We start from the raw sequence: 112,733 nt of genomic DNA, 5'->3' as shown, positions 1-112,733 counted from the left end.
GGTGTGCTTGCCGACGAGCTGCGTCGCCGCCTCGCCGCCGGACTTGTACGGCAGGTAGGAGAATTTCGCGCCCGTCTTCTGCTCCATGAAGACCGTCAGCACGTGATCCTCGCGCTTGGACCCGGTGCCGCCCATCTTGAACGGCGAGCCCGCTGCCTTGGCGGCGGCGATGAATTCCTTCACCGTCTTCGGTCCCTCGGCATTGTCCCACAGCACGAATTGATCCATCGCAACGACCGATACCGGCGTCAGATCACGCCAGTTGAAGGGGATCTTCGCCGACAGCGGCAGCATGTAGATCAGCGAATAGGCGATCAGGACCTTGTTGGCGTCGCCGTCGCTGGACTTCATGTACATCAGCGCCTCGGCGCCCGATGCCCCACCCTTGAGCGATACAACCATCGGCTGCTTCATCAGATTGTTCTTCTGAATGGCCGCCTGCATCATCCGCGCCATCTGGTCAGACGCACCGCCCGCGCCGGCTGCGACCACGATTTCGACCGGCTTGGCCGGCTCCCAGGCGGCAAGCGCCGGGGTACTTGCGATCATGGCCGTCAAGGCGGCCGCGGCTTTCAGCATCTGTCCCACGAGTTTCATCCCTATGTATTTGCAAGACTTTGTAAAATCGGCTTGGCTGGTTGCCACATCTTGCGAGCGAACCGACGAGAGTTCAAGCTGCACCGCAAGGTGCCGCCTACTTTCGCATGAGGCGCAAATCTTTCCCGCAGGAAGCGATTCAATCTCGCCGCTTTTCCGTTGCATGGCTGTGAGTGGGCCCATTTAATGCACGCTACAAGGTAAATCAGGGGGAGAAGCTGAATGAGAAGGATTTTGATGGCTGTCCTCATGGGCACTGCGCTCACCCTCGCGGGGTGCGGACGGGATCCAGGACCGAAAGGGGATGCCGGCCCGCAAGGACCAGCCGGACCACAGGGCGCGCAGGGCTTGCAAGGCGTGCCGGGCGCTCAAGGACAACAGGGCGCTCAAGGACCCCAGGGTCCCCAAGGGCCACAGGGACCGCAGGGTGCGCCCGGCGCAAAGGGCGACCCCGGACCGGCTGGCGTTTCCATCAGATCGGTTCAGGCCAACGGCGAGGTCAGCTGCGATGCAAATGAAAACCTGGTGTCGGTGTTCTGTCCGTCTGGCGGTGCACCCGATGGCGCCAAGTGCGGCACCGGTCCGGCCGTCGGTCTCTGTCTCAAAAAGTAGCCGTCCTACCGCGCCACGATTCGACGAATGACGGCCGGTGAGAAAGCACTGAAGGCGTTCGCGATCGGTTTGCTGTTGGCCTGTCTTGCCACCGCCGCGGACGCCGGTTCATCAATAATCGGCGCCGGATCCCAAACCTGCACGGCTTGGACCAATCGCAAAAAGAATGCGGTCGTCAAAGGAAGCTTTGAATCCTGGCTGGTTGGATTTATCAGCGGCCTGAATATCAGCGGCGAACGCGACATGGTTGGTGGCGGCGACTTCGACGCGATCATCGCGTGGATGGATCGCCGCTGCCTCACCACCCCGTCAGACAGAATAGGTATCGCGGCGCTCGATCTGGGCATGGAACTGGCAAAGAAGGCTGCCAGGCCATAGCGGCGGTAAAGACCCGGTCTGGCGGCTCGTTGCCCGTTCGACTACTTGCCCTTCCAGTTCGGCGTACGCTTGTTGAGGAATGCGTCCATTCCCTCGCGGAAATCCTCGCTCATGTAGGCGCGGAGGATCAGGTCCCGGCCTTCCTCGCGCGACAAAGTGCGGCGGATACGGAGCACCGCCTCCTTGGCGGTTTCCATCGTGATCGGCGCATGGCCGGCAACGAGCTTGGCGGTTTCATCGGCGCGGCGCTGCAGCGTCGGAACGTCAGGCACCACCTCGTTGAGCAGACCGAGCGCCAGCGCCTCGGGCGCCTCGATCAGCCGCGCTGTAAAAATCAGGTCCTTGGTCCGCGCCGGTCCGACCAATGCGACAACCCGGCTGATGTTGGACATCGACAAGCAATTACCCAGCGTGCGCGCAATCGGAAAACCGATGCGCGTCGTCGCGGTGCCGATCCGGATGTCGCAGCAGGCGGCAATCCCCGCGCCGCCACCGGTGCAGGCGCCCGCGATGGCCGCAATCGTCGGCACCCGGACCTTCTCCAACGTGCCCAGCACGCGATCGATCCGCTCCTCATATTCGAGCGCATCCTCCGCGGTCTTGAAGGCACGGAACTGCGAGATATCGGTACCCGATGCGAACGCTTTATCGCCCGCACCGGTCAGGATCATCGCCTTGATCGAGCGGTCGCCGTTGACGGCCTCGCAGATCGCCGCCATCTGTTCGTACATCGCAAAGGTCAGCGCGTTGCGCGCCTGCGGACGGTTGAACGTCAGCCGGGCGATGCCGTCCTCGACGGAATAGATCAGGTCTTCGGTCGCAGCTACCGGAGCGTTCATCGCAGCTCTCTCTGTTTTTGTTTCGGTCAAACGATATCAGGCGACGGCGGCCTTCGGCATCGCGACGACGTCGCGTCCCTTGAGCACTTCCATCGCCGCCAGCACGCCGCCGCCGCGATGCGGCACCTTGGCGAGATCGAGACCCATCTCGACGCCTGACAGCGTGCCCATCATCATCAGATCGTTGAAGTGGCCGATATGGCCGATCCGGAACACCTTGCCCTTGATCTTGTTAAGGCCGGTGCCGAGCGACATGTCGAAGTTTTCCAGCACGACCTTGCGGAAATTATCGGCGTCATGGCCTTCCGGCACGACCACGCCGGTCAGTGCGGGCGAATGCGCGCCCTGCTCCTGGCATTGCGTTTCCAGGCCCCACACCTTGATCGCCGCGCGCGTAGCGGCGCTGTGGCGCTTGTGCCGGGCGAAGACGTTCTCCAGCCCCTCCTCCTCGAGCATCTTGACCGCCTCGCGCAACCCGAACAGCAGGTTGGTCGCAGGCGTGTAGGGCCAGGTGCCCGCCTTGTTGATCGCGATGACTTCCTGCCAGTCCCAGTAGGAGCGCATGGCGGGGTTCGCTTTCGCCACCGCCAGCGCCTTTTCCGAGACGGCGTTGAAGCCGAGGCCCGGCGGCAGCATCAGGCCCTTCTGGGAGCCTGCGACCGACACGTCGATGCCCCAGGCATCGTGTTCATATTCCAGCGATCCGAGACCAGAGATGGTGTCGACCATCAGCAGCGCGGGATGATTGACGCGATCGAGAATTTTACGGACGTCCTGCGGATGGGTGACGCAGCCGGTCGAGGTCTCGTTATGGACCACGCACACGGCCTTGATCTTGTGCGCCTTGTCGGCCGACAGCCGCGCCTCGATCTGCTCGAGGTCGGCGCCATGGCGCCAGTCACCGGGCAGGAAATCGACTTCGAGCTTGAACTTCTCGGCGATCCCGCGCCACAGCACGGCGAACTGCCCCGTCTCCGCCATCAGCACCTTGTCGCCGGGCTGCAGCGTATTGACGAGGGCGGCCTCCCAGGCGCCGGTGCCGGACGACGGGTAGATGATCACCGGCTGCTTGGTACGAAACACCCGCTGCATGGCGGCCAGCACCGCGTAGCCGATCTCGGCAAACTCGGGACCCCGGTGGTCCATGGTCGGCATGTCCATTGCGCGCAGCACCCGGTCCGGCACGTTGGTCGGTCCCGGAATCTGCAGAAAATGCCTTCCAGTATGCACGGTCATGAGCGTCCTTCCCGGTATGCCTTGGTTTCGCGAGGTTCGAATATCACTATTTGGCGGGCTTGTCCCCCGCCCGGCGAAGGCCGTCAATGCTTAAGAAGCAGGGCTTTGCCTTGCCAAGGCGGACCCCGGCAGGCAAGACACTGCCGAACATCCAAGTGAGCAGGGTAATGGCGGCAACAGGGGCCGAAAAACCACAAAATTCGGCGGAAAACAGCGCCCTTGCCGCGCGTCTCGCCCGCGAGATGACGGGCGATGTTTTCTTCGACGCCTTCAACCGCGGCCGCTATGCGACCGACGCCTCGTTCTACCAGATCCTGCCCCTCGGCGTGGTGGTTCCCAGGACCATGGACGAGGCGCTGCGGGCGCTTGCGATTGCCAGGGACGAGGGCCTGGTCGTCACCCCGCGCGGCGGCGGCACGTCGCAATGCGGCCAGACCGTCAACGAGGGAATTGTCGTCGACTTTTCCAAGCACCTGAACCGTCTCCTCTCGCTCGACGTCGAAGGCCGCACGTGCGTGGTCGAGCCCGGCATCGTGCTCGACGACCTCAACCGCCATCTCAAAAAACACGGGCTCTGGTTTCCGGTCGACGTCTCCACCGCCTCGCGCGCCACCATCGGCGGCATGGCCGGCAACAATTCCTGCGGCGGCCGTTCGCTGCGCTACGGCACCATGCGCGATAACACGCTGTCGATGGAGGCGGCGCTCGCCGACGGCACGCGCCTGCATTTCGGCGAGGTGCCGCGGGATCTGGCGCGGGTGAACTCGCCCCAGAGCGGGCTTGCGCTATTCCGGGACATGCTCGATCTCGGCGAGCGCGAGGCCGCGGAGATATCGGAGCGATTTCCAAAGGTGCAGCGCCGCGTCGGCGGCTACAATCTCGATGCGCTGGTGCCACGCAATGCGCCGAACAACATGGCGCATCTTTTGGTCGGCTCCGAAGGCACGCTGGCCTTCACGACGCAGGTCGAGCTCAAGCTGTGGCCTGTCATCCGCAACAAGGTGCTGGGTGTCTGCCATTTCGGCAGTTTTTACGAGGCGATGGATGCGGCGCAGCATCTGGTGAAGCTGCGGCCGATCGCAGTTGAACTGGTCGACCGCACGATGATTGCGCTAGGGCGCGACATCGCGATGTTCAGGCCCGTGATCGAATCGACCGTCCGCGGCGATCCGGACGCGCTGCTGATCGTGGAATTTGCGGAAGAAGATCAGGCGGACAATCTTCAAAAGCTGAAGCAGCTTTCCGAACTGATGTCGGACCTCGGATTCGGCTGGAATCATCCACCGCGCAAATGGGGCGGCGTGGTCGACGTCGTCGAACCCGCCAGGCAGACGGCGATCGCGGATTTCCGCACCTCCGGCCTCAACGTCATGATGTCGATGAAGCAGGAAGGCAAGCCGGTCTCCTTTGTCGAGGACTGCGCCGTGCCGCTGCCGCACCTTGCCGACTACACCGAGCGGCTCAACGCCGTGTTCGCCAAACATGGCACCCGCGGCACCATGTATGCCCATGCCTCCGAAGGCTGCCTGCACGTTCGGCCGGTGCTCAATCTGAAGCTCGAAAAGGACGTCAAGGCGATGCGCGCGATCGCCGAAGAGACCTTCGAGATGGTGCGCGAATACAAGGGGTCGCACTCCGGCGAGCATGGCGACGGGCTGGTGCGTTCCGAATTTCACGAAGCGATGTTCGGCCCGCGCATCGTTGCCGATTTCCGGGAGGTCAAGCAGCGCTTCGATCCGGACAATCTGCTCAATCCCGGCAAGATCGTCGATCCGCCAAAAATGGACGATCGTTCGTTGTTTCGCTTTTCACCCGACTATCGCGTCGCCGGGCTGAAGACCGTGCTCGACTGGTCGGCTTATCCCGGCGCCGGCGGCGGCTTCCAGGGCGCGGTCGAGATGTGCAACAACAACGGCGCCTGCCGAAAGCTCGAGGGCGGCGTGATGTGTCCATCCTATCGCGCGACCCGCAACGAGAAGGATGTTACGCGCGGTCGCGCCAACACGCTGCGGCTGGCCATATCAGGCCAGCTGGGGCCGGATGCACTGGCCTCAGACGAGATGATGGACACGCTCAAGCTCTGCGTATCCTGCAAGGCCTGCCGCCATGAATGCCCGACAGGTGTCGACATGGCCAAGATGAAGATCGAGGTGCTGGCCGCGCGCGCGGAGAAACATGGCCTTTCGCTGCGCGACCGGCTGGTCGGCTACCTGCCGCACTATGCGGATCTGGCGTCCCGCTTCGCTCCGCTCGCCAACTGGCGCAACAACAATCCGTTGCTGCGTGCGCTGTTTGAGAAGTTTGCCGGCATCAGCGCGAAACGTGCCCTGCCCGCGTTCCGCCGCGACGTGTTCAAGGCCGACGCTGAGGTCTTCGGCCGCGCAGATGGCCATGAGGTCGTGCTGTTCGCCGATACCTTCAACCGGGCCTATGAGCGCGAGAACCTCGACGCCGCCTTGCGTGTCCTGCTTGAAGGCGGATATCGCGTGCATATTCCAAGCCCTGCCGACCGCGCTCGTCCGCTGTGTTGCGGGCGGACATTCCTCTCAGCCGGTCTGGTCGAACAGGCGCGCGGCGAACTGGACAGGCTGGTCGCGACCTACGCCCCGTTCGCGGCGCGCGGCGTGCCGATCGTCGGATTGGAGCCGAGCTGTCTCCTGACGCTTCGCGACGAACTGCTCTCGCTCCGCTCGGACAACGAAGCCAGGAGCATTAGCGCCCACGCATTGCTGTTCGAGGAATTTCTGGTTCGCGAGGCGGAAGCCGGCCGCCTGAAACTGCCGCTCGGCGCCATCCCGGCAAAAGCACTCGTTCACGGCCACTGCCATCAAAAATCGTTCGGCGCATTCAAGCCGGTCGAAAAGATACTTCGTCTCATTCCCGATCTCAGTATCGAAACCATCGAATCCAGTTGCTGCGGCATGGCTGGCGCGTTCGGCTACGGCGCAGACACCTATCAGGCTTCGATCGAAATGGCCGAGCTGTCGCTGCTGCCGGCGGTGCGCCGCGCCGATCCCGGTACCCTGATCGTCGCCGACGGTACCTCGTGCCGGCACCAGATCAAGGATGGCACGAACCGTGCAGCACTGCACGTCGCCCGGGTGCTCGCAATGAGCCTCGACAGCGCGCGGCCCAACTATTAATCCCCACTCAATCGCAAAGGAACCCATTTATGGCTGAGCTCACCCTCGACGTCGCCCGCAAGATTCTCGATGCGGCCCTTGCCAAGGGCGTCGAGAAGAAACTGAAGCCGCTGGTCATCACCATTCTGGATCCCCGCGGCTGTGTGAAGGTTACGGCGGCGCAGGATGGCACCAGCCTGATGCGGGCCGAAATCGCGCACGGCAAGGCCTATGGGGCGCTTGCGATGGGCATGGGATCGCGGGCGTTGTTTCAGCGCGCCCAGGAGCAGGCCTATTTCGTCGGCGCGGTGAATGCGCTGGCGCAGGGACGTTTGGTGCCGGTGCCCGGCGGCGTGCTGATCCAGGGCGATGGAGGCCTGCTCGGCGCCGTCGGCGTCAGCGGCGACACGTCTGATAATGACGAGGCCTGCGCTATCGCAGGCATCGAAGCCGCGGGATTGAAAGCAAACGCCGGATAGTCGCGAAACCGCACTGGCCGGCAGTCGATCGGATACCGACGGAATGGATGACGAGTTCAAGCAAAAGCTTCTGGAGCGGCTGAAGGCGATCGAGCAACGACTCGATACGCTTGAGGCCGACCAGAGCCAGCTCAGGGAGGCCTATGCGAGGTCGCGCGCGCATTTGAGAAGATTGTGGCTGCGTCCGCCGATGTGGACATTCGAGCAGCACCCGCCCCGACCTCTCGATCTGAGCAAACTGCCCGCCACGCCAGCCCTGCCGAAACAGCCTCCCCGCATCGCTATCGTCACGCCGAGCTTCAATCATGGCCGCTTCCTGCGGGCCACCATCGACAGCGTGCTCGGCCAGGACTATCCGCGATTGTTCTATCATGTGCAGGACGGCGCTTCCGCCGACGAAACGGTCGATATTCTCAAGAGCTATGGCGAACGGATTTCCTGGCGAAGCGAGGCAGACCGCGGGCAATCGGACGCCATCAACAGAGGCTTCCAGGACGTCGATTGCGATATCATGGCCTACCTGAACAGCGATGACACGTTGCTGCCGGGAACGCTCGCCTGCATCGCCAACTTCTTCGACCAGCGGCCGGAGATCGATTTCGTTTACGGGCACCGCGTCTTCATCGACTATGCTGGATCCGAAATCGGCCGCGCCGTGTTTCCGGCGCATGACGGCGAGGCTCTCAAATATGCCGGCTACGTGCCACAGGAAACCATGTTCTGGCGCCGGCGCGTATGGGACAAGGTCGGACCGATAGATAGCGAGCTTCATTACGCACTGGACTGGGACTTCATGCTCCGCGCCGAGGCCGCGGGTTTCGAACTGGTGCGGTTGCGGCGTTTTCTTGCCTGCTTTCGTGTCCACGATGAACAGAAAACGACAAAGAGCTATGAGCGCGGGCGGGAGGAGATGCAGAAGCTGCGGCGCAGATCACTTGGCCACGTCCCGAGCCAGATCGAGATCTACCGCGCGATGATGCCGTACCTGATGCGACAATTTGTATTTCACTGGAGTTACCGGCTGGGCCTCATAAAACAATGATCAGTGGGCGTCGCCTTTCGAAACAAAGGTTTGGTATCGCCTGACGACCTCATTCACCGGCCCCATTTCCCTGATCGATCCGCGGTCGAGCCAGATGCCTGTGGTGCACCAGCGGCTGCATAGATCGAGATTATGCGAGGCCAACACCATGACGTTCGCACGCTCGACGAAACTGCGGACACGCGTTTCGGCCTTGACCATGAAATGGGCGTCTCCAGCCAATATCCATTCATCCATCAACAGAATTTCGGGCTCGAAGCAGGTCGCAACCGCAAAGCTGAGCCGCAATATCATCCCGGCCGAATAGGTTCGCACCGGCATATCGAGATAATCGCCGAGCTCGGTGAATTCCACAATTTCGGGCATCCGCCGCTCGATCTCGGCCGGCGTCAAGCCAAGCAGCAGCGCGCGCAGATGAATATTGTCGAAGCCGCTTAGATCGGTGTCGATGCCGAGATTGATATCGAACATCGGCGAAATCCGCCCGCGCGTAACGACCTCGCCCTGAACGGGCTCGTAGATTCCGGCAATCGCTCGCAGCAAGGTCGTCTTCCCGGCGCCGTTGGCGCCGATCAACGCCAGGCGATCTCCGGCGGCAAGCGAAAACGACACCTCGCGCAATGCCTCGATCACGATCTGATCGCCGGCATCAGTGCCGATCCGGCCCGCTGAGCCATGAAACAGCATACGCTTCTTCAGGGATCGCGACCCACCCTGGTAGACCGGAAAAGAAATCATCACCCGGTCGAGGCTGACAATAGCCCCTGCATTGGATTGCCCCGTCATACCAATCATATCCAGTAGGCAATTCTGCCGCGGAAGCGCAGAAAGAAGCAGCTCGCCACCAGACCATTGATCGCGGTGATGGCGAGCGTCACCCAAAGCGTCAACGCGGACGGGAGCATGCCAAGAAGCGGGGCACGCACGATCTCTATCAAGTGAAAGAACGGGTTTGCTTGCGCAAGATACGACTGCGGACCTAGCAAGTCCGGTGTCCAAATGATTGGCGTGACCAGAAACAGAATTTGCACGAGACTTGCCAAAATGCGGGGGATATCGCGAAACCGCGCGGAAGCCATGCCAATGGTCAGGCTCGCGAACGCGGCATTGATCACGAGCAACATAAGACCAGGAATAGCGCACAGCGCGACGGCCCCTGGCCAGATCTGAAAGTAAAGAAGCAGGATGAAGTAGATCGGAAGATCGTGTGCAACAAGCGCAACCTTGCCGAATACGAAGCGGCAAACGTAGAGCAGATAAGGCAGGCGGATCTGCTTGATGTAACTCTCGGACCCCGAGAACAGGCTGCCGGCATCCAGCACGACCGAGCTGATGAAACCCCAGGCGATAAGCCCTGCGCAGACATAGGGCATCAACTGCGCGACCGGCAATTTGAAGATGTGCGAGTAGACCAGTCCGAGCGCAATGACCGTGATTGCGATGTTTACAGTCGACCAGAACGGCCCAAGGGTCGAGCGCCGGTACCGGTAAAGGATGTCATTCCAGCCAAGCCTCGTCCAAAGCGGCCAGTATCCGGCTGCGGCAGTGAGATCCGCGACCGCGAGGGCAAACTGGCGATTTCGCTGATTTACCGCGAGCAATGTCGAACGTCCTTCAAAATACGCCGGAGCCTATCATGGCCCAAAAACCCATCCTATCGTAAAATCCGGCTCAATCGGCGGTTTCGACATGATCGCCAATGTGGCAAGCATTAGACATGAAGCGACATCAAACCTGGGGAATACCTCGATGATTTTTGCAGCTTGAGATCGTCACTTGTCCCTCGAACCCAAAGACGCAGCGCCCTCCTCCCTGGTTTTTTCAATCGTCATTCCGCTCGAATATCACCGCGGCCAATGGGAGCATTGCTGGAAGGGCTGGAATGACCAGACCATCGCCCGATCGATGTACGAAACGATACTTGTCGTTCCGCCCGATTTCCAGCAGCGGGCCCTGCTGAAGGAGTTTTCCGCCGACCGCGTGGAATTTTCCGAACACTCGCACGACGTCGGCTTGTGCCACGCGGGTGCAGCAAAGGCGCAGGGAAGATATCTGATCTTTACGGAAGCGCACTGCTGGCCTGAACCGGATGTGCTCGAGAAGTGTCTGCAAGCCATTCGCGACAATCCCGATTGGGCGGGGTTTTCCTGTCGGTCTGTACCCATTACCCACAATCGACTGTCAAAAGCCGAAGCCGCGATGTACGTGGCGGACATTGAATACGCCATGCACGATCATCCCTGGCGAAGAATCCTCGACCAGTGTTTCGTAACAAAGCGTGACGCTTACGAGAATTGCACCGGCTTTCGGCCCGAGCTCGGACATTTCGCGGAATGGGTGCTTGCCGCCAGTTACTTTCGGCACGGCTACAAGCTCGGTTACGTTCCGGAAGCACGATTTCATCACTATTACACGGGTTCGCTTGGTGAGCTACGCGAGTTCACCCTCGACTTCGTCGCCGGTGAGATTCGCTATTTCAGTGAACTCTCCGCTGCCTCCGACAGCCTTTTGGAGCCTCCACCCGAATGGATGTGCCAGGGAAACTTCGATCGGGATACGGCGCGATCGATCCTGGCAATCGCCGTGAAATCTCTTTGGCCGCCGCCCAGACGCTTCGTGCGTCATTTCTACTATTCAATCGGCACGACAGCACGCTGGATCGTTCCGGCGATTTTTGGCGATTGGATAGCCCGTGGCATCGCCGAAGCCCATGTCGCATGGGCACAGACAGGCCTGCTGCTCGCCCGTGCGATTGGTTCGGACAGCATGCTAAACGCGCGATTCAAAGGTTACATCGCAGCCCTCATCGCGGCTCAAAGACTTGCAGTCATCGGCAAGCTGCGCCGGTCCGGACGAGAGCGCCAAGATATTGTTGAAGACGTTGTTGAGGCGAGCCCTGATGTCTTTGCGCCGGGCCATACGGGTTTCTATCCGATAGAACAGTACCAGGGGCATCAGTTCCGGTGGAGCGATGCAGCGGCCGCAATGCTGATTTCGGTATCCGCCGGCACGCGCCAAATCCGTATCAACTGCCTTCCAGTCCGCGATCTCACAAGTCCGATCTGCGATCTCCGGTTCTATCTGGATGGCGCGCGCATTCCGCCCGGCCAACTGAAGACCGAAGAGCAGCGGGTCACCATCGATCTCAACGCTGCCACACCGAGGGTCCTCACGCTGGGCTGGACGTGCGTGCCACTGCGCGCGCCTGCGGATTCCCGCAGGTTGGGGTTGGCCATCAAGGGCCTCGAACTGGCCTGAGGGTCAGAACGCCCGAGCTATTTTCCCGGCCAAGACGGTTTGCGTTTCTCGCCGAAGGCCTTGAGCCCTTCCTTGGCGTCTTCCGTCATCGCCAGCAACGCGATCTGGCTTTCAGTATACGCGATGCTTTCGTCGAACGACATCGAGGCGATCGCCCGCATGGCGTATTTGCCGCGCCGGATCGCGGTCGGCGACTTGTCGACGATGCGGCTGATCAGCCAATCGACCTTGGCGTCGAGCTCGGCCGCGGGCACCACGTAGTTCAGGAGGCCGGCAGCCTGCGCCGTGTGCGCATCGAACGGTTCGCCGGTCAGCGACCATTCGCTGACCAACCGCTTTGGCGCGATCGACTGCAATAGGCTCAGCACCTGCATCGGAAACACGCCGACCTTCACCTCGGGCAAACCGAAAATCACGTGATCGGCGGCAATGGCCATGTCGGTCATGCATAACAACCCCATGCCGCCGGCCATGCAGACGCCCCCTACCCGCGCGATTGCGGGCTTGGTGGCGTTCTGCGACAGCCGCAACAAATCCGCGTAGTCGACATTCGGCCTGGAAAAATCCATCGCAAAGGCAGCGCCGCTGTTCTGCAGGTCGGCGCCGGCGCAAAACGCCTTCTCGCCTGCCCCCGTCAGCACAATGACGCGGACATCCTTGTCGTCATGCGCTTCGCGATAGCCGCGGGCGATGCCGCCGACCACATCGGCATTGATGGCGTTGCGCTTGTCCGGCCGGTTGATGGTAATCCAGAACGCCTGTCCACGCTTTTCGCGTATCACGCTGCTCGTGTCGGTCATTGTCCCGCTCGCCTGTTTGCCGTTGCCTCGCAAACATTTGCGGCAGGATGGCGGTGGACTGCAAGCGGGAATTCGAGGCGACCGGGCGACAGGTCCGGGGGCTATCGTCCACCAAAAGAACCCATTCCCCAAACATTTCTGAAATTTTTCATTCCGGTGGGTGTTAGTGTGATGGCAGAGCCATCGACGGAGAGCGCCATGAAGAGCATTACTTATTTCATTTCGACGATCCTGATCCTTGTCGGCGTGTCAGGCACCATTTCGGCAGCCAGCGCCGAAACAATTACCCTGAAAGCAGCTCTCAAGGGATCCAATGAAGTTCCACCCAACAACAGTCCGGCTTCCGGCGAAGCGACTGCCACTTTCAACACCGAAACCAAAGCGCTTTCGTGGGCCATTACCTTCAAGGATTTGACCGGACCCGCCGTTGCCGCGCACTTTCACGGACCAGGCGAGCCCGGCAAGAACGCCGGAATCGTACTCCCTTTCAAGAGCGCGCAAAGCCCGATCGAAGGTACGGCCGTACTTTCTGATGCGCAGGTTGCAGACCTGATCGCTGGCAAGTGGTACGCAAACATACATACCGCCGCCAACCCCGGTGGCGAGCTGCGCGGCCAGATGGTGAAGCAGTAAACTAGGCGACCAGGGCCGCCTGCCCGACGGCCTCTTTGGCGCGAGCGCTGGACCGGCGGGCTTGCAGGAGTTCGCTGAATTTCGGAAATGGCACGGGGGGCGAGACGACATATCCTTGCCCCTCCTCGACACCGCAGGCAATCAGCGCCTGAATTTGCTCTGATGTCTCGATTCCCTCGGCGACGACCGTCATCCGAAGATCGTGCGCTAGACGCACCAGCATGGCGACGATCGACGCTGCCGCCTCATCCTCCGTGATCGTATCGACGAAGAACTTGTCGATCTTGATCGTGTTGGCACCCAGCCCCTTCATCTGGGACAGGCCGCTATTTCCGACGCCGACGTCATCCATTGCGACGCGAAAGCCGAATTCGCGCAACTCCCTCACCACGGAAGCGGCTCGTTGAAGATCGGGCAGTTCGCTCCTCTCGGTCACTTCCAGGACAATCTGGCGGGGAGATACCTTTGCAGCAAGGACCACACCGCGAAGGCTCTCGATGAATCCCTCGCTTAGCAGATGCCGTGGCGCCACGTTGAATGACATCTTGAAATTCTTGTCTTCGCGAAGGAGGAATCCTGCCTCCCTGAGGGCCGTCGACAATATCTGCCATGTCATCGGCTCAATTCGTCCGCTCGACTCGGCGAGCGGGAATAAAGTTGATCGGAGAAACGATGGTGCCGTCAGCGCGTATCCACCGCGCCAGCACTTCGCATCCGACAATTTCGCCGGAGCCGAGTTCAAATATCGGCTGGAAGAACGGCTTGAACTCATGCAGCGCGAGAGCCTGGTCGATATCGGCTATCGGCCCCTCCAGCCTCGGCCGCGTCTTGGTCAGAAGAAATCCGAAGGCAACGCCCAAGCCCAATGCAATGAACATTGTCGGCCAATATGCTTCGTTATTCCATCGCTGCAATACGCCGGTGTCGACGCGAATGATCGCTTCGAGCGGATAATGGGCCGAGGCGTTGGTGATACTGACCGAATGGAATAGCTCATCGTGACTCGCAGGAAAGCGGGCGACGCCCAGACCGGTCTTCAGCCGCAGCAACACTTCGCTGTGGGCCCGCAATTCCGCAGGCATGATGTCGAATAGGGACGAGTTGATGCCCAGAATGGCTACGATCGAACTCTTCTTGTCGATATCGCGCAGGACGCCGAGCGCTACACCGCTGAATTGATCAACCCGAAACAAAAGCAGGCGGCCATCTTGAGACGGCAACATATCCGCGCGGTCGACCCATCCGCTGTCAAACTCCAGCGTCTCGGAGTAGGCCGAGCAGACCACCGATCCATCGCGATTGACCAGCCGTATGTCCTTTACGGTGGAGCGCTGATAAACCTGAAGGCGGACGCTTTGCAGCGTTCCCGGATCACAATTCAGCGTGCCCTTCGCGGCAAGTTCATCGAGAGTGGCGGCTCCAAAATTGACGGCGACCTCGGCGCGTCGCAATGCGACGTCGGCCAACTCTTCAAGCTGCCTCTTTTGATGCCCGTCGATGACGGCTTTCACGGCAAAATGTCCGGCAGCGAGGAACAAGCCCACGCTTGCCGCCAGCATTGCTACGTGGGTAACACTGGGCCACCGCCAGGTCATCGGACACGCTCAAACCATGAAAAATGAACCCGACGGTAAGTCCCGGGCTCTAAGATTCAGTTTAAGCCGCCCGGATCCTTCTACCGTGAGTTGGTGGCGGGCCGATGATTGAAGTTAGCAAAAGGTAAACAAGCGAGGCCCGCGCCGTATTCCCGGTCGAATAACCGGCACGCGAGCCTCCTATGCCGGGCGCGTTCGCTCGTGCGGGCTGCCGCGGGATCAGACCGCGGGCGCAGCCCTCTTCACCCATACCTTGTTGTCATGGAACGGCGCGCCGCCGACCGGCGCGATCGTTTCGGCCCCGGTCAGCATGTTGATACCGCGGCCGCCGATATGGGCCTTGTTCGGATGGATGGACTCGGCGATCAGCACACCGCGGCGCACACCGTCGAACAGTTTCACGGTCAGCGTGGTTTCGCCTCGCATGTTGCCGAGCGTCACGGCGTCGCCATCAGCGATCGAAAGCGCCGACGCATCTTCCGGGTGCATCATCACCGTCGGCGCGCCCTCGCGAGCCTGCGATCCCGGCGTCTCGTTGAAGGTGGTATTGAGATAGCCGCGCGACGGCGAGGTGGCGAGGCGGAACGGATGTTTCTCGTCCGCTTCTTCGATGATCGTCCAGTGATCGGGCAACGAGGGCATCTGCGCCCACGGGCCCAGGCCCGGATTGCCGTTGGGAGGATTCGCCCAGTCGGCCTTGAAGTGAAACTTCCTGTCAGCGTGGGCAAACCCGTCGAGATAATGCGAGGCGCGAAAATCCGGCTGGATATCGCGCCACAGATCCGCTTCCAGCGTTTCGATATCGCCATGGCCGCTCTTCTTCAGCGTCGCATCGATCAGTTCGCGCGGCGTCATCTCAAATCCGGGGTGCACGGCGTTGAGGCGGCGGCCGAGGCCTTGAAGCACTTCATGGTTGGAACGGCACTCACCGGGCGGATCGATCAGCTTAGGCCCGACCGAAATATGCCCGTGGCCGCCGCCGTAGTAGAGATCGTCATGTTCCATGAACATCGTGGCCGGAAGCACGATGTCGGCCATGACAGCCGTTTCGGTCATGAACTGCTCATGCACCGCCATGAACACGTCTTCGCGGGCAAAACCCTTACGCACGAGCGCCTGTTCGGGCGCCACCGTCACCGGGTTGGTATTCTGGATCAGCATCGCCTTGACCGGCGGTCCACCCTTCAAGGCCTCGGCGTCGCCGGTCAGGATACGCCCGATCTGGGACTGATCGAGCCAGCGTGTCGTGCGGTCGATCGCGTCATGCCCCTCGATGATGGATTCGTCGAACTTCCAGATCGAAGCATTGTTGAAGAAGGCGCCGCCGCCTTCATACTGCCAGGCGCCGGTCACCGCCGGGATGCACAGCGCGGCATGCATCTGCGCCGCGCCGTTGCGGCTGCGGGTGAAGCCGTAGCCGAGGCGGAAGAACGATCGTTTGGTTTGGCCGACAATGCGCGCGAACGCCTCGATCTCTTCCACCGGTACGCCCGAGATCTTCGAAGCCCATTCCGGTGTGCGGGTCGCGAGGTGCGCCTCGAGTTCGTCAGGACAATCGGTATAGCGATCCATATAGGCGCGATCCGCGTACCCCTCGCGGAACAAGACGTTCATGACGCCGCAAGCGAAGGCGCCATCGGTGCCCGGTCGGAGCAGGATCTTGATATCCGCCTGCTTCATGGTGTCATTGTTGTAGATGTCGATCGCCGCGATCTTCGCGCCGCGCTCCTTGCGGGCGCGCGAGGCATGCGTCATCACGTTGACCTGGGTATTTACCGGGTTGGTGCCCCAGATCACAACGAGATCGGAGACTCCCATTTCGCGCGGATCGACGCCGGCGATCTTGCCGGTGCCGATGGCAAACCCGATGCGCGCGACGGTCGCACAGATGGTGCCGTAGAAACGGGAATACTTCTTCACATGCGCGAGGCGATTGATGCCGTCGCGCATGACGAGCCCCATCGTGCCGGCGTAGTAGTAGGGCCAGACAGACTGGGCGCCGAATTCACGCTCGGCCTGATCGAAACGCGCGGCGATTTCGTCCAGTGCTTCATCCCAGGAAATGCGCGCGAACTGGCCGGAACCTTTGGGTCCGGTACGGCGCATTGGATGGAGCAGCCGGTCGGGATGATGAATGCGCTCGGCGTAGCGCGCGACTTTCGCGCAGACAACGCCCGCCGTGTAGGTCTGAACCTTGGAGCCGCGGACCCGGCCGATCGAACGACCGTCGATTACCTCAACGTCGAGCGCGCAGGCCGACGGACAATCGTGCGGACAGGTGGAGTGGCGGATGTCGACCTTGGCATGCTGGTTCATGCGTTTCTAGGTAACATCAAACGCCGCGGCCGCCGAGAGGGTTTGTCCGGCCGTACACCTGCAAAAACGGCCCTTAGCCATGCATCAGACGCCCAAATAGGCGCCGCCGTTGGCGTGGATCGCCTGCCCGTTGATGTAGCGCGCGCCGGGCCCGCATAGAAAACGCACGGTTGCGGCGACGTCTTCCGGCAGGCCCCGATTGCCGGTGATGGTCTGATGGGTCAAATGATGCGCCGGCTCCGGCTTGTCCTTGGGCCTTGGCGTGCCGATCAGTCCGGGAACCACGCAGTTCACGGTGATGCCGTCATCGGCAAGATCGTGGGCCAGCGCCCGCGTCAGGCCGATGATACCCGCCTTTGCCGTCACCACATGCGCGCGATTTTTTGCACCCGTATGCGCGCTGAGGCCGCCGATATTGACGATGGCCGCCGCACCCGATTTTCGCAGCGCCGGCAGGCAGGCTTTCACGCAGAGGAACGTGCCGTCGAGCGTAACGTCGAGGATTTCGCGCCACGCCGCATAGCTCATCTCGGCGAACGGCTTCTCGCGCCGCAGCGCCGCGTTGTTGACGAGGATATCGATACGACCGAATTGCTTGACGGCTGCGTCCGCCATGGCCTGCACCGCCACGGCGTCGGCGACGTCGCCGATATGGACCAACGCCCTGCCGCCGGCAGTCGCGATCTCGCGCGCGACGGCATCCGCTTCGGGGCGGTTACTGCGTGTGTTCACCACGATGGACGCACCGCCCTCCGCCAGGGTCAGCGCGATCGCGCGGCCGATATTGCGGCCCGCGCCGGTGACGATGGCGACTTTGTCTGCAAGTTCCTGGGTCATGAGCCGCTACCCGCGCAATGAGGAAAGATCGACGCGGCCATTATACAGCCCCGCCATCAGTTTCAACGCCGCATCGCTTTGCACCGCGCTCCAGCCGCCATGTTCGGCGTTGAGCAGAAACTTGTCAGTCACGTCCTGCCGCGTCAGGGGCTCCTGCACGCCGCCGCGCAAATAAGGCTGCCTATCCTCGACCACGCTGCCATCCTGGAGGGTGGCGCGGACGTGTCCGGTGTAATTGTTCGGATAGGGATTGTCAGGGTCGATCACGAACTTCACCTTGGCGGCGAGCGCCAGCACGCGCTGATCGCGGATCGCGTTTTCGGTGAATGCACCGAGTCCAACCCCGCCATGCACAAAGCCGGTCGCCAGCAGATAGGGCACGGCGAACTTGGCGGCATAGCCGTTGCGCGGACGCTGCTTGTCGGCGAGCGGCTCCCACAGCCGGTGCACCGTTCCCTCCGCCACCTCGCAGACGATCTCGGTGACGTCCTCGGGGTTGATGCCGTGCGCGGCCAGCCGGCGCGCGCAATCGATATAGGGCTGCGCCATCGTCCCGCATGGATAAGGCTTGAAGGCCAGTGTGTCCGTCACCCAGCGGGTGCCGAAATCGCCGGTCAGCGCGTCGTAATCGCCCTCCGTGGTGTGCGCAAAGCCGTGGAATAGCCCGTGCACGCCCTCGAACACGGTGCGCGGGCCAACGAACCCTGCCCGCGCCAGGAGCGCCGCGCGGATACCCGATTGCGCCGCCCATCCGGCATGCAGCCGCTTGGTCCAGGCACCTTCCGCAAGATACTCGATGATGCCGCCGGCCATGCTGCCGGCGATGCCGAGCGCATCGACGGTCTGCCTAGCGTTGAGGCCGAGTGCCGCGCCGACACCGGCAGCCGCGCCCATCGCGCCGAAGACCGCTGTCGGGTGGAAACCGGCCTTGTGGACGGCCTTCGGCACCACGAGGCTCAAACGGCACAGCACTTCGGTGCCGACGGCGATCCCGATCAGCGCCATGCGGCCATCCGGATTATGCCGCTCGCAGGCGGCGAGCACCGCCGGCACGATCACGGCGCCGGCATGGACCGGGCCGCCCTCAAAAGTGTCGTCGAAATCCTCGCCATGCGCGGCCGTCCCGTTGACGAAGGCGGCGCCCGCCGCATTCAGCGTGCGTCGATGCCCGATCGCCGTGCACGGGCCGTCATCGTCGCAACCCGCCAGCGCGCTTCCGACGTAGTCCTCGTTGCGCGCGGTGACGCATAGACCGACCACGTCGATCAGCAGATCCTCGCATTTGCGCGCGGTTGCAGCCGGCAATGCGCCGGCTTGCAGTGCGACGATCTTTTCGGCCAGCATTTCAGCGACCGAGGTTTCGGGCAGTCCGGAGGCCATAGCGGTCAAACGCGGAAGATTTTTGTATAGCGCGCCTTGATGGCCTCGCTTTCCTTCTCCACGGCCGCCGCGTCATCCTTCATGGTCTTGACGTCCTTGAGCGCCTTGCGCCCCGCCTTCTCGACGGTTTGAGAATGCACCGAGCGGAGGCCGCCGACATCGATGATGAGCTGCTGGGCCTCGCGGCTCAGGCTGAACGACTGGAACAGCCTCGCCGCGTTCGGATTGGGTGCATCCTTGAAGACGCCGTTCGGTCCGATGATCAGCGGCGAGCCTTCCGTGGCGTAGACCGGTTCGACCGGACGGCCCGCCTCCTTCATCTGGAAGATGTTGTACTCGTTGCCGTCGGCCATCACCGCGCGCTCGCCGAGGTCGAGCTTCTTCGGCGGATCGGCCGAGGACTGCACCTGCATGATGTTCTGCTTGGCAAGCTGCTCGAAGAAGCTCCAGCCGAGATCGCGCTGCATCTGATAGGTCGCGGTCATGATGGTGCCGCTGTAGCCCGGATGCGCCTTGACGATCTTGCCCTTCCATTTGGGGTCGAGCAGATCGGCAAAACTCTTCGGCGCGTCGTCCGCCTTCACCAGATTGGTGTTGTAGGCAATGATGCTGAGCCAGACGCGGAAGCTCGCAAACTGGCCGTCCGGGTCCTTGTGCTCGGCCGGATAGAATTTTGCCACGTCTTCCGGCACGTAAGGCGCCAGAATGCCGTCGCGCTTCCAGACGATGAAATGTGCAGCATCGGACGAGTTCACCACGTCGACGGCATGGATGTTGCTGGAATATTCCTGGCCGATGCGCTGGAATACGCGCTCGGCGCCGGTGCGCTCGACGCGGACGGCGATGCCCGGATATTTCGCCTCGAACGCCTTGGCCAGCTTCTCCGCGACCGGCAGATCGGTCGAGGTGTAATAGATGACCTTGCCTTCCTTCTTCGCCGCGTCGATCAGCGCCGGCGTCACCGTTTCAGGTGGCGGCGCAGCAGCCATCACCCGCGTGGAAAATGCTGCGCTTGCGAGCACCGCGCCGGTGCCCTGGAGCACATGGCGTCGCGAGATCGAGTTCTTCATTGGCGCTCCCAAATTGTCGTTTGTCGAGCCTTCTCTGCGGGCTCGCTCCTGCTCGGTCCGATACACCCGAGATTATCTTTTATTCCGATGGCGCGCAGCCAGTCTTTCGTCGACAGCCCGTTCCCATTGCAGCTAAACTTGCGGCAAGGAATAAAACAATAGTCAGGGGATGGAGAAATGACGGGCCCAAGGTTCGCACCGGGGATTGCACTGGCTCTGGCTGCAGCTCTGTTCACGGCATTGCTCACAAGCGCACAGGCACAGGACTATCCGTCACGAGCAGTGAAGGTGATTGTTCCCTTCGGCGCCGGAGGGCCTGCCGACGTCACCGCCCGCCAGATCGGGAACATTCTGCAGGAAAGCTTCGGCCAGCCCTTCGTAATCGAAAACCGCACCGGCGCCGGCGGCGTGATCGGCACGCAGGAAGTCGCCAAGTCTCCGCCGGACGGTTACACGCTGCTGATGATGTCGAACACACAGACTGCAAATGAATCGCTGGTTCCACAGCGCAAATACGAGCTGATGCGCGATCTCGCGCCGATCGCGCCGGTCAACTATTCCGACCTCGTCATCGTGGTTCATCCCTCGGTGCAGGCGAAGACGCTGCAGGAATTCGTGGCACTCGCGAAATCGCAGCCCGGGAAACTGAACTACGCCTCATCGGGCCAGGGCACGCCATACCACATGGCGGGCGAGCTGTTCAAAGCCATGGCCGGCATCGACGTCTTGCACGTGCCCTACCGTAACAGCGGCGAGGCGCGCAGCGGCGTGATCGGCGGCCAGGTGCAGATGATGATCGATGCGGTTCCGGCGATGGCGCCCAACGTCGCCGAAAATCAGGTGCGCGCGCTGGCGACGACCGGCCAGACGCGCTCGACCGTGCTGCCCAACGTGCCGACGGTGATCGAGGCCGGCATTCCCGGCTATGAGGCCACCATCTGGCTCGGCCTGATGGCGCCCGCGGGTACGCCAAAGCCTGTTATCGACAAGCTCAATGCGGCGGTGAACGCAGCGGTGAAACGGCCCGATGTCGTCAAACTCTGGACCCAGCAGGGCGCGGTTCCGATGTCGATGACCCCTGAGGAATTCGACAAATTCCTGCGCGGCGATATTGTGAAATGGGCGGAAGTGGTCAAGAAATTCGACAAGCCGCCGCAATAAGAAGAAGCCACGAGAGAAGGTTCGCCCTCGATGCCGAGCGTTCGATTTCGCCTCAACGGCGCCGACACCGAGGTTGACGCCGATCCCGACCGGTCATTGCTGGATATTCTGCGTGGACATCTCGACGTGATCGGGCCGCATTTCGGCTGCGGCGCCGGCGAGTGTGGCGCCTGCAACGTCATCGTCGGCGAGCGCGCGGTATCCGCCTGCGATACACCGCTGTGGTCGGTGGCCGACAAGGATGTCACGACGATCGAAGGGCTGGGAACGAGCGAGCACCCGCATCCGCTGCAGCGCGCCTTCATCGCCGAGCAGGCGCTGCAATGCGGCTATTGCGTCTCCGGCATCCTGATGAGCGCAGTGGCGCTGTTGAAGCGAAATCCGTCACCGACAAGCCGGGAGGTGAAGGAAGCGCTCGACCGCAACCTCTGCCGCTGCGGTTCGCATAATCGCATGGTGCGGGCGGTGCTGCGCGCGGCGGAAGAAATGGCGGCAGGATGAACCAGCCGGCCCCCGCTCCCTCCCCGCCCGCACTGCCGGCGAGTCTTGCCGCAAACCCGAAACTGTCGGCATGGCTGAAATTTTCGAGCTCCGGACAGGTAACGATCTCGCCCGGCAAGGTGGAGATCGGGCAAGGCATCGTGACGGCGCTGGCGCAGATCGCCGCCGACGAACTCGATATTGATCTGTCGCGGGTTCGGATGATCCGCGCATCGACCGCAGTCAGCCCCAACGAAGGCGTCACGTCGGGCAGTCTCTCCATCCAGCAGTCGGGACGCGCGCTACGCCACGCCTGCGCCGAGGTCCGCCGGATCTTTCTTCAGCAGGCGGCGGAACGGTTGGGGGTTGATATCGGTGCGCTCGACATCGAGGACGGCACCATTTCAGGACCGGGCAATGTCAGGACCAGCTATTGGGAACTTGCCGACGAAGTCTCGCTCGATCGCGACGCCACGCCGGGCGCAATGCCAAAGATCGCATCGCGCCGGGCGTTGGCCGGGAATTCAATTCAGCGGATCGACATTCCGGACAAGGTTTTGGGCCGGCGGCGCTTCATCCACGATCAGGCGGTGGCGGGAATGCTGCACGGGCGCGTGCTGCGGCCGGAGAACGCGCGCGCAAAACTTATCGAATTGAAGGAGGATGGCGCCCGCGCCGTCGCCGGTTTCGTCGCGATCGTGCGCGATGGCAGTTTTGCCGGTGTCGTCAGCGAGACCGAACATGGTGCGGAGCTGGCCCTACAAGCCTTGCGCAAGGGCGCGGCGTGGTCTGATGGCGACCCCCTCCCCGACGAAAACGATCTGGCTTCATTCTTGAAGGCCCAACCGACAGAATCGACGACTATCGACAAGAAAACGGCCGCATCACCCGGCGCGACAGCGCGGACTATCCGGCGACAATATACCCGCCCCTATATTGCGCACGCATCGATCGCGCCATCCTGCGCCATGGCGCAGTGGAACGGCGACCGCGTTCATGTCTGGACCCACAGCCAGGGCGTCTATCTCCTGCGCACCGATCTGGCGCTGGTTCTCAAACTGCCCGTCGAGCAGATCACCGTCGAGCATATGGAGGGCGCGGGCTGCTACGGGCACAACGCCGCCGATGACGTCGCGCTCGATGCCGTGCTGCTCGCCAAAGCCGCCGGTGGCCGGCCGGTTCGGGTCCAATGGTCGCGCCAAGGCGAGATGTCGGATGCACCCTTTGGCGCGGCGATGGCGATCGAGATCGAGGCCGATCTCGATGCGCAGGGTGAAATCGTCGATTGGCGACACTCGATCTGGGGCAACGGTCACGTGGCGCGGCCGGGGCGCGCGGCACAGCCCGCGTTACTGGCGGGGTTCGAGCTGGCCGATCCGTTTCCGCGCATGGTCTCGACCAATCCGCCGCAGGCCAATGGCGGCGGCAGCGATCGCAACTCGGTCCCGCTTTATGATTTTCCATCCTGGCGCATCGAAAGCCATCGCCTGACAACGATGCCGATCCGCACCTCAGCACTGCGAACGCTGGGCGCGCAGGGCAATGTGTTTGCGATCGAATCCATCCTCGATGAAATCGCCACCGAGCGCGGCGAGGATCCGGTCGCGTTCCGGCTGCGCCATTTGAAGGATGAGCGGGCCAGGGATGTCATCCGCGCCGTTGCCGCTCGCGCCAAATGGAAGCCCGAGAAGCAGCCGGGCATCGGTCACGGTGTGGCCTTTGCCCGCTACAAGAACACCGGCGCCTATTGCGCTGCGATCGCCGAGATCGAGGGCGCGGAGGAGATCAGCGTCAGGAAATTGACGCTGGCGGTCGATGTCGGCGAAGCGATCAATCCCGACGGCGTCGTCAACCAGATCGAGGGCGGCGCCATTCAAGCCACAAGCTGGGTGCTGAAGGAGCGCGTCCGCTTCGACCGACGACGCATCACCAGCACCAGCTGGACGGAATATCCGATCCTGCGCTTCAGCGAAGTACCCGATGTCGAGGTTGAGGTCATCCAGCGACCCGATATCGACCCGGTCGGCGCCGGTGAGGCTGCTCATGGCCCGGTTACATCAGCCATCGCCAACGCCGTGTTCGACGCACTCGGCGTGCGGGTGCGCGATCTGCCGATTACGCGCGACAGAATCATTGCCGCGATGGAATTGAGCCGATGAACACGCTGAACATCCTGAGCGGTGGCGCGGCACAGGGCTTGGTCGCAAGCCTTGCACCGGCGTTCAAGGCCCAAACCGGCTTCGAGATTGCAGGCGAGTTTGGTGCGGTCGGTGTCATGGCTGATAGATTGCGCAAGGATACGCCGGCAGACATCGTCATCCTGACCGCGGCCATCGTCGCCAAACTGGCGGAGGAGAAGCTGGTGGTTGCTACCTCGATCGCCGATGTCGGCCTGGTCGAAACCGCCCTCGCCGTCCGCACCGGCGATCCCCTGGCCGCCGTCAGGGATGCCGCTGATTTACGCGAGGCCTTGCTGGCGTCGGACGCGATCTTCGTGCCGGATACCAAAGCCTCGACGGCCGGAATTCATGTTGCAAATGTCGTTCAGCAGCTCGGCATCGCCGATGAGGTTGCCGCCCGGCTCAGGATTTTCCCGAATGGCGCGACGGCGATGCGCGAACTGGCCGTGTCCGATGCGCAGCGTCCGATCGGGTGCACGCAATCCACCGAGATCATCAGCACCAAAGGTGTAACCCTGTCCGGCTCACTGCCGCCGGGCTGCGAACTTGCAACGATGTACACGGCGGGCATCACGGTCGCCGCCGCCCACCCACAACAAGCGCAGGACCTGATCGACCTGTTGACCGGTGCCGGAGAGCATGAACAGCGGAAACGCGCCGGCTTCATCAGCGGCCGAAGCCAGGCGCCCACGTAGAGCTCTAATCGTCGGAGGAGCCTCCGGCGCGCAGCATAAAACCACCGAGCGGCTCGATTTTCGATTGTCAAAGCCAATTCATATACTAATATATCAATCGAGAAAGCAGCCATGCCCGCCCGCGCATCGAAAAAAACGAATCCTGGGGTTCGCCGAATGGCCGCCGGCACGGGCCGCAGCGGCAGACCGCGCGCGGCTACAGCGGCGTCAAAGATCTACTCCGACCTTCGGATCGAACTGGTGTCGCTGCAGCGTCACCCCGGCGAAGCCATCTCGGAGGCGCAAATCGCGCTCTCCTACGGCGTGAGCCGCACTCCCGTTCGCGAGGCGATCCTCAAATTATCGGATGAGGGCCTGCTGGAGATCTATCCCCAATCCGGCATCTTCGTCTCGCGCATTCCGGTGGCAGCGCTGCCGGAGGCCATCATCATCCGCAAGGCGCTGGAGGAAACCACCGCGCGGCTGGCCGCGGAGCGCGCGACATCGAGCCAGATACTGGCGCTGCAGTCGATCCTGGAACGGCAGCGCGAGGCCAGCGCCGCCGGAGACAGCGATACGTTCCATCAGGCCGATGAAATGTTTCATGCTACAGTCGCCGAGGTCGCAGGCTATCCCGGAATCTGGAAGTATATCCAGCAGGTGAAGGTTCACGTCGATCGCTATCGCCGGCTGACCCTGCCCCAGCGCGGGCGGATTGCAAAGGTGATCGTCGAACACGAGGCGGTCCTGACTGCGATCGAGGCGCACGACGCGGAAGGCGCAAGGCGGGCGATGGAAGTCCACCTCGAAAGCCTTCTCGAGAACATCTCGGCTACTCAACATATCAATCCGGAGTACTTCGACGAGCGACCCTAAAGTTTGAAAAATCCATAAAACGATAAACAACATCAGGAGGAACACAATGAAACGCCGCGACTTCATCAAGCTGAGTGCAGGGCTCGGGGCCACAATGGCGGCCACGACGCCGCTGTCATCCGCGTTTGCTCAAACGAAAATGGTGCTGAAGGCATCGGACGTTCATCCGCTGGGCTATCCGACGGTCGAATCCGTCGTCCGAATGGGCAAGAAGCTGGAAGCCGCCACCAACGGCCGGCTGACGATCCAGATGTTCCCCTCGATGCAGTTGGGTGGCGAAAAGGAAATGATCGAGCAAGCCCAGCTCGGCGCGCTCCAGATCGCTCGCATTTCGGTCGGCGCTGTCGGCCCCGTCGTGGACGACGTCAACGTCTTCAACATGCCGTTTGTATTCCGCAACTCCAAACATATGGAGAAGGTGATCGACGGCGAGATCGGCGACGAATTGCTGGCAAAGATTTCCGCGAACGAAAAGACCGGCCTGATCGCGCTGTGCTGGATGAACGCCGGCTCGCGCAATGTCTACAACAACAAGCGGCCGGTCCGCACCATCGCCGACCTCAAGGGCCTCAAGGTCCGCATGATGGGCAATCCGTTGTTCGTCGACACCATGAATGCACTGGGCGGCAACGGCGTCGCCCTGGGCTTCGATCAGGTCTTCAGTTCGATGCAGACCGGCGTGGTCGACGGCGCGGAGAACAATCCGCCCTCGTTCATGGCGCAGAACCACTATCAGGTGGCCAAGTATTTCACGATGACCGAGCACCTGATCATTCCGGAGCTCTTGGTCTTCTCGCGCATCTCCTGGCAAAAACTGTCGCCGGAAGATCAGGCGCTGATCAAGAAGCTTTCGAAGGAAACGCAGGCCGAGCAGCGCGTGCTCTGGTATGAAGCGGAGAACGCCGCGATCGAAAAGATGAAGGCGGCCGGCACCGAGATTATTACCGACATCGACAAGAAGCCGTTCCAGGATGCGGTAAAGCCGGTCTGGGACAAGTACGGCTCCAAGTATGCCGCCATGGTCAAACGCATCGAGGCAGTCAACTAGGTCCGGGCTTGCGGTCTTTGAGTAGCCGGACGATGTCTGTTCCGGCTACCCCCTGACCCGCAGGACCGATCCGAAGCGCCGTTACTTTCCGAGGTCAAGATGTCCGATTCTGGAGCCGGCGTTTTCCGGCGTGTGGTCGATGTGGTCTATTGGACGGGTGCCATTGTCGCGTGCGTAGCGCTCGTGCTGGTCTCGGCGGTCATTCCGTGGGCCGTCTATACCCGATACATTCTCAACAGCGCCTCGTCATGGCCCGAACCGATGGCGGTGCTGCTGACCGTCGGCATCACCTTCATCGGCTCCGCCAACTGCTACCGTCAGCGCATCCACATGAACATGACGGTCGGCACCGACTTGCTGCCGCCGCTGTTGCGCCGTGCGTCGCTCTTCTTAAGCGAGGTACTGATGGGTGTGATTGCGATTTTCATGGTCGTGTGGGGATTGAGGCTGGTGCAGACCACCTGGGGCAATTCGGTGGATGAATTCCCATGGCTGTCGGTCGGCGTCACTTATCTGCCGATCGTGGTCAGTGGCGCCATGATGTTCCTTTTCGTCGTCGAGCGCCTGACCATCGGGCCACCGCCGCGTGACGGCGCCGACGCCCACGTACCAGTCGAGTAATTCTCATGGATATCGCCGTTCTCCTCCTCAGCATGTGTTTCTTCTTCGCGATCGGCATGCCGATCGCTTATGCGCTGGCGCTGTCCTCGCTCGTGGGCGCTTTGTGGATCGACTTGCCGGTCGGCGCGGTCATGCAGCAATTTGCCAGCGGCGTCGGGAAGGTCTCGATGCTGACCATCCCGTTCTTCGTGCTGGCGGGCGCCATCATGGCCGAGGGCGGCATGGCGCGGCGGCTGGTCGATTTCGCAGCCGTGGTCGTCGGGTTCACGCGCATGCGCGGCGGTCTTTCGCAAGTCAATATTCTCGCGACCACGATCATGAGCGGCATCTCCGGATCGTCGGTCGCCGACACGTCCGCGATCGGTTCGGTGATGATTCCCCAGATGGCCGCCAAAGGCTACCCGCGGGTGTTCGCCACCAACGTGACGATCAGCGCCTCGCTGCAGGCGATCATCATTCCGCCGAGCCATAATTCGGTGATCTATTCTCTGGCCACCGGCGGCGTGGTGTCGATCACGAGCCTTTTCCTTGCCGGCGTGATTCCCGGACTGCTGCTGGGCTTCTCGTTGATGCTGCTCTGCTTGTTCTACGCCTATCGCGACAAGCATCCCAAGGGCGAGCCCGTGCCCATCCGCCAGGCCGTCAGGATGCTCGGTGACGCCGTGTGGGGGATCGTGACGCTGGTGATCGTGCTGGGCGGCATCCTCACCGGCGTGTTCACGCCGATCGAGGCCGGCGCGGTCGCCTGCGTCTGGGCGTTCTTCGTCACGATGTTCATCTATCGGGACTACAAGTGGTCCGAACTGCCGCTATTGGTCTACCGGACGCTGCAGACCGTGGCGATGGTGCTGACGCTGGTCGCCACCGCATCATGCTTCGGCTATGTCGCCGCCCTGATGCAGATGCCGGCAAAGATGACGGAATTCTTTGTCGCCATATCGAGCAACAAATACGTCCTGCTGATGTGGTTGAACATCATGCTGCTGGTCCTGGGAACGGCCCTCGACCTCGCGCCGCTGCTCCTGATCTGCACGCCGATCCTGCTCCCTGTCGTGAAGAGTTTCGGCATCGATCCCGTGCATTTCGGCATCGTCATGCTGCTCAATCTCGGCATCGGCCTGCTAACTCCGCCGGTGGGGACGACGCTGTTCGTCGGCTGTGCCATCGGCAAGGTTTCGGTCGATGAGGTGATGCGCGGCATCTGGCCGTTCTATTATGTGATGTTTACCGTGCTGATGATCGTGACCTACGTGCCCTGGCTGTCGCTGGCGCTGCCAAGGGCGTTCGGGTTCTAAAACGGCCGCGGCCCGCGGCGGGGAGACTCCGCGTGAAGATCGTCGACCTCAGCCGAGAGCTTTATCATCGCACGCCGAGCTATCCCGGGCACCCTCCGGTAATGCACGGCGTCTGGAAGACCCACGAAGAATCCTTTGCGGAGTCCGGCAATGTGCACGGGCTGGCGTCGATGTTCATCTCCATGGTGGACCACGCCGGAACCCATATCGACGCGCCCAGGCATTTCGGCAAGAGCGGCATATCCATCGATGAGTACCCGCTGGAGAAATGCATCGTGCCGGGCATCTGCGTCGACCTGCGCCACATCGCACCCCGCGCCGAGATTACGCCTGCTGATCTCGAGACGGCGGTGACGAAGGCCGGCGTGCCGGTGCCGAGGGGCGGCACCGTGCTGCTGTGCACCGGTCACCATGAGCGAACATTCCCCCGCAAGGAATATTCGAGCGACAATTCCGGCGTGAACGTCGCCGCTACCGAATGGCTGGCGCAGCAGGGCATCGTGCATTTCGGTATCGATTCGATGCGGCCGGGACCGGAAGGAAAGGTGAATGCCCTCGTCCACAAGGCCTGCCTCGACCTCGACATCACCCATATCGAGAGCCTGTGCAATCTCGAAACGCTGCTTGGTCGCGGTCAGTTCACCTTCATCGGCCTGCCGATGAAGTGGCGCGGCGGGACGGCTTCGCCCATCCGCGCCGTGGCGGTGTTTGATATTTAGGAGAAGCAAAACGGCCTGACTGAAGCGGCATCTTCGGCAAAGGCAGCATCAGGCAGCTCCCCTCCAGACCTGGCGCGTATAGACGCGCCGTGAAAGCTTGCCTAAACTCGCGCCAATGACGGCCGATGCCGGGGCGAACGGCGCGGATAACCAGGCGGGAAAACCCGTCGACATCAGCGGAGGAAATCATGGACCGTTCTTGGCGGACTAATCGGGCTGTCTTGGCTGCATCTGTCGCTGCAACATCCCTTGCCCTGGCGGGGCCGGCATCTGCGCAGGAAACCTTCAAGCTCGGCGTCGTAACGTTCCTGTCGGGGCCGGCGGCAGATAGTTTTGGCGTTCCCGCCCGCAACGGCGCGCAGTTCGTGATCGATCAGTTGAACAAGGGCTCAGCGCCCTCACCCTACGAGAAGGTCGGCTTCGGTGGCATGAAGGTCGAGCCCGTCATCATCGACGAGAATGGTGGTGCCACCAAGCAGGTGCAGGAACTGCGCAATCTCTACCAGCGCGACAACGTCGACGTCGTGCTCGGCTATATCGGCTCCGGTGACTGTCTTGCTGTCGCACCGATCGCGGAAGAGCTGAAGAAGATGCTGGTGCTGATGGATTGCGGAACGCCGCGCATTTTCGAGGACGGCAAGTACAACTACGTGTTCCGCACTGCCGCCCACGCCACGATGGATAACGTCGGCCTCATTAGGTACATGAAGGCCAAGAACATCAAGATGACGACACTTTCGGCGATCAACCAGGATTACGCCTGGGGCCAGGACAGCCGGGCCGACTTCGTCGCTGCAGCCGAACAGCTCTATCCCGGCGTCAAGCTTCAGACGGATCTGCTGCCCAAGTTTGGCGCCGGCCAATACGGCACCGAAATTTCTGCGCTGGTGGGCGCCGGCTCCGACGTGGTCTATTCCAGCCTATGGGGCGGCGACTTGCAGGCTTTCGTCCTGCAGTCGGCCCCCCGCGGGCTGCCGAAGCGTAGCCAGCTCGTGTTCAGTGCCGCTGATCATGTGCTGCCGCCGCTCGGCGACAAGATGCCTGACGGCACCATTATCGGCGCGCGCGGCGCCTACGGCCTGATGTCGCAGAAATCGCCGCTGAATGATTGGCTGTTTAAAGGATACGAGGCCGCCAATGGCGTCTATCCGGTTCAGGCCTCCTATCGCATGACACAGGCGATACTTGGATTGAAAGCCGCGGTCGAAAAAGCCATGAGCAAGAACGGCGGCAAGAAACCTTCGACCGATGAAATGGTCGCGGCAATGACCGGTCTGGAGTGGCCCTCTCCCGGAGGACTCATTCAGATGAAGCTTGCCGACGGCCATCAGGCGATCCAGCCGATCGCCTTCAGCCGCACCAAATACAATCCGGATCTCAAGCGGGTCGATCTGGTGGATATCCAGTACTTCGCCGCCGAATGCGTCAACCCGCCCCCGGGTGTGAAGGCAATCGACTGGATCAAGGGTGGCATGCAGGGCGCCAAGTGCAACTAGATAGCGCCTGCGTTCAATGAGTCTACAAAAGCGGCGCGTGCGTGAGTTCGCGCCGCTGATGCCTGCCCGCCAATAATTCTCGTGACCGCAACGCCATGAATTTCTTTTTGACGATTGTTCTCGATGGCCTGATTCAAGCGTCGTGGCTGTTCATCGTCGCCCTCGGCCTGACGCTGGTGTTCGGCGTCTTGAAGATACTCAACATCGCCCATGGCAGTTTCTACGCACTCGGCGCCTATGTCGCGGCGAGCACCGTGACGATGGTCGCCGCGCGCGGCCTTCCGCCAGGTGTCGGATTCGCCGCCATGCTGCTCTCAGTGGCGCTGGTCGCGTCCGCCGTCGGACTTCTGCTGGAACGCGGCCTCCTGAAAATGTTCTACGGTCGCGACGAGGTGGTGCTGCTGCTGGTGACCTATGCCGTGTTTCTGATCCTTGAAGACGTCACCAAGCTGATCTGGGGCGTCAATCCAATCTATGCGACGCAGCCATACGAGTTGTTCGGCAATCTCGAATTCGCCGGGCTCTATTACGTCGGCTACGATCTTGTGCTGATACCGATTTCGGCCGTGATCGGCTTCGCGATCTGGTTCGGACTCAATCGCACCGTGATCGGCAAGATCGTCCTGGCGGTGATTCACAACGAAGAAATGAGCGTCAGCATGGGCGTACGGGTCAACCGCGTCTATGCGATCGCATTTGCATTTGGCGTCCTGCTCGCCGCTCTCGCCGGCGCCCTGACCGCTCCCAAAATATCGATGCAGCCCGGTCTCAGTTCGGATGTCATCATCCTCAGCTTCGCCATCGTGGTCATCGGTGGGCTTGGCAGCGTCGAGGGCGCAGCCGTCGGTGCCATCCTGGTCGGGCTCGCGCGCGCAGCGTCAGTTCATCTGATGCCGCAGGCCGAACTGTTCATGATCTACCTCATCACGGCGGCCGTGCTGATGTTTCGCCCTGAGGGTCTGTTCAAGCGCGAGACGGCAAGGCGGATTTGATGAAGAAGGACCTGCATCCGCTGGCCATGATCGCCCTCATCGCGGGGGTGGCGTTGTTCGGCCGCGTGCTGCCGACCTGGACATTGTCGCTGGCTACCATTGCCGCCTCCAACGCTCTGATCGCGCTCGGAATCGTGGTACTTGCACGCACCGGCAACGTTTCGTTCGGCCAAGGCCTGTTCTTTGCCGCCGGCGGCTATGGTGTGGCACTGATCGCCAACGCCTGGGGTCTCACCGACGCCGTGGCGCAAGTCATCATCGGCGCGGCATGTGGCGGCCTGCTCGGCCTCGTCGTCGGCCCGTTGATCGCACGCTACAGCGGCATCTTCTTCGGCATGCTGACCCTGGCCCTATCGATGGTGTTTTACGGCGCGCTGGTAAAGTCGACGGCGCTCGGCGGCTCGGACGGATTCAATGTCGGGCGGCCGACCCTGTTTGGCCTGAGTTTCACCGATCCGCGGGAGGCGGACTTCATGTTGTATGCCGTCTCGGTCATCGTGACCGGTTTTGCCGGCATCGGCGCGACCATCCTGTTCCGGTCCGAATTCGGTCTTGCCAGCCTCGCGGTGCGTGAAAACAATCTACGCGTTGAATATCTCGGCATCTCGGCCAACCGGATCATATCGATCAATTTTGTGATCGCCGCGATCTTCGCCGGCGCGAGCGGCGCGTTTGCCCTGATGGCGCAGCGGCATATCGATCCGCAATTCGCCTACTGGACTACTTCGGGTGAATTCGTCTTCATTGCGGTCCTTGCCGGCAACCAGAGCGTCGCCGCCGTCTTCGTGGCCTCGATGGCGCTCGAACTGGTCCGTTCGTTCTCGAACCTCTATTTACCCAATACCTGGCAACTCGTGCTCGGCGTCTTCCTCCTCGGCGTCATCCTGTTTCTACCTCGCGGTATCGGCTCGCTCTGGATCAGGAACCGGCGCAAGCGGAGCACCTCGACCGCAAAAGCACCGCTGGCCGCTGAGAGAGGAGCCACGCCGTGAACCCGGTCCTTTCCGTGCGCGGGCTCGAAAAACGCTTTGGCGCGGTGGTCGCCGCCGATGCACTCACTCTCGATATTGCAACCAACCAGAAGATCAGCCTGATAGGCGCCAACGGCGCCGGCAAGACCACCTTCGTCAACATGGTCACGGGCTATTTGAAGCCTGACAGCGGCACGATCATGCTCGACGGAATAGACATAGGCAGGCGCTCACCCCGAAGCGTAGCCCGACTCGGCATCTCGCGTTCCTTTCAGATTCCACAGCTGTTTGTTGAACTCACGGCTGCCGAGAACCTCACTGTGGCCATATCCGGCGTTGGCGCGCGAATGTCGCTTCGCGCGCCCGCGGAAGCCCAAGGCCGCCATGACAATGCCGTCGAACTGCTCGAGCGCTTTGGCCTGGCCGATCTGGCCGATCGCCCAATCTCGGAGCTTGCGGGCGGGGTGCGCAAACTGATCGACATCGCCATGGCGTTAGTGCGCCGCCCGAAACTGCTTTTGCTGGACGAGCCGACGTCCGGCGTGTCGGCCGAAGAGAAATTCACGACCATGGACCGGGTGATCCATGCCGTCGCGCCGGATGCCGCGACCATCGTGTTCGTCGAGCACGACATGGAGATCGTCAGCCGCTATGCCGACCGTGTCGTGGCGTTCTATCAGGGCCGGATTCTGGCCGACGGCGCGCCCTCCGACGTGTTGAAGGATCAGGAAGTTCGCCGCTACGTCACCGGGGGCGTGCGATGAGTGCGACTGCGCCATTGCTCGAGATCGACAATCTCGTGGTTGAGATCCAGTCGATGCCTGCGTTGCGCGGCTTTACGATGCGCGTCGCCAGAGGCGCGATGGTCAGCCTGGTGGGTCGCAACGGCGCCGGCAAGACGACACTGATGCGTTCGATCATGGGGCACCTCAAGCTGACCCAGGGCGCAGTGCGGTTTGAGGGCACCGATCTGTCAACCAGTCCACGTCATGCCCGCGCGTCACTCGGGATCGGCTATATGCCTGAAGATCGTTGCCTGGTGCCTCAATTGACGGTCGAAGAAAACATCATGCTGCCGTTGTGGGTCGCGGGGCATCTCGACCGCAAGGCCCGGCTCGACTTCGTCTATGAGGTGATCGGCGAACTCACCGAAATGCGAGAGCGCAAGGCGCTATTGCTGAGCGGCGGACAGCAAAAGCTGGTCGCGCTCGGCCGGGCGCTTGCCATTGGCACTAAATGCCTGCTGCTCGACGAGCCGTTCGAAGGCATCGCACCCGCGCTGTCGGAACGGCTCTCGGAGGTGCTTGCATCCCTCAAAGGCAAGGATCTGACCTTGCTGATGTCGCAATCGGACCTGAATCACTCGCGTGGGCTGATTGACCTGGAATTCACCATTGAACGTGGCGCCAATCCCGTAACCACCAGTCAATGAACCCTGCGCGTCCGGACTTCACTGGCCGACTTCGCGACAGGCATCGGCGGTCATTCGCCGTTGTGCCCCGCCCCCGCTTCTGCCGTCTCACGAAGCATCTCGGCATTCAGCACAACGATGGCACCGTGCTCGAGACGTACCCAATCGCGGCCGGCCCAGGCGCGCAATTGCTTGTTGATGCTCTCCCGGGTCATGCCGACCATCTCGCTGATCTCCTGCTGCGTGATCGCGATGGTTCGGCCCTGCGGGGCAGAGGTGTGCTTTTCGGACAGACGAAGCAGCGCGCTGGCCAGCCGTCCTGGCAGATTCTGCAGGATAATCTGCTCGACCTGATCGCTGGTCGATCGCAACCGCTCGCAGAGCAATTCGATGAATTTCATTGCCAACGCCGGTTGAGCCTTCACAAAGGGGATGAATTCGCGTCGGTCGATGACGAAGAGTTCGCAATTGCTGTTTGCGATGGCGTCGGTCGAGCGGGGTTGTCCGTCGAGCAGCGCAATCTCGCCGAAAATTTCCCCAGGCCCAACGATATTGAGGATCGCATTGCGGCCATCCGGCGAGGAAATGCTCATCTTCACCGTACCCGAAATGACCGCGTACAGGCTGTGACCGGGATCCCCCTTGGAGAACAGCGTGGCTCCCCGCTTGAGCGTGGAGTGTTTGGCGTAACGGCAGAGTTGCTCGAAAGCTTCCGGCTCGAGGTCGGCAAAGATCGGGTGCTTGCGCAAGACCGATAGTTTGCTGCTCGAGAATCCGTGAGCTTCACCCGTCCTTTGTTGAGGCACGCCAGTCAAACTCCAGGGAACACGGGATTACCGCCCTTCCGTAGTCAACGCGGGCCGGCTTTTCAACCGGAAAGCGCCTGCCGCGTCGATTTGGCGGCGGAAAACAGGACAATGCCGCCATAACGGCAGAACCATGGCCGGATCGCACTGCGGTCGCAGTGGAGGGCGATTTGCAGCAAAAAGCCAGCAAAACCTGCGGTCTTGCTGGCCATTCGAATCTGCGCGATCAGGGCTATTTCAGCAAGGAATTCGGGCAAAGCATGTGAAGTCCAATATGCATGTGGCCATTATGGGCAAAGATCCGGACTTTCAGGTCATGCGTGCCATCGACGTTCTCACCGACCTTCAGCACCAGCGGCATCGGGTTGGGTGACCTCAGATTGGTCGCGATGACTTCGGTAATCTTGTCGCGGATCGCCTTGGGAATGGCGCCGGAGTGCTTTTCCCACTTGTCGTGCCCCTGGGTGGATCCGGATTCGCCGGCCCAGTTTTCTTTTTTCGGCACAAGGAATTTCGTGAATTTCCCGAATGCATAAGGGCCGTTCTTCTTCTCGTATTCTTTGAATTTCTTCGCGGTTTTGCTGATATTCTCCGGGCTATACAGTTCATTTATATGTTCTTCAAATTTTCCGCTGTAGACCAACCCACCCATTTCCTGCTCCTTGAATTGCGGCGGTAATTGCCGTGGCCATAACGTGGCCATATTATGTCAAATATCCGAGAACTTGGAGAGCGCCGCTTTAGCACGTTGTAGATGTACAGTCATTTTTGATTGGTCGAAGAGGGTGATAGCCTGGACCAACTCCTCCCTTGCCTCGTCCGTCCGGCCGGAGGCCGCCAGGAGCCGGGCTCGTACCCCCTTGGCCGCTCCCAGCAGGGGCAAGGCTTCCAGCCTGGCGGTGAATTCGATGGTTCGTTGCAGACAGGCCATGGCCTCCTCAAGCATGTGCCCGCCTTGCGCTGCGAGAATATTCGCCTCTGCGCTCGCCGCCAGCGCTTCGATACCCCCATATCCCTTCTGTCTTGCGCCGGCTTGGCAGGCGCGCAGGAGGGACAATCCATGCTGGATATTGCCGAGCTGACCGTAGGCCGCGCCGAGATACGCCGAGACGGCGACCTTGCTGGTTTCATGACCAAGCTTGTCGGCTTCGTCCTTGGCCCGCAACAGGATCTCCGTCGCGCGGTCGCCATGTCCCTGCTGCGAGTAAAGGCTTCCTAGCGCGCTCATAATGAGAGGCCGAAACAAGCGGGCCTCGCTTTCGCGCGAAACCCGGAGCGCTTGATCGAGGGCGCCTTCTGCCTCTTCAAGATCGCCACGCATCATTTGCACGACCCCGCGACCGTAGTCGGCCGCGATGATGTCATAAGGGCGGTCGTTCGTTTCCGCCAGGATACTCGCTTTTTCGGAGCAACGTTCGGCCTGATCAAATTCGCCCAACCATGCATGAACGATGGCGCTCATCATGCAGCAAAGCACCAGAAGGCTGGATCCCGTTGTTCCCGGAGGGACGTTTTCCGGTGCGCTCGTAAGCAACGCAGTTGCCTTTGCGAGGTGCCGCTCTGCATCCCGATATCGTCCGGCCAGAAAATAGGATTGGCCAAGGCCGTATTCGACAAAGCCAAGCCAACGCGCGTTGTTCATCCGGTTAGCCAGCGCGACGGCTTCTTCCGCCACCGCGATCGCTTCATAAGGCGTACCGTAGAAATTCAGCGCCGCCGCCCTGATCGCGATGGAGGCCAGCCGCCGTCCTTCATCGCCAATCTTCCTGGACCGCGCCTCCCCGTCGTGACCGAGACCAAACCATTCCTCGATGCTTCCAAACGACACGAACGCTAGTCGCGCTTCGATACGCAGGTCGATCGCCCGTTGCTCGCGCGCCGTCGATTCCGGCTGCTTGTCCACCGCATCCATCGTGATCTTGAAATATTCCGTGGCGTCCCGGAACGCCGATCTGGCAAACGCCTTCCTCGCAGCCAAATGGCCATATCGATCAACCTTGCTCCAATCCTGGGCCTTGACCGCATGCTGGCAAAGCGCTTCCGCAACGTCTTCCTCGCGCCCGGTCGAGATTGCTTCCAGAGCCGTCAAAATCCGGCGATGCAGCACTTCCCGCTGCGAGCGGAGGATCGATTCGTAGGCAACCTCGCGAATCAGATCATGGGCAAAGACATACTCGACCGAAGGGCCTGACCGCACCTCCTCAAGGAAATCCAGAATCTCCAGCGACCAGAGCCGACTTTGCAATTGCGCTATCGGCATCTCGGTCACGGCGGCGAGCAGATGCGGCGATATGCGCGGTCCGAGAACCGAAGCGAGTTGCAGAAGCGCCTTGTCTTCTTTCGACAAGCGATCGATGCGCGACGCGATCACTCCCTGAACGGTGGGAGGGATTTCGAGGGTATCCCAGGACGCCTCGGCGCCGCCAGCGACGCGGCGGCCGATAAACTGCCGCGCGACCTCCTCGATAAAGAGCGGAATCTGTCCGGTGTGGCGGAGGATGCGGGCCTTGAGCGCATCGAGATTGGCAGCCGTACCGAGCAAATTGTCGAGCAGCGCGTTTGCCGAGACCGCGTCGAGCGACCGAAGCCAGATCCGCAGTACATCCAGGCCTTCAAGCCAGTCCGGCGTATACTCGGTCCGCCAGGTCAGCAGCACCAGCAATGGCCGGCTGGTCGCGAGCGACATCAAAACTTCAACAACCGTCTCGCTCTGGCCATCGATCCAATGCAAATCCTCCAGCAACAACACTGTCGGCCGCGACGAGATCACTCGATCCAGCATGCTGCGAACGGCATCGATAATTACACGCCGCCTTAGTAACGGTTCGAGATCGCGCCAGCGTGGATCCCGAACCGGCTGGTCGAGAACAGAATTGAGGGCCGCAGGCCAAAGCTCGGCGTGAGCGGGCGTGGGGTCCTCATTTGAGCCGACGTAATCCGCGAGAGTGAGATTCTCCGCCTGCAGGGCGCTTTGAACAAGCTTCTTCAGCAAGGCATACGGAACGGCTTGCTCGAGCGGATTGCCCTCGGCTTCAACAATCTGCCAATCACGTAGCCGCAACGTAGCCACGAATTCATGGACCACACGGGACTTTCCTATTCCCGCCGTTCCCACTACGGCGGCGATCTTCCCGGAAGGGCCGACTGCCTGCGCCGCGCGCTCCAGCTGCGAAATCTGTTCGTTCCGGCCGACGAAGGATGAAAGACCGGCCGTAGAGCGGGCGCGCCATCGGCTCAAACCGCTGATCTCGACGACCTCGTAACAGGGCACCAGCGCGGGAAACCCCTCCATCCGTTTCGGCGGCAGGGCCTTGAAGGTCACAATTCCGGTCGCCAGACTCTGGGAGGATTCCGATGCCAGAATCTGTCCGGCTTGCGCCGCGCTTTCGAACCGCTTCACCAGGTGGACCGCCGGGCCGCCTGCTTCATAGATCGAAGAGAAGTCACCCTCGATGATATGCGCGACGACATAGCCGGAGTGAACGCCGACCCGAACGTGAAGGTCCGGATCTTCCAGCAGCTTGATACGCCTCACGAGCTCAATGGCTGCGTGACAGGCCATAACGGCGTGGTTGTCGTCCGCGTGCGGCGCACCAAACAACGCAATCAGCCCGTCGCCGCCTTCTTTGCTGACGATCCCGCGGTTGCGACGAACTGCCGTGCGCATGGCGATCAAGGCCGGCTCGAGACGAGAAATCGCTTCTTCGGGATCGAGCTCCGAAATCAGATCGGTCGAACGCTGCAGGTCGGAACAGAGCACGGTGAGGAATTTTCGCTCGCCAGCGATACGGCCACGCGCCTCGGGGGCGGGCGGGCTCGCCGGATAGTTGGGCACAACCGCACCGCGGTTGGGCACAACCGCACCGCATGCAGAGCAAAACAGGTCGCCAGCTCTCAGCGTCGACGAACAGACCTGGCAAGACACCCTCAGCTTCCTCCATCCACCTTGTTCAGACTAGCGAAAGATCATGGACGAACAAGCCTTTACGTCGTCTGTCGAGACCGGTGGGTGTTTTGCGGGCAAGCCATGGCTGGCATCTTGGGCTGAGAAGAATCGGAAGGCACTCGATCTAAGCACAACCAGAATTCTCGTGGCAAACAACCTGCCATGCAACTATGGAATGCAGGGCAGGTGGGGCGCCGGTCCCTGCGCAATGGGCGCCGACTACTGCTATTGATTGGAGACAGGCCCGCCGGAGGCCGGGGCGCCATCCGCCCGGCGGCTATTCCTTGGCGATTCCGGTTTCCCTGATCACACGCTCATACTTGGCGAGTTGATCGCGCGTCATGCTGCGCAACGCCTCCGCTGAACTGCCGCGTACCGCGAAACCCAGCTCTTCAAGCTTGCGGCGCACTTCGGGATCGCCGACGGCCTTCAGCACCTCGGCATTCAGACGAGCAATGACGTACTTCGGAGTGCCGGCAGGAGCCAGGATTGCAAACCATGAGTTGAAGAAGAAGCCGGGCAGACCGGATTCCGAGACGGTCGGCACGTCAGGGAATTGCGACAATCTCTTCTCGGTGGTCACCCCGATCAGCTTGAGTTGACCGCCGCGCACCAGTGCTGCGACCGTGCCCAGGCCCTGGAAGCCGACAGGAATCTGGCCGGCGGCGACGTCGGTTGCGGCTTGGGTGGCGCCCTTGTAGGGCACATGCGTCAGCGATATGCCGGCAGCCGAAGCGAACATCGCCATCGCCAGATGCTGCGGGCTCCCCGGCCCACCCGAGCCATAATCGATCTTCCCGGGTGCCGCCTTCGCGGCCGCGATCAGGTCTGCTGCGCTCTTGAAGCTGGTCTGATTGTTGGCAATCAGCCCCCACTCCACCGTCGCAACCAGCGACACCGGCTCGAAGTCCTTCAGGATGTCCCAGCGCATCTTGGACTGCAGGTTCGGCACCATCGTCATGATGCTGTCGTTGAAGCCGCCGATCGTGTAACCGTCCGGTTCGGCTCGGGCGACGGCCTCCGCCCCGATCAGCCCCGACGCGCCTGGCTGGTTCAGGATCACGATCTGCTGGCCCATATTGTCGGCCATCTTCTGGGTGACGATCCGTGCGGCGACATCGACCGCACTTGCCGCGGCAAGAGGCACGATCATCTTGATCGGTCGGTCGGGATAACTCCCCTGGGCAATCGCTTGGTGGCTCGAGAACAGCGCGAGCGCCGGAATCAGCAAATGGACCAGACGCATACATTCCCCCGGATCGGGCTGCCTTGCGCAATCGCAAGCCGCCTCTCTTGAGGAAAGATTGCGCTCGAACGCTTCGCTTTGCAATCGGCCCGGAACGCGGACTGCACCCGGGCAGCGCGTGCCGATCAGTGGGCGCGTGGTGACTAAAGGAGCTTGCCGTCCGGTCCAAAAAAAGGATGCGGCCCATCGAAGCTACCTATGGGGACTTGATGGGTGACAACCGTGCCGAATCCCTCGCCCGGAAACCAGCTGTGGAGGTGGAAGGCGGGCGGCTCGACCTTGAAGGAGGGTTCGCGCAGTTCGGCCAGATCGAGATCGACGGCATGGTTCGGGGCCGGGCAGATCGTGGTCGGCACGCCCGCAAACATGGTCAGTGTCGCGCGATGGACATGCCCCGTTGCGATCAGCTGCACGCGGGGATGACGGCGCACGATGGGCGCGAGCTCGCCCGCGTTGAGGAGATTTTGGCGGTCCATGTGCCAAATGCCCGCCTTGAACGGGGGATGGTGCAAAAACAGCAGTGCCGGCCGGTCGGGCGACGAAGCCAACATACCGTCAAGCCATTGCAGCGCAGGCCCTTCGAGTTCGCCATGCGGCTTTCGATGTACGCTTGAATCCAGCAACAGAAGATCGAGCCCGGCGACCTCGATCTTCTGATTGAGCGGCCCGGATACGAAGGCATAGGAAGCGGAGGGAAACGCGGCCCGCATCAACTCGCGCGAATCGTGATTGCCGGGAATACCGGCAAACGGAAGCTTGAGCGGCGACAGCAGCCGCTTGAGATATTGATACTCCTCAGCCGTTGGCGTGTCGGCGAGATCGCCGGAAATCACCACGAAATCGGGCGCCGGATCGAACTCGTTCAGCGCTGCGACACAACGTTCGAGCGCCTTGGCGGTATCGACCCGGCCATACGCCAGCGATCCCGGAGGCTTGATATGCAGGTCGGAAATCTGCGCAATATGAACCGGCTTCGACGACATCGGCCTTCTCAGTTTTCAGGCGGCAACAGACGGACCGCGTCCGACGAAATCGACAATCCGATCCGTTCGCCAGCCTTGGCTCGCACCGTATTCGGCGCATCGACCGTCAGCAACCGGTTGGACGCACCACTGACCACAAGCCGTTGCCTGTCGCCGATAAAGCTGACGCTGTCGATGGTGCCCGAAAGCGACCCACTTCCGGCTGACGCCACGCGGATGGTTTCGGGGCGGATCATCGCAACCGCCGCCGGCATGTCCCCATCACAGTGAATCGGCTGCCGTCCGCCCGGCAACACGAGATGGCCGTCCTCGATGGCCGCTTCGACGATATTCGCGGCGCCAATGAATTCAGCAACAAAGCGACTTTTCGGCGTGAAGTAGATCTCGCGCGGCGTGCCGATCTGGGCAATCGTTCCCTTCTGCATGACGACGACGCGATCGCCGAGCTCCATGGCCTCCGACTGATCGTGGGTCACGTATATCGTGGTGATGCCCAACGCGCGCAGCAGCCGATTCAGTTCGCCACGCAGCCGGTCGCGCAACGCGGCGTCGAGCGCCGTCAGCGGCTCGTCGAGCAACAGGATGCCCGGCCGGATCGCCACCGCGCGCGCCAGCGCGACGCGCTGACGCTGCCCGCCGGAAAGCTGGTCGATACGGCGGTTCTCAAGCCCGGAGATATTGGTCAGCGCCACCAGTTCGGCAATGCGTGCCGCCCGCTCCTTGGCCGCTATCCCGCGAATCTTCAGGCCATAGCCGATATTGTCCGATACCGTCATGTTGGGAAAAAGCGCGTAGGATTGGAACACCATGCCGACGTTGCGCCGCTCGATCGGCACCGCCGTCATGTCCTTGCCGTCGAACAGCACCCTGCCACCGGTATCGGGCGCTTCGAGCCCCGCGATGATGCGCAGCATGGTGGTTTTGCCGCAGCCGGAGGGGCCGAGCAGCACCAGCGTTTCACCACGGGCGATGTCAAGCGTTGCAGGCTCGAGCGCATGCGTTCCGTCGGCAAAGGTCTTGCCGCAGGCCTCGATGCGCACCGAGGCGCCGTGTCCGGCCTGCGCACTCATCTCTTCTGTTCCTTCTCGGCAAACAATTGCATGGCAACCAGCAGCGGAATGATCATCACGAAGAAGATCAGCGTGTAGGCCGAGGCCACTTCCAGCCGCATCGAGGCATAGCTGTCGGCAAGGCCAATCGGCAGCGTCTTGGTCAACGGCGTGTGGAGCATCCAGGTCAGATTGAATTCGCCGAGCGACAACGTCACCACCATCAGGCTGCCCGCCAATATCCCCGGCACCGCGTTGGGCACGATCACGTCGCGGAAGCGCCGCCACGGCGATGCACCGAGCGACGCCGCGCCCTCGTCCAGCGTCTTGATGTCGACGGTCGAAAACACGGCCATGACCGATCGGACCATGAAGGGCATGGTGAAGATGACATGGCCTGCGAGAATGAATAGCCAGGAGCGGCGAAAATCGCCGAAACCTCCGTAGGTCAAGAGCAGCGCCAGCGCGATGGCCAGGCCAGGGATCGCCAACGGCAGGGTGATGATCTCCTCGACGATCCGTGACAGGCGCCCTCCCCGCACATGCAAGGCATAGGCGGCTGGAACGCCTACGACGAGCGTTACCGCAAGCGTCGCAAATGCGACCACAAACGAAAGCAGGATGGTGCCGGCATAGAGCTGCCATACCTGCACGACCCATTGCAGTGTCACGCCGGACTGGATGCCACGGAAATAATTCACGGTCACGCCGGCGGAGATCGACAGGATCGCCGGCACAACCAGGAATGCGGCGACCAGCAGTGTGAAAATGAGTTGGCCGGTGAAGATAAGGCGATCGCGCATGGCCTCATCCAGCCGCCGCAACGGCGCTTCCGCTGAACGAGCGAGCAAGCGCAAGAATGAACCAGGTGATGATGCCAAGCCCGACCGACAGCGCGGCCGAGATGGAGAAGTTCGCAGCCAGCGTGAATTCGGTATAAATCAGCATCGGCAGCACATCGATGTTCGTCGCCAGCGTAAACGCCGTACCGAACGCGCCCATTGCGGTCGCAAACGCAATCGCGCCGGAGGCAACGAAGGCCGGCGCCAGCGCCGGTAGCACGACATCGCGCTGCACCGCCCACGGGCCCGCGCCGAGCGAACGCGCGGCTTCTTCCAGGCCGACATCCAGCTTCTGTACCGCGGCCATGATGGTGAGAATGACGCGCGGGATGGAGAAATACAGATAGCCGAGAAACAAGCCGTAAATCGAATAGGCAAAGACCAGCTTCTCACCAAACAGGCGGTTGGAGAAATCGCCGATCAGGCCCTGTCGCCCGGCGAGGAGAATGATCATGAAGCCGACCACCACGCCGGGGAACGCCAGCGGAAATGTCAGCATCGCAATCAGAACGGCGCGACCCGGGAAACGATGCCGCTGCAGAAACATTCCGGCGATCGTCGCCACAACGAGCGTTACGATGGTGGTCGCGGCTGCCAGCAGCACGGTGTTGATAAGGGTCGCGCGATAGCGCGGCTCGGTCAGGATTGCCAGATAGCCAGCGAGCCCCTGCGGCCCCTCCGCCCCGGTCACAACGAGCCGCACCATCGGCAACAGGAAAAATGCCGCCGTCACCACCGCAAGCGGCAGCAGGCATGACCAGACGAAGGATTTGTGTGATATCGGGAGAAAGTGCCCAGCGAAGGGCACCATATTGCCTCAGCGGACCTCGGCGAGATAGCGGTCGACAAAGCCTTTTTGCATGTTTTCCATCTGGCCCCAGTCGACATTTTTCGCGCGGGCATAATCGCTGTCAGGCAGGAACTTCTTCTTCACCGCCTCGGGCAGGTCGATCGGCCGCGCCGGGCGGAGATAGGCGTTGGTCCAGATCGCCTGCCCCTTGTCGGACAAAAGATAATCCAGCACCTTCTTGGCCTTGTCCTTGTCGGGCGCGTTCTTGACGAGGCCGACGACGTAAGGAAACACCACCGATCCCTCGCAGGGGATCACGAATTCAAAACTGCCCTTTTCCGAATATTTCGCGCGATAGGCGTTGAAATCATAGTCGAACAGAATCGGCATCTCGCCGGAGACAACGCGGGCGTACGAAGTCTGCTTGGGAACGATCGGATCGTTCTTCCGCAGCTCCTTGAAGAAATTGATCGCGGGATCGAAGTTTGCTTCCGAGCCGCCGAGCGCCAGATTGATCGCGACCGCGCCGACATAGCCGACCGCGGCCGACGACGGATCGAGATAACCGACCATGCCCTTATAATCGGGCTTCAGGAGATCCTTCCAGCAGGCCGGCACCGGCTTGCCGCCGAGCGCGTCCTTGTTCACGAACAGGCCAAGCGTGCCGGAATGAATCGTGGTCCAGTAGCCGTCGGCATCTTTCAGGCCCGCGGGGACCTGGTCCCATTTCGCCGGCTTGTAAGGCTCGAGCGCATCCTGCGCCTTGGCCTTCATGCCGAAGGTGACACCGAAATAACCGATATCGCCGACAGGATTGCTCTTCTCGGCGAGGATCTGCGCCAGCGCCTGGCCGGAATTCTTGTTGTCGTGCGGGATATCGTAGTTGAGGTCGGCCTTGATCGCCTTGAGCATCGAAGCCCAGTCCGCCCATTCCGGCGGGCAATTGTAGCAAATGACGTCGGCCGCTTTGGCGGATTGCCAGGGCGCGATCAGCGACAGCGCGAGCAAGGCAAGTACAAAACGGGCGGTATTCATGGGTCACTCCGGTTTAGGGCGGCAATTGACGATCTCATCACCGACCGGTGTGCAAGTATAGGCCGCGTATGAAGGTTTTGCGACAAGGCGTTTTTGCTATGCAGCAAACCGACACGACGCTAGCGGCACCCCGCAATTTCGCTGGCCGGCGATTTCCGGTAGCATCCGGCGCTAGAGGAGAGACTCATGTACCAACCTCCAGGCGTGAAAACATCGCCCGCGCTTCCCATTCCCGAACGAATGAAGGCTTGGGTGCTGGGTGACCCGGACCAGCTCTTGCTGCTTGAAAAACCTGTACCGATCCCTTCACGCGCCGAAGTTCTGATCCGGATCGATGCGGTTGCGATCTGCGCCACCGATCTCGAAATCATTCATTCGGGATCACCGGCCAGAATTGAAGGCGGCCTGCCCTTCAACAAGAATTTCACGCCGGGCCACGAGTATATGGGCACGGTCGCCGCACTCGGGCCCGACGTCGACGAATTCGAGATCGGAGAGCGGATCAGCGTGGAGATCCACGCCGGCTGCGGCCAGTGCAAACGCTGCCGCCAAGGCATGTATACGTCATGTCTGAACTACGGGAAGCCGGAGAAGGGCCACCGTGCAAACGGCTTCACGACAGACGGCGGTTTTGCCGAATACGCCGTCAATCACATCAATACACTGGCGCAGGTGCCCGACACCATGAGCGACGCCGAGGCGACGCTGGTCGTCACCGCGGGGACCTCGATGTATGGGTTGACGGAATTGGGAGGGTTGGTGGCCGGCGAGAGCGTCGTGGTGATCGGCCCGGGGCCGATCGGACTACTCGCGGTGGCCGTTGCCAAGGCGCTTGGCGCCGGCCCGGTCATCCTGACGGGAACACGCAACAAGCGGCTGGCGATCGGCCGGGAGCTCGGCGCCGACCGTGTCGTCAATATCAACGATGAGGACGCGGTTGAGGTGGTCAGGCAACTCACTGGCGGTATCGGCGCGGACTATGTGGTCGAGTGCGCCGGCACAGAAGCGACGATCAACCAGGCCATTCACATGACCAATCGCGGCGGAAGGATCTGTCTCGCTGCGTTTCCGCACGATCCAGTCACGATGGATCTCGCGCATCTCGTGAAGAACAATATCTATGCCTACGGAATTCGTGGCGAAGGCCGCAGTGCCACCCGCCGCGCCATGGCGCTGATGGCGGAAAAGCGTTTCGATGCGACGAAAATCCACACCCACACATTTCCGTTGACCGACCTGCCGACTGCGCTGCGCTATGCCCGTGAGCGCGTCGAAGATGCGATCAAGGTGGTTGTGACCAACCGGCAGGCGGGTGCGATCGCGAGTGCGGCAGCCGAATAGCGCGAACGGCAATCAACGTCCTTCGAACTTCGGTTCCCGCTTCTCCATGAACGCCTTGATGCCTTCCTGCATGTCCTGCGTCTTGAACAGCGGCAGGAGCTGCAGATAGACGTGGTGCACATGATCGGGGAACGTCTCGTTGAGCCCCATCCGCATCATGCGCTTGGCGGCCTGAACCGCCAGCGGCGCGTTGGCCGCAATCTCACGCGCCACCTCCCGCGCCCGGCCCATCAGCGCGGCATCCGGCACGACCTCGTTGGTAAGGCCCCACTCGAGAGATTCCCGCGCCGAGAGCGTGCGACCGGTAAAGATCAGTTCGGATGCCTTGGCCCAACCGATCATTCGGGGCAGAAACCAGGTGCCGCCCGATTCCGGCACCACACCACGCTTGACGAAGGCTGCGGCCAGCTTCGCCGATTCCGCCATGATACGAATGTCGCAGCCGAGCGCCGTATCCATGCCGTAGCCGGCCGCCCCACCATTCACGGCACAAATCGTCGGCTTGTCCATCGCCTGCAGAACGGTCGGCGGCGTATTGCGCAGGTCCAACGAAGTAGCTGACGAAGCCGAACTGAGACCGTCGCCGCTGCGCTCTTTACGCAAATCCAGGCCGGCGCAAAATGCACGCCCCTTGCCGGTGAGTATAACGCAGCGAACGTCGCGATCCTCGTTTGCCCTGATAAGCATCCGCGTCAGATCATTCAACATAGGGCCCGAAATCGTATTCATACGCTCGGGAGCGTTGAGCGTGATGACGGCGATATGATCGGCAATTTCATAGAGGACTTCGTTGGATTCGGTCTGCATCGCGCGTTGGGGTTGGTCCATATGGCTTCTCGTTCTGTCCGATCGATCGTGTCGCTGTCGTATTATATCCGTCCCAAGGCCGTCAGGATAACCTGGGGCGTCAGCGGAATTTCCGTGATGATGGTCCCAAACGGCCGAAGCGCGTCGTTGACCGCGTTGGTTACGGCCGCCGCCGCACCGGCCGTGCCGGCCTCGCCGGCGCCCTTCGCCCCCAGTTCCGATTCCAAGGTCGGTGAAACCACATGCCCGACATCGATGTCAGGCATTTCACCGGACATCGGAACCAGATAATCGGCCATATTGGCGTTGGTGAGCTGGCCGCGTTCGTCATAAACGCATTTCTCGAACAGCGCGGCGCCAAGGCCCTGTACCACGCCACCCCTGATCTGCTCATCGACCAACTGTGGATTGATGATGGTGCCGCAATCCTCGACCACCCAATGCTTCAGCAGCTTCACAAAGCCGGTATCGGTATCGACCTCCAGCCAGGAGGCCTGAACGCCATTGGTGAACGCGAAGGGGTATTCGCGCGGGACAAAGTGCCTGGTAGCCATAAACTCGGGCTGAATGCCCGGCGGCAGCGTATCGGGGCGAAAATAGACAATGCGCGCGAGCTCGCTCAAATCGATCCGCAGCGCACCGTCGACGGCATTCACGACGCCATTGTTGACAATGTCGAGCTCCCCTGGCGTCGATTGCAGGACGGCCGCCGCTACGTCGAGAATGTTCTTGCGCAGTACCTTGGTCGCTTGAAGCGCGGCTTCTCCACCGATACCAGCGCCCCGTGAGGCCCAGGTGCCCCCGCCATACGGCGTATTGTCAGTATCGCCCAGGATCACGCGGACACGATCCATCGAGACGCCAAGCACGCTTCCGACGATCTGTGCGGTGAGCGATTCCGATCCCTGTCCCTGCTCGGTGATACTTGTTTGGCAGATCACCGACCCCTGCGCGTCGAGCCGCACCGCAACGCCATCCTGCGAGGATATCTTCGCACCGCCGACACCATAAAACGCCGCACTGGGATTGGTAACCTCGATGAAGCTGGCGATACCAATGCCACGATGGATGTTCTTCGCCCGCAGGGCAGCCTGCTCGGCGCGCAATGCGTCGTAGTCCATCATCTTGACGAGCTTGGCGAGCGATGAATGGTGCGACAATTGCTCGAAGCGCAGACCTGACGGTGAAGCGCAGGGATAAGCGTCATCGGCAATCAAATTGCGACGGCGGATCTCGATCGGATCCATGCCGACCTTCATGGCCGCCAGATCGACCAGGCCTTCCGTCACCGAGCAGGCGATCGGATGGCCAACAGCGCGATACTGGCACATCACGTTCTTGTTCTGGAACACGACACGGGCCCGGGCGCGATAATTCCTGGTCACATAGGGACCGCCGACGAGATTGACGACCTGATTGGCCTCGATCGCGCTGGTGCGCGGGTACATCGAATAGGGCCCGATCCCCGTGAGGTCGTCGATCTCGAATGCCGTGATGGAGCCATCGCGCTTGACGCCGATCTTTCCCTTGCAGCGATGGTCGCGGGCATGAATGTCGGTGTTGAAGCTCTCGACCCGGTCGGCGACGAATTTGACCGGACGTCGCAGCAGCTTGGACAGCGCGTAAGTCGCCATCTCGTCGGCATAAATGTGAACCTTGATGCCGAAGGAGCCGCCGACGTCCTTGCAGACCACGCGGACCTGCGATTCCTTCAAACCGAGATGGAGCGCCGCAATATTCTGCACCATATGCGGCGCCTGCGTGCCTTGATAGATGGTCAGTCTCGCTTCCGCGGCATTCCAGTCAGCTACCACCGAACGCGGTTCGAGGGTCACGCCGGTGTGCCGTCCGAAAACGAACTCCGCCTCCACCACCTGGTCGGATTCGGCAAAGGCCTGATCGACGGCACCTGCATCGTGATTGCGCTCAAAAGCCAGGTTGTCGCCGAGCGAAGCATGGATCACGGTTGTTGCCGGATCGAGCGCCGTGCACATGTCTGTTACGGCATCGAGCTCCTCATAAACAACTGAGACCTGCTCCGCGGCGTCCTCGGCCTGAGCGCGGCTGCTCGCCACCACGGCCGCAACCGCTTCGCCCTGCCAGCAGACGCGGTCAACCGCGATCGCGCTTTGCGCGGCGGATTTGAGGCCTTTCAAATGCGAGAGTACGCCGACCCACGGCGTGATGACGGTCGAGAGTTCGCGACCCGAAACGACCGCGATCACGCCCGACATCTGCTTGGCCACTGAAGCGTCGATGCCATTGATCTTCGCGTGCGCGTGCGGCGAGCGCACGAACACGACATACGACATCCGCGGCAGCTCGATATCGCTGACATAGAGTCCCCGCCCCTGCATCAGCCGGTCGAGGTTCGGCCGCGGTACTGTCTTGCCGATATAGGAGTTCGGACGGTCCAGCGCAGAAAGCGTCTCAGGATTTACCTTCGTCGACGTCATGGCAGGCGTCCGGTGCGCGCAAGCGCTGTGGTCTCGATGGCGTCGACGATTGCCTGGTAACCCGTACAGCGGCAATAATTGCCGGAAAGATGTTCGCGGATCTGTTCTCGATCCGGGCACGGCGACTGCTTCAGCAGATCCTGCGCCGCCATCAGCATTCCCGGCGTACAGAAGCCGCATTGCAGTGCGTTACGCTCCCGGAATGCAGACTGTAAATCGGCAATCTCGCCGCTGTCGGACACTCCCTCGATCGTCACAACCGTCGCATTGTGCGTCTGTACAGCAAGCATCAGGCACGAGCGGACGATATCGCCATCGACGCGGACCGTGCATGCGCCGCACACCCCGTGTTCGCATCCAACATGCGTGCCGGTCAGCTTGAGATGCTCGCGAAGAAAATCCGCCAAATTCAACCGCGGCAGCACGTTCGCTTCAACACGTTCGCCATTGACAACAAGCGAAATCGTAACCGCAGTCGTCACGCTGATACTCCCGCGCGCAGATCGGGGCGATCAAGCAACGAGCTTACGCAACGCGTCAACAGGACCTTCGCCAGATGCCGGCGCATGGCAGGGGTCGCCTGATGATCCTCCAGAGGGTCGAGTTCTTCATCCAGTGCAGAAAACGTCTCTGATAGCACGTCAGCTGTAATGGCGACATCAACTAGCCTGCCAGCAGACCTCGCCAGCAACGGCCGATCGCCGACGGCAAAGAAACCCAGGCGCAGTTCGGCGAACCGCCCGTCCTTGATGACGGCCAGCGCGGCGAGGCCGACGATTGCGTAGTCGCCATGTCGACGGGCGAACTCATGAAAGAAATGTGTCGAATCCTTCGGGACCACCGGTAGTTCGACGGCGACCAGCAATTCCTGCGGCGTAAGCGCAGTTTCGTAGATCCCGGCGAAAAACTCGCCTGCCGCTATCCGCCGCTCCCCACCTGGTCCGCGAACAATGATGGTCGCGCCAAGCGTGAGCATGCAGGCCGGCAGTTCGGAAGCCGGGTCTGCATGCGCAAGGCTTCCCCCGATGGTGCCGCGGTTGCGGATTGCAGGATGGGCGACATGCGCGACCGCATCCGTCAGCAAGGGCGCATGGGCCGCTATTTCCGGAGATTTCAAGAGATCGGCGTGACGTGTCAGCGCACCGATGGTGAGGACGCCTCCCTTCACCACAACCCCGCGCAACTCAGCCAACTCGCCGATATCGATAATGAGTTCGGGCACGATCAGGCGCAGGTTCATTGCCGGCAGCAGGCTCTGGCCGCCCGACAGCACCTTGGCCTTCTCGCCGTGCACGGTCAGCAATTCCAGCGCATTTGCGACGCTGGTTGCGCGGGCGTAAGCGAAAGCCGAGGCTTTCATTTCTGGCGTGACCTCCCCGGCCAACTATCGGTATTTTTGCGGGATTAGACGGCTGGGAACAGCAAAGGTCAAGTTTGTTGTCGGGTGATTGTTTCGAGTTTGAGCTTGTTTTCGAGCGACGAACAACGCACGTTCTGTGCCGATCAAAAAGCCTGCCTCTGGGGGAAGAGCAGACCATGAAGCTTGGGTTCTTTACGATGCCGATCCATCCTGTCGACAAGGATTGGCGGCTTTCGCTCAAGGAGGACCGTGAGGCTTTCTTGCTGGCCGATGAACTCGGCTTCACCGAAGCCTATGTCGGCGAGCACGTCACCGACAGGGCCGAGAACATCACTTCCTGCATCGCTTTCATCGCGTGGCTCGCGGCGTCGACCAGGCAGATCAAGCTTGGCACCGGCACCGTCAACATGCCGAACGCTCATCCGGCGGCGGTTGCAGCTTCGATCGCGATGCTCGATCATATGCTCGACGGGCGCCTGATCTTCGGCATCAGCCCCGGCGGTCTGCTGTCGGACGCGGAAGCATTCGGCAATCTCGAGGCCGACAGGAATGCCATGTTCCTGGAGGCGATCAATCAGGTGCTTCAGATCTGGGCGAGCGAGCCGCCGTATAATCTGCAAGGCCAATTCTGGAACATATCAGTTCAGAAGACCCTGATCGAAGACATCGGCCAGGGCTTTATTCCGCGCCCACTGCAACGGCCGCACCCGCCGATCGTGGTCACTGCGGTGGCGCCGTTCTCAAAGGGCGTGACGGAAGCCGCCGCACGCGGCTGGGAGCCGATCTCGGCGAACTTCCTGATGCCGGCATGGGTGAAAAGCCACTGGCCGAAATATGTCGAGGGCTGCGAACGCGCCGGACGCCCCGCGGATTCGACGAATTGGCGCGTCGCCAAGAGTGTGTTTGTCGCCAAGGACGCAGCCACCGCAAAGGCCTACGCCACCGATCCAAACGGGCCCTACGTCTATTACTATCGCTCGCTGTTCACCAAGCTGAAGAGCGGCGGTCGTATCGAATTGTTCAAAACGCACCGCGATCAGCCCGACGACGAGGTGACGCTGGAGTCGATCTGCGACAGGCTGATCATTCATGGCACGCCCGAGAGCGTCGCGGATCAACTGCTGGCTTTTCAGGAGGAGACCGGGCCTTTCGGCACACTGCTCTATGCCGGCAAGGATTGGAAGGATCGCGAACTCGGACGCCAGTCAATGATCCAGATGGCCGAAAAGGTCATGCCAAGGGTCAATGCCAGCGCATGCGGCCCCTCCAAGGCCGCCGAATAGGTCATCTACACCAGGAAAGCTTGCCGTGGCACTGAGCGATCGCATCCCCTATCAAGCACAAGTCGACCGACCGAAGCTGACGCTGCCCGGCGGCAAGAAGCTTGCAGTATGGGTTATCCTCAATGTCGAGGAATGGCGGATCGAGAACGCCATGCCCCGCACCGTGCTGAGCCCGCCGATGGGGCAGCCGCTATTGCCCGACGTGCCGAACTGGTCATGGCATGAATACGGCATGCGCGCCGGCTTCTGGCGACAGTTCAAGGCGCTGACCGATCGCAGAATGCCGGTGACCTTGGCAATCAATGCCAACGTCTGCACTTCCTATCCGCGCGTCGCGTCCGCTGCTCTCGAAGCCGGATTCGAATTCATGGGTCACGGTTTCGTGCAGGGGCCGATGCACAAGGTCGAGAACCAGGCGGATGCCATCAAGCGCTCGGTCGAGGTAATTTCGAAATTTGCCGGGAAGCCGCCACGCTCATGGGAAAGCCCCGGCCTCACGGAGACCGAGGAGACCCTCGATCTGCTTCGTCTCAACGGCATCGATTATGTCGCGGATTGGGTGATCGACGACCTGCCGCAGGACATTGCCACGCCTCACGGCACCATCACCACGATCCCCTACTCGGTCGAAACCAACGATATCGTCATCCACGCGCTGCAGCATCTGCCTTCCGAGCAATTCCTGAAACGCTGCACCGATCAGTTCGACCGGTTATATCTCGAAGGCGCATCGAACGCGCGGATCATGGCGATATCGATTCACCCCTACATCACGGGCGTGCCGCATCGCATCAAGTATCTGGAAGCGCTGCTCGACTACGTCCTCGAACACGACGGCGTCGCACTGATGACAGCCAGTGAGATTGGCGACTGGTATCGCGCGAAGATGGCAAAGAATTAAATTGCGGGTCCGCCGGACTATGGGAAGCTCCAGCGAGCTTCGGCGATTCGCTCACGCGTTGCCGTCTCCGACAGTAAACCGGCCGAAGCTGCCGCGCGCAAACAGCAGTGGTTCCTGCCGGTTATAGGCGTAGGCTTCGACGGCGCCCAGGAAGATAATGTGGTCGCCGCCGTAATACCGATTGGCCGCACGGCATTGGAAATTGGCAACGCTGTCGGTCAGCACCGGCGCGTTGCCAAGCCCCGGCGTCCAGCTCACGCCCGCGAACTTGTCGTCCGACGATTTTGCAAACTGAAGCGCCAGTGCTTCCTGGGAAGCTCCGAGAACATTGACCGTGAAATGGCCGGCGTTCTGGAAGATCGTGAGTCCTTGAGAAAACATCCCCAGACTCCACAATACCAGCGGCGGATTCAGTGACACCGAGGCAAACGAGTTGCAGGTCACGCCATACGGCCTTCCATCCGCCGCCATCGCCGTGACGATGGTGACGCCTGTGGCGAACGTGCCAAGTGCATTGCGAAAGTCCCGGGGATCGATTGCCGAGTTGTCGCTGGCAAATTCATTGGCTGGATCGGCCGGATGTTTGGGTGCGTCAGACATCCACCAGGCCTCAGAGCGTCAGATTTTCGGACGGCAGGCCAAGCGCCACACGTCCATAATTGGTCCCTGCCGCATCAAAATTGAATGCGAGGTGCGAATTCACCGCGTGTGCGTCGCGGAATTGCCGCTGCAGCGCGCCTGACGTGAACAAGCTGCGCGCGCCGCTTGCCGCGAACAACAACGAGACCGCTTCGGTGCAGAGGTTCACTGCAAACGCGCCGTCGCGCCGCAGTCTCGTCTTGCCCGCAAGGTCGGGAATGTAACCCCGCCTCGCGTCAGCCATCGCATCGATGCAGTTCGTGCGCATGACGAGACGGGCAGCGTCGATCTTGGCGGATGCCTGCGCGATCTTGATTTGCGTTGTCTGCAGGTCGCTAAGCTTGGCACGGTTGTAGGTCGAAGCCCGATACCGCGCGAACCCGACATAGTCATTCAGGCAGGCCTGCGCATTGCCCAGACTGACACCCGACAACACGTAAGGAAACAGCGAGAATACCGGCAACCCATACAGCGCATTTGGATTGACGGCGCTTCCTGGCGTCGGGCCACCGGTCAGATCACTGACCGCGACGGTCATGTTTTCCGCAACAAAGGCATCCTCGACCCATACGTCGTTCGACCCCGTACCGCAGAGCCCCGTCGCATTCCAGGTGTCGTTGATTTTATAGGCGCTCTTGTTGAGCAGGAATATCCGGTATTCGATGCCATCAGCCTCATCGTCGGAAGACACCACACCCGAAAGCATGTTCCAGTCGCAAGACTCGACGCCCGAGGAGAACGGCCAATGGCCACGCAGGACGTATCCACCATCGACCTTTTGGGCGCGGCCGGCTGGAAAGATGAAGGACGACGCGATCAACGTGTCGGCATTCCGGCTCCAGACGGTGTCCTGCGCCTGCCGGTCAAACATGCCCAGCATCCAGTGATGGCTGGCAAGATTGGCGAAATTCCATGCCACGGAAGCGTCCGCCTGCCCCAGCGCGTCGGCGCAATCGACCAGAGCGACATAGTCAAGCTCGGCACCCCCAACGCGTTTGGGTTGTACGATTCGAAACAAGCCGGCATCATGCAAATCACGCTCGGTCTCCGGCGGCAAGCGCCGAAGCTCTTCCGTCTTTGAGGCGCGATCGCGCAATTCCGGAATCAGGGCCTTGGCCCGCGCAACCATGGCGACATAGTTGTCCGCACCCGGCCCCGCGGACGAACCTGCATCCGGCTTTCCGCCGTCTCCAGCCATATGATTCCTCGCCCGCTCCGTTGCTTTGCGCCGCCCGAGCTTTGCCAGTCTACTGGCTGACCGCCAATGATCAAGGCGCACGGGAGGCATGGCTACTCCGCCACAAGGCGCCTGTCCCAAAACCGCAAAAAGGCCCGGTGGCCAGAGGCCACCGGGCGAATAGAAGAATTTGAGGTCCGCAACGGGCGAGCCGCTATTTCACGTCCTTGCGCCAATAAAGCGTATTCGGCCAGGCCCAAGGGGTCTTGGGGCTGAACAGGCGATAGCCCGCGCGAATGAAGTTGTTGGCTGAGTGCATATTATCTGTGGTGTCGGAGATGATCGAATACCACCCATTCAGACGCGCACGCGCCTCCATCGCGCGCATCAGGCGCAACTGAAGCCGATGTCCGCAATGCTTTCCGAGCACGCCAACACGGCAAAAATAGCCCGCATTGAAAACATGGGTAGACGGAATGATACCGGCGAAGGCGACCGGCTCGGTTCCGTGAAAGGCCAGCCACCAGTGCCCTTGATCAAATTTGGGAACGGGAGCGGCGTCAAGGAATGTCAGCTGATGAAGTTCCCCGAGCGTCTCCGAAATGTCATCGTCAGCCCCTTCGACCTCTCGAATCCGATACATCGTCGCACCTGAACCCTGCTCGTCGTTAGTATTTCGGCACGTTCGCCGATCATTTGCCGAGCGTCGCCTTGATGCCGAGCCACACGGCTCCGACGAACCCGGTTACGATCACCGTGATGACTGCCTTGAAGGTGTAGCTCTGAGCCTGCTCGACGCTTCTGCGCCAGCGTCGAAGATGCTGAAAATCGGCGCGAAGCTCTTTTCGATCTTCCTCGTCGATTCCGAACGAGGTCAGTGTCGTCGCGACGGCTTTAAGTACCACTGCATCGATATCGTCATGACGAATCCTCTGCTGTTCGGCCAAGGTCTCGACGACGATGGCCCTGACGTCCGCAGCCTGCTCCCCGGTCATCGTTTGATGATCCGCGCCACGTTCTCAAAACCCCGTTTGGCGAAATAGACAATGACGCGCTCGATCCGGTGAATGAGTTCGAGCGCGCCATCGCCGCTGTTCTCCAGCGGTTGCGTGGCCTTGCCCCAGCCGCGATCGAGAATGGCGTTGGCGGCTGACACACGGGCAGCGGGCGTTGCATCCTCGCATCGCATGATACCGACGAGAACGCGGATTGCGGTCCGGGTATGGCTGCGTGCGAGAGAACGAATTTCTACAAGAGTCTTGGCCACGCTAGATTTCTCGCCTCTCCGGTTCAGCAGGCCGGTCTGCGGCAGCATCGGTGTGGGCGACGGCCGGATCCTGCGCCGCAAGGCGGAAGGTAATTGTCGGGAAATCCGTTGGCGCCTCGTCGCGTCCGGGCCGCGGGATGAACTGAATGATTTCGGCGCTCACGAGCACTCCTCCGATACGGCGATGACAACGAGACCGATGAGCGCGAGCGATATCAGGTAGGCGGTCATCAGCTTCTCTCCAAAAAAGAAACGTGCGGCATGATCGCGGTGCAGGCGCAGATCATTTGGGGCGCGAACCTTATCCCGTCAGGGGCCGCGTGCGGCGGTGACGATCCGCGCCGCAGGCCGACATGTTCGCGCATGCCGGCCAATTGTGTGAAGGGTCGGACGACGGCGCGCTCGCGACGCCCGGCGGGGGCGTTGGGAGTTGCGGCGTCGATGTGCGGCCGCCGTCCGATTGGGGGATTTCAAACGAAAAGCCCGCGACGGATTTCTCCGTGCGGGCTTTGCAATTTTCGCGATGGTGGCGTTATGCCGGTGATTTGCCCGACATGTCAAACCGTTTCCGAGCGGTCAACAAACTGCGGAAAATTTGACGAAACGGTTTCGACAAATTGAAACCGCCCTCGCCGACAATCTCGAAACGGAAAAGCCCGCCGCCGTTTCCGGCGCGGGCTCTACGATATCTGCGATGATGCCAATGTGCGCCTGATTTGCCCGACGCGTCAAGTGGCCAAAGCAAACCAGTTTCCGTACAGCGACATCGAAAACGAAATCGTTGGGCCGTGATGGCGCAACCTGCGGCCCAACAGAGCGCAAGGAGGCTGTCGAATGTTTTTCGTTGCTGCCGTGCTCACGATTCTGTCGGGCTTGTTCTATGCGGCGGGCCGTCACGAGATCGGCTCGCTGGGTGTCGCGATGTGCCAATATGGCAGCCCGTTTTGCGACAATCCGTTTCTCGTGCTGGTCGCTGCCGGGTTGGCCGCGTGCTGGGGCACGTTCGTCAGCGTGCGCTAACACACGCGTTCGGAAGCCAGCAGACTTCGGTGAAGATGGCGTTATGCCGGTGATTTGCCCGACGTGTCAAACGTCGCGCTCTACTGCGGCGCCGGGCTCACCGGATGAACGGGCGCCGGCATGGGTGGCTGAGGCTCCACCTGCAGCTTCGACTCGGTAGGCATGACCTTGGCGCCGGCTGCACGGGCAGCTTCGCCGGTCGAACTGTAATTCGCCATAAAGGCCGGCTGTACCTTCGGCTTGTTCCACGGACCATGATCGACGATCAGCATGCCGAGCACACCGAGAGCGGCGACTAACATCGCTACCTTCAGCGGCGCGCCGCCGGGTCTGCGCGAACGATCCTCCGTCAAAACCTTCGCCATAATGAAGATCCGCGTTGATTTCCTCACGAGATTAAATCCCGGGGATGAGGAATGTTCCTCATCCGTCCAGTCAGGCGATGAGGGAACAAATCTCCTGGCTGTGTATTGTCAGGACGTCAGCCACTGCCCGGCTAATGCCGCGCGACAGAGTGAGTTGCAGTACGTGAAAATCGAACCCACAGACCTACCGCAGCCCGGCATGGCGGAACGCGCCATCGATACCGCGACCGATGTGTCCCGCACGCTCACGGAAGTGTCCGACGCGCTGCAGACCGCGGCCGGCCGTCTTAGCGACGCGATCACGACCGCACGGCGACCGGGAATGCCGCTCGCGACCATCAGTGCGATTACCCGCGAAGCGCCGCTGGCCAGCCTGTTCGTCGCCTTTTTGTTCGGTGTCGCGATCGCGCGCCGCCGCTAGCGAGCCTTTTTCAGAAGTTGCTCAGAACTTGCCTTTCGCCGAATCCTTTGCGGCGGACATGACCCCGCCGGTGATCTGACGCATATGTTCGCCGGCGTTGGTGAACTGGCTGCGCAGGAATTCGGACTGGATCCGCATCGCTTCCTGAAGGTCGGTCGCATGAACCAGCTTTCGGGCATGCTCGAACGCAGCCTTCATATTCTGCTCGGTGAACGATAACGCCTGCCTGGAAATTTCCGTACCCGCACCGGGCATCGACGTCATGGACTTTCCGGCGGCATCGAAGAACATGCCGAACGCCTTTTCTGCCTGATCGATGGTTTTCTCGGCGAGATCGCGCAGCTCGGCCGGGACTTCGAGTTTCGGTTCAATCATGGTCGCTTCTCCAATGTCGACCTTGGCAGGTTAGCACAATTCCCGGCGGCGTCTGCGTCGTATTGGAGCGGGCCGCGCCGGGCGTAACCCAGGGCCGTCAGCCTCCGGCCACCACGATCCCAACGACCAGCTAAAGGAATGATTTCCTTTTCGCCCGGGCCGTAGCCGTACGGGTGGACGCGCGATTCCAATGGTGGCAACAGTGTGGCATAGTGATTCGGGTTAAAGATCGATTGTCGGTGGCGTTGCGTCTCTGGTTTTTAAGTCTCTCTTGGGACATGGGGATAAAATGCTGCAAGCGCTTCGACCGACGCCGACCTGTACGCGATTTCAAACCAGCATAGAAATGCCTTGCATGAAATGCGGCGCACAGATGCGGCTGGCCATGATCGAGCCGCGCGACCAGAATTACGACGTCCTGACCTACCGCTGCACGCCTTGCGACTCCGGCGAGAGCTTCCTGAAGGCGCGCTGACTACGACCCATTCACCACAGCCGTTCCGGCCGGCGTCAGCACGAGCCCTTCGTCGCGCGCTTCGACCAGGCCGAGGCCCGTCAATGTCTTCAAATCTTCGTCGCTGACCGGCGACATTTTCAGCCGGCGAGCCTGAATATCCCGCAACGTCCAGCGAAGATCGATTGCCTTCTCGAGGCTGAATTGAGCGAAAGGATTTTCTGCCATGCGCGCGACTACTTGACCATGGGAGATCAGACTCGTGTTTGGCGACGCCGTCCTCGGCGCAGCTGATAATGCGGAGATGCCCCGTCAGGTTCCCTGACGGACCACCAACTCCGGAAATGACAGGGCTGGTTTCAGGCGAAGAGGCCGGCGCGGCCGCCCGCCTCAATAGCGATAGGGCTCGATATCCAGCAGTGGAAAGGCGCTGAACACGCTCGGCGGATTGGTCGGCGTCGCCGCATGCAGGTAAGACTTGTCCAGTTCGGCAAGGCTGGTGACGCCGAGCAGCCCGAGACAGCGGATCATCTCATCTTCCAGCAGCTCCAGCATCCGCACGATGCCGGCTTCGCCCGCGGCCGCGAGCGCCCAGCATTGCAGGCGGCCGATGCCAACCAGATCAGCCCCGGAGGCGATCGCCTTCACGATGTCGGTGCCACGGCAGAACGAACCGTCGACCATGATCTTGGCGCGGCCGGCAACGGCGTCGACGATTTCCGGCAAGACGTGCATTGACCCTCGTCCATGGTCGAGCTGGCGGCCGCCATGGTTCGACACATAGATCCAATCCACGCCATGATCGAGCGCGATGGCCGCGTCTTCCGCGGTGGCAATACCCTTGATCACCAGCGGAATTTTATACTTGTCCTTGATCAGCTTCACCGTTCGCCATTCCAGCCCCTTCTGGAAGTCGCCGCCGGTGGCCCGGATACGGCTTTCGCGGACATACCGCTTGGCGATATCGCGCTCGCGCCGGCTGTAATGCGCCGTGTCGACGGTCAGGCAGAAGGCGGCATAACCGTTGTCGATGGAGCGGCTGACAACGTCTTCGACAAAAGCGTCGTCACCGCGGACATAGAGCTGGTAGATGCGCAACGCATCGGGCGCGGCCTTGGCTGTCGCCTCGAGCCCCGGCTCCGACACCGAGCTCAACATGTGAGCCGCGCCGAACTGACCGGCTCCCCGCGCGACCGCCGCGCCTGAATCGGGATCGAAAATCTCGAGCGCGCCGACAGGCGCAATCATGACCGGCAGGCGCAGGCGGCGGCCGAAGACCTCGGTCGACCCGTCGACCTCAGCGACGTTCCGCAGCACCCGGGGCCGGAATGCAATCTCGTCGAGCGCCATTCGGTTGCGGCGCATGGTGGTCTCCGTCTCCGCGGCGCCGACGATATAATCCCATGCGTTCTGGTTGAGCCGGGAGCGGGCTTTTCGGACGAATTCGTGGAGATTCTGGTATTCTTCACCGCTGGCGCCGAGTTCGACATTCCGCGCCGACCGTAGGGGGATCCCCTCATTCATGCTGCTTCTCTCCCGTTTGGCGGCACATTAGCCGCAGACAAACGGGAAAAGCTACCGCTTTGAACGGGTTAGGCGTCGTGCAAACGCAGGGATGTTATTCGATTGCGAGATACTTCAAACCTGATCAGCGCCGTTCAGGCCGTATTTTCCGCCCTTCCCGAAAGCCCCCGCCTCAGCAAGATCAGCGATACGTCGCTCATCATAGCCGAGGGTCTTCTGGAGCACGTCCCTGGTATGCTCGCCGAGCAGCGGCGCCGCCACGGGATCGACGGTTGGCGTCAAGCTCATCTGCAGCGGCGTTTCAATATTCGGGACGGCGCCCGCGGTCGGATGCGGAATCCGGCTGAGGCGATGACGGTCGCGTACTTCTGGTGCGTTGAAGCCTTCCTCAACGGTGCGCAGATAGCCGACCGGTATGTTCGCCTTCTTCATCTTCGCCATCCAATGCTCGAGGCTGTCGCTGGCAAAGATACCGGCGATGATGGCGCGCAACTTTTCCTTGTTGGCGGTCCGGTTTTTCCTGTGGGCGAACTCAGGATCGGTGACGAGGTCCGGCCGATCGAGCACGTCCACCACGAGCCGGCGGTACAGGCGGTCGTTGGCGCAGGCCATGTAAAGCGGCCCATCGGATGCCTGATAGACGCCGACGGTGGGCGAGCCGTTCGGCGAATTTCCGAAGCGGCCGGGATTCGCGCCGCTGACCAGATAGGCCATGCCGTAGAAACCGGTCATCGTCACGGCGGTGTCGATCAGCGCGACCTCGACCTGCTGGCCACGGCCGAGCCGGTCGCGGGCGATCAGCGCCAGCAGGATCGCGTTGCATGCCGACATGCCGGTCGCAATGTCGACGATCGGCGGACCGGTCCGCACCGGCTCCCCATCGGCAAATCCGTTCAGCGACATGAAACCGCTTTCGGCCTGCGTGATCGGATCGAACCCCGGACGCAAGGCGAACTCGCCCTTGCGGCCATAGGCCGAGATCGAGCAATAGATCAACCTCGGATTGGTCGGCGCGACGGTGGCATAGTCGAGACCGAACTTCTTCATCACGCCGCCGGAGAAATTCTCCACCACGACATCCGCTTTCGCGATCAATTCGCGCGCGACTTCGAGCGCCGCAGGATTGTTGAAATCGAGCGCGATGCCGCGTTTGTTGCGATTGAGACTGAGATAGGCCGCGCTCTCGCCGCCGATTTCGGCGTGTTCGTAATGGCGGGTATCGTCACCCCCGTCGGGGTTTTCGATCTTGATTACTTCGGCGCCGAAATCCGCCAGCGTTTGCGTGCAGGCCGGGCCGGCCACGACCCGGGTGAAGTCGACCACCAGCAGACCATCCAGCGCAGTCGGTTCGCCTTTTGCACGCGGCGTTCGCTCCGGCAATTGCGGCTTGGCAGTCATCTCCGGCATTTCCTCTTGTTATTCTGCCTGGCGAAACGAAGATTTTCACCGCGACTTCAAGGCTTTCTTACCGGAACCAGACGGGTAACGCCAAACCCCGATTTTGCAGGGCGGGACCTGCCGCTGACATAGCTCTCAAAGACGGCACGCGGAGCCGCGGCATTCCCTCGCCTCCAGGCTGCAGACCTGGACCCGACCGCGACGGTACCCAAAAAGACGTCGCCCGCCCCCCGGTCAGGCCCGGGAGTCGAGCGACGTCTCATCGACGCACAGGCGCCACGAACAGCGTTCGCGGCGCCGTCACTTCTGTGAAATCCGGCTTTCCTACTCGGCGATCAGTTCACCGGAGCCGCCAAGCTCGGCGGGAAAGTCCTTCAGCTTGGGCAGCCCATCCCGCATCGGCAGCACCGTCTCGGCGTAATTGACATGCACGCCGGGCGTGAACGGGAGTGTCGGGAGGGTTGCGGCGAAGACATCGACCAGCCCGAGCGTCGGATGATTGGTCATCAGGTGACCGCCGCACTCCGCGCAGTACTTGCGCTGGCTCATCGGAGTCTTCTCGAACGTCGCGACATGTTGCGCGCCCGTCGTGATCCGTACCGCTTCCGGCTTCCACAGGGTGAACGCGTTCACCGGTCCTCCGGACCACGAGCGGCACGAACGGCAATGACAATAACCCATTCCTTCCGGCGCGCCCGTGACCTGGACCTCAACCGCACCGCAAAAACAGCTTCCAGTATGCTTCATGATTCTTCCGTCTCCTTACAGACAATTGAGAAGTGGTCAGTTCAGCTTGTGCCAAGGGAACAGCATCGAAACGTGCTCGCGATAACGGCGATATTCATCGCCGAACATGCCGACGAGGTCGCGCTCTTCGAGCATGATGCCGACGAAGATGTAGGCCGTGGTCACCGCCGCGAACAGCAGATGCCCGGCGCTCATCGTCGGGGTCGCCCAGAACGCGATGATGAAACCGAGATAGATCGGGTGCCGGACAAAACGGTAGAAGAACGGCGTCCGGAAGACCGGCGCCGGCATCTCGCGGCCGACGAGATTGTTGGCGACCTGATGTAGTCCGAACAGTTCGAAATGATTGATCAGGAAGGTGCTCATGAACACGATCACCCAACCGATGAACGACAGTGTGGCAATCACCATGGCCATTTCGGGCTCCTGGACATTCCAGATCACGGCCGGCATCGGACGCCATTGCCAGAAGAGTAGCACAAGCGCCAGACTTGCGCACAGCACATAGGTGCTGCGCTCGACTGACTTCGGAATAAACTGCGTCCACCAGTGTTTGAACGATTTACGCGCCATGACGCTATGTTGGATGGCGAATAACGACATCAGTGTGAGATTGACGACAATTGCCTCGAATATCCCCGAATTCGCGCCGGTATCGATCGCCTTCGGCACGATGAGCCCCGATACGAAGCCGATGGCGTACAGAATCGTGAACAGGAATGTGAGATAGGCCACACCGCCGAACAGAAATGCAGTGAATCTTGATATTCGATTGCCCGGCGTAGACGGGCCGATGACTTGGGTTTCCGTCATTAAATTGACTCCGCGCGGGAAATGGGATTGCAACTCCCGATTTTGGCAGGATGCATGAAGAATGGCGCCAGGACTTTGCCTGATGCTTGATCTCTTCATGAGACCGACTTGATTGTTTCTTGAGAAAGGTGCGGTAGCGCACGTGAAATTCAACTTCGATAATCACATCCTGGACACCGATCGTCGCGAGCTGCGCCGTGGCGGCGAACTGGTGGCGATGCAGCCGCAAGTATTCGACTTGCTGGTTCACCTGTTGAAACACCGCGATCATGTGGTCAGCAGGGACGATCTCATAGCGCTGGTGTGGGGAGGACGGATCGTCTCGGACTCGACGCTGGACAGCCGGATCAACGCCGCTCGAAACGCGATCAGCGACAACGGCAAGGAACAGCGGCTCATCCGCACCATTCCACGCAAGGGGATTCGCTTCGTCGGCGCCGTGAACGGGCCATGTGATGCACAGGCCGCATCGGCGATAGAAGTAGAACAACCGAGTACGGGGTTAGCGCTGCCCGACCGGCCGGCGATAGCCGTACTGCCGTTCGACAATATGAGCGGCGACCGGGAACAGGAGTATTTCTCCGACGGGATCAGCGAGGACATCATCACCGCGCTGTCGAAATTGCGCTGGTTCTTCGTGATCGCGCGCAACTCGTCGTTTACCTACAAAGGCAAGCCGGTGCACATGCGGCAGGTCGCTGCCGAACTCGGGGTGCGCTACGTGGTCGAAGGCAGTGTGAGAAGGAGCGGCGATCGCGTCCGCATCACCGCACAGCTCAATGACACCGCGACCGGCAGCCACATCTGGGCGGAGCATTACGACCGCGAGCTGACCGACGTATTCGCCGTGCAGGACGAGATCACCGACGCCATCGTCACCGCGATCGAGCCGCAGATCTACGCGGCGGAGAACTTTCGCAGCCGGCGCAAGCCGCCAAACAACGTGGACGCGTGGGATCTGGTCATGCGGGCGCTGTCGCATCACTGGCGGGTGACGCGTCCCGACAGCCTCGCCGCTCAGGCGCTGCTGGAACGCGCGATCGCGATCGATCCGAACTACGGCCAGGCGCTGGCCCTGTTCGCGACCAACCATATGTTCGGCGTGCATCTGGGCTGGACTGATCTTGCAACTGCAGCGCCTGTCGCCGAGCAAGCGGCATTGGCGGCGATTGCCGCCGATAGCGAGGATGCCTGGGCGCATACGGCCCTCGCGAGCGTGTATTTCTCCACGCGCCGGCTCGACCATTCGCTCGCCGAGTTCGAACTGGCGCTCCAGCTCAACCCGAACTTCTCGCTGGCGCAGGGGTACTACGCTCTGGCGCTGTCCTATAGCGGCCGGTGGACGGATGCCTATGCGGCGACGCAACGCGCGATCCGCCAGAGCCCGCGCGATCCCTCTTCCGCGATCTATTACGGCGTTGCAGCCTACGCCCAGTTCGTCGGAAGGAACTATCAGGAAGCAATTGCGCTGGCGCGCGAGGCGACCCGTCAGCGCGGCGATCTCACCGGCGCCTATCGGGTTTTGACGGTCGCGGCCGGCATGACCGGCCAGATCGAACTCGCCCAGACCGCGCTTCACGAGTTGCGTCGGACCCAGCCCAATATTTCGCTCGCCTGGATCGCGACGCAGTTACCCTGGAAGCTCGACGCCGATCGCGAGCACTATCTCGAAGGCTTTCGCCGCGCCGGGCTGGAATGAGCATTACTGCTGCCTTTCCCGGAACGACAGCAATCCCTGCGAGGCAAGGCCGCCTACGACGTAGTGCAGCCTCTGCGGTTCAGCGCGGGAGGGCCCTGACGGGAACAGGATGCTCCGTCGCGAATCCATACAACAGCGCCAGCCGGTCGAGGCATTCGCGGAATCGCCTTGAAAAATAGTCGCTCCAGCGTTTGGTACACAGGCCCCGCCGCTGGCCGATCTGCTCCATGGTCAGGCCCTGGACCAGCACGTCATGCACCAGCGCCGAGCCGTCCGCGCCAAGTTCGCGTTCGGCCCGGTTCAACCGCAACACGGCCTTGCGCTGGCCCTCGGTGATCGGTTCTCGGCTTTGCCCGCCATCGACATATTCCCGGGTCGGATCGACCGCGCGCGGTCCGCGCTCGGCTTTCTCCCAGTCGCTCTGGAACGCACGCCCGGCCTGATATTGCGCCTCGTCGATCTGGCGGTGGGAATGCAGGCGCGCGAGCGGATCGTTGCGGATCGAACGCAGGGCAACGATCTTCTCGCCGGGTTCCAACGCCAGGGGATTGTCAACCTCGACGGTCGCGACTTCGGCATTGCGCAACAAATCCCGGGACCTTCGGTCATGTGCCTTGGCGGGATCGTACGGCTTTCGGCGTTTGGCTTTCGGCATCTGATGGACTCCTTGAAAACAGCGAAATTCGGTTGCGACCGGCAGCTCTATTCGGTTGCAGGCCTATTCGATTGATGCGTCCGACACCTCCTCGCGCAGCAATTCCGACAATTCGTCCCAGCGGCCGCAGCCCACCGGCTGAAGTCCGATCAGCGCACGCAGATGAGCGATCCGATGGCGGCGCGGCAGCCGTTTCAGCCTGTCGGCGACGCATGTGAGGGCAGCGTTCTTCATGCCACCTCCACCACCCGCAGCGAAACCGTGCTCATTGCACGTTCGGCGGGCACGATCGGATCGCGGCTCAGATGAAAATGGGGCGTGCAGTAGCTCGAATCCTGGCGGCGCGGATGGCCGCAGAAGGTGATGGTCTCGCCCTCTTCGTCGCCGCCGTAGGGGTAACGGCAATCGCCCTTCTCCAGTTCGACCAGGGAGAGATGCCTCGGCTCGATCCCGACGCAGCGCAGCTTGACGGGCTTGACCTCTTTGAATACCGGCGTCGGCCAGAGAAGCGCAGCCGTCCTGAGAGCGCCGCGAGGGGGCTCAGCGATGTCACGCAGGTCAACCGGCTTGGTGGGCATCGACGGCGTATGGCGATCGTCCGCCTCCAGCCTCAGGCGCCGCGCGCGACCGAGCGCGGCACTGCGAGTGTAGGACGTATTGAATCGTGAATTGATGGCTTGCGCGGCTTCCGAAAACGACATGCCTTTGGCAATAAATTTCCGCAGCGCGTCCGAGTGCTCGGGCGCCCAGTTCGACAGTTCCATTTGTTGTCCTTGCTCTTGTCAACGCCGCCCGACGCCGGCGATCAATTTCTGATATTCCGAAATGAAAGTCAAGCTTGATTTCGGATAATCGGAATTGCTATGATTTCTGAAATTCGGAAAGGTCGAATCATGCTGGACATCAGGTTGATCGAACGGGGGCTGGAGAAGCCGGGCAAGACCAAGGGTGGGTTGGCGACGGCGATGGGCGTTCGCCCCGGCGCGGTTTCCGAGATCCTGTCCGGGCTGCGCCTGATCAAGGCGTCCGAAATCGCGCCGATCATCGACTATCTCGAATTGAACTCGGTGCCGATCATGGGCCGCGTCGGCGCCGGCGCCTCGATCGAGCCGGAACACGAACAGGTGCCGCCGGAAGGTCTTGGCGAGGTCGAACTGCCCTTCCCGATCGCGGAGGAAACCATCGCTTTCGAGGTATCCGGCGATTCCATGCTGCCGAAATACGAGAATGGCGATATCATCGTGGTCTATCGCGAGCAGCGCCATCCGCTCTCGAGCTTCTACGGCGAGGAAGCCGCCGTCCGCCTGAAGACCGGCGAGCGTTATCTGAAGACGATCGAGCGCGGAAAATCTCCGACCTCGGTCAATCTCACGAGTTTCAATGCCAAGCCCATCACCGGCGTAAAGCTGGAGTGGATCGGGGAAATCTGCGTCACCCTGCCCAGGGGCCAGATCGAGCGATTGCGTAACAAGGCGGCGGCCCGGGCACGCAAGGCGACACGGACGACGGGCGGCCGGACGCCGGATAAATAGCAATCGCTGTTGCGATCAGCGAATCGACTGATTCTGTCGATTCCAGCGATGGCTGCGCCGTTCTTACGTTGCAATTTCTGTTTTTCCGAATTTTTACTTGACTTATTTCCGTTTTTCAGAAATACTGCCATCGTAGATACCGGGCGCACGGGGATGAGGTCGATTGCCAGCATGCAGTATTTCGTCGTGATGATCGACTACGGCCGCCGCGGTCGCGAGGCCATCGTCGACCCGGAGATCACGAGGCGCGAGGTCATCTCCCGGATCGTGTCGGGTGAATACAGGAATATCAGCTTCGTCCATGAAATTGCAGATTGCTCGGTCGAGGATATCACCGCCGAGATTCTCAGCGAGGCGGCCCTGCCCGACATCGGTGCGACGGGCGCCGACCTGCAGGCCAGCCAGTTCGATCACATCCGCGACTTGCACAAACACGAGCGGGCCTGAGCTTGATCCTATTCCCTCAAAAAATTGTGATCCATGACCTGCTTTAATCGCCAATAACTTGCTTAATTATTCTTCACGTGAAGTCTATTCCGGCTGAGCGGACAATCGCGCTAGATTCGCGATTCGATTCCTCCGACCTGCAAAGTTCTTAAAGCCACAATGTATCCGTCAATGAAGGCTGAGCTCGCCGCACGCGACGGCGATCTTCGACTCCGTCTCCTGCTTGGTATCGCGGCCTGGTTTCTCTTTCTGGATCACGTCCCGCACAATGTGGTCAGCCTGCTGACCATGCGCAATTTCGGATTCAGCGGCGCCACCGACCTGTTCGTGTTTATCGGCGGCTGTACTGCCGCCATCCTCTATGGGCGGATGATGCTGGAGCGCGGGTTCGTCGTGACGGCAACCCGTATCTTCAAGCGGCTGTGGCAGCTTTACGCCGCCTATATCGTCCTATTCGTGATCTATATCGATCTGATCGGATATGTCGCGCGCAAGTCCCGCGCATCCGAACTCATCGGCGATTTCAACGTCACCGGAATCGTCGACCATACGATCCGGACGCTGATTCACGGCCTGCTGCTGCGAGCCAAGCCGCTCAACCTCGAAGTGCTGCAACTGTTTATCGTATTGATGGTGGTATTCCCGTTCGTTCTGTTCGCCTTGGTGCGTCGGCCGAATATCACCATGGCGGGGTCGATTGGTCTCTACTTCGCGGCCCGTCAATTCGACTGGAATTTGTCTTCGTTTCCGGATGGACGGTGGTATCTCAACCCGTTCTGCTGGCAGCTCCTGTTTGTGCTCGGCGCCTGGCTGGCATTGGGCGGCGCGAAACAAATCCGCGCTCTACATAAGCTTCAGGAATTCGCGGTCCTGCGTGCGGCGGCGTGGCTGTACCTGCTCTTTGCCCTGGCGGTGACGGTGGCAGGGAAATTTCCCCAGACCGGCTTGGTCCCGGATCTCCTGCGCGATGCCTTTCTTCCCAACGACAAGGAAAACCTCGCCCCTCACCGGGTGCTTCACTTTCTCGCGCTGGCTTTTCTGTTTGCCTACATGGTGCCGCGAGACTGGTCCGGTTTCCGATGGCCGGCGTTGCAGCCGGTCATCATATGCGGTCAGGAATGGCTGGCGGTCTTTTGTGCCGGTGTGTTTCTTTCGTTTGCCGGACATCTCGTGCTGATCACGGGCCCGGATTCGCTCGCCATGCAAGTCCTGGTCAGCCTTGCCGGGATTTTGATCATGACGGGCGTGGCCTACTACGTGTCGTGGTCCAAGCGGCAGGATCACAAGCCGGCATTCCGGACCCAGGCAATGACGGGACTTCCGGAGGAAGGCCGGTTCGCCAAATAATTCGCGCCGTTTTTCTACTGTCCGACCGCTTGGTCGTAATGTTTCACGGTAAGTTCGTCCACGAAGCCCGCGCCAGCGAAACCAATCTCACCGAAATTGGGCGACATATGGCGGGGCATTGAGGGTCAGGACTGATGGTCGACTATTCCTTGCTGAGCCCGCTGGAACGCGACGTGCACTTCCTGCGGCGATCGTTCGACGTCGCCCGTCGCGCCCTGACCCATGGCAATCACCCTTTCAGCGCCCTGCTCGTCGACCGGAACGGCACCGTGCTGATCGAAGTCGAGAACGGCTATATGCCGTCCCACGACAGCACCGCGCATGCCGAACGGCTATTGGCGACGCAGGCCTGCACGACGCTCAGTTCCGAGATTCTCAAAGATGCAACTCTCTATTCGTCCGCAGAACCCTGCGCGATGTGCGCAGGGGCGATCTACTGGGCTGGCATCGGCCGCCTGGTCTACGGGCTGAGTGAACATCGGCTGAGGGATCTCACCGGCAACCATCCGGAAAATCCGACCCTCAACCTTCCCTGCCGCGACGTTTTCGCGAGCGGGCAACGCACGACCGAGGTGGTAGGCCCGCTGCTTGAGGACGAGGCTGCGGCGGTTCATGCCGGGGTCTGGAACGAGTAGCCCCGCTGACCGGGTCGTTTCGAATTGTCAGGACCGTTACAATTCTGCAACAAGCCGCTCCGTATTTTCGCGGTGGCTGTGCCGCGCATCGCGGTCCGGAAACGCTTCATACAGCGACGCAATCGGGAATCGCGAAGGGCCTGTTGCCTGCCAAAGGGTTGAGCAAGGGCTGACGCATTTTCCCTACTTACGCGCGCGCCTAAACTAGCTCAGTATTGAGGCATCCATTCCTCAGATGCGTGATAACGGATGCCAGATTCGACGCCTGCGGTGCACGCCGGTGCCAGCCCGCTGCTCCAGACGGTTGGCCTGACCAAGCGCTATGGCACGTTCGTCGCCAATGAGGCGATCGACATAGATATCTGGCCGCAGCAGATCCACGCGCTGCTCGGCGAAAACGGCGCAGGCAAATCAACCCTCGTCAAAGCCATCTATGGATTGATCCAGCCGAGCGAAGGTGAAGTGCGCTGGCAGGGCGAGAAGCTGGTCCTCTCCGGACCATCGGAGGCACGCAGCCGTGGCATCGGCATGGTGTTCCAGCATTTCTCGCTATTCGACAATCTGACCGTGGCGGAAAACGTCGCCCTCGGACTCGACGGCAAGGAATCCTTCAAGGACATGTCGGCGCGCCTTGAAGAAGTATCCCGTGTTTACGGGCTTCCGCTCGATCCCAGGCGCGAGGTCTGGCAATTGTCCGTCGGCGAACGCCAGCGCATCGAGATCGTGCGTGCGCTGATGCAGAATCCGAAATTCCTGATCCTCGACGAGCCGACCGCGGTGCTGACCCCTCAGGAGGCCGACCAGCTCTTCGCCGTGCTCGATCGCCTCAAGGCTGAGGGGCGAGCGATCCTCTACATCAGCCACAAGCTGGAAGAAGTGAAACGCCTCTGCGACACCGCCACCATCCTGCGCGGCGGCAAGAAAATCTCGACCTGTAATCCCAAGGCGGAGACTGCGGCCTCACTCGCGCGCATGATGGTCGGCGGCGAGATCGGGCAAGTGAAAGCTGCCGCCAACAGGCAAACCACGGTGCCGCGGCTGGTCGTCAACGACCTCAGCCTTGCGCCGGACGATTCCCACGGCGTGCGGCTTCAGCACATTTCCTTCGAGCTCAAGGGTGGTGAAATCCTGGGCATCGCAGGCGTCGCCGGCAACGGCCAGGACGAACTTTTCGCCGCTCTGTCGGGAGAACGGCAGGCCCAGGATCCCGGCGCCGTCGTCATCGACGGGCAAGCCGCAGGGCACCTTTCGATTACCCAGCGGCGCAAGCTTGGCGCGGCGTTCGTTCCTGAGGAAAGACTCGGCCACGGTACCGCACCGCGGATGAGGCTTTCCGAGAACGCCCTGCTGACCGGTCATGCCGCCAGCGGCATGGTCCGGCACGGCTTCGTCAATACCGCTGCGACCCTGAAGACCGTCGACCGCACCACCGAAACCTTCGACGTGCGCAAGGCCAAGCGCGATCCGGAAGCCGCCAGCCTCTCCGGCGGCAATCTGCAGAAGTTCATCGTCGGCCGCGAAATCCTTCGCAACCCGGCCGTGCTGGTCGTGAGCCAGCCGACCTGGGGCGTGGATGCGGGTGCGGCCGCCGTGATCCGGCAGGCCCTGCTCGATCTCGCCGCCAGCGGCGCCGCAGTGCTGGTCACCAGCCAGGACCTCGACGAACTCGCCGAAATCACCGACCGCATCGCCGTGATGTTCCACGGCCACCTGTCAGAGCCAATGGCGACCAGTGAAGCAAGCCGCGAGAAGCTCGGCCTGTTGATGGGCGGAAGCACCCTGGAGCAGAAGGAAGCGGCGCATGCAGTTGGTGCTTGAAAAGCGCGCCGAGCGATCGAACATGATCGCGCTGATTTCGCCGCTGATCGCGATCGGCCTGACGCTCGTCACCACTAGCATCCTGTTTGCGATTCTCGGCAAAAATCCGATATCCGCACTTGGCGTCTACTTCATCGATCCCCTGACTGACAGCTATTCGCTGCAGGAGATCGCGGTGAAGGCGACACCCTTGGTGATGATCGCGATCGGCCTGTCGTTCTGCTACCTCGCCAACGCCTGGAACATCGGCGCCGAAGGACAGTTCCTGATCGGCGCCGTCACCGGCAGCTGGCTTGCGGTGAAGACGCAAGGCACTGACGCCGGCCCCTGGGTCTTGCCGGCGATGCTGCTGCTGGGAGCCGTAGGCGGCGCGCTCTATGCCCTGATCCCGGCGATCTGCAAGGTCAGGTTCGGCGCCAGCGAAATCCTGACCAGCCTGATGCTGGTGTACGTGGCCGATCTCTTCCTCGACTATCTCGTGCGCGGTCCCTGGCGCGATCCCAAAGGCTTCAACTTTCCGACCACCGCCGAATTCGATCCGGTCGCGACCGTGCCGGTGCTGATCGAGGGCGGCCGCTTGCACCTTGGCGGCATCATTGCGTTGGTGGTTGTCGCGGCGGGCGCTGTGCTGCTCGGCAAGACCATCAAGGGCTTTGAAATCCGCGTTGTCGGCGCCGCCCCGCGCGCCGCGCGCTTCGGTGGCTTCAGCTCTAACCGATTGATCCTGCTGACTTTCGCGATCTCCGGCGCGCTGGCGGGAATGGCCGGGATCATCGAGGTCGCAGGTCCCGTCGGACATCTGCAGCCCGGTATCTCACCCGGCTACGGTTTCACCGCCATCATCGTCGCGTTCCTGGGACGGCTGAACCCGGTTGGAATATTAATTGCAGGACTTTTCCTCGCACTCACCTTCATCGGCGGCGAGCAGGCGCAAATCGCGATGAAAATCCCGTTGGACGTCACCAAGGTATTCCAGGGTATTCTTCTGTTTTTCGTGCTCGCCTGCGACTCCCTCATTCTGTACAGGTTCAAGCTCATTTTCGCGTCACCAAAGGTGTCCCGTGGGGCTCATTGAGGCCATCATCCTTGCGGTGCTGGCGGCCTCCACGCCGCTGCTGCTGGCTGCGACGGGCGAGCTCGTGACCGAACGCGCCGGCGTGCTCAATCTCGGCGTTGAGGGCATGATGATCGTGGGCGCGGCCTGCGGCTTCGGCGGCGCCTGGCTTTCCGGCTCGGTCGTCATCGGTGCGCTGTGCGGCATCGTCGCCGGCGTGTTGATGTCGCTGATCTTCGCGCTGATGACGCTGGGGCTTGCGGTCAACCAGGTCGCGACGGGCCTCGCGCTGACCATTCTCGGCATCGGCCTTTCCGGCCTGATCGGCTCCCGATTCGTCGGCGAAAAGATTTCGCTGGCGCCGCATCTGTATATTCCCGGCCTCACCGATATCCCGCTGGTCGGGCGCATTCTGTTCGGCGAGGACGCCTTCGTATACCTCTCGCTGGCGCTAGTCATTGGCGTCTGGTTCTTCCTCTACAAGACGAGGGCCGGCTTGATCCTGCGGGCCACCGGCGACAACCACACTTCCGCGCATGCGCTCGGCTATCCCGTGCTCAGAATCCGGATGTTCGCGGTGATGTTCGGCGGCGCCTGCGCAGGCCTCGCCGGCGCCTATCTGCCGCTCGCCTACACGCCGTTCTTCATTCCAGGCATGACCGCCGGGCGCGGATGGATCGCGCTGGCGCTGGTCGTGTTCGCGTCATGGCTGCCGGGACGCCTCGCGATCGGCGCCTATCTGTTCGGCGCGGTGACGATCCTGCAGCTGCATGCGCAAGGCTGGGGCGTCGGTGTGCCCTCCCAGTTGATGTCGGCATTGCCGTATCTGGCGACCGTCATTGTCCTGGTCCTGATTTCACGTGCACGAACCGGCGGCTCCACCGCACCCGCGGCGCTTGGGACCGTCTTCGTGCCCGACCGGTAAACATGCCCGAAGCGCGCGCGACGGGGCGCCGCGCATCGGGAAAGACCGTCCACCCGTCAGCAAAACGGAGTATTCCATGCGCAAGATTCTCATCGCGGCGACCGCAGCGATGCTCGTTACCGGAGCAGGCCTGTTCGGCGCTTCCGCTGCCGATAAACTCAAGGTCGGATTCATTTATATCGGACCGGTCGGCGATCTCGGTTGGACCTATCAGCACGACCTCGGACGCCTCGCCATGCTCAAGGAATTCGGCGACAAAGTCGAAACCACGTTCCTCGAGAACGTCAGCGAAGGCCCGGACTCCGAACGCTCGATCGAGCAGCTGGCGCGCGCCGGCAACAAGCTGATCTTCACGACCTCGTTCGGCTATATGGAGCCAACGCTGAAGGTCGCCAAAAAATACCCGAACGTGCATTTCGAGCACGCCACCGGCTACAAGCGCGACAAGAATATGTCGACCTATTCGGGACGGTTCTACGAAGGCCGCTATATCCAGGGCATCATCGCCGCCAAGATGTCGAAGGCCGGCGTGCTCGGCTACATTGCCTCGTTCCCGATTCCCGAAGTGATCTCCGGCATCAACGCCACCATGCTCGGCGCACAGACGATCAACCCCAACATCAAGGTCAAGATTATCTGGGCCAACACATGGTTCGATCCCGGCAAGGAGGCCGACGCCGCCAAGGCGCTGATCGACCAGGGCGCCGATATCATCATGCAACATACCGATAGCCCTGCCGCGATGCAGGTCGCTGCCGAGCGCGGCAAGCTGGCGTTCGGTCAGGATTCCGAAATGATCAAGTTCGGGCCAAAGACGCAGCTCACCTCGATCATGGACAATTGGGGACCCTATTATATCGAACGCGTCAAGGCCGAGCTCGACGGCACCTGGAAATCGGAAGATTTCTGGGGCGGCCTGAAGACCAAGATCGTCGTGATGGCGCCCTACACCAACATGCCAGATGACGTGAAGCAGCTCGCGATGGAGACCGAAGCTGCCATCACCGAAGGCAAGCTGCATGCGTTCAAGTGCCCGGTGGTGGGTCAGGACGGCAAGGAAGTCGAATGCAAGGGCGGCACCCATCTCGACGACGGCCAAGTGCTCGGCATGAATTTTTACGTGAAGGGCATCGACGACAAGATTCCCGGGAAGTAGCGCGTCGTCATTGCGAGGCGCGCTTGCGACGAAGCAATCCATCCTTTTTTTCCGTTGTGGGATGGATTGCTTCGCTTCGCTCGCAATGACGGGCAGCCCTCAACCGTCGTGCATCGCACGCGCGGCGGCGCTGTGACGGCGGATCAGGTCGGGTACATCGAGACCGGGGATCGCACCGTCCGTTACCACCCAGTTGCCGCCAACCATCACCCGATCGGCGCGGTGCGCGCCGCATAGGACGAGTGCCGCCAGCGGGTCGCCATGGCCGGAGAAGCGCAGTTCGTCGAGCTTGAACAGCGCGAGGTCCGCGGCCTTGCCGACCGCGATTTCGCCGAGCTCGGGACGGCCGATGCAGGCCGCCGAGCCCTTGGTTGCCCAGCGCAGCGCGTCCTTGTGGCTGACGCGGGAAACGCCGTAGCGGGCCCGCTGCAGCAGGAATGCAGCGCGGACTTCCTGCATCAGGTTGGATTCATCGTTCGATGCCGAGCCGTCGACGCCAAGCCCGATCGAAACCCCCGCCTCCTCCATCTCGCAGACCGGACAGCAGCCCGACGCCAGGATCTGGTTGCTGCAGGCGCAATGGCTGATGGCGGTCTTGGCCTTGCCGAGCCGCTTCATTTCGTCCGGATTGAAGAAAATGCCGTGCGCCAGCCAGGTTCGTGCATTGAGCCAACCGCATTGTTCCAGATAATCCAGCGGCCGACAGCCATGCACCTGCTCGCAGAACTTGTTCTCGTCCTCGGTCTCCGCGAGATGCGTATGCAGGCGGACGTCGAGCTTGTCAGCAAGTGCGGCGGTCGCGCGCATCAGCGAGGTCGTCACTGAAAACGGCGAGCATGGCGCCAGCGCGATCTGCACCATCGCGTCCTCGCCTCGCTGATGATGCTTGGTCACCACGCGTTCACTGTCGGCCAAAATCGTGTCCTCGTCCTGCACCACGCTGTCGGGCGGCAGCCCGCCATCCTTCTGCGAGCGATCCATCGAGCCGCGCGTCAGCAGCACGCGGATGCCCAGGCGCCCCGCGGCAGCGACCTCGATATCGACGGCCTCTTCAAGCCCGGCCGGAAACACATAATGGTGGTCGGTCGTGGTGGTGCAGCCCGACAGCAGCAATTCCGACATCGCCACGGTGACGCCGAGATGGAGCGATTCCGGCGTCAGCCGCGCCCAGACCGGATACAGTGCTTGCAGCCACGGAAACAGTTCGCGATCGAGCGCCGCCGGCAGCGCTCGGGTCAGCGTCTGGTAGAAATGATGATGGGTGTTGATCAAGCCGGGCAGCACGACGTGGGCGCTGGCGTCATATACAGTGGCGTTGGCGGTCGCAGGTTCTCGGCCGCGCGGCACCAGCTCGACGATCTTGCCGCCGCGGACCACGAAGCCGCGCTCGGCGCCGTCAGCGAGAATAGAAAGGGGATCCCTGATCCAGATCGCCTGCGTTTGGTCCATGATCCCACCTGATTTGCGAAAGGCGTCTCGCTCTTGGCGAACACCCTCCCCTTTACGCAATGCAAAGGCCATCCCAACGACATTGGCAATTGGCGCTGGTCTTGCAAGACTTCATAGTCTTAGATGCATCTACTTGAAAGCGTTAGCCTATCCATGGACCTGAACACCATTACCGCGGTTGCACATCCGACCACGCGGGATCAATTGCCCGTTTGGACGGCAGGCGATGCTTGGCTCGCGGGCGGGACCTGGCTGTTCTCGGAACCGCAGGTCCATTTGACCCGGCTGATCGACCTCACCGACCTGAAATGGCCGGCGCTGACCGTCACGGAGACCGGGCTTTCGATATCCGCCACCTGCACGGTGGCGCAGCTCGATGCGTTGGCCTGCCCGCCGGAATGGATCGCCTCCCCGCTGATCAACCAGTGCTGTCGCGCGTTCCTCGCCTCCTTCAAGATATGGAAGACGGCCACCGTCGGCGGCAACATCTGCATGTCGCTGCCGGCGGGGCCGATGATCTCCCTCACCTCGGCGCTCGACGGCATCTGCACGATTTGGCAGGCCGGTGGCGGTGAGCGGAAAATTCCCGTCGTCGATTTCGTCACCGGCGATCAGCGCAACGTACTCGCGCCGGGCGATCTGTTGCGGCAGGTCGAACTCCCGCTCGCGGCCCTGAGGCGGCGTTCGGCGTTCCGCCAGATTTCGCTGACGCCGCTCGGCCGTTCGGCAGCGCTCTTGATCGGCAGTGTCACCGGCGACGGTGGATTGGCGCTGACGATAACGGCATCGACCAAGCGGCCAGTTCGATTGTCCTTCGCGGGAATCCCAAGCGGCAAAGAATTGCGCGAAACGATCTTGCAGCGCATTGCCGACGACCTCTATCACAGCGACGTTCACGGCAAGCCGATATGGCGCAAGCATATGACGCTGCGGCTAGCCGAAGAGATCCGCGTCGAATTGCAGGGCACGGCATAAGTATGACGTTCCAGATCAACGGCAGGGAGTTTTCCGAAGCGCCGCAACCCGGTCAATGCCTGCGTACGTTCCTGCGCGAACTCGGGCATTTCGGTGTCAAGAAGGGCTGCGACGCTGGCGACTGCGGCGCCTGCACCGTGCTGATCGACGGCGACCCCGTGCATAGTTGTCTGATCCCGGCCTTCCGCGCCGAGGGCCATGCCGTCACCACCATCGAAGGCCTTGCGCCCGACAGCGGCACCCATCCGATGCAACAGGCATTTCTGGATGCGCAGGGGTTTCAATGCGGGTTCTGCACGTCAGGCATGATCCTGACCTGCGCGTCGCTGAACCAGGCGCAGCGGCAGGACCTCGGCGCCGCGCTGAAAGGCAATATCTGTCGTTGCACCGGCTATCGCTCGATCGAGGATGCGCTGAACGGCAAGAACAACATCGAAGACGCCGCCGCGGGCACCGCATTCGGCCGCAGCCTCGCTGCCCCCGCCGGACCGCAGATCGTGCGCGGCGCAGCGCGCTATACGTTCGATGTCGCGCCGGAAGGTATGCTGCACATCAAGATGCTGCGTTCGCCGCATCCGCACGCAAAGATCATTTCGATCGACAAGCGCGCGTCGCTCAGCGTTCCCGACGTGCACACGGTGCTGACGTTTGAAGACGCGCCGGACCGGCTGTTCTCGACCGCGCGGCACGAGTGGGACTGGATGGACCCGGACGACACAAAGGTGCTCGACAGCATCGTCCGCTTCATCGGGCAGAAGGTCGCCGCCGTGGTCGCTGAGACCGAAGCCGCCGCCGAAGAAGGCTGTCGCCGGCTCCAGGTCGAGTATGAAATACTGCCTGCGGTGTTCGATCCCGCGGCGGCGATTGCGTCTGATGCACCCGTGCTTCACGGCGACAAGACGCTCGCAAACCGTGTCGCCAACGCAGCCCGCAACGTCGTCGCGGAAATCCATGGCGAATTTGGCGATGTCGCGAGCGCACTGGCACAGGCCGCCGTCACCTATGAAGGTACTTTCACGACGCAGCGAGTGCAGCACGCCGCGCTGGAAACCCATGGCGGCCTCGCCTGGGTCGATGCCGATGGAATCCTCAACGTCCGCTCCAGCACGCAAGTGCCATTCCTGACGCGGCGCACGCTGGCGGACCTCTTCAATTTGCCGCCCGACAAGGTGCGGGTGTTCTGCGAACGCGTTGGCGGCGGGTTCGGCGGCAAGCAGGAAATGTTCGTCGAGGACATTCTTGCGCTGGCGGCACTCAAAACCGGACGGCCCGTGAAATTCGAACTAACCCGCGAGGAACAGTTCACCTCGACTTCGACGCGGCATCCGATGCGGGTCACCGTCAAGGCGGGTGCCGACAGGGATGGCAAGCTCACGGCGCTGCAGCTCGACGTGCTCTCCAACACCGGCGCCTACGGCAATCACGCCGGCCCGGTGCTGTTTCATTCGGTCAACGAATGCATCGGCGTCTACAACTGCCTGAACAAGAAGGTCGACGGCATCGCCGCCTATACCAACACCGTGCCGGCAGGTGCGTTTCGCGGTTACGGCCTGCCGCAGACGCTGATCGCCGTCGAAGCCGCGATCGACGAACTGGCAAATCAGCTTGGCATCAGTCCGTTCGAGATGCGCCGCCGCAATGTCGTCAAGTCAGGCGATCCCATGTTGTCGCCGCCGGAATCCAAATATCACGACGTGCTCTACGGCAGCTATGGCCTCGATCAATGCCTCGATCTGGTCGAGCGCGCGATGGCCGCCGAGGCGCCGACGCCTTCGCTCTCCGCGGACTGGTTGACCGGGGACGGCATCGCGCTGACCATGATCGACACCGTGCCGCCGGCCGGTCATTTCGCCGATTGCAGCATTTCACTGCGCCAGGATGGCGGCTTCGATCTTACGGTCGGCACCGCCGAATTCGGCAATGGCACCAGCACCGTGCATCGTCAGATCGCTGCGTCCGCGCTGGCGACGACCGTCGATCGCATCCGTCTCATGCAATCCGACACCGCACATGGCGGCCACGACACCGGCGCCTACGGCAGCGCCGGAACCTTCGTCGCCGGGCGCGCGACACAGGCCGCGGCCGAAGCGCTGGCCGGCCAACTGAAGCAATTCGCAGCGTCACTGTTGGGCGAAAACCCTGATACGTGCACGCTCGACAACCATGCCACGGTCTGTGCCGGACGCCGCACCCCTTTTGCCTTGCTCGCCGCGTCCGCGCACGCGCTCGGCAAGGTTCTCAGCGCCAGCGGCAATTCGACAGGCACGCCGCGCTCCGTCACCTTCAATGTACAGGGCTTTCGTGTCGCCGTGAACAAATACACCGGCGAACTCAAGATCCTGATGAGCGTGCAGGCTGCCGATGCCGGCCGTGTCGCCAATCCGATGCAGTGTCGCGGCCAGGTCGAGGGTGGGGTCGCTCAATCGCTGGGTGCTGCGCTCTACGAGGAAATGGTGATCGGCGACAACGGCCGGGTCATCAATCCCAAATTCCGCGACTATCATCTGCCATCCTTTGCCGACATTCCCCGCACCGAAGTGTTCTTTGCCGACACGGCGGACACGCTGGGGCCGATGGGCGCCAAATCGATGAGCGAAAGTCCGTACAATCCGGTCGCAGCCGCACTCGGCAACGCCATAGCCAACGCCACCGGCATCCGCTTCACGGCGACCCCGTTCAAGCCGGACCGGCTATGGCCGCTATTGCATGAGAAGTTTGGGTCTGGATGAACTGGGCTGAAGCTTGTGCGATCAATCTTGTCGAGCAACATGGCGCTCCCAAATCGGAGCGGCATCGTCCAGCGTCGTGGAATATCGTAGATTTTGGCGTTCCCCAGGGAATGCCCCCTTCAGCCGCACCTCGCTATCGCCCAGCATGGCGGCGTCGAGCCGTCTCTCGGCCGAGGCCGCCACGGCGCAGGTAAAAATGCGATAGAACTGCGCCCCGTCGAAGGCGACCAGCAACAGATCGACGCCGGCATTCAGCGCTTCGACAACTGCCGTACAGACGTTGCGTTGATAGATCGCCCCCATCACGAGATCGTCGGTCATGACGACGCCTTGGTAATTCCATTTCTTGCGAACGATGCCGTCGACGACACGTTTGGAGTGTGAGGCCGCGCGGTCCGGATCGACCGAGGTCAGCGTCACATGCCCGATCATCAGTTGCGCTTTCGAGCCAGCCGGCACCTTCCTGAAAGGGATCCAGTCCGACGCTTCGAGTTCTTCCAGAGGCGTATCGAGATCGGCGCTGAAGTGATGGGTATCCGTTCGTACGCGTCCGAGCCCTGGAAAATGCTTGACCGTCGCGCCGACGCCTGACGCTTCCAGCCCGTTTACGTAAGCCCGCGCGATATCGGCGACGACAGCCGGATCATCGGAAATCGCGCGCTGGCCGATCAGCGTGTTGAAGTCAAGTCGGTTGCGCTTCGGTTCGGGGCGCAAATCCAGCACCGGCGCAAGGTTCAGGTTGACGCCGAGCGCCGCCAGTTCCTGCCCGTGCGTACGCCCGAACGCCTCCGCCTTCTCAGCGCGAACATCGGGCGCTAGATTCGCAAGCGTCGATAGTGCCGGCAACTTGGTCAAAGGCGGCGCCAGATGCGATACGATGCCGCCTTCCTGGTCAGCCGCGACGATCAGGGATCGCAGGCCGGCGGCGCGCCGTTTTTCCTGCAACGCCGCGATCTCTTCCTTCAGACGCGCCGCCGACGATCCCACGATATTGTGCCTGGTGATGTAGACGCCGGCGATCAGGCCCTTCTCGGCGAGAACAGCCACCTCTGAAAATGACGAATATCCAACAATGAAATGCCGCCCGAGGCGTCGCGCCTGCGCAGCATCGGTCTGCAAGACGCTCCGCTTGCGCCATTCGAACGAAGCATGCGCGCCGAGCATCGATAGCGATGGCAGACACCACAGCAGAATGAGCAACCGTCCGGCGATCCCTCGTCGCCAATAGCCGCGGCGAATGAGGACCACGATGACGATGATGCTCGTGACGGCAAGAAAAATGTTACCCGGCCCCCGCAGCGAAATCAGATAGGGGTCGTTCTTGTTGACTGCTGCGAAAATGAAAACGGCTCCGGCGAGCCAGATCAGGACGAGGCCGATACGTTTGAGAATTTGCATGAAATGGCTGGGGGCTTTGCGCGGGAAGACGGAACGAGGCCACTGCCCGTATCAAACTTGTCTCGCCGACGCGAGCGCGTAACGGCGCCTGCACGGAAACTGCATAAAAATCTGAACTCTTGCAGACCGCGCTCCAAGCAAATGCACACAGGCGTCAGATAGTCCGTCCTGCAAATCGGGGCGATCATCAAATGCCTGTTCCCACAAGACTGGCCAACGACGGGTGGTGGCTGTGCGAGCGCCCCGTAACGGCGCTGGTTTGCAATTTTCCTCTCCAGACAGGCAGCGCAATAATGGCTGATTTCACTGCGCCGGCATCCAATGTCAGCTCCGTTCAGGAAGGTACCTTTCTCGTCAAAGCAGGCATTGTTCTCGCGCTGGCAGCACTGGCCGACTGGCTGTTCTACGGACACGGCATTGGAATATCGGCCGCCATCTTTGCGGTCGCCGTGGCCTGCGGCTCGCTGCTCGCCAACCTCGCAACTTTGAACCGAAAGCAAGTGCTGCCGGCAGGCGCCCTCCTGCTGGTCGCTCTTGTCTCCGCCATCGAGGAATTCAACGTCGCGTCTCTGGCCTTCATGGTGCTGGCGCTCGGCATAAGCCTGCTGTCGACGACCAATCGCGATCGGCGTCGTCTCGGCGAGCGAGCCGCCGCGTTATGCGATCTCTATCTGGTCGGCCCGTTCCGATTTTTCCGCGATGCTGTCGCTGCGTTCAATCTGCCGGCACTGAAGACCGGGTTTGTCGTGTGGTTCATTCCGATCGTTCTCGGCGGCATCTTCGTGCTTCTGCTGGTAGCGGCCAATCCTTTGCTCGAGAAATGGATCGGCCTGCTGAACCCAGGCAACACCGCTTCCTACGTGAGCCTCGGACGTGTACTGTTTTGGACACTGGCGCTGTCGATCGTATGGCCCTTCATCCATGTCCGGTGGAGTCGCAAGCGGGAGATGCCGGCAGACTTGGCCGAAGCGGCGGCAATGGCGCAGGGAACACGATCTAGCCGACACGACTTCTTCGGTGTTGCGACGATCCTGCGTTCGCTGATCCTGTTCAACCTGCTGTTCGCCGTTCAAACCGCTCTTGACGCTGCCTATCTCTGGGGCAACGCGACCCTGCCCGCCGATATCAGCTACGCTTCATATGCGCACCGGGGCGCCTATCCTCTCATTGTCACGGCGCTATTGGCGGCGGGTTTTGTTCTGGCCGCGATGAGGCCCGGTGGGCCGGCCGAGCGATCAAGGGTGATCCGCCCGCTGGTCTATCTGTGGGTGGCGCAGAATGTTCTACTGGTGCTGTCGTCGATCCTGCGCCTCGATCTCTATGTCCAAATCTACCTGCTCACCTGGTGGCGCGTCGCGGCTTTCATCTGGATGATGCTGGTCGCGTTGGGGCTCGTGCTTATCGTCGCGCGCATCGTTCTGAATCGCTCGAACGGCTGGCTGATCCGCGCCAACCTCATCACCCTGACAGCAACGCTCTACATCTGCTCGCTGGTCAATTTCGCCGCCATCATCGCCGACTACAATGTCAGCCACAGCCGCGAAGCCGCCGGCAAGGGCGTATGGATCGACATGAACTATCTGTTTTCCCTCGGACCGCAGGCATTGCCGGCCATCGACCGGGCCATTGCCCTTCGCGGGTTCGACCCCACCCTTGTTTCCCGCCGTGGTTGCCTTGTAGAACAGCAACGGAGAGAGATTGCGTCCTGGCGCAGCTGGGGCTTCCGGGGCTGGAGGCTCCAGCGCACCCTGGACGGCCTACCAAAGCATTCGACTACAGGTTAGTACGACTTCCCGGAGAGACCTTTGACGCACCGCATTCTCATCGTTGACGACGACCTGCACATCCGCGAGGTCATCCGTGTTGCACTGAAGAAGGCCGGAATGACCGTCTTCGAGGCGCGCGACGGCAAGGAAGCTTTGACCCGCTTTGCCGCCGACAGGCCGGACCTGATCATTCTGGATATCGGCATGCCGGAATTCGACGGCCTGGACGTCTGCCGGGAAATCCGGAAGTCTTCGGACGTTCCCATCCTGTTTCTTTCCGCACGCGACGACGAAATCGATCGCGTGCTGGGCCTCGAGATCGGCGGCGACGATTACGTCACCAAGCCCTTCAGCCCGCGCGAGCTCGTAGCGAGGGTGAACGTTATCCTGCGCCGCATCGCTTCGCGCGGGCAGGACGCAAGGGCATCGATGGCAGCGCTTTCGCAAGGCCGGCTCTCCGTCGATCCCGAACAGCACATTGCCGAGTTCGCGGGCACGCCGCTTCGCCTGACGGCCATCGAGTTCGGAATTCTCAGGGCATTCCTGACGCGGCCGACGCTGGTATTCAGTCGCGAGCAGATCATGAGCACCGCTTATCAGCTCAACATCCAGGTGTCGGATCGCACCATCGACAGCCACATCCGCAATATCCGCGCCAAGCTGTCCGCCGTGAACTGCGACAACGTCATCGAAACCATTCATGGCGTCGGCTTCAAGCTCGGGCGATGCGAGCCGCAGGCATGATATCCCGCTCCGGGAAGAAATGGCGACCGTCGGTGGGGCAGGTCATTTTTGCCGCGCTCGCCGCCGCGGCGACACTGCCACTGGTTGGGCTGTTCTTCTTCCGTCTCTATGACAACCAGCTCATTCACCAAACCCAGGCCGAATTGATCGCTCAAAGCCGGGTGCTCGCCGCGGTCTATGCGCGGGAAGTGGAATCTCGGCTGGGCGCCGGCATTGCGCTCGGCGTCGAAATTCCGTCCGAGGCGCGCCCGGATCGGGAAGACCAGCTCACGCCGATCCGGCCCGCACTCGATCTCGCCGCCGGCGCCGACTTGCTTCGACGACGGCCCAATGCTCTTCCGGCGAGCGCGCCTGCTTCGCCAGCGTATATCGAGATCGGCGCGCGGTTGATGCCGATCATCCTGGAAACGCAGAAAGTCACGCTGGCTGGTTTCCGCGTCCTCGATCCCCGTGGCGTCGTGATTGCCGGCCGCGACGAGGTCGGTCAATCGCTCGCCCATATCGAGGAAGTAGCCACAGCGCTCGGGGGAAAATACCGGGCGGCCTTGCGGATTCGCAAACCCGACAAGCGGCCTCCTCCGATCTACTCGATCAGCCGCGGCGTCGGCGTCCACGTGTTCTCGGCAATGCCTGTCATCGTCAACAACCATGTCGCGGGTGTCGTTTATACATCGAGGACGCCGAGCAACATCTTCGACCATCTCTATCAGGAGCGCGGCAAGTTCATCCTGGCGGCACTGGCCGTCGTTCTCGCGACCATCATCATCGGCCTGGTTTTCTCCCGAACCATTACCCGCCCGATGCGCGAGTTGGTCGATCGCGCCGCGCGCATCAGCCGCGGCGATCGCGACGCATTCCAGCCGCTCGCCCATTACGGCACGCGGGAGTTCGCCCAGTTGTCGCACAGCTTCCTCGACATGGCCGAGCAATTGGCGCGGCGGTCGGACTACATCGCGACGTTTTCGTCGCACCTCACCCATGAATTGAAGTCGCCGCTGACATCGATCAAGGGCGCCGCTGAATTGCTGCTGGATTCGCTGCAAAGCAAATCCGACAATCTTACCCGGATGGAACAGAAGAATTTCGTATCGAACATTCTGGGCGACACCGGGCGCCTGGAGGCCATGACCCAGCGGCTGCGCGAACTGGCGCGCGCCGAGGCCGCGCCGCAGAACGAGCAAACCGAACTGTCGCAGGTTGTCGTGGGATTGAAGAGCCGATTCCCGACACGAGCAATCGAGGCAACCGGAAGCCTCGAGCGCCCAATTGGCATGTCCAGCGAGAAAGCGCTGATCGTGTTGTCGCATCTGACCGACAACGCGATCCGTCACAACGCGAAGACCGTGCGGCTGGAAGCGATCGAGGAAGCTGGATCCGTCAAGATGACGGTCAGCAATGATGGTGATCCGATATCCGAAGCGAATCGGGAAAAGATCTTCGATGCCTTCTTCACCACACGCCGCGACACCGGCGGCACGGGAATGGGGCTGGCCATCGTCCAGGCCGTTATGACGAGCCACGCCGGATCGATCCGGCTGCTGCCGTCCAATCAAGGCGTTGCGTTTGAGCTCTTGTTCCCGGCTGCCTAGAGCCTTTTTCCGTTCCGATGGAATCGGAACGGGGCTCCAGATTCTTGATTTGACGCGTTTTCTTGACGCGAACCGGTCGCCACTTCGCTGGAATCCGCCCCGGATTGAGCAGTCGCCTCAGACCCGCTCGATAATGATCGCCGGCGCCATGCCGCCGGCGGCGCACATCGTTACCAACCCCCGCTTGAGATCGCGCCGCTCCAGCTCGTCGAGCACGGTGCCGATCAGGATCGAGCCGGTTGCACCGATGGGATGGCCGAGCGCGATCGAGCCGCCATTGACGTTGACCTTCTCGCGGTCGAGCTTGAGATCCCGGATGAACTTTTCGGCGACGACCGCAAACGCCTCGTTGATCTCGAACAGATCGATGTCGTCGAGTGTAAGGCCTGCCTTGGCCAGCACCTTGCGGGCGGCCGGCACCGGCGCGTTCAGCATCAGGGTTGGTGAGTCCCCCATGTTCGCCATCGCGACGACGCGGGCGCGGGGCTTCAGGCCATGGGCTTTTGCGTAACTCGGCGACGCCAGCAAGATGGCTGCTGAACCGTCCACGACGCCGGAAGAATTGCCGGCGTGATGTACAAAGTTGATGTCGAGGTCCGGATACTTGTCCAGGATGAGCTTGCGATAGGTCGTCCCCTTGTCGTCGAGCGCATAATCGGCAATCGCAGGAAACGCCGCCTTCAAGCCGGCCAGCCCTTCGAGCGTGGTCTGCGGCCGCGGGTATTCCTCGCGGTCGAGCGCGAGGCTGCCGTCGTCGCGGTAGACCGGCACGAGGCTCTTGTTGAAATGTCCGCCCTTGATGGCAGCCGCCGCCCGCTTCTGGCTTTCGAGGCCGAGTTCATCGACGTCCTGCCGCGTGATGCCTTCCAGTGTCGCCACCGCGTCGGCGCAGACGCCCTGATGCGATTGCGGATGCCGGGCACGCAGGCGAAGGTTGCCGTTGTCCATCATGAACGGCCCCTCGCCGCGGCGGCCTTCCATCGACATCATCTCGGTGCCGCCGGCGATCACGAGATCTTCGGAGCCCGACATGATCGAACTGGCCGCCATGTTGACGCTGGTAATGCCGGAACCGCAGAACCGATCCAGCGTCACCGCGCTGGCGCGGACGTCATAGCCGGCGTCGAGCGCCGACATCCGACCGAGATCGCCGCTCTGCTGGCCGCGTTGCGAGCTGGTACCCCAGATGATGTCGTCGACCTCAGCCGTATTGATCCCGGTGCGATCGGCCAGCGCGCGCAATACCGTTGCGCCGAGCTGCTGCGGATGGATACCGGACAGGGCGCCCTTGCCGGCCTTGCCGATGCCCCGTGGCGTTCTGCATGCATCGATGATCAGCGCGTCAACCATGGTGTTTTCCTTCTTGTTAATTGGCTGCATTTGCTGCCGATCAAGCTACAAAGTCAATCTGATCAAGGCAGTTTCGTAGTCCGGATGAGCGAAGCGATATCCGGGACCCGCCTGTGCATTTGACCCGGATATCGCTTCGCTCATTCGGGCTACATGATCTCGCTACCGTCCCCGCAGTGCCAGGATTTTCTCCGCCGCACGCAGATGCGGCTTGTCGATCATCTTGCCATCGATCTTCACGACGCCGGATGTTGGATTGTCGTTGAAGGCCTTGACTACCTTCTCCGACCAGGCGATTTCCTCGTCCGTCGGCATGAAGGCTGCATTGACGACATCGACATGCTTGGGATGGATCACCGCCTTGGCAAGGAAACCATCCTGACGTGCAGCGATAGACTCTTCCCTGAGCGCGTCGAGGTCGTTGATATCGGTCGCAATGGTGTCGATGGCGACGACGCCGGCCGCGGCTGCGCTGATCAGGCAGAGGTCTCGCGCCAGCAGGAACGGCCCGTGGAAGCGGCCTCCCGTTCGGTTTCGCGACGCGCCAAGCGAGGCCGCCAAGTCCTCGGCGCCCCACATCATGCCCCACAACCGCGGGCTCATGTTTTCGAAGTCGAGTAGCTTGAGGACGGCCCGCGCTGTCTCCGTCGCTACTGTCACTATTCTCGTAGCGCCATGCTCAATTCCGGCGGCCGCCTCGAAGGCATCGAGATACAGCGAGAGGCGGTTGACGTCGGCGGCGCCGGCACATTTCGGCAGCACGATACCGTCGGGCCGGCCCGGCATGACGGCCGCGAGGTCGCCAAGCGTCATGTCCGTGTCGAGCGCATTGACGCGGACATATGCCTTCTGGCTCGGATTCCGGGCATCGAGCATCTCGCGCACCGCACGCCGCGCACCGACTTTCTCCTCCGGCGCGATCGAATCCTCGAGGTCGAGGATCAGCGCATCGGCTGCCGTCTTCTTGGCATTTTCGAACTTGCGTTGGCTATCGCCGGGAACGAACAGGAATGAACGCATGGCCTTATGCCTTCGGTTTGCAATGCATCAGGCCGGTCCGGCGGCAGCTTGCCACCGTCTCGCCGCGCTGATTGGTCATGGTGTGCTCGAATTCGACGATGCCCTGGTTCGGCCGCGACTTGCTTTCGCGCTTGGAGATAATCTTCGTGTGCGCCTTCAGCGTGTCGCCGTGAAATACCGGCTTTGGGAATTTGACGTCAGTCATGCCGAGGTTGCCGATCGTGGTGCCCAGCGTCGTATCGTAGACGCTCATCCCGATCATGATGCCGAGGGTATAAAGGCTGTTGAACAGCCGCTGACCAAATTCGGTATTTTCGGAGAAATGCGCATCGATATGCAGCGGCTGCGGGTTCATGGTCAGCAGGCTGAACAGCGTGTTGTCCATCTCGGTCACGGTCCTGGAGAATTCATGATGAAACTCCCGGCCGACCTCGAACTCCTCGAAATACAATCCGGCCATCAGCGTCCCCTGTAGTTCGGCGTCCGCTTTTCGACGAACGCATTCAAGCCTTCCTGACAATCTTCCGTCGTTGCGACAAGCGCAAAGCTCTCGGCCGCGTTTTCGACCGAGCGGCGGAAATCGGCGTCGACTGCCCGCATGAAGGCATCGCGCCCGATCTTCATGACGATGGGCGATTTGGCGGCGAGCTTGCCCGCGACCTCACGCGCACGCGGAAGCGCGGTGCCCTTCGGCACCACTTCGCTCAGCAACCCCATGCGAAAGGCTGTCGCGGCATCAAAGGGCTCGCCGAGGAACAGTGGACCAAACGCCTGGTGCTTGCCGACCAGCCGCGGCAACTGCACGAAGTGAATGGCCGGGATCAGGCCCACATCGATCTCGGGATAGCCGAAAGTGCAGCCATCGCCAGCGATGATCATGTCGCAAGAGATCGCAATCGTCATGCCGCCGGCCCGCACCGCGCCGTCCACGGCGGCGATGGTCGGCTTGCCCATGCGATACTGGGTATCGTTGAGCGCGAAATACAGCCGTTCGAGGAATTTCTTGGTTTCGATCCCGGGCTTGCCGCGGACGATATCGAGATCAAGCCCGGCGCAAAACACCTTGTGCGCGCTGCCGATGATGACGGCGCGCACCGCTTCGTCGTCCCTCGCCTTCGCCAGCGCCGCCAGCAGCGCATCGATCAGGTCCATGCTGAGCGCATTGACCGGCGGTCGATCCAGCATGATCTCGGCAATATTGCCCGAGACGGAATAACCAACGAGATCGGTGCTCATGCCGTGCCTCCCTTGATCTTTCCCTTGGCCTGACGCACCGCGCCGGCCTTGACCAGATCGTCGATGGCGCCACGCTCGAAGCCCGCTTCCAGCAGCACCTCGTAACTGTCCTGGCCTATATCAGGTGCGGCGAGCAAGTCATCCTCCGAGAAGCTCGCGATGCCCGGCGTCCGCGGTGAATACACCGGCCCCACGCCCGGCGTTTCCTGGCAAACGGCCGCTCTGGTCGCCTCGACATGAACGTTGCGCAGCCATTCCCCGGGATTGAGGATCCGTTCGGCGATGAGATCGGCGGCATGCAGGCGCGCGAGCCAGGCATCCGTCGGCTGCCTCAGAAAAACCTCGCGCAACTGCGGGATCAGCGCATCCACGGCGTCAGCGCGCCGCGCGAAATCGGCGAAGCGCGGATCGCTGGCGAAGTCGTCGCGGCCGATCGCCGCGCACAGCCGCTTATATTGCGGCTCGTTCACCAGGGTGACCATCATCCAGCCATCGGCCGTCTGGTACGAGCCCGCCGGAACGTTGAGTGCGCGTGGCGCACCGCCGTCCAGAACATGTTCGGCGACCTTGTGGCCAAGCAGTGCGGACGTCGACTGGCAGAGGTTGACGTCGATCCAGCGCCCGGTTCCGACGGTCGCGCGCGCAAACAGCGTCGTTGCGATGGCCTGGAAGGCATAGACGCCGGTGACGACGTCGGAGATCGTGGTGCCGACCCGGTGCGGAGTACCGTCGTTGCCAACATTGATCGACACCAGACCCGAGAACGCCTGCGCCACGGAATCGGAGCCCGGCCGCTTCGAATAGGGACCGCTTTGGCCGAACGCGCTGATGGACAAATAAATCAGCCCGGGATTGTCGCGCGATAATTCCTCGTAGCCGATCCCGAGCCGGGCGGCAACGCCGGGCCTGAAGCCTTCGATCAGAACGTCGCAATCTCTCGCCAGCCGCCGGGCAATTGCGATCCCGTCCTTGTGCTTCATGTCAAGGCAAAGGCTGCGCTTGCCGCGGTTATAGACCGCCGACAGCGTGGTGTGACTTCCATAGGTCGTTCCGAGGAAACGCGACCAATCCCCCTCAGGCGGCTCGACCTTGATGACGTCGGCCCCGTAGACACCCAGCAGCATCGCGCAATAGGGAGATGCGATACCCTGCCCGAAATCCAGCACGCGCACGCCGCGATACGGCGCCTCATGCGTCGGCGATATCTTGCGTTCCCTGGTCATTTCGTCCCCCGGTCGGGCCGAAAGCTACAGCGCGAGGTAGCGCTGACGAATGTTATCGTTGGCTTTCAGCTCTTCGATCCCGGATGTGTAGACGATCTGGCCCTTGTCGATAACCGTCGCGTGGCTCGCAAGGCCAAGGCAAAAATGCATGTTCTGCTCGGCGATCAGCACTGTGGCGCCGGTGCCGCGAAGCTGCCGCAGCAATTCGCCGATCCGCTGCACGATGATCGGCGCCAGCCCCTCGCTCGGCTCGTCCAGAAGTAGCAGCGCGGGATTGCCCATCAGCGTCCGCGCAATCGCCAGCATCTGCTGTTCGCCGCCCGACAGCCGCCCTGCGATCCGGTGCCGCAGCGGCTCAAGCAATGGAAACACGTCGTAAATGCGCCGGATCGACCACTCGTCTTCGCCATTGGGCCCCTTCTTGGCGCCGATGACCAGATTGTCCTCAACCGTGTGTTCCGGAAATATCTGGCGATCCTCCGGCACGAAGCCGAGACCGGCGCGCGCGATGTGGTACGGCTTCAGCCCGGACACCACGCGGCCCTTCAGGGTGACCTTGCCGCGCCGTGCGGGAGCCAGGCCCATGATCGCCTTCATGGTGGTGGATTTGCCAGCGCCGTTGCGGCCGAGCAGCGCCATGGTTTCGCCCTGCCGGACCGACAGGCCGACGCCGAACAGGATCTGGCTGGTGCCATAATAAACGTCGAGATCTTCGACTTGCACCACGGGCTGCGCGCTCATATCGCGGCTCCGGCGTGGTGTTCGGTGCCCAGATAAGCCTCGATCACCGCCTCGTTGCGACGGATCGCATCCGGCGTGCCGGTTGCGAGAATACGACCGTAACAAAGCACAACGATCTCGGGTGCGATCTTGAACACGATGTCCATGTCGTGCTCGATGAACACCACCGTTATTTTCTGCTTCTCCCAGAGCTCCCTCACCTTGTCGATCATCCGCCAGCGCTCCTCGGTGCCCATGCCGGCGGTCGGCTCGTCGAGCAGCAGCACCTTGGGATCGAGCACCAGCGCCAGCGCGATATCGAGCAGCTTCTGGTCACCATGCGACAGCGTCGCCGCGATCCGGTTCCGCTTGCCGGCCAAGCCCAGCAACTCCATCGCATGCTCGGCGCGGTCGCGGGTTTCGGCCAACGGGAAGCGGCGATGAATGACGCTGGCGCGGCGCTGATCAGCGCAGACCGCCGCCAGCATCGTCTCCTGCACCGTGAGTGAGGGAAAAATACTCGCGACCTGAAATGCCCGGCCGATACCGTGGCGCACGATATCGGGTGGCGACCGCCCGGCCATGTCGACGCCATTGAGCAGGATCTGGCCGGCGTCGGGCCTCAGCGCACCGGTGATCAGGTTGAAGAACGTGCTCTTGCCGGCGCCGTTGGGACCGATCACGGCGGTGAGCGAACCGTCGGCAAAATCGAGCGTGACATTGTCGGTCGCCTTGACGCCGCCGAACGACTTGGAAAGAGCGCGTATCTCCAGCATGGCTAGCTGCGCTCCCCGGTGCCGGCGCGGCGTCGCGCATACCACTCGACCACAAAATCCATCAGGCCTTTGCGCAGGCCTATGGCGAAGAACAGGATCACGATGCCCAGTACGATGCCGTGATAATCGGTCCAACGGGTAACGGTATCGTTGAGGATCAGGAGCAGCACCGTGCCGACCATTGGCCCGAGGAAAGTCGTCACGCCGCCGAGCATGTTGATGAAGATGCCCTCGCCCGAGATGGTCCAATAGGCAAATTCCGGATAGGCTCCGGAAACAAACAGCGCCATGATGATCCCGCCGGTCGAGGCGAACAGCGCCGCGAGCACAAAAATCGTCAACTTGGCGCGCCAGACGTCGATGCCGACAAAGCTGGCGCGGTTCGCGTTGTCGCGGATCATCCGCAAGGTATAGCCGAACGGCGATTGCGCGATCTGGCGCATCAAAAGAAGCCCGATCACCAGCAGCGCGCAACTCGCGATATAAAGATGCACGTGATTGGACAGGTCGATGCCAAAGAAGGCCGGGCGCGGAATGCCGCCACGCAGGCCCTGGTCGCCGCCGGTCAGCGACACCCAGGACAAAATCGTGCTGTGGATCAACATCTGGAACGCCAGCGTCACGAAAGCAAAATAGATTTCCTTCAGTCGAACGCAGATGGCTCCAATGACGAGGGCAACGACAAACGTGATCGCCAGCGTTGCGACGAAAGCCACGGGGATGGGCACACCGGTCTTCTGCATCATCAACCCGAAGCCGTAGGCGCCTAGGCCAAAGAACATGCCATGGCCGAACGAAGTCAGGCCGGTGTAACCGATCAGTAGGTTGAGCGACGTCGCGAACAGCCCATAGGCCGCGCAGCGGATCACGAAGTCGAGCAACAATTTACTGCTGAAGACCATCGGCAACAGGGCAAGCACCACAAAGACCGCAAGCGCGATCAGGGCATCCCGATTACGCCGCGGCTTTGGCCCGGTGCGGGCGACATCGAGTGCCGACGCGCCCTGCTCGGCCTGCAACTCGGTCATGCGACCTCCTTGCCGAACAGACCGGTCGGTCGCGACACCAGCACGATCACCATGAACAGGTACATCAAACCTTCCGTGAACAGGGGAAAGCCGAGCGATCCGAACGAGCGGATCATGCCGATCAGGATTGCACCGATCAGCGCGCCGAGGATCGAGCCCATGCCGCCGATGACGGTGACGATGAAGGATTCGATCAGGACCGAAAATCCCATGCCCGGCGTCAGCGAGCGCACGGGTGCGGCGAGCGCGCCGGCAAGCCCCGCCAGCATGCCGCCGAGCGCAAACACCCCGCCATAAATCAATCCGGTGTTGATGCCGAGCGCGGACACCATGCCCGGATTATGCGCGGCCGCCCGGATCACCTTGCCAATTCTCGTGCGCGCCAGGCCGAGTCCGAGGATCACGGCAGCCACCAGCGCAACGCCAATCAGGAGCAAATAATACGGCGGCACCACGCCGCCGGCAATGAACAGCGGCGCCACCTGGAACGCCGCCGGCATGCCCATCGACTTGAATTCGGGGCCCCATATCATCCGCACGACGTCATCGAAGATCAGCACGAAGGCGTAGCAGACGAGCAACTGCATCAGCACGTCGGAGCCGTAGACCCGGCTCATGAACACGCGCTCGAAGATCAGGCCAAGCAAGGCCGTGCCGGCCGCCCCGCACAGCATCGCCAGCGCAAAACTGCCAGTGAACTGATAGGCCGTCATCGCGAAATAGGCGCCGAACATATAGAAGGCACCGTGGCTGAAATTCACCACCTTGAGGACGCCAAAGATCAGCGTCAGCCCGACGGCGACCAGAAACAGCAACATGCCGATGATGAAGCCGCTGGTGGTTTGCGTCACCAGACAGGCGGAACTGGCCAGACACCCGGTAAGCGCATCGATATCCAAGGGAATCATCCATTACAGCGCGTCGGAACGGGCGACACGCGAAAAACATTTGGCAGCGAGCGGAGGCAGCCTACGCCGCCTCCGTCTCGCAGTCGATCAGGTGTAGCCCTTGCTCTTCTTCCACTCGGCTTCGAGTTCGAAGATGGTCTTCCAATCGCCGGCCTGAACTTGCGGCACGTAAGGCTCCTGCGGGATCGTCGTTCCCCAGCCGATCGCATAGCCGACCAGCGTCTGGTCCTCGGCGCGCATGGTGACGGTGCCGTCCGCACCGAATGGCGACTTGATCTTCAGGCCGCGCAACGCTTCCGCAATCTTCTTGCCGTCGGCCGAATTCGCCTTCTTCGAAGCTTCCGCTAACAGCATGATTGCAGTTGCATTTTCCCATGACCAGTTGGTGGGATATTCGTTGTATTTCGCCTTGTAAGCGTCGCCCCACGCCGCGTTTTCCGCGGTCGCGGGATAGGTCTTGATGTAGCGATTGCCCGAGTGAATACCCTTCGGCAGGTTCTTCACCACCGTCAGCGCGGTGTAGTCGGCCATGTTGACCGCGAACACCTCCATCTGGCTGAACAGCGCGTAGATGTTGGCCTGGTCGATATAGGACGTGAGGTCGCCGCCCCAGAGGCAGGAATACAGCGCCTGCGGCTTGGCCTGGAGGATTTTCGTCACGACTTCGGTGTAGTCGGGCTGAAACAGTTTTGGCCAGGACTCGCTGATGATCTCGACGTCTGGCGCGAAGCGCTTCAGGTACGTCGTGAACTCGCCGGTCGTATCGCGGCCATAGGCGTAGTCCGGCGCACAAGTCGCCCATTTCTTCAGGCCCTTGGCCTTGGAGATTGCCGCCGCGTAGCTGCCGCCAACGATCGAGTCATGCACTCCCTGCCGCGCGGTACGGAACGCGTTGGGAATATGCTGCTTGGGATCGGCTGTTAGTGCCGAGGTTTCCGAGTTGGTATGAATGCAGAGCACGCCGAGATCCCGCGCCACTTCATGCACCGCGAACGCACCCGACGACGCTTCCGCATCAATCAGGATTTCGCATCCATCGGTGTTGACGAGTTCGCGGGCGACGCGGGCGGCTTCCTGCGGCTGTCCCTTGGAATCGCGGATTACCATTTCAATCTGGCGTCCGGCCAGACCGCCGGCGGCATTGACCTTTTCGACTTCCAGCGTCACCCCGTTGCGCGAAGAGGTGCCGAGTTGCGCCACGCGCCCCGAGAGAATGGTCGGCATGCCGACCTTGATGGTCTTGGCTTGCGCGCGTGCCACCCAGGGCGTCGCAAATGTTACGGCACCGGCGCCCATCATTGCCAACGTCGCACGTCGGCTTACGCCCGGTTTGCGGGTTCTCGTCATTGCTTCCTCCCTGTGGGGTTGGCGTACCCAAATCCCTGCCGGAGGTCGTGTCGCCTCCGTGCAGCCTGAGAATTTCAGAGCAAGGGGGGTGACGTCAAGCCAAAGATGAACTACGAGTCATAATTCATCTAGCAAGAGAGTAGGCCGGAAACGGGCTTTTTGGGCGGATAATGATCAATCTATCCAGCTTCATCGCGTTTCATGCCCGGCGGACGCCGGACCGCTGTGCGCTGAAATACCGCGGCGAGGACGTCTCCTATGCCGATTTCGACGCCCGCATCCGCCGGGTCGGCGGCTGGCTCGCCTCACGCGGAATAGGCCCGGGCGACGTCGTCGCGGTGCTGATGAAGAACAGCACGGCCTTTCTCGAGTTCGTGTTTGCGACCAGCCACATCGGCGCGGTGTTTCTGCCGATCAACTATCGGCTCTCCGCCGACGAAGTCGGCTACATCGTTGGCAATTCCGGCGCGCGCATCTTGATTGCGGATGAAGAACTCGCGGACATCGCCGCAGGCGGCGCTCCAGTGGTGCTGCTGGATGAAACCGCACAGTCCGACGCGACGCGCCTTGCGCCTGATATCGCGCCCGCTCCTGTTCATGTCAGGCAACCGCGCGACCTGATGCGGCTGATGTACACGTCCGGCACGACGGATCGCCCGAAGGGCGTGATGCTGACGTACGAGAACCTGTACTGGAAGTCGGCCGACCAGACGCTGGTGCTCGGATTAAATGCCGACACCCGATTGCTGGTGGTCGGTCCGCTCTATCATGTCGGCGCGCTCGATTTGCCTGGGATCGCGGTGCTCTGGCACGGCGGCATGCTTTCCATCCATCGCAACTTCGAGCCCGAGCAGGCGCTCGCCGCCATCGAAGCGGAGAAGCTCAACGCCGTCTGGTTCGCCCCCGTGATGACGACCGCGATCCTCACCTGCCCGACCCGCGGCCGTTACGACGTATCGAGCCTCCGATGGACGATCGGCGGCGGCGAGAAGACGCCGGAAGTGCGCATCCGCGCCTTCTCGGACTATTTCAAGAACGCCCGCTACATCGACGCCTATGGCCTGACCGAAACCTGCGGCGGCGACACTTTTATGGAAGCTGGCCGCGAGATCGAAAAGATCGGCTCCACCGGCCGCGCCATCGCCCATGTCGAAATCGAAATCCGTGACGATGCAGGCCATCGCCTCCCGCCAGGCGAGAACGGCGAAATCTGCCTGCGCGGACCGAAGATCACGCAGGGCTATTGGAAGGATCCCGAGAAAACCGCGGCGGCGTTCTTTGGCGACTGGTTTCGTACCGGAGACGTCGGCCATCTCGATGAGGACGGCTTTCTCTACCTGACCGACCGCAAGAAGGACATGATCATTTCCGGCGGAGAGAACATCGCCTCCTCCGAAGTCGAGCGCGTCATCTACGAACTGCCGCAAGTGCGCGAAGTTGCCGTTGTCGGTATGCCCGACGCACGCTGGGGCGAAAAGCCCGTGGCCGTCGTGGTGTTGGGCGATGGCGCCGCACTGGGATTATCTGATCTCGCCGATCACTGCCGCACGCGCCTCGCCGGGTTCAAGGTGCCGAAGCAACTGATCATCCGCGACAGCCTGCCGCGCAATCCTTCCGGAAAAGTCCTCAAGCGCGTGCTGCGCGCCGAACTGGAATCTCACGCATGACGCAATCATCGCAAGCCGCATCCGGCAAAGCGACAAAACTTAACCGGGTCGAGCGCAACGCCTGGACCAAGCGCAGAATATTCGATGCCGCCACCAAGATGGTCGGCAAGTACGGCTACGCAGAGGCTTCGGTCGCCCGCATCACCGAGGAAGCCGGCGTAGCCCAGGGCACGTTCTACAATCACTTTGAAAATCGTCAGGAACTGCTCGACCAATTGCTGCCGAAGATCGGCACCGACATGGTTTACTTCATCCGCGAACGCACCGGAAGCGCACAAGCGGCAAGGCAGGAAATCGAACGCTTCGGCGCCTTCTTCGATTTCATCCGGCAGGTGCCGGAATTCCTGCGCATCCTCAACGAGGCCGAATATTTCGCGCCGATCGGCTATCAGAAGCATCTCGACAACATCGCAACCGCCTATGTCCGTATCCTCCGGCGCGCCCGTCAGGCCGGCGCAATCGTCGATTATAGCGATGAGGAGTTCGAAGCCATCGTCCACATGCTGATGGGCGCGCGTGGCTACCTGAGCCGCCGCTACTCCTACGTTGGGGGCAGCGTCACGGCAGCGCCCGAACATGTCATCTCCGCCTACCGAAAGCTGGTGACGCGCGGCCTGTTCACACCGGAAAAAGGCAACAACCATGACCGCTGAGGGTATCGTCCTCGTCACCGGCGGCAGCCGCGGCATCGGCGCCGCCACCGCAACGCTGCTGGCCGAACAGGGCCGTCGCGTAGTGATATCGGACATCGCACCGGAACCATTGACTGGAACGCAAGTCGTCCTGTGGCCATCCCCCTTCGACGTCGCCAGCGAAAGCACCGTCGTCAGCGGCATCGCCGACATCGAGGCCGCGCACGGCCCGATCACGGGCCTCGTCAACGCCGCCGGCGTATTTGGAAAAATGCACCCGATCGAGCGGGTGCGAATGGATCAATGGGACCGCGAGGTCAATATCGATCTGCGCGGCACGTTTATGGTTGCCCGCAGCGTCGGCGTGAAGATGGCCGAGCGCCGGCATGGCGCGATCGTCAATGTCGCTTCCGTTGCCGGCATGACGTCTGGTCCGATCCATGCCTACACGGCCGCTAAAGCCGGCGTCATTCAGATTACGCAGACGCTGGCCGCCGAATGGGGCCGCAGTGGCGTCCGCGTCAATGCGGTCTCGCCGGGCTTTACGCGCACCGCCATGCTGGAAGCCGGTATCGCCTCAGGGGCGCTGAACAGGAAATGGCTGGAAAGTCCGACCGCGATGAACCGGCTGGTCGAGCCGATCGAGGTCGCGCACGCGATCGCGTGGCTGCTTTCGCCGATGAGCAGCGGCGTCACCGGAATCAATCTACCCGTAGACGCCGGATATATCGCAGGCACCACATGGGCCGCTTATGGCGGGTTGCGGGAAGCACCGAGCGCGTAAAGAGGACACGAGCATGAATATCGAACTGGCGCGCAACAAACTCGATCTGTCATCGGCCATCGCCGAGGGCGATATCCGGGTGCTGCTGATGGTGCTGGTTCACATGACCGGCGACGAGCGCTGGCTGGAGCCGCCCTACAAACCCAGGCGCGACGTGCGCCTGATCCCGGACCCGCACGCTGGTGTCGCTCCGGAAATCCAGGCCGAAATCCGCGCCGCCGTGCTGAAGCTGTTTACGAACGGCGAACCGAAGCCCGTGGTCACCGACCCCGGTGACGAATTGATGCTGAAGATGATGCGCGCGACACTCGGCGAAAACGTCGCGCCGGAATATGCGCCGTTGATGCGCGAGGAAATGGGATTCATTCCCCGAGAGGCACGCTGGACCAAACCTCCCTCCAGTGAGAAGCTGGCGCAGCAACATGTCTTGATCGTCGGGGCCGGCGTCTGCGCCATCGCGCTGGGCGTCACCCTTGGCCGCCTCGGCATCCCCTACACCATCGTCGAGAAGAACGCCGAACTCGGCGGCACCTGGTACGTCAACCGTTACCCCGGTTGCGGCGTCGATACGCCGAACCATTCCTATTCCTTCTCGTTCGGGGCACGCAATCCGTGGACGCGTTACTTTGCCCAGCGCCAGGAGTTGCTCGACTATCTCAGGAAAGTCGCGCTCGAATACGACATCCGCAAGCATCTCCGCCTCAACACCGAACTGGCGTCGTCGCGCTGGGACGAGAACAAGCGGCGCTGGATCTCCACATTGAAGACCGCCAATGGCGAGGAGATCTTTGAATCGACCACGCTGGTCAGCGCGATCGGCCAGCTCAACGACCCGCACCCTGCGCACTTCAAGGGCGAGGAGCATTTCAAGGGCGAGATGCTGCACTCAGCCTTGTGGACCGACGACATCAAGCTCGACGGCAAGCATGTCGCCGTCATCGGAACCGGCGCAACTGCGATGCAGCTGGTGCCATCGATCGCCGACCGCGTCGCGTCGGTCACCGTCTATCAGCGCACCGCGCAATGGGCGCGCCCCGTGGCAGGCTATTCCGATCCCATCACCGAGGGCGCGCGGTGGCTGCTCGCGCATTTGCCGTTTTACGTGCAGTGGTACCGCTTCAACATGTTCTGGCGCTACGGCGATGGTCTTTTGCCGTTCCTGCGCAAGGACCCGGAATGGCCGCATCCCGCGCGCGCCGTGAACAAGGGCAATGACCGGCATCGCGAGGAGCTGACGGAGTTCATCCAGTCCGAATTGAAGGACCGTCCCGATCTCGTCGAGAAATGCGTGCCGACCTATCCGCCCTATGGCAAGCGCATCCTGCTCGACAACAACTGGTTCAAGACGCTGACGAAGCCGAATGTCGAACTGGTCACCGACGGGATCGATCATTTCGCGCAAGACGGCATTGTTGCTTCCGACGGCAAATTACGGCCCGCCGATGTCATCGTGATTTCGACCGGCTTCAAGGTCACGGAGATGGCCGCGCGCCTCAACATCAGCGGGCGTCACGGCAAGAGTCTCAAGACGGCGTGGGCCAACGACAACCCGACGGCCTATCTCGGTCTCACCGTGCCGGACTTTCCGAACTTCTTCGTGATGCTCGGTCCCAATTCAGGGCCCGCGCATGGCGGCAGCGTGATCTTCCAGTCGGAATGCCAGAGCCGCTACATCTCGGCTTGCCTCGTCGAAATGATCGAGCAAGGCATCGCCGCGATCGATGTTCGCCCCGAGGCACATGACCAATACGTCAAGAAGGTGGATGCCGAGCATGAGCAGTTGATTTGGACTCACCCCGGCATGACGACCTATTACCGCAACAAGCAAGGTCGGGTTTTCTCGGCGATGCCGTGGCGGTTTGTGGACTACTGGGCGATGACGCACGATCCTGATTTACAGGATTACCACCGCACCAAGGCCTGACATATCAACAGGTGTGGGAACCCGGTGGATGTACAAACCTTGGTGTTATTGACACCTGCCTCTATCTGCCGCAGCATTCTCCGCGACTGCACCTGCCGGAGTTACTGAGCGTTCGGGCTCTCTGCTTCGCAGGCATTGGCGCCCCGGTTACATGATCGAGACGACACGCAGCGGATGCGGACGAAAGTCCGTCGACCAACTCTTGAGGAGGAGCATGACGCCACCGGATCAGACTGGTGACCTTGCCCATCGCAAGGTCAGGGTGCGGTCGAGGTCATAAGCAGCTGCCAGCCTCGTTGCACCTTTCAACAATTCGAACATATCCACGGGACTGGAGCGCAAAGGCCACGCGCTACCGGATCCTGAGATCATACTGGTGTCTACCAGAAATCCTTCGCCTATAACGAAGATGTAGGGCCCCGCGATGCTTTAATGCACCGGGGCCCATTCGTTTTTGCAATGGCAACCCGCGTCGCATGGTTCCATGCTTTGATCGGATCGCGATACCGATCCGACTGAACAAGGACACGCCATGGACCGACCGCGCGTACGAATCTACACCGATTACAAGAGCCCCTATGCGTTCGTCGCCAACAAGCGGCTGTTCGAACTCGAGGACGCTCATGGCGTCGAACTCGAATGGCTGCCCTACACGCTGCGCATTCCCGAATTCATGGGCACGGTGGAAGAGCGCACGCCGCACTTCTGGCGCAAGGTGCGTTACGCCTACATGGACGCACGCCGCTACGCCAATGCACAGGGCCTCACCATGAAGGGGCCGCGGCGCATTTATGACGCCTTCTATTCCAGCGCCGGCATGCTGTTCGCGCAGCGCCATGGCCTGTTCCGGCCCTATCACGACACGGTATTCCGTCGCTTCTGGAGTCACGATCTCGAAATCGACGAGCTGTCGGACATTTCGGGCGTGATCGCATCAATCGGCGGCTCGGCTCGGGAGTTCGAGGCCTACGTCCACGGCCCGGCGCGGGCCGAGCACGACCGCATCATCGATGAAGCGGAAGCGCTCGGTGTGTTCGGCGTGCCGACCATGGTCTTCAACGGTGAATTGTTCTGGGGCGGCGATCGCATCGACATGCTGATCGAGCGCATCAGCAATCCGGAGTCGATCGCGACGGCGCTGGGCAGCCGCCACCGGGCATGAGGCCACGGACCTCGTGTTGTATCTAACTGCCTGTCAAATGCTGCCAGCACCCGGTGCGTTCCAGCACCGGCCGCAACGCGACCCGGTCGTCCGCATCGAGCGCTGAAAACTTGTCGCGCAGCTGCTGCAGGCATTTCACCTGATATTTGAATGGCGCCAGCGCATAAGGCAGGCCCCAAACATTCATCTCCAGCCGCTCGAGACCTTTGGCAAACGCATCGGCATTGGCGACGAGAAACGGCAGATAGAGTTCGCCTGCGATCTTCAACAACGCCTCGGCCGTGCCGCCCAGCGCTTGTTCGCGCGGATACCATTCTCCCTCGACGCCGGAGGCATCGTCCAGCCGCCGCACCCAGTGATCGGTGAACGGCGCTTTCGCGCGCATGATCCGCATCGGCGTCGGGTCGGTCGCCATCTCGCTGAGCTGGCCGAACCAGGCGAAATCGGCCAGCGACGGCCGGCTGCCGAACAGATAATTGGTCATGCCGACATGCGGCTCGAATGCCGCCAGCATCCGCAAGTAGCTCTCTTCCAGCAGCGGCTTGTTTTCCGCCGTCGCGCCGAGAATGACCATGCGCGAAATCTGCCGCTGGCGGAATTGCTCGATCTCGTCCGGACTGCCGGTCTCGGCCTCCGACACCGACCATTCCTCGCCGGCCCAGCGCGAGACATAGGCCTGGTCTTCCGAATCCCACCAGCGATAGAGAAATAGCGGCTTCACCGCCCATTCGTCGGCGAGGTCTTCCAGGAGATCGCAGACAAACGCGACCGCCTTGTCGTCGGGGATGACGGAGCGTTCCCTGTGACGGCTCTCCAGATCGAAAGCCAGCGTCGTGGTCTCGCCGCGGTAGGTCCCGTCTGGATATTGCAGCACCGGAATCAGATTGGGCCGCAAATGCTCGGTCGCCTTGCGCAGCGCCTTGGTCATGATGACCCAATCGAACGGAATCCTTCGGTAGCGCAACAGCGCGCGCAGCTTGATGGCGTAGGGCGACGCGGTCGAGCCGATCAGCCGGTAGCGTCCTTCGGTCATGGCATTCACCTCGTCCCGTGCCATAGCGCATTCGAATTTTACCCGCCAGACCTGCAATTACGCCTGCGGCGCTTGCCTTGCGGCGCAGCGAATTTTGCAGCTATCCTGCCGGCCAACGATCCGGCCCGCCCCGGCCCAATAATTCAACCGCGGAGAAACGCCATGAACCCTCCTGTCAACGCGCCCGCCGTCAAGGTCGTAAAATCGGTTCGCGAACAGGTGAGCGCGGAAGAATGGCAGGCCCGGGTCGATCTCGCGGCCTGCTACCGGCTCACCGCGATGTACGGGATGACCGAGATGGTGGCCAACCACATCTCCTGCCGCGTGCCGGGCACAACCGACCAGTTCCTGATCAATCCTTACGGCATGCTCTACGAGGAGATCGACGCTTCCAGCCTGATCAAGATCGATGTCGATGGCAACACGCTGTTCAATGCATCGGATTATGACGTCAATGTCGCGGGCTTCGTGATTCACAGCGCCATCCACATGGCCAAGCATGACATGGATTGCGTGGCGCATACGCACACGCCGGCCGGCATGGCCGTCTCGGCCATGGAATGCGGATTGCTGCCGCTGGCGCAGACCTCGATGCGGTTTCTCCACATCGCCTATCACGATTTCGAAGGCATCGCCGACAATGTCGACGAGCGCGAACGGCTGGTGAGGGATCTCGGTGACAACGAAGCCATGATCCTGCGCAACCACGGCCTGCTGGTGGTCGGCCGTACCGTGCCGGCAGCCTTCAATGTGCTGTTTCGCCTCGAACGCGCCTGCCAGGTGCAGGTCATGGCGTTGTCCTGCAACACCAAGCTGATCTATCCGCCGCAGAACATCCTCGAAGACACCTATGAGCGGATGCAGCCGAAGCCCGGCCGCAGCACCCGCAACGGCAACCTCGCCTGGCCGGCGCTGCTGCGCAAGCTCGACCGAACCGATCCTTCCTACCGGAACTAGGCTTCGCGGGTTGGCTGCATCTTTCGCATCAACTTTGGGCGGAGCCTGCCTGTAATTTGATCGCACCTACCGCCGCTAAATCGCCGATGCTGATGTCAGGCGGAGCGACAGGTGCGTCCCGATGAAGACATTCATTCGCGTGGTTGAGCTGTGGGTCCCCGACCGAACCCGCACGCGGCTGGAATTCGGCGGCTGTCTTGGCAGCGAAGAGTATTCGGAGTTCAAGGCCGTCAGCGAAAACGCGCTGTTCGCCTATGACGAAGGCCTTCCGGGCAAGGCCTGGGCCAGCGGTCATCCCGTCATCCTCACGGAATTCGCAAACTCCTACTTCAAGCGCACCGACGAGGCGATCGAGGCCGGCTTGACCTGCGGCGTCGCACTGCCGGTCTTCGCCGGCGAATTCCTGATGGCCGTGATGGTGCTGTTCTGCGGCGACGACGAAAAGCACGTCGGCGCCATCGAGCTCTGGCACAACGATCCAGAGAAATCCCACGAGATGGGCCTGGTCGACGGCTACTACGGCACCGCCGATATGTTCGAGTTCAACTCCCGGCACACCAAGTTTCCGCGCGGGTTCGGCCTGCCCGGCCGCGCCTGGAAAGCCGGCATGCCGCTCATCATCAAGGACCTGCACAACGCCAAGAGTTTTCTGCGTTGGGAGGAAGCGAGCGAAATCGGAATCAATTGCGGCGTCGGCATTCCCTACGCGACGTCGCCGGATCAAACCTGGGTCATGACCTTCCTGTCCGCGCAGGCAACGCCGATCGCGAGACGTTTTGAGATCTGGGTGCCGAATCCGTCGCGAACGGAACTGGTGTTTCAGTCCGGCGATTGCAGCAAGAATGCCGATCTGACCGCGCTTTATGCGTCAAAGACCATACGCAAGGGCGAAGGCAGCATCGGCGGCGCCTGGGCGACGGGCATGCCCGCCATCAACGAGCATCTGAAGGTCGATGAATCGATCGCGGCGCAGCTCGCCCGCGCCGCCGGCATGAACCAGATCGTCGTTCTGCCGGTGATCGAAAATGCGCTGCTCAAGGCCGTTCTCGCCTGGTATCTCTGAACGGTCGCGGAGGAGCCCAACTGATCAGGAAACAGGCCTGTGCCGCAGCGTCCTGAAATAGTCCCGCACCTCCCGCACGAACAGGTCCGGCTGCTCGAACGCCGCGAAGTGACCCCCCTTCGGCATTTCAGCCCAGCGCTGGATATTCGGGTAGCTCGCTTCCATCCACTTTCGTACCGGCGTGACGATCTCCTTGGGGAAGACGGCCACGCCCGTCGGAATCGTGACCTTGAACGGCGTGCGACGCTTGGGCCCGAAACTCTCCCAATAAAGGCGCGCGGATGAGGCGGCGGTCGCCGTCACCCAATAGAGCATCACGTTATCGAGAAGTTCGTCGCGGCCAAGGATGTTCTCGGGGTGCCCGTCGCAATCCGTCCAGGCCCAGAATTTCTCCAGAATCCACGCAGCCTGCCCGCTCGGCGAATCCGTCAGGCCATATCCCAAAGTTTGCGGCCGGGTCGATTGCTGCTTGGAGTAGCCGGAATCCCAATCGGCGTAGTGTTCAATTCCCTTCAGCGCCCGCGCTTCCTCCGGCGTCGGCTGCCCTTCCACATTGGGCCGCGCCGACATCGCCAGCGTGATGTGGATGCCGGCGCAATGTTCGGCATCCTGCGCGCCGATCGCGGTCGTGATGGCCGATCCCCAGTCTCCGCCCTGCGCGCCATAGCGCGAATATCCAAGGCGATCCATCAACACCGCCCAGCTTAACGCGATGCGACCGACGCCCCAGCCGGTCGTCTTCGGCTTCTCGGAGAAGCCAAAGCCTGGCAATGACGGGCAAACGACGTGAAACGCGTCGGCGGCGTTGCCGCCATGCGCGGTCGGATCGGTCAAAGGCTCGATCACCTTATGAAACTCGACCACCGAACCCGGCCAGCCATGGGTGATGACCAGCGGCATCGCTTCCGGGTGCGGCGAACGGACGTGCAGGAAATGAATGTCGAGCCCGTCGATTTCGGTGGTGAACTGCGCAAAGCGATTGAGCCGCGCCTCGCGCCCGCGCCAATCATATTCTTCCGACCAGTAGCGGCAGATGTCCTTGATCCATTTCAGTGGTGCGCCCTGGCTCCAGTCCTCGACCAGTTCGGCTTCCGGCCAGCGCGTGTTGCGCAGCCGCGATTTGAGATCGTCGAGCACCTCGTCGCCGATCGAAATGCGATAGGGCTTGATTTCAGCGCTCATGAAAGACCCTTTTCAAAGCCCGGCCGCTTGCAGGGACGGATTTCACAGATGGAAATCATCGTCCCACGCAAGACCGATATCAAGGGAAGTCCGCGAATTCAGCGAATTCAACGTGTTACAGCGACATTTGGAAAAGGCGTGGATGATCTTCGCAGCGCCGCCGCAATCGGCGAAGTCGGCTCAAGCTCAACGCCGTACTCCGAAAATCCTTCAAAGGCCGATCAGCTTTGCACGAATTGCATACCGGACCAACTCGGCGGTCGATGAAACATTGAGCTTACGCATTGCCGATGCCCGATGGGTCTCGACAGTCTTCACGCTGAGATTTAGCACCGCCCCCACCGACTTGTTGGTGTGTCCTTCCGCAATCAGTTGAACAACGCTCTGTTCTCGCGAAGATAGCAATATCTCCGATTTGTCCTTCTTATTTGACTGATAGTCATGAAGCAACTTCTCCAACAAAACACTGGTGAAGTACGGTCGGTGGTCAAGTAATGCTTCGATGGCCGCAAGAAGGTGGCTCCTCGCATCTGACTTTAGCAGGAATCCCCGCACGCCCGCCAGAAGGGCTTCCGTCAGGATATCTTCACGTTCATGCATTGTGAGAATGAGAACTTCTGTGTGCAGGTGATGCAATTTAATTCGACGACTAACCTCCAACCCATTCATAACGGGCATTGAGTAATCGACGATCGCCACATCCGGCTTCATTTTCAAAGCCAACGCGACGGCTTCCCTGCCATCGGTCGCCTCCCCGCCCACGATCCAGTCGGCGCGAGTTTCGATGATTGCGCGAAGACCGGAGCGAACGACTTCATGGTCGTCCGCAATCAGTATCTGCTTCACAGTGACGTTCCTGTCGGTTGGAGCCACTGGCCAGGCGATTGGCGATAGCGATGCGACAGCGCGACTAACTCGTCATACTGATCGACTATCTTTCCGAAAATCCCACAAAACCCTGAAACTCAGTAGGTGAGTCTTCAGATTTCTCGCTTGAACGCCTTCGATATCCTGGAGACGCCGCGCCCAACATCTGGTTGGTCAGCTCTCCCGGAATCCGTACATAGGGTGCAGCGCAATCTCGCGAGACGACTGGAGAAGCCAGCACCCGATTTATGGTTCGAACCACAATTTGGCTTTATCCTCCATAAACGAACCGTTCCTATGCCTCCACGAGCTTGCTGCGAACCGCGTATCGAACCAGGCCCGCTGTCGAATTTATGTTAAGCTTGCGCATGGCGGCTGCTCGATGCGTCTCCGTCGTCTTTATGCTGAGATTCAAGATCGCGCTTACGCCCTTGTTGCTGTATCCTTCCGCAACCAGTTTAACGATCGTCTTTTCTCGAGGCGAGAGCACCTGATTCTGATTGCCCTTCCCAGCCGCCATGCCCTTTAGTTCGCTCGTGAAAGATCCCGCATAGAACGGTTTATGAACTATCAATGACTCGACGGCCGCCAAGAGCATCTTGTTCGCATCAGCCTTCAGCAAAAACGCACGGGCACCGGCCTGGAACGCCTGCAACGCAAGCACCTCAGAGTCATGCATTGTGAAAATGAGTATTTCCGTTGTTTGCTGATGTTCCCTGATGCGCCGTACAACTTCTATCCCGGTCATAAACGGCATCGCATAGTCAACAATGGCAACGTCGGGCCTTTTCTCCACAGCCCCAGCGACCGCCTCCTTGCCATCGCGAGCCTCAGCAACGACCTCCCAGCCGGCGCGCCCTTCCAACACGGCACGTAGCCCGGATCGCACCGCCTCATGATCGTCGGCAATAAGAATCCGTTTCATGATCGAAGAAAACTCCAATACCGCATCGCGGCGGCCATCGACATCCGACCGTTCGCTTCCAGACTTCGCCGGACTCCCTGCATTCCTCCAGCATTTCGAGCAGCTGACGGTTCTAATGCTGCCCCGCAATGGATCTGTGATGCCCCAGGTGCTTATGATGCCGTACCCGCTGTCGCTCTGCCTTGAGCGGGAGAGAGTGCGGAAGTTCTGCACACAACGTAGTACCTCGGCCCCCTGTCGCTGATGAAGAATGGATTTCGAGCGTACCGCCCAGCTGCCGCAATCGGGCTTTCATCGCCGGAATTCCGACACCAAATGAAATCGCCTCGGGGCCCGATCTCGCTTGATTGATTGACATGCCACGGCCGTTATCAGCGATCTGCAGCTTGAGATGAGTATCCATTGTCTTCATTGTGACGCTTACCCGTGTTGCTTGGGCATGACGGAAGACGTTCATAAGGGCCTCTTGAATAACTCTCAGCACCGCGCGCTGCCGCTCGTAGGACAATTTATCGACGTCCGGAGCGATCGCGAGACTCGTCTTCAACGAAGTGCGTGCCGAAAATCCGTTTACGAACTGCTCGATCGTATTCTTCAGGCCATTGGGTAGCAGATTCTGAGGATGCAGCAGGTACGTAAAGGCGCGGATCTCCCTCTGCGCCTGGTCAATCGACGCATCGATATCATCGATGAGCTTCTCGGCGTTGCCGTTATCGCTCACTGCGCGCCTCAATCGCATCACGTTCAAGCTCGCGGCAATCAAATGCTGGCAGGTCGAATCATGCAGATCGGATGCAATCCGCTGCTGCACCTCTTCCTGAAGCGACAACAGCCGGCGCTCGAGTTCTGCTGCGGCCTGTCTTTTGGCCATCTTGTCGACGGCATCGACCGTCGCCCGCTCTTCGAGAGCCCGATGGCTACCAACCAGCTTAACTATTTTCCCGCCTTCGGAATCACGGACGGGATTGATCGTCGTATCAAACTCGCGTCGGCGTCCGCCGAGGGTAAGGCGGTGCTGGTAACGAACTGATCTTCCCTCGGCTAGACATGCGTCGCAAAAAGCGCAGATGGACCTCGCGTCCTCTTCGCTCATGCAGTCATGAATTTCTCTTTCGCCGTCGATTGAAATTCCGAGCAAGCGTTCGAAGGCCGGGTTCATGCTTTCGTAGAGAAAACGTCCATCATTCGAAATCTGCATTCCGAAGAGATATTCCGGAGCATGTATCCAGTGGAGTTTGTGGTACGCGGGTCGGGGACTCATACGGTCTTGCCCCTGATATTTCCCGGATCGCGCGACCTGTCGGCTGCTTGATTTCCCTAGGCAACGTTAGGTCTACATCGCGCTCTGGGCTTGGCCTAAGTAAATACCCCCTCGAACACCCTCGTCAAGTATCTGTTCGAACATGCGTACGTTTGGCACATTTTGCACATTGCATTTTTATTCAAGTCCTTCAGTTTGCGTTGTAACAATTATAGATTGAACGCGATTTCAGTTACTTAACGCCCACGTAACTGCTGCGGCCGAACTCGGGGAAAACTCTCAAGGACGACTACGCACGCTCAGTATATTTCCCGATAGCGGGAAATTATTCGTCAGCCCAAGATCCTTGACGGAACCGTGATGAAGAACTGCGACAGGTTCATCCGACACCTTTCTTGAGGCTGCTGCAGAAGGCTGTTCTTCCGAAATTCTTCGTCAGATGCGGCTCTTGAATCGGCAAGCCTTTTGCATTCCTGCTTCGCTGGCCAGCAACAAGCCACAGACCAAACAGGACTAAAAAGGGGAAGGCAGCGCTGGCGTAACCGTCATGCAGGCAGCATCTCAATTAGGCCGAGGCAATCAGCAGGCAGCCTCAGTATATTTGCCGATGGCGGGGGGTCTTTGCCCGACCGAAAATACTTGTCGGGGTCGCCCTGCAGCTCAGTCGCCCTGCAGCTCATAGGTCTTGCTATGCCTTCACCCTCTGGCAGGACGAAATTGTATCGATTGCTGATGACGGCGCTTGTTGCGATGGCGCCGGCATTGTTGCTCGCGGCCTGTCAGAGAGAGACTGACGCCGCAGCTCCAGTGGCCCGTCCGGTTCGAACTATAACCGTTGAGAAGCGCGAGGCTGGCCAGGCGATTACGTTCACAGGTCGTATCGAGGCTGAGGACGAGGTGAGCGTGGCGTTTCGAATTTCCGGGCGGCTGCTGGAAAACAGCGGCAAGCTTGGGGATCGGGTGCAAGCCGGGCAAATCATGGCACGGCTGGAGCCACAAAACGAGTTGAACACACTGCGGCAGGCGCAGGCAGGTCTCGCGGCAGCCCAGGGCCAATTGACGCAGGCGCGCAATCATTTCGACCGCCAGGAGACGCTTCTTGCGCAGGGATGGACGACACGAGCCAATTTCGATGTCGCGACGCAGGCGCAACAGACCGCCCAATCGCAGGTGGATGCCGCCGAAGCCCAACTCCGTACCGCACACGATTTGGTGGGCTTCACCGAACTCAAAGCCGATGCGCCGGGGACAATAACCGCAACAGGCCCCGGCGCGGGGGAAGTTGTTCAGGCCGGGCAAATGATCGCCAGGCTTGCACGAAAGGACGGTCGCGACGCGATCTTCGACGTTCCGGCCCAGTTGCTTCGATCAGCACCCAGCGATCCCCAGATCACCGTCAGCCTGACGGACGATCCGGCGGTGACTGCTCGCGGACGCATCCGAGAGGTCGCCGCACAAGCCAATCCTGTAACGCGGACCTTCGAGGTCAAGGTCGGCCTGACTGACCCTCCAGCAGCCATGCGGCTTGGGGCAACGGTCGTCGGGCGCCTGCAAACCGACGCCGTGCCGATTATCGACATCCCGGCGACGGCATTAACGAAGATCAATCAGCGACCGGCGGTATGGATTGTCGATCCATCGACCAAAACAGTTTCGATCCGAAACGTCGACGTCTTGCGCTTTGACCAGGCGCGGGTGGTCGTTTCCCAGGGGCTGGACACCGGCGAAGTCGTGGTCACAGCGGGCGTTCAGGCCCTTCACCCGGGCCAGAAGATTCGCCTGCTCGGGTCAGAGCCATGATCAATCTCTCCGAATGGGCGCTCAAACACCGCTCGCTCGTCGCCTACATCATGATCGTTGCCGTCATCGCCGGCATCTTGTCGTACTTCCGACTTGGCCGCAGCGAAGATCCAACCTTCATCATCAAGACCATGGTCGTGCAGGCAGCCTGGCCGGGGGCGACCGTCGAGGAGACCCTCAAGCAGGTGACCGAACGGCTTGAGCGCAAACTGCAAGAAACGCCTCATCTGGATTTTCTGCGCAGCTTCACGCGTGCCGGCGTTACGACAATCTTTGTCAACCTGAAGGGCAGCGCGAACGAGAAGGAAGTGTTGGACACCTGGTATCAGGTTCGCAAGAATGTCGGCGATATCCGCCACACGCTCCCGGCAGGAATCGTCGGGCCCGGCTTCAATGACGATTTCGGTGATACGTTCGGGATTATCTATGGCTTTACGAGCGACGGCTTCACGCATCGCGAACTGCGCGATCGTGTCGAGGATATCCGCTCAAAACTGCTCCTGGTGCCTGACGTATCAAAAATCGAACTGTTAGGGGCACAGGACGAGAGGATCTTCGTCGAATTCTCGATGAAGGAACTCGCCAGCCTGGGGATCGACCGATCTGCACTGATCGCCGCACTGCAAGCGCAGAACATCGTACAGCCGGCCGGCACGATTCAAACCGGCAATGAAAGCCTTTCGCTGCGGGTTTCCGGCGCATTTGCATCGGAGCAGGATGTCGCGAACACCAATTTCGTCGCCGGCGGACGTGTGCTTCGTCTCAGCGATATCGCGCAGATACGGCGTGACTATTCCGATCCGCCGCAGCCGCAGTTTCGTGTCAATGGCGAACCGGCCATCGGGCTTGCGATCGCGATGCGGGACGGCGGTGATATTCTTGCTCTCGGCGCAAACATCAAACGAGTGATGGCGCAGATCACCGCCGATTTGCCTGTCGGCATCGAGCCGAAACTCATTGCGGACCAGGCCGTCACCGTCGACGGCGCCATCTCGGAATTCATGACGTCGCTGCTGCAGGCGATCGCCATTATTCTCGTCGTGAGCTTCATCAGCCTCGGCGTCCGGCCCGGCTTGATCATCGCGCTTTCCATTCCGTTGACGCTCGCCATCGTCTTTCCGATCATGAAAATGTCGGGCATCGATATGCAACGCATATCGCTCGGCGCGCTGATCATCGCCCTCGCCTTGCTCGTCGACGACGCGATGACGACGACCGACGCCACGCTCAATCGACTGGCTGCCGGCGACGACAAGGTCGAGGCCGCGACATTCGCGTTCCGGACCTACGCATTTGCCATGCTCGCGGGGACGCTGGTGACGATCGCCGGCTTCGTCCCCGTCGGCTTTGCCGCCAGTTCGGCGGGAGAATACACATTCTCGCTCTTCGCGGTGGTCAGCATCGCGCTGATCGTGTCATGGTTCGTTGCGGTGATCTTTGCGCCGCTGCTGGGCGTCGTCATTCTCAAGCCACCGAGGGTCGCAGCGACCGGCGATCCCGGCAGGATTTTTCGATGGTATCGGAATTTCCTCACCTTCGCCATGCGCGCGAAATGGCTGACGATCTTCGTTTCGCTGGCACTCTTCGTAGCGTCCTTTCTCGCGCTTCCCCTCATCCCTCGGCAGTTCTTTCCGTCCTCGGATCGTCCGGAGTTGCTGGTCGATCTCAGTCTGCCGCAGAATGCGTCGATCTATGCCAGCGAAACCGCTGCGCAACGCCTCGATGCTGCTCTGAAGGGCGATCCGGATGTCGCGCGCTGGAGCACCTATGTGGGTCGCGGCGCGATTCGCTTCTATCTGCCGCTCAATGTTCAGTTACCGAACAACTTCTTTACGCAGGCGGTAATCGTTGCAAAGGACGTTGCGGCACGCGAACGCCTTCGTTTAAAGCTTGAAAAGATCCTGTCTGACGAGTTTCCAAGCGCAATTTCGCGGGTTTACCCGCTTGAACTTGGGCCTCCGGTCGGATGGCCTGTGCAATATCGCGTCAGCGGACCCGACATAGGTCAGGTGCGCGAGATTGCTCTCAAGCTCGCCCAAATCGTCGCGACCAATCCCAAAGCCGAAAAGGTCAATTTTGACTGGATAGAGCCCGCCCGCCAGGTGCGCATTCGGGTCGACCAGGATGAAGCGCGCCTGCTGGGCCTGAGCTCGCAGGCATTGGCTGGTGTCTTGAATACCGTGATATCCGGCACCTCCGTTACCCAGGTGCGCGATGATATTTATCTCGTCGATGTCATCGCACGTGCGACGGATGAACAACGCGTCTCGCTTGCTACCCTGCGCACCGTGCAAGTGCCGCTGCCGGGCGGGCGAACGGTTCCGATCAGTCAGTTTGCGACCTTCGAATACGGGCAGGAATATCCCTTGATCTGGCGGCGCGACCGCGTTCCGACGCTGACGGTGCAAGCCGACATCGTCGCAGGAGCCCTGCCGGAAACGGTAGTGAGTTCGCTTTCGCCCGGTGTGGAAGCCCTGACAAAGACCCTCCCTGCCGGGTATCACATCGTTGTCGGCGGGACGGTCGAAGAAAGCCAGAAATCACAGGCCTCCGTCATCGCCGTCGTTCCGGTCATGTTGCTCATCATGCTCACGGTCCTCATGGTGCAGCTGCAAAGCTTCCAACGGCTGTTCCTGGTCCTTAGCGTAGCGCCGCTCGGCCTGATCGGCGTCGTCGCGGCGCTGCTGCTGTCTGGCAGGCCACTGGGCTTCGTTGCCATTCTCGGCATCCTGGCGCTGCTGGGCATGATCACCAAGAATGCGGTGATCCTGATCGGGCAGATCGAGG

Annotated in this window: 108 protein-coding genes (2 of these 108 running past the window's edge); 49 read left to right on the top strand and 59 right to left on the bottom strand. The window is 61.3% G+C overall.

Features of this window, described 5'->3' with window-relative positions; translation table 11 throughout:
• Positions 1 to 579, bottom strand: the 5' portion of a protein-coding gene (locus tag ACVWVY_RS19555; RefSeq protein ID WP_456632253.1) for a tripartite tricarboxylate transporter substrate binding protein. Its footprint begins 399 nt before the window's first position; only the first 579 of its 978 coding nucleotides appear in the window; its start codon is at positions 577 to 579; its stop codon lies beyond the left edge, outside the window.
• 657 nt (positions 580 to 1,236) lie between these two features.
• Between ACVWVY_RS19555 and ACVWVY_RS19550 the strand changes: the two genes are divergently transcribed.
• On the top strand, positions 1,237 to 1,587 hold the full coding sequence (locus ACVWVY_RS19550) for a hypothetical protein (protein ID WP_456627908.1): 351 nt from the start codon (positions 1,237 to 1,239) through the stop codon (positions 1,585 to 1,587).
• 41 nt (positions 1,588 to 1,628) lie between these two features.
• On the opposite strand, the gene ACVWVY_RS19545 is transcribed toward ACVWVY_RS19550, so the two are convergent.
• Both ACVWVY_RS19545 and ACVWVY_RS19540 read right to left on the bottom strand, forming a co-directional pair.
• A complete protein-coding gene (locus tag ACVWVY_RS19545) occupies positions 1,629 to 2,426 on the bottom strand; it encodes an enoyl-CoA hydratase/isomerase family protein (protein WP_456627907.1) in 798 nt (265 codons plus the stop codon).
• Positions 2,427 to 2,462: 36 nt separating this feature from the next.
• The gene (locus ACVWVY_RS19540) at positions 2,463 to 3,662 is read right to left on the bottom strand and encodes a pyridoxal-phosphate-dependent aminotransferase family protein (RefSeq protein WP_456627906.1); all 1,200 of its coding nucleotides are present in this window, start codon (positions 3,660 to 3,662) and stop codon (positions 2,463 to 2,465) included.
• 167 nt (positions 3,663 to 3,829) lie between these two features.
• Between ACVWVY_RS19540 and ACVWVY_RS19535 the strand changes: the two genes are divergently transcribed.
• Genes ACVWVY_RS19535 through ACVWVY_RS19525 form a run of 3 tightly spaced genes read left to right on the top strand, consistent with a single transcriptional unit; the run spans position 3,830 to position 8,305 of the window.
• Entirely contained in the window at positions 3,830 to 6,805 is a 2,976-nt protein-coding gene (locus tag ACVWVY_RS19535) for an FAD-binding and (Fe-S)-binding domain-containing protein (protein ID WP_456632252.1), read from the top strand.
• A 29-nt stretch (positions 6,806 to 6,834) separates the two neighbouring features.
• Positions 6,835 to 7,263, top strand: coding sequence for a GlcG/HbpS family heme-binding protein (locus ACVWVY_RS19530; protein ID WP_456627905.1), 429 nt, complete (start codon positions 6,835 to 6,837; stop codon positions 7,261 to 7,263).
• A 43-nt stretch (positions 7,264 to 7,306) separates the two neighbouring features.
• The gene (locus ACVWVY_RS19525; protein WP_456627904.1) at positions 7,307 to 8,305 is read left to right on the top strand and encodes a glycosyltransferase family 2 protein; all 999 of its coding nucleotides are present in this window, start codon (positions 7,307 to 7,309) and stop codon (positions 8,303 to 8,305) included.
• Here ACVWVY_RS19525 and ACVWVY_RS19520 read toward each other — a convergent pair whose 3' ends face one another.
• Together ACVWVY_RS19520 and ACVWVY_RS19515 are read right to left on the bottom strand one after the other, a co-directional pair.
• The gene (locus tag ACVWVY_RS19520) at positions 8,306 to 9,091 is read right to left on the bottom strand and encodes an ABC transporter ATP-binding protein (protein WP_456627903.1); all 786 of its coding nucleotides are present in this window, start codon (positions 9,089 to 9,091) and stop codon (positions 8,306 to 8,308) included.
• A 5-nt stretch (positions 9,092 to 9,096) separates the two neighbouring features.
• Positions 9,097 to 9,906 (bottom strand): ABC transporter permease, encoded by an 810-nt coding sequence (locus ACVWVY_RS19515; protein ID WP_456627902.1) that lies wholly within the window; start codon positions 9,904 to 9,906, stop codon positions 9,097 to 9,099.
• 175 nt (positions 9,907 to 10,081) lie between these two features.
• Here ACVWVY_RS19515 and ACVWVY_RS19510 point away from each other — a divergent pair, with 175 nt between their 5' ends.
• Positions 10,082 to 11,563: a glycosyltransferase family 2 protein gene (locus ACVWVY_RS19510; protein WP_456627901.1), complete on the top strand. Its 1,482-nt coding sequence runs from the start codon at positions 10,082 to 10,084 to the stop codon at positions 11,561 to 11,563.
• 17 nt (positions 11,564 to 11,580) lie between these two features.
• Here the strand turns inward: ACVWVY_RS19510 and ACVWVY_RS19505 are convergent, their stop codons facing one another.
• Complete coding sequence (locus ACVWVY_RS19505) at positions 11,581 to 12,363, bottom strand: enoyl-CoA hydratase/isomerase family protein (protein ID WP_456627900.1); 783 nt, start codon at positions 12,361 to 12,363, stop codon at positions 11,581 to 11,583.
• A 198-nt stretch (positions 12,364 to 12,561) separates the two neighbouring features.
• On the opposite strand from ACVWVY_RS19505, the gene ACVWVY_RS19500 reads away from it, so the two are divergent.
• Entirely contained in the window at positions 12,562 to 12,996 is a 435-nt protein-coding gene (locus tag ACVWVY_RS19500) for a CHRD domain-containing protein (protein ID WP_456627899.1), read from the top strand.
• 1 nt (position 12,997) lies between these two features.
• On the opposite strand, the gene ACVWVY_RS19495 is transcribed toward ACVWVY_RS19500, so the two are convergent.
• The 6 genes from ACVWVY_RS19495 to ACVWVY_RS19470 all read right to left on the bottom strand — a co-directional run bounded on the left by ACVWVY_RS19495 (position 12,998) and on the right by ACVWVY_RS19470 (position 20,194).
• The gene (locus ACVWVY_RS19495; RefSeq protein WP_456627898.1) at positions 12,998 to 13,612 is read right to left on the bottom strand and encodes an EAL domain-containing protein; all 615 of its coding nucleotides are present in this window, start codon (positions 13,610 to 13,612) and stop codon (positions 12,998 to 13,000) included.
• 4 nt (positions 13,613 to 13,616) lie between these two features.
• Positions 13,617 to 14,591: a CSS-motif domain-containing protein gene (locus tag ACVWVY_RS19490; protein WP_456627897.1), complete on the bottom strand. Its 975-nt coding sequence runs from the start codon at positions 14,589 to 14,591 to the stop codon at positions 13,617 to 13,619.
• A 219-nt stretch (positions 14,592 to 14,810) separates the two neighbouring features.
• Positions 14,811 to 16,907: a molybdopterin oxidoreductase family protein gene (locus ACVWVY_RS19485; RefSeq protein ID WP_456627896.1), complete on the bottom strand. Its 2,097-nt coding sequence runs from the start codon at positions 16,905 to 16,907 to the stop codon at positions 14,811 to 14,813.
• A gap of 84 nt (positions 16,908 to 16,991) precedes the next feature.
• Entirely contained in the window at positions 16,992 to 17,744 is a 753-nt protein-coding gene (locus ACVWVY_RS19480) for a 3-oxoacyl-ACP reductase family protein (RefSeq protein ID WP_456627895.1), read from the bottom strand.
• Between the two features lie 6 nt (positions 17,745 to 17,750).
• Positions 17,751 to 19,124: an MmgE/PrpD family protein gene (locus ACVWVY_RS19475; RefSeq protein ID WP_456627894.1), complete on the bottom strand. Its 1,374-nt coding sequence runs from the start codon at positions 19,122 to 19,124 to the stop codon at positions 17,751 to 17,753.
• Positions 19,125 to 19,129: 5 nt separating this feature from the next.
• The gene (locus ACVWVY_RS19470; RefSeq protein WP_456627893.1) at positions 19,130 to 20,194 is read right to left on the bottom strand and encodes an ABC transporter substrate-binding protein; all 1,065 of its coding nucleotides are present in this window, start codon (positions 20,192 to 20,194) and stop codon (positions 19,130 to 19,132) included.
• A gap of 177 nt (positions 20,195 to 20,371) precedes the next feature.
• Between ACVWVY_RS19470 and ACVWVY_RS19465 the strand changes: the two genes are divergently transcribed.
• The 14 genes from ACVWVY_RS19465 to ACVWVY_RS19400 all read left to right on the top strand — a co-directional run bounded on the left by ACVWVY_RS19465 (position 20,372) and on the right by ACVWVY_RS19400 (position 34,139).
• Positions 20,372 to 21,355, top strand: a complete 984-nt coding sequence (locus tag ACVWVY_RS19465) for a Bug family tripartite tricarboxylate transporter substrate binding protein (protein ID WP_456627892.1) — start codon at positions 20,372 to 20,374, stop codon at positions 21,353 to 21,355.
• 30 nt (positions 21,356 to 21,385) lie between these two features.
• Positions 21,386 to 21,856, top strand: coding sequence for a (2Fe-2S)-binding protein (locus tag ACVWVY_RS19460; RefSeq protein WP_456627891.1), 471 nt, complete (start codon positions 21,386 to 21,388; stop codon positions 21,854 to 21,856).
• On the top strand, positions 21,853 to 23,994 hold the full coding sequence (locus ACVWVY_RS19455; RefSeq protein ID WP_456627890.1) for a molybdopterin cofactor-binding domain-containing protein: 2,142 nt from the start codon (positions 21,853 to 21,855) through the stop codon (positions 23,992 to 23,994). Before ACVWVY_RS19460 ends, ACVWVY_RS19455 begins: the two co-directional genes overlap by 4 nt.
• Positions 23,991 to 24,710: a molybdate ABC transporter substrate-binding protein gene (locus tag ACVWVY_RS19450; protein ID WP_456627889.1), complete on the top strand. Its 720-nt coding sequence runs from the start codon at positions 23,991 to 23,993 to the stop codon at positions 24,708 to 24,710. Before ACVWVY_RS19455 ends, ACVWVY_RS19450 begins: the two co-directional genes overlap by 4 nt.
• Before the next feature lie 156 nt (positions 24,711 to 24,866).
• Positions 24,867 to 25,565 carry a GntR family transcriptional regulator gene (locus ACVWVY_RS19445; protein WP_456627888.1) on the top strand — a complete coding sequence of 233 codons (699 nt, stop codon included), beginning with the start codon at positions 24,867 to 24,869 and terminating at the stop codon, positions 25,563 to 25,565.
• Positions 25,566 to 25,611: 46 nt separating this feature from the next.
• Entirely contained in the window at positions 25,612 to 26,613 is a 1,002-nt protein-coding gene (locus tag ACVWVY_RS19440; RefSeq protein ID WP_456627887.1) for a TRAP transporter substrate-binding protein, read from the top strand.
• A 99-nt stretch (positions 26,614 to 26,712) separates the two neighbouring features.
• A complete protein-coding gene (locus ACVWVY_RS19435) occupies positions 26,713 to 27,234 on the top strand; it encodes a TRAP transporter small permease (RefSeq protein WP_456627886.1) in 522 nt (173 codons plus the stop codon).
• Positions 27,235 to 27,239: 5 nt separating this feature from the next.
• Positions 27,240 to 28,529, top strand: a complete 1,290-nt coding sequence (locus ACVWVY_RS19430; protein ID WP_456627885.1) for a TRAP transporter large permease — start codon at positions 27,240 to 27,242, stop codon at positions 28,527 to 28,529.
• A gap of 32 nt (positions 28,530 to 28,561) precedes the next feature.
• Entirely contained in the window at positions 28,562 to 29,248 is a 687-nt protein-coding gene (locus ACVWVY_RS19425) for a cyclase family protein (protein WP_456627884.1), read from the top strand.
• 221 nt (positions 29,249 to 29,469) lie between these two features.
• A complete protein-coding gene (locus ACVWVY_RS19420) occupies positions 29,470 to 30,744 on the top strand; it encodes an ABC transporter substrate-binding protein (protein ID WP_456627883.1) in 1,275 nt (424 codons plus the stop codon).
• Between the two features lie 95 nt (positions 30,745 to 30,839).
• Positions 30,840 to 31,736 (top strand): branched-chain amino acid ABC transporter permease, encoded by an 897-nt coding sequence (locus tag ACVWVY_RS19415; RefSeq protein WP_456627882.1) that lies wholly within the window; start codon positions 30,840 to 30,842, stop codon positions 31,734 to 31,736.
• Positions 31,736 to 32,728, top strand: coding sequence for a branched-chain amino acid ABC transporter permease (locus ACVWVY_RS19410; RefSeq protein WP_456627881.1), 993 nt, complete (start codon positions 31,736 to 31,738; stop codon positions 32,726 to 32,728). Before ACVWVY_RS19415 ends, ACVWVY_RS19410 begins: the two co-directional genes overlap by 1 nt.
• Positions 32,725 to 33,471 carry an ABC transporter ATP-binding protein gene (locus ACVWVY_RS19405; RefSeq protein ID WP_456627880.1) on the top strand — a complete coding sequence of 249 codons (747 nt, stop codon included), beginning with the start codon at positions 32,725 to 32,727 and terminating at the stop codon, positions 33,469 to 33,471. Before ACVWVY_RS19410 ends, ACVWVY_RS19405 begins: the two co-directional genes overlap by 4 nt.
• Positions 33,468 to 34,139 carry an ATP-binding cassette domain-containing protein gene (locus ACVWVY_RS19400; RefSeq protein ID WP_456627879.1) on the top strand — a complete coding sequence of 224 codons (672 nt, stop codon included), beginning with the start codon at positions 33,468 to 33,470 and terminating at the stop codon, positions 34,137 to 34,139. The genes ACVWVY_RS19405 and ACVWVY_RS19400 overlap by 4 nt, the downstream gene beginning before the upstream one ends.
• Before the next feature lie 50 nt (positions 34,140 to 34,189).
• Here ACVWVY_RS19400 and ACVWVY_RS19395 read toward each other — a convergent pair whose 3' ends face one another.
• The 10 genes from ACVWVY_RS19395 to ACVWVY_RS19350 form a co-directional block, all read right to left on the bottom strand.
• Positions 34,190 to 34,924 carry a Crp/Fnr family transcriptional regulator gene (locus ACVWVY_RS19395; RefSeq protein WP_456627878.1) on the bottom strand — a complete coding sequence of 245 codons (735 nt, stop codon included), beginning with the start codon at positions 34,922 to 34,924 and terminating at the stop codon, positions 34,190 to 34,192.
• A 62-nt stretch (positions 34,925 to 34,986) separates the two neighbouring features.
• Positions 34,987 to 35,136, bottom strand: a complete 150-nt coding sequence (locus tag ACVWVY_RS19390; RefSeq protein WP_456627877.1) for a hypothetical protein — start codon at positions 35,134 to 35,136, stop codon at positions 34,987 to 34,989.
• Positions 35,137 to 35,156: 20 nt separating this feature from the next.
• On the bottom strand, positions 35,157 to 35,627 hold the full coding sequence (locus ACVWVY_RS19385) for a hypothetical protein (RefSeq protein WP_456627876.1): 471 nt from the start codon (positions 35,625 to 35,627) through the stop codon (positions 35,157 to 35,159).
• A gap of 6 nt (positions 35,628 to 35,633) precedes the next feature.
• The gene (locus ACVWVY_RS19380; RefSeq protein WP_456627875.1) at positions 35,634 to 38,759 is read right to left on the bottom strand and encodes an ATP-binding protein; all 3,126 of its coding nucleotides are present in this window, start codon (positions 38,757 to 38,759) and stop codon (positions 35,634 to 35,636) included.
• A 388-nt stretch (positions 38,760 to 39,147) separates the two neighbouring features.
• Positions 39,148 to 40,116 carry a Bug family tripartite tricarboxylate transporter substrate binding protein gene (locus ACVWVY_RS19375; RefSeq protein ID WP_456627874.1) on the bottom strand — a complete coding sequence of 323 codons (969 nt, stop codon included), beginning with the start codon at positions 40,114 to 40,116 and terminating at the stop codon, positions 39,148 to 39,150.
• Between the two features lie 143 nt (positions 40,117 to 40,259).
• Positions 40,260 to 41,099 carry a phosphodiesterase gene (locus ACVWVY_RS19370; RefSeq protein WP_456627873.1) on the bottom strand — a complete coding sequence of 280 codons (840 nt, stop codon included), beginning with the start codon at positions 41,097 to 41,099 and terminating at the stop codon, positions 40,260 to 40,262.
• Positions 41,100 to 41,107: 8 nt separating this feature from the next.
• Positions 41,108 to 42,169: an ABC transporter ATP-binding protein gene (locus ACVWVY_RS19365; protein WP_456627872.1), complete on the bottom strand. Its 1,062-nt coding sequence runs from the start codon at positions 42,167 to 42,169 to the stop codon at positions 41,108 to 41,110.
• Positions 42,166 to 42,951, bottom strand: a complete 786-nt coding sequence (locus ACVWVY_RS19360; RefSeq protein WP_456627871.1) for an ABC transporter permease — start codon at positions 42,949 to 42,951, stop codon at positions 42,166 to 42,168. The genes ACVWVY_RS19365 and ACVWVY_RS19360 overlap by 4 nt, the downstream gene beginning before the upstream one ends.
• A gap of 4 nt (positions 42,952 to 42,955) precedes the next feature.
• Positions 42,956 to 43,771: an ABC transporter permease gene (locus ACVWVY_RS19355; protein ID WP_456632251.1), complete on the bottom strand. Its 816-nt coding sequence runs from the start codon at positions 43,769 to 43,771 to the stop codon at positions 42,956 to 42,958.
• 36 nt (positions 43,772 to 43,807) lie between these two features.
• Entirely contained in the window at positions 43,808 to 44,815 is a 1,008-nt protein-coding gene (locus tag ACVWVY_RS19350) for an ABC transporter substrate-binding protein (protein WP_456627870.1), read from the bottom strand.
• A 186-nt stretch (positions 44,816 to 45,001) separates the two neighbouring features.
• On the opposite strand from ACVWVY_RS19350, the gene ACVWVY_RS19345 reads away from it, so the two are divergent.
• Complete coding sequence (locus tag ACVWVY_RS19345) at positions 45,002 to 46,156, top strand: zinc-dependent alcohol dehydrogenase (protein WP_456627869.1); 1,155 nt, start codon at positions 45,002 to 45,004, stop codon at positions 46,154 to 46,156.
• Between the two features lie 12 nt (positions 46,157 to 46,168).
• Here ACVWVY_RS19345 and ACVWVY_RS19340 read toward each other — a convergent pair whose 3' ends face one another.
• Genes ACVWVY_RS19340 through ACVWVY_RS19325 form a run of 4 tightly spaced genes read right to left on the bottom strand, consistent with a single transcriptional unit; the run spans position 46,169 to position 50,779 of the window.
• Positions 46,169 to 46,984: an enoyl-CoA hydratase/isomerase family protein gene (locus ACVWVY_RS19340; RefSeq protein WP_456627868.1), complete on the bottom strand. Its 816-nt coding sequence runs from the start codon at positions 46,982 to 46,984 to the stop codon at positions 46,169 to 46,171.
• A 41-nt stretch (positions 46,985 to 47,025) separates the two neighbouring features.
• On the bottom strand, positions 47,026 to 49,419 hold the full coding sequence (locus tag ACVWVY_RS19335) for a xanthine dehydrogenase family protein molybdopterin-binding subunit (protein ID WP_456627867.1): 2,394 nt from the start codon (positions 49,417 to 49,419) through the stop codon (positions 47,026 to 47,028).
• Entirely contained in the window at positions 49,416 to 49,901 is a 486-nt protein-coding gene (locus tag ACVWVY_RS19330) for a (2Fe-2S)-binding protein (protein WP_456627866.1), read from the bottom strand. Before ACVWVY_RS19330 ends, ACVWVY_RS19335 begins: the two co-directional genes overlap by 4 nt.
• Positions 49,898 to 50,779, bottom strand: a complete 882-nt coding sequence (locus ACVWVY_RS19325; protein WP_456627865.1) for an FAD binding domain-containing protein — start codon at positions 50,777 to 50,779, stop codon at positions 49,898 to 49,900. Before ACVWVY_RS19325 ends, ACVWVY_RS19330 begins: the two co-directional genes overlap by 4 nt.
• Positions 50,780 to 50,955: 176 nt before the next feature.
• On the opposite strand from ACVWVY_RS19325, the gene ACVWVY_RS19320 reads away from it, so the two are divergent.
• Positions 50,956 to 52,062, top strand: a complete 1,107-nt coding sequence (locus tag ACVWVY_RS19320) for an LLM class flavin-dependent oxidoreductase (RefSeq protein WP_456627864.1) — start codon at positions 50,956 to 50,958, stop codon at positions 52,060 to 52,062.
• Positions 52,063 to 52,087: 25 nt separating this feature from the next.
• Positions 52,088 to 52,963 (top strand): polysaccharide deacetylase family protein, encoded by an 876-nt coding sequence (locus tag ACVWVY_RS19315; RefSeq protein ID WP_456627863.1) that lies wholly within the window; start codon positions 52,088 to 52,090, stop codon positions 52,961 to 52,963.
• Between the two features lie 51 nt (positions 52,964 to 53,014).
• On the opposite strand, the gene ACVWVY_RS19310 is transcribed toward ACVWVY_RS19315, so the two are convergent.
• From ACVWVY_RS19310 to ACVWVY_RS19285, 6 genes are all read right to left on the bottom strand, one after another.
• Positions 53,015 to 53,563 carry a flavin reductase family protein gene (locus ACVWVY_RS19310; protein WP_456627862.1) on the bottom strand — a complete coding sequence of 183 codons (549 nt, stop codon included), beginning with the start codon at positions 53,561 to 53,563 and terminating at the stop codon, positions 53,015 to 53,017.
• 10 nt (positions 53,564 to 53,573) lie between these two features.
• Positions 53,574 to 54,800 carry an acyl-CoA dehydrogenase family protein gene (locus tag ACVWVY_RS19305; RefSeq protein ID WP_456627861.1) on the bottom strand — a complete coding sequence of 409 codons (1,227 nt, stop codon included), beginning with the start codon at positions 54,798 to 54,800 and terminating at the stop codon, positions 53,574 to 53,576.
• A gap of 193 nt (positions 54,801 to 54,993) precedes the next feature.
• Positions 54,994 to 55,422, bottom strand: coding sequence for a GNAT family N-acetyltransferase (locus tag ACVWVY_RS19300; protein WP_456627860.1), 429 nt, complete (start codon positions 55,420 to 55,422; stop codon positions 54,994 to 54,996).
• Positions 55,423 to 55,471: 49 nt separating this feature from the next.
• Positions 55,472 to 55,774, bottom strand: coding sequence for a hypothetical protein (locus ACVWVY_RS19295; RefSeq protein WP_025589467.1), 303 nt, complete (start codon positions 55,772 to 55,774; stop codon positions 55,472 to 55,474).
• The gene (locus ACVWVY_RS19290) at positions 55,771 to 56,046 is read right to left on the bottom strand and encodes a hypothetical protein (protein ID WP_456627859.1); all 276 of its coding nucleotides are present in this window, start codon (positions 56,044 to 56,046) and stop codon (positions 55,771 to 55,773) included. Before ACVWVY_RS19290 ends, ACVWVY_RS19295 begins: the two co-directional genes overlap by 4 nt.
• A 1-nt stretch (position 56,047) precedes the next feature.
• Positions 56,048 to 56,209 carry a hypothetical protein gene (locus ACVWVY_RS19285; protein WP_456627858.1) on the bottom strand — a complete coding sequence of 54 codons (162 nt, stop codon included), beginning with the start codon at positions 56,207 to 56,209 and terminating at the stop codon, positions 56,048 to 56,050.
• Positions 56,210 to 56,399: 190 nt separating this feature from the next.
• Here ACVWVY_RS19285 and ACVWVY_RS19280 point away from each other — a divergent pair, with 190 nt between their 5' ends.
• Positions 56,400 to 56,645 (top strand): hypothetical protein, encoded by a 246-nt coding sequence (locus ACVWVY_RS19280; protein ID WP_456627857.1) that lies wholly within the window; start codon positions 56,400 to 56,402, stop codon positions 56,643 to 56,645.
• A 235-nt stretch (positions 56,646 to 56,880) separates the two neighbouring features.
• Positions 56,881 to 57,066, top strand: coding sequence for a hypothetical protein (locus ACVWVY_RS19275; RefSeq protein ID WP_426527777.1), 186 nt, complete (start codon positions 56,881 to 56,883; stop codon positions 57,064 to 57,066).
• 80 nt (positions 57,067 to 57,146) lie between these two features.
• Here ACVWVY_RS19275 and ACVWVY_RS19270 read toward each other — a convergent pair whose 3' ends face one another.
• Positions 57,147 to 57,431, bottom strand: a complete 285-nt coding sequence (locus tag ACVWVY_RS19270) for a hypothetical protein (RefSeq protein ID WP_456627856.1) — start codon at positions 57,429 to 57,431, stop codon at positions 57,147 to 57,149.
• Between the two features lie 199 nt (positions 57,432 to 57,630).
• Between ACVWVY_RS19270 and ACVWVY_RS19265 the strand changes: the two genes are divergently transcribed.
• The gene (locus ACVWVY_RS19265) at positions 57,631 to 57,852 is read left to right on the top strand and encodes a hypothetical protein (RefSeq protein ID WP_456632250.1); all 222 of its coding nucleotides are present in this window, start codon (positions 57,631 to 57,633) and stop codon (positions 57,850 to 57,852) included.
• 21 nt (positions 57,853 to 57,873) lie between these two features.
• Here the strand turns inward: ACVWVY_RS19265 and ACVWVY_RS19260 are convergent, their stop codons facing one another.
• The 6 genes from ACVWVY_RS19260 to mddA all read right to left on the bottom strand — a co-directional run bounded on the left by ACVWVY_RS19260 (position 57,874) and on the right by mddA (position 63,163).
• Positions 57,874 to 58,227: a phasin gene (locus ACVWVY_RS19260; protein ID WP_456627855.1), complete on the bottom strand. Its 354-nt coding sequence runs from the start codon at positions 58,225 to 58,227 to the stop codon at positions 57,874 to 57,876.
• A gap of 475 nt (positions 58,228 to 58,702) precedes the next feature.
• Positions 58,703 to 58,909, bottom strand: a complete 207-nt coding sequence (locus ACVWVY_RS19255; RefSeq protein ID WP_456627854.1) for a hypothetical protein — start codon at positions 58,907 to 58,909, stop codon at positions 58,703 to 58,705.
• A 162-nt stretch (positions 58,910 to 59,071) separates the two neighbouring features.
• Complete coding sequence (locus tag ACVWVY_RS19250; protein ID WP_456627853.1) at positions 59,072 to 60,205, bottom strand: alpha-hydroxy acid oxidase; 1,134 nt, start codon at positions 60,203 to 60,205, stop codon at positions 59,072 to 59,074.
• A gap of 114 nt (positions 60,206 to 60,319) precedes the next feature.
• Positions 60,320 to 61,603 (bottom strand): CaiB/BaiF CoA transferase family protein, encoded by a 1,284-nt coding sequence (locus tag ACVWVY_RS19245; RefSeq protein ID WP_456627852.1) that lies wholly within the window; start codon positions 61,601 to 61,603, stop codon positions 60,320 to 60,322.
• Positions 61,604 to 61,927: 324 nt separating this feature from the next.
• Positions 61,928 to 62,350, bottom strand: coding sequence for a GFA family protein (locus ACVWVY_RS19240; RefSeq protein ID WP_456627851.1), 423 nt, complete (start codon positions 62,348 to 62,350; stop codon positions 61,928 to 61,930).
• A gap of 36 nt (positions 62,351 to 62,386) precedes the next feature.
• Positions 62,387 to 63,163 (bottom strand): methanethiol S-methyltransferase, encoded by a 777-nt coding sequence (gene mddA / locus ACVWVY_RS19235; protein WP_456627850.1) that lies wholly within the window; start codon positions 63,161 to 63,163, stop codon positions 62,387 to 62,389.
• Positions 63,164 to 63,305: 142 nt separating this feature from the next.
• On the opposite strand from mddA, the gene ACVWVY_RS19230 reads away from it, so the two are divergent.
• Entirely contained in the window at positions 63,306 to 64,862 is a 1,557-nt protein-coding gene (locus ACVWVY_RS19230; protein ID WP_456627849.1) for a winged helix-turn-helix domain-containing protein, read from the top strand.
• A 79-nt stretch (positions 64,863 to 64,941) separates the two neighbouring features.
• On the opposite strand, the gene ACVWVY_RS19225 is transcribed toward ACVWVY_RS19230, so the two are convergent.
• From ACVWVY_RS19225 to ACVWVY_RS19215, 3 genes are all read right to left on the bottom strand, one after another.
• Positions 64,942 to 65,517 (bottom strand): DUF6456 domain-containing protein, encoded by a 576-nt coding sequence (locus ACVWVY_RS19225; RefSeq protein ID WP_456627848.1) that lies wholly within the window; start codon positions 65,515 to 65,517, stop codon positions 64,942 to 64,944.
• 63 nt (positions 65,518 to 65,580) lie between these two features.
• Positions 65,581 to 65,751 (bottom strand): hypothetical protein, encoded by a 171-nt coding sequence (locus ACVWVY_RS19220; RefSeq protein WP_456627847.1) that lies wholly within the window; start codon positions 65,749 to 65,751, stop codon positions 65,581 to 65,583.
• Positions 65,748 to 66,281 (bottom strand): GcrA family cell cycle regulator, encoded by a 534-nt coding sequence (locus ACVWVY_RS19215; protein WP_456627846.1) that lies wholly within the window; start codon positions 66,279 to 66,281, stop codon positions 65,748 to 65,750. The genes ACVWVY_RS19220 and ACVWVY_RS19215 overlap by 4 nt, the downstream gene beginning before the upstream one ends.
• Before the next feature lie 129 nt (positions 66,282 to 66,410).
• On the opposite strand from ACVWVY_RS19215, the gene ACVWVY_RS19210 reads away from it, so the two are divergent.
• The 8 genes from ACVWVY_RS19210 (at position 66,411) to ACVWVY_RS19175 (ending at position 74,431) form a co-directional block, all read left to right on the top strand.
• Positions 66,411 to 67,049, top strand: a complete 639-nt coding sequence (locus ACVWVY_RS19210; RefSeq protein WP_456627845.1) for a S24 family peptidase — start codon at positions 66,411 to 66,413, stop codon at positions 67,047 to 67,049.
• Between the two features lie 171 nt (positions 67,050 to 67,220).
• The gene (locus tag ACVWVY_RS19205; protein ID WP_456627844.1) at positions 67,221 to 67,496 is read left to right on the top strand and encodes a hypothetical protein; all 276 of its coding nucleotides are present in this window, start codon (positions 67,221 to 67,223) and stop codon (positions 67,494 to 67,496) included.
• A 171-nt stretch (positions 67,497 to 67,667) separates the two neighbouring features.
• Positions 67,668 to 68,843, top strand: a complete 1,176-nt coding sequence (locus ACVWVY_RS19200) for an OpgC domain-containing protein (RefSeq protein ID WP_456627843.1) — start codon at positions 67,668 to 67,670, stop codon at positions 68,841 to 68,843.
• Between the two features lie 134 nt (positions 68,844 to 68,977).
• Positions 68,978 to 69,478: a nucleoside deaminase gene (locus tag ACVWVY_RS19195; RefSeq protein WP_456627842.1), complete on the top strand. Its 501-nt coding sequence runs from the start codon at positions 68,978 to 68,980 to the stop codon at positions 69,476 to 69,478.
• A gap of 249 nt (positions 69,479 to 69,727) precedes the next feature.
• The gene (locus ACVWVY_RS19190; RefSeq protein WP_456627841.1) at positions 69,728 to 71,296 is read left to right on the top strand and encodes an ABC transporter ATP-binding protein; all 1,569 of its coding nucleotides are present in this window, start codon (positions 69,728 to 69,730) and stop codon (positions 71,294 to 71,296) included.
• The gene (locus ACVWVY_RS19185) at positions 71,280 to 72,371 is read left to right on the top strand and encodes an ABC transporter permease (RefSeq protein ID WP_456627840.1); all 1,092 of its coding nucleotides are present in this window, start codon (positions 71,280 to 71,282) and stop codon (positions 72,369 to 72,371) included. The genes ACVWVY_RS19190 and ACVWVY_RS19185 overlap by 17 nt, the downstream gene beginning before the upstream one ends.
• Positions 72,358 to 73,275, top strand: a complete 918-nt coding sequence (locus ACVWVY_RS19180; RefSeq protein ID WP_456627839.1) for an ABC transporter permease — start codon at positions 72,358 to 72,360, stop codon at positions 73,273 to 73,275. The genes ACVWVY_RS19185 and ACVWVY_RS19180 overlap by 14 nt, the downstream gene beginning before the upstream one ends.
• Positions 73,276 to 73,351: 76 nt before the next feature.
• Entirely contained in the window at positions 73,352 to 74,431 is a 1,080-nt protein-coding gene (locus ACVWVY_RS19175; RefSeq protein ID WP_456627838.1) for a BMP family ABC transporter substrate-binding protein, read from the top strand.
• A 99-nt stretch (positions 74,432 to 74,530) separates the two neighbouring features.
• Here ACVWVY_RS19175 and ACVWVY_RS19170 read toward each other — a convergent pair whose 3' ends face one another.
• Complete coding sequence (locus ACVWVY_RS19170) at positions 74,531 to 75,880, bottom strand: 8-oxoguanine deaminase (protein ID WP_456627837.1); 1,350 nt, start codon at positions 75,878 to 75,880, stop codon at positions 74,531 to 74,533.
• Positions 75,881 to 76,033: 153 nt separating this feature from the next.
• On the opposite strand from ACVWVY_RS19170, the gene ACVWVY_RS19165 reads away from it, so the two are divergent.
• Together ACVWVY_RS19165 and ACVWVY_RS19160 are read left to right on the top strand one after the other, a co-directional pair.
• The gene (locus ACVWVY_RS19165; protein ID WP_456627836.1) at positions 76,034 to 76,855 is read left to right on the top strand and encodes an FAD binding domain-containing protein; all 822 of its coding nucleotides are present in this window, start codon (positions 76,034 to 76,036) and stop codon (positions 76,853 to 76,855) included.
• Positions 76,856 to 76,857: 2 nt separating this feature from the next.
• Complete coding sequence (locus ACVWVY_RS19160; RefSeq protein WP_456627835.1) at positions 76,858 to 79,584, top strand: molybdopterin-dependent oxidoreductase; 2,727 nt, start codon at positions 76,858 to 76,860, stop codon at positions 79,582 to 79,584.
• Positions 79,585 to 79,605: 21 nt separating this feature from the next.
• On the opposite strand, the gene ACVWVY_RS19155 is transcribed toward ACVWVY_RS19160, so the two are convergent.
• On the bottom strand, positions 79,606 to 80,982 hold the full coding sequence (locus ACVWVY_RS19155) for a glycoside hydrolase family 3 N-terminal domain-containing protein (protein WP_456627834.1): 1,377 nt from the start codon (positions 80,980 to 80,982) through the stop codon (positions 79,606 to 79,608).
• 119 nt (positions 80,983 to 81,101) lie between these two features.
• Here ACVWVY_RS19155 and ACVWVY_RS19150 point away from each other — a divergent pair, with 119 nt between their 5' ends.
• Genes ACVWVY_RS19150 through ACVWVY_RS19140 form a run of 3 tightly spaced genes read left to right on the top strand, consistent with a single transcriptional unit; the run spans position 81,102 to position 85,081 of the window.
• Complete coding sequence (locus tag ACVWVY_RS19150) at positions 81,102 to 82,766, top strand: DUF4153 domain-containing protein (protein WP_456627833.1); 1,665 nt, start codon at positions 81,102 to 81,104, stop codon at positions 82,764 to 82,766.
• A 21-nt stretch (positions 82,767 to 82,787) separates the two neighbouring features.
• Positions 82,788 to 83,492, top strand: a complete 705-nt coding sequence (locus ACVWVY_RS19145) for a response regulator transcription factor (protein ID WP_456627832.1) — start codon at positions 82,788 to 82,790, stop codon at positions 83,490 to 83,492.
• Complete coding sequence (locus tag ACVWVY_RS19140) at positions 83,489 to 85,081, top strand: ATP-binding protein (protein WP_456627831.1); 1,593 nt, start codon at positions 83,489 to 83,491, stop codon at positions 85,079 to 85,081. Before ACVWVY_RS19145 ends, ACVWVY_RS19140 begins: the two co-directional genes overlap by 4 nt.
• A gap of 117 nt (positions 85,082 to 85,198) precedes the next feature.
• Here the strand turns inward: ACVWVY_RS19140 and ACVWVY_RS19135 are convergent, their stop codons facing one another.
• From ACVWVY_RS19135 to ACVWVY_RS19090, 10 genes are all read right to left on the bottom strand, one after another.
• On the bottom strand, positions 85,199 to 86,431 hold the full coding sequence (locus ACVWVY_RS19135) for an acetyl-CoA C-acetyltransferase (protein ID WP_456627830.1): 1,233 nt from the start codon (positions 86,429 to 86,431) through the stop codon (positions 85,199 to 85,201).
• Between the two features lie 162 nt (positions 86,432 to 86,593).
• On the bottom strand, positions 86,594 to 87,451 hold the full coding sequence (locus ACVWVY_RS19130; protein ID WP_456627829.1) for an HpcH/HpaI aldolase/citrate lyase family protein: 858 nt from the start codon (positions 87,449 to 87,451) through the stop codon (positions 86,594 to 86,596).
• A gap of 4 nt (positions 87,452 to 87,455) precedes the next feature.
• Positions 87,456 to 87,911 carry a MaoC family dehydratase gene (locus ACVWVY_RS19125; protein WP_456627828.1) on the bottom strand — a complete coding sequence of 152 codons (456 nt, stop codon included), beginning with the start codon at positions 87,909 to 87,911 and terminating at the stop codon, positions 87,456 to 87,458.
• A complete protein-coding gene (locus ACVWVY_RS19120) occupies positions 87,911 to 88,687 on the bottom strand; it encodes an enoyl-CoA hydratase/isomerase family protein (RefSeq protein WP_456627827.1) in 777 nt (258 codons plus the stop codon). The genes ACVWVY_RS19125 and ACVWVY_RS19120 overlap by 1 nt, the downstream gene beginning before the upstream one ends.
• On the bottom strand, positions 88,684 to 89,910 hold the full coding sequence (locus ACVWVY_RS19115; RefSeq protein ID WP_456627826.1) for a CaiB/BaiF CoA transferase family protein: 1,227 nt from the start codon (positions 89,908 to 89,910) through the stop codon (positions 88,684 to 88,686). Before ACVWVY_RS19115 ends, ACVWVY_RS19120 begins: the two co-directional genes overlap by 4 nt.
• 24 nt (positions 89,911 to 89,934) lie before the next feature.
• The gene (locus ACVWVY_RS19110; RefSeq protein ID WP_456627825.1) at positions 89,935 to 90,651 is read right to left on the bottom strand and encodes an ABC transporter ATP-binding protein; all 717 of its coding nucleotides are present in this window, start codon (positions 90,649 to 90,651) and stop codon (positions 89,935 to 89,937) included.
• A complete protein-coding gene (locus tag ACVWVY_RS19105; RefSeq protein ID WP_456627824.1) occupies positions 90,648 to 91,406 on the bottom strand; it encodes an ABC transporter ATP-binding protein in 759 nt (252 codons plus the stop codon). The genes ACVWVY_RS19110 and ACVWVY_RS19105 overlap by 4 nt, the downstream gene beginning before the upstream one ends.
• A gap of 2 nt (positions 91,407 to 91,408) precedes the next feature.
• Complete coding sequence (locus ACVWVY_RS19100) at positions 91,409 to 92,434, bottom strand: branched-chain amino acid ABC transporter permease (RefSeq protein ID WP_456627823.1); 1,026 nt, start codon at positions 92,432 to 92,434, stop codon at positions 91,409 to 91,411.
• Entirely contained in the window at positions 92,431 to 93,333 is a 903-nt protein-coding gene (locus ACVWVY_RS19095; RefSeq protein ID WP_456627822.1) for a branched-chain amino acid ABC transporter permease, read from the bottom strand. Before ACVWVY_RS19095 ends, ACVWVY_RS19100 begins: the two co-directional genes overlap by 4 nt.
• 96 nt (positions 93,334 to 93,429) lie before the next feature.
• Positions 93,430 to 94,689: an ABC transporter substrate-binding protein gene (locus tag ACVWVY_RS19090; protein ID WP_456627821.1), complete on the bottom strand. Its 1,260-nt coding sequence runs from the start codon at positions 94,687 to 94,689 to the stop codon at positions 93,430 to 93,432.
• Positions 94,690 to 94,859: 170 nt separating this feature from the next.
• Between ACVWVY_RS19090 and ACVWVY_RS19085 the strand changes: the two genes are divergently transcribed.
• The 5 genes from ACVWVY_RS19085 (at position 94,860) to ACVWVY_RS19065 (ending at position 100,858) form a co-directional block, all read left to right on the top strand.
• Positions 94,860 to 96,356, top strand: a complete 1,497-nt coding sequence (locus ACVWVY_RS19085) for an AMP-binding protein (protein ID WP_456627820.1) — start codon at positions 94,860 to 94,862, stop codon at positions 96,354 to 96,356.
• On the top strand, positions 96,353 to 97,009 hold the full coding sequence (locus ACVWVY_RS19080) for a TetR/AcrR family transcriptional regulator (RefSeq protein ID WP_456627819.1): 657 nt from the start codon (positions 96,353 to 96,355) through the stop codon (positions 97,007 to 97,009). Before ACVWVY_RS19085 ends, ACVWVY_RS19080 begins: the two co-directional genes overlap by 4 nt.
• Positions 96,999 to 97,772 (top strand): SDR family NAD(P)-dependent oxidoreductase, encoded by a 774-nt coding sequence (locus ACVWVY_RS19075; RefSeq protein WP_456627818.1) that lies wholly within the window; start codon positions 96,999 to 97,001, stop codon positions 97,770 to 97,772. The genes ACVWVY_RS19080 and ACVWVY_RS19075 overlap by 11 nt, the downstream gene beginning before the upstream one ends.
• 13 nt (positions 97,773 to 97,785) lie before the next feature.
• Positions 97,786 to 99,696 (top strand): flavin-containing monooxygenase, encoded by a 1,911-nt coding sequence (locus tag ACVWVY_RS19070; protein ID WP_456627817.1) that lies wholly within the window; start codon positions 97,786 to 97,788, stop codon positions 99,694 to 99,696.
• A 532-nt stretch (positions 99,697 to 100,228) separates the two neighbouring features.
• Positions 100,229 to 100,858, top strand: coding sequence for a DsbA family protein (locus tag ACVWVY_RS19065; protein ID WP_456627816.1), 630 nt, complete (start codon positions 100,229 to 100,231; stop codon positions 100,856 to 100,858).
• 22 nt (positions 100,859 to 100,880) lie between these two features.
• Here ACVWVY_RS19065 and ACVWVY_RS19060 read toward each other — a convergent pair whose 3' ends face one another.
• Positions 100,881 to 101,891 carry a glutathione S-transferase N-terminal domain-containing protein gene (locus tag ACVWVY_RS19060; protein WP_456627815.1) on the bottom strand — a complete coding sequence of 337 codons (1,011 nt, stop codon included), beginning with the start codon at positions 101,889 to 101,891 and terminating at the stop codon, positions 100,881 to 100,883.
• A 162-nt stretch (positions 101,892 to 102,053) separates the two neighbouring features.
• On the opposite strand from ACVWVY_RS19060, the gene ACVWVY_RS19055 reads away from it, so the two are divergent.
• Both ACVWVY_RS19055 and ACVWVY_RS19050 read left to right on the top strand, forming a co-directional pair.
• Positions 102,054 to 102,848 carry a class II aldolase/adducin family protein gene (locus ACVWVY_RS19055; RefSeq protein ID WP_456627814.1) on the top strand — a complete coding sequence of 265 codons (795 nt, stop codon included), beginning with the start codon at positions 102,054 to 102,056 and terminating at the stop codon, positions 102,846 to 102,848.
• A 121-nt stretch (positions 102,849 to 102,969) separates the two neighbouring features.
• Positions 102,970 to 103,911 carry a GAF domain-containing protein gene (locus ACVWVY_RS19050; RefSeq protein ID WP_456627813.1) on the top strand — a complete coding sequence of 314 codons (942 nt, stop codon included), beginning with the start codon at positions 102,970 to 102,972 and terminating at the stop codon, positions 103,909 to 103,911.
• A 24-nt stretch (positions 103,912 to 103,935) separates the two neighbouring features.
• On the opposite strand, the gene ACVWVY_RS19045 is transcribed toward ACVWVY_RS19050, so the two are convergent.
• From ACVWVY_RS19045 to ACVWVY_RS19030, 4 genes are all read right to left on the bottom strand, one after another.
• Positions 103,936 to 105,093 (bottom strand): epoxide hydrolase family protein, encoded by a 1,158-nt coding sequence (locus tag ACVWVY_RS19045; protein ID WP_456627812.1) that lies wholly within the window; start codon positions 105,091 to 105,093, stop codon positions 103,936 to 103,938.
• Between the two features lie 210 nt (positions 105,094 to 105,303).
• Positions 105,304 to 105,939 carry a response regulator transcription factor gene (locus ACVWVY_RS19040; protein WP_456627811.1) on the bottom strand — a complete coding sequence of 212 codons (636 nt, stop codon included), beginning with the start codon at positions 105,937 to 105,939 and terminating at the stop codon, positions 105,304 to 105,306.
• Between the two features lie 316 nt (positions 105,940 to 106,255).
• On the bottom strand, positions 106,256 to 106,885 hold the full coding sequence (locus ACVWVY_RS19035; RefSeq protein ID WP_456627810.1) for a response regulator: 630 nt from the start codon (positions 106,883 to 106,885) through the stop codon (positions 106,256 to 106,258).
• A 112-nt stretch (positions 106,886 to 106,997) separates the two neighbouring features.
• Positions 106,998 to 108,083, bottom strand: coding sequence for an ATP-binding protein (locus ACVWVY_RS19030; protein WP_456627809.1), 1,086 nt, complete (start codon positions 108,081 to 108,083; stop codon positions 106,998 to 107,000).
• 795 nt (positions 108,084 to 108,878) lie between these two features.
• Here ACVWVY_RS19030 and ACVWVY_RS19025 point away from each other — a divergent pair.
• Both ACVWVY_RS19025 and ACVWVY_RS19020 read left to right on the top strand, forming a co-directional pair.
• Complete coding sequence (locus ACVWVY_RS19025) at positions 108,879 to 109,946, top strand: efflux RND transporter periplasmic adaptor subunit (RefSeq protein ID WP_456632249.1); 1,068 nt, start codon at positions 108,879 to 108,881, stop codon at positions 109,944 to 109,946.
• On the top strand, positions 109,943 to 112,733 hold the 5' portion of the coding sequence (locus ACVWVY_RS19020) for an efflux RND transporter permease subunit (RefSeq protein WP_456627808.1). 266 nt of this gene lie beyond the right edge of the window; the window shows 2,791 of its 3,057 coding nt (coding positions 1–2,791); its start codon is at positions 109,943 to 109,945; its stop codon lies beyond the right edge, outside the window. The genes ACVWVY_RS19025 and ACVWVY_RS19020 overlap by 4 nt, the downstream gene beginning before the upstream one ends.

It is taken from the genome of Bradyrhizobium sp. URHC0002, assembly GCF_054059515.1.
The sequence above is the reverse complement of the archived record's forward strand: the minus strand, read 5'-3'. Positions and strand labels throughout refer to the sequence as shown.

What these genes read in the sequence shown, in the direction of transcription:
- ACVWVY_RS19550 (WP_456627908.1), top strand. Translation starts at nt 1,237, where the DNA reads ATGACGGCCGGTGAGAAAGCACTGAAGGCGTTCGCGATCGGTTTGCTG.
- ACVWVY_RS19545 (WP_456627907.1), bottom strand. Translation starts at nt 2,426, where the DNA reads ATGAACGCTCCGGTAGCTGCGACCGAAGACCTGATCTATTCCGTCGAG.
- ACVWVY_RS19540 (WP_456627906.1), bottom strand. Translation starts at nt 3,662, where the DNA reads ATGACCGTGCATACTGGAAGGCATTTTCTGCAGATTCCGGGACCGACC.
- ACVWVY_RS19535 (WP_456632252.1), top strand. Translation starts at nt 3,830, where the DNA reads ATGGCGGCAACAGGGGCCGAAAAACCACAAAATTCGGCGGAAAACAGC.
- ACVWVY_RS19530 (WP_456627905.1), top strand. Translation starts at nt 6,835, where the DNA reads ATGGCTGAGCTCACCCTCGACGTCGCCCGCAAGATTCTCGATGCGGCC.
- ACVWVY_RS19525 (WP_456627904.1), top strand. Translation starts at nt 7,307, where the DNA reads ATGGATGACGAGTTCAAGCAAAAGCTTCTGGAGCGGCTGAAGGCGATC.
- ACVWVY_RS19520 (WP_456627903.1), bottom strand. Translation starts at nt 9,091, where the DNA reads ATGACGGGGCAATCCAATGCAGGGGCTATTGTCAGCCTCGACCGGGTG.
- ACVWVY_RS19505 (WP_456627900.1), bottom strand. Translation starts at nt 12,363, where the DNA reads ATGACCGACACGAGCAGCGTGATACGCGAAAAGCGTGGACAGGCGTTC.
- ACVWVY_RS19500 (WP_456627899.1), top strand. Translation starts at nt 12,562, where the DNA reads ATGAAGAGCATTACTTATTTCATTTCGACGATCCTGATCCTTGTCGGC.
- ACVWVY_RS19495 (WP_456627898.1), bottom strand. Translation starts at nt 13,612, where the DNA reads ATGACATGGCAGATATTGTCGACGGCCCTCAGGGAGGCAGGATTCCTC.
- ACVWVY_RS19490 (WP_456627897.1), bottom strand. Translation starts at nt 14,591, where the DNA reads ATGACCTGGCGGTGGCCCAGTGTTACCCACGTAGCAATGCTGGCGGCA.
- ACVWVY_RS19485 (WP_456627896.1), bottom strand. Translation starts at nt 16,907, where the DNA reads ATGAACCAGCATGCCAAGGTCGACATCCGCCACTCCACCTGTCCGCAC.
- ACVWVY_RS19480 (WP_456627895.1), bottom strand. Translation starts at nt 17,744, where the DNA reads ATGACCCAGGAACTTGCAGACAAAGTCGCCATCGTCACCGGCGCGGGC.
- ACVWVY_RS19475 (WP_456627894.1), bottom strand. Translation starts at nt 19,124, where the DNA reads ATGGCCTCCGGACTGCCCGAAACCTCGGTCGCTGAAATGCTGGCCGAA.
- ACVWVY_RS19470 (WP_456627893.1), bottom strand. Translation starts at nt 20,194, where the DNA reads ATGAAGAACTCGATCTCGCGACGCCATGTGCTCCAGGGCACCGGCGCG.
- ACVWVY_RS19465 (WP_456627892.1), top strand. Translation starts at nt 20,372, where the DNA reads ATGACGGGCCCAAGGTTCGCACCGGGGATTGCACTGGCTCTGGCTGCA.
- ACVWVY_RS19460 (WP_456627891.1), top strand. Translation starts at nt 21,386, where the DNA reads ATGCCGAGCGTTCGATTTCGCCTCAACGGCGCCGACACCGAGGTTGAC.
- ACVWVY_RS19455 (WP_456627890.1), top strand. Translation starts at nt 21,853, where the DNA reads ATGAACCAGCCGGCCCCCGCTCCCTCCCCGCCCGCACTGCCGGCGAGT.
- ACVWVY_RS19450 (WP_456627889.1), top strand. Translation starts at nt 23,991, where the DNA reads ATGAACACGCTGAACATCCTGAGCGGTGGCGCGGCACAGGGCTTGGTC.
- ACVWVY_RS19445 (WP_456627888.1), top strand. Translation starts at nt 24,867, where the DNA reads ATGGCCGCCGGCACGGGCCGCAGCGGCAGACCGCGCGCGGCTACAGCG.
- ACVWVY_RS19440 (WP_456627887.1), top strand. Translation starts at nt 25,612, where the DNA reads ATGAAACGCCGCGACTTCATCAAGCTGAGTGCAGGGCTCGGGGCCACA.
- ACVWVY_RS19435 (WP_456627886.1), top strand. Translation starts at nt 26,713, where the DNA reads ATGTCCGATTCTGGAGCCGGCGTTTTCCGGCGTGTGGTCGATGTGGTC.
- ACVWVY_RS19430 (WP_456627885.1), top strand. Translation starts at nt 27,240, where the DNA reads ATGGATATCGCCGTTCTCCTCCTCAGCATGTGTTTCTTCTTCGCGATC.
- ACVWVY_RS19415 (WP_456627882.1), top strand. Translation starts at nt 30,840, where the DNA reads ATGAATTTCTTTTTGACGATTGTTCTCGATGGCCTGATTCAAGCGTCG.
- ACVWVY_RS19410 (WP_456627881.1), top strand. Translation starts at nt 31,736, where the DNA reads ATGAAGAAGGACCTGCATCCGCTGGCCATGATCGCCCTCATCGCGGGG.
- ACVWVY_RS19400 (WP_456627879.1), top strand. Translation starts at nt 33,468, where the DNA reads ATGAGTGCGACTGCGCCATTGCTCGAGATCGACAATCTCGTGGTTGAG.
- ACVWVY_RS19390 (WP_456627877.1), bottom strand. Translation starts at nt 35,136, where the DNA reads ATGGCCAGCAAGACCGCAGGTTTTGCTGGCTTTTTGCTGCAAATCGCC.
- ACVWVY_RS19385 (WP_456627876.1), bottom strand. Translation starts at nt 35,627, where the DNA reads ATGGCCACGTTATGGCCACGGCAATTACCGCCGCAATTCAAGGAGCAG.
- ACVWVY_RS19375 (WP_456627874.1), bottom strand. Translation starts at nt 40,116, where the DNA reads ATGCGTCTGGTCCATTTGCTGATTCCGGCGCTCGCGCTGTTCTCGAGC.
- ACVWVY_RS19370 (WP_456627873.1), bottom strand. Translation starts at nt 41,099, where the DNA reads ATGTCGTCGAAGCCGGTTCATATTGCGCAGATTTCCGACCTGCATATC.
- ACVWVY_RS19365 (WP_456627872.1), bottom strand. Translation starts at nt 42,169, where the DNA reads ATGAGTGCGCAGGCCGGACACGGCGCCTCGGTGCGCATCGAGGCCTGC.
- ACVWVY_RS19360 (WP_456627871.1), bottom strand. Translation starts at nt 42,951, where the DNA reads ATGCGCGATCGCCTTATCTTCACCGGCCAACTCATTTTCACACTGCTG.
- ACVWVY_RS19350 (WP_456627870.1), bottom strand. Translation starts at nt 44,815, where the DNA reads ATGAATACCGCCCGTTTTGTACTTGCCTTGCTCGCGCTGTCGCTGATC.
- ACVWVY_RS19345 (WP_456627869.1), top strand. Translation starts at nt 45,002, where the DNA reads ATGTACCAACCTCCAGGCGTGAAAACATCGCCCGCGCTTCCCATTCCC.
- ACVWVY_RS19340 (WP_456627868.1), bottom strand. Translation starts at nt 46,984, where the DNA reads ATGGACCAACCCCAACGCGCGATGCAGACCGAATCCAACGAAGTCCTC.
- ACVWVY_RS19335 (WP_456627867.1), bottom strand. Translation starts at nt 49,419, where the DNA reads ATGACGTCGACGAAGGTAAATCCTGAGACGCTTTCTGCGCTGGACCGT.
- ACVWVY_RS19325 (WP_456627865.1), bottom strand. Translation starts at nt 50,779, where the DNA reads ATGAAAGCCTCGGCTTTCGCTTACGCCCGCGCAACCAGCGTCGCAAAT.
- ACVWVY_RS19320 (WP_456627864.1), top strand. Translation starts at nt 50,956, where the DNA reads ATGAAGCTTGGGTTCTTTACGATGCCGATCCATCCTGTCGACAAGGAT.
- ACVWVY_RS19310 (WP_456627862.1), bottom strand. Translation starts at nt 53,563, where the DNA reads ATGTCTGACGCACCCAAACATCCGGCCGATCCAGCCAATGAATTTGCC.
- ACVWVY_RS19305 (WP_456627861.1), bottom strand. Translation starts at nt 54,800, where the DNA reads ATGGCTGGAGACGGCGGAAAGCCGGATGCAGGTTCGTCCGCGGGGCCG.
- ACVWVY_RS19300 (WP_456627860.1), bottom strand. Translation starts at nt 55,422, where the DNA reads ATGTATCGGATTCGAGAGGTCGAAGGGGCTGACGATGACATTTCGGAG.
- ACVWVY_RS19295 (WP_025589467.1), bottom strand. Translation starts at nt 55,774, where the DNA reads ATGACCGGGGAGCAGGCTGCGGACGTCAGGGCCATCGTCGTCGAGACC.
- ACVWVY_RS19280 (WP_456627857.1), top strand. Translation starts at nt 56,400, where the DNA reads ATGTTCGCGCATGCCGGCCAATTGTGTGAAGGGTCGGACGACGGCGCG.
- ACVWVY_RS19275 (WP_426527777.1), top strand. Translation starts at nt 56,881, where the DNA reads ATGTTTTTCGTTGCTGCCGTGCTCACGATTCTGTCGGGCTTGTTCTAT.
- ACVWVY_RS19270 (WP_456627856.1), bottom strand. Translation starts at nt 57,431, where the DNA reads ATGGCGAAGGTTTTGACGGAGGATCGTTCGCGCAGACCCGGCGGCGCG.
- ACVWVY_RS19265 (WP_456632250.1), top strand. Translation starts at nt 57,631, where the DNA reads ATGGCGGAACGCGCCATCGATACCGCGACCGATGTGTCCCGCACGCTC.
- ACVWVY_RS19260 (WP_456627855.1), bottom strand. Translation starts at nt 58,227, where the DNA reads ATGATTGAACCGAAACTCGAAGTCCCGGCCGAGCTGCGCGATCTCGCC.
- ACVWVY_RS19255 (WP_456627854.1), bottom strand. Translation starts at nt 58,909, where the DNA reads ATGGCAGAAAATCCTTTCGCTCAATTCAGCCTCGAGAAGGCAATCGAT.
- ACVWVY_RS19250 (WP_456627853.1), bottom strand. Translation starts at nt 60,205, where the DNA reads ATGAATGAGGGGATCCCCCTACGGTCGGCGCGGAATGTCGAACTCGGC.
- ACVWVY_RS19245 (WP_456627852.1), bottom strand. Translation starts at nt 61,603, where the DNA reads ATGACTGCCAAGCCGCAATTGCCGGAGCGAACGCCGCGTGCAAAAGGC.
- ACVWVY_RS19240 (WP_456627851.1), bottom strand. Translation starts at nt 62,350, where the DNA reads ATGAAGCATACTGGAAGCTGTTTTTGCGGTGCGGTTGAGGTCCAGGTC.
- mddA (WP_456627850.1), bottom strand. Translation starts at nt 63,163, where the DNA reads ATGACGGAAACCCAAGTCATCGGCCCGTCTACGCCGGGCAATCGAATA.
- ACVWVY_RS19225 (WP_456627848.1), bottom strand. Translation starts at nt 65,517, where the DNA reads ATGCCGAAAGCCAAACGCCGAAAGCCGTACGATCCCGCCAAGGCACAT.
- ACVWVY_RS19220 (WP_456627847.1), bottom strand. Translation starts at nt 65,751, where the DNA reads ATGAAGAACGCTGCCCTCACATGCGTCGCCGACAGGCTGAAACGGCTG.
- ACVWVY_RS19215 (WP_456627846.1), bottom strand. Translation starts at nt 66,281, where the DNA reads ATGGAACTGTCGAACTGGGCGCCCGAGCACTCGGACGCGCTGCGGAAA.
- ACVWVY_RS19210 (WP_456627845.1), top strand. Translation starts at nt 66,411, where the DNA reads ATGCTGGACATCAGGTTGATCGAACGGGGGCTGGAGAAGCCGGGCAAG.
- ACVWVY_RS19205 (WP_456627844.1), top strand. Translation starts at nt 67,221, where the DNA reads ATGCAGTATTTCGTCGTGATGATCGACTACGGCCGCCGCGGTCGCGAG.
- ACVWVY_RS19200 (WP_456627843.1), top strand. Translation starts at nt 67,668, where the DNA reads ATGAAGGCTGAGCTCGCCGCACGCGACGGCGATCTTCGACTCCGTCTC.
- ACVWVY_RS19195 (WP_456627842.1), top strand. Translation starts at nt 68,978, where the DNA reads ATGGTCGACTATTCCTTGCTGAGCCCGCTGGAACGCGACGTGCACTTC.
- ACVWVY_RS19190 (WP_456627841.1), top strand. Translation starts at nt 69,728, where the DNA reads ATGCCAGATTCGACGCCTGCGGTGCACGCCGGTGCCAGCCCGCTGCTC.
- ACVWVY_RS19185 (WP_456627840.1), top strand. Translation starts at nt 71,280, where the DNA reads ATGCAGTTGGTGCTTGAAAAGCGCGCCGAGCGATCGAACATGATCGCG.
- ACVWVY_RS19175 (WP_456627838.1), top strand. Translation starts at nt 73,352, where the DNA reads ATGCGCAAGATTCTCATCGCGGCGACCGCAGCGATGCTCGTTACCGGA.
- ACVWVY_RS19170 (WP_456627837.1), bottom strand. Translation starts at nt 75,880, where the DNA reads ATGGACCAAACGCAGGCGATCTGGATCAGGGATCCCCTTTCTATTCTC.
- ACVWVY_RS19165 (WP_456627836.1), top strand. Translation starts at nt 76,034, where the DNA reads ATGGACCTGAACACCATTACCGCGGTTGCACATCCGACCACGCGGGAT.
- ACVWVY_RS19160 (WP_456627835.1), top strand. Translation starts at nt 76,858, where the DNA reads ATGACGTTCCAGATCAACGGCAGGGAGTTTTCCGAAGCGCCGCAACCC.
- ACVWVY_RS19155 (WP_456627834.1), bottom strand. Translation starts at nt 80,982, where the DNA reads ATGCAAATTCTCAAACGTATCGGCCTCGTCCTGATCTGGCTCGCCGGA.
- ACVWVY_RS19140 (WP_456627831.1), top strand. Translation starts at nt 83,489, where the DNA reads ATGATATCCCGCTCCGGGAAGAAATGGCGACCGTCGGTGGGGCAGGTC.
- ACVWVY_RS19135 (WP_456627830.1), bottom strand. Translation starts at nt 86,431, where the DNA reads ATGGTTGACGCGCTGATCATCGATGCATGCAGAACGCCACGGGGCATC.
- ACVWVY_RS19130 (WP_456627829.1), bottom strand. Translation starts at nt 87,451, where the DNA reads ATGCGTTCATTCCTGTTCGTTCCCGGCGATAGCCAACGCAAGTTCGAA.
- ACVWVY_RS19125 (WP_456627828.1), bottom strand. Translation starts at nt 87,911, where the DNA reads ATGGCCGGATTGTATTTCGAGGAGTTCGAGGTCGGCCGGGAGTTTCAT.
- ACVWVY_RS19120 (WP_456627827.1), bottom strand. Translation starts at nt 88,687, where the DNA reads ATGAGCACCGATCTCGTTGGTTATTCCGTCTCGGGCAATATTGCCGAG.
- ACVWVY_RS19115 (WP_456627826.1), bottom strand. Translation starts at nt 89,910, where the DNA reads ATGACCAGGGAACGCAAGATATCGCCGACGCATGAGGCGCCGTATCGC.
- ACVWVY_RS19110 (WP_456627825.1), bottom strand. Translation starts at nt 90,651, where the DNA reads ATGAGCGCGCAGCCCGTGGTGCAAGTCGAAGATCTCGACGTTTATTAT.
- ACVWVY_RS19105 (WP_456627824.1), bottom strand. Translation starts at nt 91,406, where the DNA reads ATGCTGGAGATACGCGCTCTTTCCAAGTCGTTCGGCGGCGTCAAGGCG.
- ACVWVY_RS19100 (WP_456627823.1), bottom strand. Translation starts at nt 92,434, where the DNA reads ATGACCGAGTTGCAGGCCGAGCAGGGCGCGTCGGCACTCGATGTCGCC.
- ACVWVY_RS19090 (WP_456627821.1), bottom strand. Translation starts at nt 94,689, where the DNA reads ATGACGAGAACCCGCAAACCGGGCGTAAGCCGACGTGCGACGTTGGCA.
- ACVWVY_RS19085 (WP_456627820.1), top strand. Translation starts at nt 94,860, where the DNA reads ATGATCAATCTATCCAGCTTCATCGCGTTTCATGCCCGGCGGACGCCG.
- ACVWVY_RS19080 (WP_456627819.1), top strand. Translation starts at nt 96,353, where the DNA reads ATGACGCAATCATCGCAAGCCGCATCCGGCAAAGCGACAAAACTTAAC.
- ACVWVY_RS19075 (WP_456627818.1), top strand. Translation starts at nt 96,999, where the DNA reads ATGACCGCTGAGGGTATCGTCCTCGTCACCGGCGGCAGCCGCGGCATC.
- ACVWVY_RS19070 (WP_456627817.1), top strand. Translation starts at nt 97,786, where the DNA reads ATGAATATCGAACTGGCGCGCAACAAACTCGATCTGTCATCGGCCATC.
- ACVWVY_RS19065 (WP_456627816.1), top strand. Translation starts at nt 100,229, where the DNA reads ATGGACCGACCGCGCGTACGAATCTACACCGATTACAAGAGCCCCTAT.
- ACVWVY_RS19060 (WP_456627815.1), bottom strand. Translation starts at nt 101,891, where the DNA reads ATGACCGAAGGACGCTACCGGCTGATCGGCTCGACCGCGTCGCCCTAC.
- ACVWVY_RS19055 (WP_456627814.1), top strand. Translation starts at nt 102,054, where the DNA reads ATGAACCCTCCTGTCAACGCGCCCGCCGTCAAGGTCGTAAAATCGGTT.
- ACVWVY_RS19050 (WP_456627813.1), top strand. Translation starts at nt 102,970, where the DNA reads ATGAAGACATTCATTCGCGTGGTTGAGCTGTGGGTCCCCGACCGAACC.
- ACVWVY_RS19045 (WP_456627812.1), bottom strand. Translation starts at nt 105,093, where the DNA reads ATGAGCGCTGAAATCAAGCCCTATCGCATTTCGATCGGCGACGAGGTG.
- ACVWVY_RS19035 (WP_456627810.1), bottom strand. Translation starts at nt 106,885, where the DNA reads ATGAAACGGATTCTTATTGCCGACGATCATGAGGCGGTGCGATCCGGG.
- ACVWVY_RS19030 (WP_456627809.1), bottom strand. Translation starts at nt 108,083, where the DNA reads ATGCAGATTTCGAATGATGGACGTTTTCTCTACGAAAGCATGAACCCG.
- ACVWVY_RS19025 (WP_456632249.1), top strand. Translation starts at nt 108,879, where the DNA reads ATGACGGCGCTTGTTGCGATGGCGCCGGCATTGTTGCTCGCGGCCTGT.